At 68.0% G+C, this 115,343-nt stretch carries 77 protein-coding genes, 1 tRNA gene and 1 pseudogene (1 of these 79 running past the window's edge); 38 read left to right on the top strand and 41 right to left on the bottom strand.

Annotation, left to right across the window (positions count from 1 at the left end; all coding sequences use genetic code 11):
- Positions 1 to 96 precede the first annotated feature (96 nt).
- Complete coding sequence (locus ACFWYW_RS17180; RefSeq protein ID WP_379619873.1) at positions 97 to 1,065, bottom strand: D-alanyl-D-alanine carboxypeptidase family protein; 969 nt, start codon at positions 1,063 to 1,065, stop codon at positions 97 to 99.
- A gap of 962 nt (positions 1,066 to 2,027) precedes the next feature.
- On the opposite strand from ACFWYW_RS17180, the gene ACFWYW_RS17185 reads away from it, so the two are divergent.
- Positions 2,028 to 2,100, top strand: a tRNA-Arg gene (locus tag ACFWYW_RS17185).
- A gap of 159 nt (positions 2,101 to 2,259) precedes the next feature.
- Entirely contained in the window at positions 2,260 to 2,937 is a 678-nt protein-coding gene (locus ACFWYW_RS17190; protein ID WP_379619875.1) for a YdcF family protein, read from the top strand.
- Between the two features lie 132 nt (positions 2,938 to 3,069).
- Here ACFWYW_RS17190 and ACFWYW_RS17195 read toward each other — a convergent pair whose 3' ends face one another.
- The 7 genes from ACFWYW_RS17195 to drmA form a co-directional block, all read right to left on the bottom strand.
- Positions 3,070 to 3,255 carry a hypothetical protein gene (locus ACFWYW_RS17195; protein ID WP_379619877.1) on the bottom strand — a complete coding sequence of 62 codons (186 nt, stop codon included), beginning with the start codon at positions 3,253 to 3,255 and terminating at the stop codon, positions 3,070 to 3,072.
- Positions 3,256 to 3,717: 462 nt separating this feature from the next.
- On the bottom strand, positions 3,718 to 5,790 hold the full coding sequence (locus ACFWYW_RS17200; protein WP_379619879.1) for a UvrD-helicase domain-containing protein: 2,073 nt from the start codon (positions 5,788 to 5,790) through the stop codon (positions 3,718 to 3,720).
- Positions 5,790 to 7,286, bottom strand: coding sequence for a protein kinase (locus tag ACFWYW_RS17205; protein WP_379619881.1), 1,497 nt, complete (start codon positions 7,284 to 7,286; stop codon positions 5,790 to 5,792). The genes ACFWYW_RS17200 and ACFWYW_RS17205 overlap by 1 nt, the downstream gene beginning before the upstream one ends.
- 61 nt (positions 7,287 to 7,347) lie before the next feature.
- Positions 7,348 to 9,093, bottom strand: a complete 1,746-nt coding sequence (locus ACFWYW_RS17210; RefSeq protein ID WP_379619883.1) for an N-6 DNA methylase — start codon at positions 9,091 to 9,093, stop codon at positions 7,348 to 7,350.
- Between the two features lie 13 nt (positions 9,094 to 9,106).
- A complete protein-coding gene (gene drmC / locus ACFWYW_RS17215; protein WP_379619885.1) occupies positions 9,107 to 9,814 on the bottom strand; it encodes a DISARM system phospholipase D-like protein DrmC in 708 nt (235 codons plus the stop codon).
- Positions 9,815 to 9,843: 29 nt separating this feature from the next.
- Complete coding sequence (gene drmB / locus ACFWYW_RS17220; protein WP_379619887.1) at positions 9,844 to 11,724, bottom strand: DrmB family protein; 1,881 nt, start codon at positions 11,722 to 11,724, stop codon at positions 9,844 to 9,846.
- A complete protein-coding gene (gene drmA, locus ACFWYW_RS17225; protein WP_379619889.1) occupies positions 11,721 to 15,413 on the bottom strand; it encodes a DISARM system helicase DrmA in 3,693 nt (1,230 codons plus the stop codon). The genes drmB and drmA overlap by 4 nt, the downstream gene beginning before the upstream one ends.
- A gap of 111 nt (positions 15,414 to 15,524) precedes the next feature.
- Here drmA and ACFWYW_RS17230 point away from each other — a divergent pair, with 111 nt between their 5' ends.
- Entirely contained in the window at positions 15,525 to 15,698 is a 174-nt protein-coding gene (locus tag ACFWYW_RS17230) for a hypothetical protein (RefSeq protein WP_379619891.1), read from the top strand.
- A gap of 107 nt (positions 15,699 to 15,805) precedes the next feature.
- Positions 15,806 to 16,135, top strand: coding sequence for a PIN domain-containing protein (locus ACFWYW_RS17235; RefSeq protein ID WP_379620025.1), 330 nt, complete (start codon positions 15,806 to 15,808; stop codon positions 16,133 to 16,135).
- Between the two features lie 8 nt (positions 16,136 to 16,143).
- On the opposite strand, the gene ACFWYW_RS17240 is transcribed toward ACFWYW_RS17235, so the two are convergent.
- Entirely contained in the window at positions 16,144 to 20,124 is a 3,981-nt protein-coding gene (locus ACFWYW_RS17240; RefSeq protein ID WP_379619893.1) for an Eco57I restriction-modification methylase domain-containing protein, read from the bottom strand.
- A gap of 29 nt (positions 20,125 to 20,153) precedes the next feature.
- Positions 20,154 to 23,240, bottom strand: a complete 3,087-nt coding sequence (drmD, locus tag ACFWYW_RS17245) for a DISARM system SNF2-like helicase DrmD (RefSeq protein WP_379619895.1) — start codon at positions 23,238 to 23,240, stop codon at positions 20,154 to 20,156.
- A gap of 202 nt (positions 23,241 to 23,442) precedes the next feature.
- Here drmD and ACFWYW_RS17250 point away from each other — a divergent pair, with 202 nt between their 5' ends.
- From ACFWYW_RS17250 to ACFWYW_RS17275, 6 genes are all read left to right on the top strand, one after another.
- Entirely contained in the window at positions 23,443 to 25,059 is a 1,617-nt protein-coding gene (locus ACFWYW_RS17250; RefSeq protein ID WP_379619897.1) for a PD-(D/E)XK nuclease family protein, read from the top strand.
- Entirely contained in the window at positions 25,056 to 26,141 is a 1,086-nt protein-coding gene (locus tag ACFWYW_RS17255; RefSeq protein ID WP_379619899.1) for a hypothetical protein, read from the top strand. Before ACFWYW_RS17250 ends, ACFWYW_RS17255 begins: the two co-directional genes overlap by 4 nt.
- The gene (locus ACFWYW_RS17260) at positions 26,138 to 29,323 is read left to right on the top strand and encodes a hypothetical protein (protein ID WP_379619901.1); all 3,186 of its coding nucleotides are present in this window, start codon (positions 26,138 to 26,140) and stop codon (positions 29,321 to 29,323) included. The genes ACFWYW_RS17255 and ACFWYW_RS17260 overlap by 4 nt, the downstream gene beginning before the upstream one ends.
- Positions 29,320 to 31,713 (top strand): RNaseH domain-containing protein, encoded by a 2,394-nt coding sequence (locus ACFWYW_RS17265; RefSeq protein WP_379619903.1) that lies wholly within the window; start codon positions 29,320 to 29,322, stop codon positions 31,711 to 31,713. Before ACFWYW_RS17260 ends, ACFWYW_RS17265 begins: the two co-directional genes overlap by 4 nt.
- A gap of 70 nt (positions 31,714 to 31,783) precedes the next feature.
- Positions 31,784 to 35,695: an Eco57I restriction-modification methylase domain-containing protein gene (locus ACFWYW_RS17270; RefSeq protein ID WP_379619905.1), complete on the top strand. Its 3,912-nt coding sequence runs from the start codon at positions 31,784 to 31,786 to the stop codon at positions 35,693 to 35,695.
- A 16-nt stretch (positions 35,696 to 35,711) separates the two neighbouring features.
- Positions 35,712 to 38,609, top strand: a complete 2,898-nt coding sequence (locus ACFWYW_RS17275; protein ID WP_379619906.1) for a helicase-related protein — start codon at positions 35,712 to 35,714, stop codon at positions 38,607 to 38,609.
- 450 nt (positions 38,610 to 39,059) lie between these two features.
- Here the strand turns inward: ACFWYW_RS17275 and ACFWYW_RS17280 are convergent, their stop codons facing one another.
- Together ACFWYW_RS17280 and ACFWYW_RS17285 are read right to left on the bottom strand one after the other, a co-directional pair.
- Positions 39,060 to 42,065: a putative dsRNA-binding protein gene (locus ACFWYW_RS17280; protein ID WP_379619907.1), complete on the bottom strand. Its 3,006-nt coding sequence runs from the start codon at positions 42,063 to 42,065 to the stop codon at positions 39,060 to 39,062.
- A gap of 76 nt (positions 42,066 to 42,141) precedes the next feature.
- Positions 42,142 to 47,538 (bottom strand): sacsin N-terminal ATP-binding-like domain-containing protein, encoded by a 5,397-nt coding sequence (locus tag ACFWYW_RS17285; protein ID WP_379619909.1) that lies wholly within the window; start codon positions 47,536 to 47,538, stop codon positions 42,142 to 42,144.
- A gap of 156 nt (positions 47,539 to 47,694) precedes the next feature.
- Between ACFWYW_RS17285 and ACFWYW_RS17290 the strand changes: the two genes are divergently transcribed.
- Positions 47,695 to 48,135 (top strand): transposase, encoded by a 441-nt coding sequence (locus ACFWYW_RS17290; RefSeq protein ID WP_379619911.1) that lies wholly within the window; start codon positions 47,695 to 47,697, stop codon positions 48,133 to 48,135.
- Positions 48,136 to 48,453: 318 nt separating this feature from the next.
- Here ACFWYW_RS17290 and ACFWYW_RS17295 read toward each other — a convergent pair whose 3' ends face one another.
- Both ACFWYW_RS17295 and ACFWYW_RS17300 read right to left on the bottom strand, forming a co-directional pair.
- A complete protein-coding gene (locus ACFWYW_RS17295; protein ID WP_379641008.1) occupies positions 48,454 to 51,072 on the bottom strand; it encodes a hypothetical protein in 2,619 nt (872 codons plus the stop codon).
- 7 nt (positions 51,073 to 51,079) lie between these two features.
- Positions 51,080 to 52,552, bottom strand: coding sequence for a hypothetical protein (locus ACFWYW_RS17300; protein ID WP_379619915.1), 1,473 nt, complete (start codon positions 52,550 to 52,552; stop codon positions 51,080 to 51,082).
- A gap of 232 nt (positions 52,553 to 52,784) precedes the next feature.
- Here ACFWYW_RS17300 and ACFWYW_RS17305 point away from each other — a divergent pair, with 232 nt between their 5' ends.
- The 7 genes and pseudogenes from ACFWYW_RS17305 to ACFWYW_RS17335 all read left to right on the top strand — a co-directional run bounded on the left by ACFWYW_RS17305 (position 52,785) and on the right by ACFWYW_RS17335 (position 61,699).
- Positions 52,785 to 52,919: a hypothetical protein gene (locus tag ACFWYW_RS17305; RefSeq protein ID WP_379619917.1), complete on the top strand. Its 135-nt coding sequence runs from the start codon at positions 52,785 to 52,787 to the stop codon at positions 52,917 to 52,919.
- Positions 52,920 to 54,136: 1,217 nt separating this feature from the next.
- Positions 54,137 to 54,904 (top strand): annotated as a pseudogene (locus ACFWYW_RS17310) (alpha/beta hydrolase fold domain-containing protein).
- A gap of 1,173 nt (positions 54,905 to 56,077) precedes the next feature.
- A complete protein-coding gene (locus tag ACFWYW_RS17315) occupies positions 56,078 to 56,569 on the top strand; it encodes a hypothetical protein (RefSeq protein ID WP_379619919.1) in 492 nt (163 codons plus the stop codon).
- 545 nt (positions 56,570 to 57,114) lie between these two features.
- Positions 57,115 to 57,636, top strand: coding sequence for a PH domain-containing protein (locus tag ACFWYW_RS17320; RefSeq protein WP_379619921.1), 522 nt, complete (start codon positions 57,115 to 57,117; stop codon positions 57,634 to 57,636).
- Positions 57,636 to 58,391 (top strand): GNAT family N-acetyltransferase, encoded by a 756-nt coding sequence (locus ACFWYW_RS17325; protein ID WP_379619923.1) that lies wholly within the window; start codon positions 57,636 to 57,638, stop codon positions 58,389 to 58,391. The genes ACFWYW_RS17320 and ACFWYW_RS17325 overlap by 1 nt, the downstream gene beginning before the upstream one ends.
- A gap of 61 nt (positions 58,392 to 58,452) precedes the next feature.
- The gene (locus tag ACFWYW_RS17330) at positions 58,453 to 58,671 is read left to right on the top strand and encodes a hypothetical protein (RefSeq protein WP_379619925.1); all 219 of its coding nucleotides are present in this window, start codon (positions 58,453 to 58,455) and stop codon (positions 58,669 to 58,671) included.
- Positions 58,661 to 61,699 (top strand): ATP-binding protein, encoded by a 3,039-nt coding sequence (locus ACFWYW_RS17335; RefSeq protein WP_379619927.1) that lies wholly within the window; start codon positions 58,661 to 58,663, stop codon positions 61,697 to 61,699. The genes ACFWYW_RS17330 and ACFWYW_RS17335 overlap by 11 nt, the downstream gene beginning before the upstream one ends.
- On the opposite strand, the gene ACFWYW_RS17340 is transcribed toward ACFWYW_RS17335, so the two are convergent.
- Positions 61,682 to 63,934, bottom strand: a complete 2,253-nt coding sequence (locus ACFWYW_RS17340; protein WP_379619929.1) for a DPP IV N-terminal domain-containing protein — start codon at positions 63,932 to 63,934, stop codon at positions 61,682 to 61,684. The genes ACFWYW_RS17335 and ACFWYW_RS17340 overlap by 18 nt on opposite strands.
- 468 nt (positions 63,935 to 64,402) lie before the next feature.
- On the opposite strand from ACFWYW_RS17340, the gene ACFWYW_RS17345 reads away from it, so the two are divergent.
- From ACFWYW_RS17345 to ACFWYW_RS17365, 5 genes are all read left to right on the top strand, one after another.
- Positions 64,403 to 65,650 (top strand): IS256 family transposase, encoded by a 1,248-nt coding sequence (locus ACFWYW_RS17345; protein WP_379619931.1) that lies wholly within the window; start codon positions 64,403 to 64,405, stop codon positions 65,648 to 65,650.
- A gap of 199 nt (positions 65,651 to 65,849) precedes the next feature.
- Positions 65,850 to 66,155 carry a hypothetical protein gene (locus ACFWYW_RS17350; RefSeq protein WP_379619933.1) on the top strand — a complete coding sequence of 102 codons (306 nt, stop codon included), beginning with the start codon at positions 65,850 to 65,852 and terminating at the stop codon, positions 66,153 to 66,155.
- Between the two features lie 38 nt (positions 66,156 to 66,193).
- Positions 66,194 to 68,182 (top strand): hypothetical protein, encoded by a 1,989-nt coding sequence (locus ACFWYW_RS17355; protein ID WP_379619935.1) that lies wholly within the window; start codon positions 66,194 to 66,196, stop codon positions 68,180 to 68,182.
- A gap of 26 nt (positions 68,183 to 68,208) precedes the next feature.
- Positions 68,209 to 68,715 (top strand): hypothetical protein, encoded by a 507-nt coding sequence (locus ACFWYW_RS17360; protein WP_379619937.1) that lies wholly within the window; start codon positions 68,209 to 68,211, stop codon positions 68,713 to 68,715.
- 80 nt (positions 68,716 to 68,795) lie between these two features.
- Positions 68,796 to 69,476: a DUF899 domain-containing protein gene (locus tag ACFWYW_RS17365; RefSeq protein ID WP_379641009.1), complete on the top strand. Its 681-nt coding sequence runs from the start codon at positions 68,796 to 68,798 to the stop codon at positions 69,474 to 69,476.
- On the opposite strand, the gene ACFWYW_RS17370 is transcribed toward ACFWYW_RS17365, so the two are convergent.
- The 7 genes from ACFWYW_RS17370 to ACFWYW_RS17400 all read right to left on the bottom strand — a co-directional run bounded on the left by ACFWYW_RS17370 (position 69,462) and on the right by ACFWYW_RS17400 (position 75,853).
- Positions 69,462 to 70,511 carry a VWA domain-containing protein gene (locus ACFWYW_RS17370; protein ID WP_379619941.1) on the bottom strand — a complete coding sequence of 350 codons (1,050 nt, stop codon included), beginning with the start codon at positions 70,509 to 70,511 and terminating at the stop codon, positions 69,462 to 69,464. The two genes, ACFWYW_RS17365 and ACFWYW_RS17370, sit on opposite strands and share 15 nt — an antisense overlap.
- Positions 70,512 to 71,447: a VWA domain-containing protein gene (locus ACFWYW_RS17375; protein ID WP_379619943.1), complete on the bottom strand. Its 936-nt coding sequence runs from the start codon at positions 71,445 to 71,447 to the stop codon at positions 70,512 to 70,514.
- Positions 71,444 to 72,328, bottom strand: a complete 885-nt coding sequence (locus tag ACFWYW_RS17380; RefSeq protein WP_379619945.1) for a DUF58 domain-containing protein — start codon at positions 72,326 to 72,328, stop codon at positions 71,444 to 71,446. Before ACFWYW_RS17380 ends, ACFWYW_RS17375 begins: the two co-directional genes overlap by 4 nt.
- 5 nt (positions 72,329 to 72,333) lie before the next feature.
- Entirely contained in the window at positions 72,334 to 73,299 is a 966-nt protein-coding gene (locus tag ACFWYW_RS17385; protein ID WP_379619947.1) for an AAA family ATPase, read from the bottom strand.
- Positions 73,300 to 73,308: 9 nt separating this feature from the next.
- Entirely contained in the window at positions 73,309 to 74,064 is a 756-nt protein-coding gene (locus ACFWYW_RS17390; RefSeq protein WP_379619949.1) for a S1C family serine protease, read from the bottom strand.
- Between the two features lie 72 nt (positions 74,065 to 74,136).
- Positions 74,137 to 74,430 carry a YrhB domain-containing protein gene (locus tag ACFWYW_RS17395; protein WP_379619951.1) on the bottom strand — a complete coding sequence of 98 codons (294 nt, stop codon included), beginning with the start codon at positions 74,428 to 74,430 and terminating at the stop codon, positions 74,137 to 74,139.
- A 16-nt stretch (positions 74,431 to 74,446) separates the two neighbouring features.
- On the bottom strand, positions 74,447 to 75,853 hold the full coding sequence (locus ACFWYW_RS17400) for a toxin glutamine deamidase domain-containing protein (protein ID WP_379619953.1): 1,407 nt from the start codon (positions 75,851 to 75,853) through the stop codon (positions 74,447 to 74,449).
- Between the two features lie 400 nt (positions 75,854 to 76,253).
- On the opposite strand from ACFWYW_RS17400, the gene ACFWYW_RS17405 reads away from it, so the two are divergent.
- A complete protein-coding gene (locus tag ACFWYW_RS17405) occupies positions 76,254 to 77,909 on the top strand; it encodes a DNA/RNA helicase domain-containing protein (RefSeq protein WP_379619955.1) in 1,656 nt (551 codons plus the stop codon).
- Here ACFWYW_RS17405 and ACFWYW_RS17410 read toward each other — a convergent pair.
- From ACFWYW_RS17410 to ACFWYW_RS17425, 4 genes are read right to left on the bottom strand one after another with little or no spacing between them, the layout of a single operon-like run.
- Complete coding sequence (locus ACFWYW_RS17410) at positions 77,878 to 78,729, bottom strand: endo alpha-1,4 polygalactosaminidase (RefSeq protein WP_379619957.1); 852 nt, start codon at positions 78,727 to 78,729, stop codon at positions 77,878 to 77,880. The genes ACFWYW_RS17405 and ACFWYW_RS17410 overlap by 32 nt on opposite strands.
- Position 78,730: 1 nt before the next feature.
- Positions 78,731 to 80,047 (bottom strand): ABC transporter substrate-binding protein, encoded by a 1,317-nt coding sequence (locus ACFWYW_RS17415; protein WP_379619959.1) that lies wholly within the window; start codon positions 80,045 to 80,047, stop codon positions 78,731 to 78,733.
- A gap of 3 nt (positions 80,048 to 80,050) precedes the next feature.
- Positions 80,051 to 80,917 carry a carbohydrate ABC transporter permease gene (locus ACFWYW_RS17420; RefSeq protein WP_379619961.1) on the bottom strand — a complete coding sequence of 289 codons (867 nt, stop codon included), beginning with the start codon at positions 80,915 to 80,917 and terminating at the stop codon, positions 80,051 to 80,053.
- Positions 80,914 to 81,843 carry a carbohydrate ABC transporter permease gene (locus ACFWYW_RS17425; protein ID WP_379619963.1) on the bottom strand — a complete coding sequence of 310 codons (930 nt, stop codon included), beginning with the start codon at positions 81,841 to 81,843 and terminating at the stop codon, positions 80,914 to 80,916. The genes ACFWYW_RS17420 and ACFWYW_RS17425 overlap by 4 nt, the downstream gene beginning before the upstream one ends.
- A 160-nt stretch (positions 81,844 to 82,003) precedes the next feature.
- Here ACFWYW_RS17425 and ACFWYW_RS17430 point away from each other — a divergent pair, with 160 nt between their 5' ends.
- Positions 82,004 to 82,894 carry a carbohydrate kinase family protein gene (locus ACFWYW_RS17430; protein ID WP_379619965.1) on the top strand — a complete coding sequence of 297 codons (891 nt, stop codon included), beginning with the start codon at positions 82,004 to 82,006 and terminating at the stop codon, positions 82,892 to 82,894.
- Positions 82,891 to 84,159: an alpha-glucosidase/alpha-galactosidase gene (locus ACFWYW_RS17435; protein WP_379619967.1), complete on the top strand. Its 1,269-nt coding sequence runs from the start codon at positions 82,891 to 82,893 to the stop codon at positions 84,157 to 84,159. The genes ACFWYW_RS17430 and ACFWYW_RS17435 overlap by 4 nt, the downstream gene beginning before the upstream one ends.
- Here ACFWYW_RS17435 and ACFWYW_RS17440 read toward each other — a convergent pair.
- Genes ACFWYW_RS17440 through ACFWYW_RS17450 form a run of 3 tightly spaced genes read right to left on the bottom strand, consistent with a single transcriptional unit; the run spans position 84,139 to position 87,270 of the window.
- Positions 84,139 to 84,930, bottom strand: a complete 792-nt coding sequence (locus ACFWYW_RS17440; RefSeq protein ID WP_379619969.1) for a DeoR/GlpR family DNA-binding transcription regulator — start codon at positions 84,928 to 84,930, stop codon at positions 84,139 to 84,141. The two genes, ACFWYW_RS17435 and ACFWYW_RS17440, sit on opposite strands and share 21 nt — an antisense overlap.
- Complete coding sequence (locus tag ACFWYW_RS17445; RefSeq protein ID WP_379619971.1) at positions 84,927 to 86,216, bottom strand: alpha-glucosidase/alpha-galactosidase; 1,290 nt, start codon at positions 86,214 to 86,216, stop codon at positions 84,927 to 84,929. Before ACFWYW_RS17445 ends, ACFWYW_RS17440 begins: the two co-directional genes overlap by 4 nt.
- Positions 86,217 to 86,274: 58 nt before the next feature.
- Complete coding sequence (locus tag ACFWYW_RS17450) at positions 86,275 to 87,270, bottom strand: HNH endonuclease (RefSeq protein ID WP_379619973.1); 996 nt, start codon at positions 87,268 to 87,270, stop codon at positions 86,275 to 86,277.
- A gap of 94 nt (positions 87,271 to 87,364) precedes the next feature.
- Here ACFWYW_RS17450 and ACFWYW_RS17455 point away from each other — a divergent pair, with 94 nt between their 5' ends.
- Positions 87,365 to 87,664, top strand: coding sequence for a nucleoside triphosphate pyrophosphohydrolase (locus tag ACFWYW_RS17455; RefSeq protein ID WP_379619975.1), 300 nt, complete (start codon positions 87,365 to 87,367; stop codon positions 87,662 to 87,664).
- Positions 87,665 to 87,712: 48 nt separating this feature from the next.
- Complete coding sequence (locus ACFWYW_RS17460) at positions 87,713 to 88,210, top strand: hypothetical protein (protein WP_379619977.1); 498 nt, start codon at positions 87,713 to 87,715, stop codon at positions 88,208 to 88,210.
- 8 nt (positions 88,211 to 88,218) lie between these two features.
- On the opposite strand, the gene ACFWYW_RS17465 is transcribed toward ACFWYW_RS17460, so the two are convergent.
- Together ACFWYW_RS17465 and ACFWYW_RS17470 are read right to left on the bottom strand one after the other, a co-directional pair.
- Positions 88,219 to 88,512: a hypothetical protein gene (locus ACFWYW_RS17465; protein ID WP_379619979.1), complete on the bottom strand. Its 294-nt coding sequence runs from the start codon at positions 88,510 to 88,512 to the stop codon at positions 88,219 to 88,221.
- 3 nt (positions 88,513 to 88,515) lie between these two features.
- Entirely contained in the window at positions 88,516 to 90,249 is a 1,734-nt protein-coding gene (locus ACFWYW_RS17470; protein ID WP_379619981.1) for a hypothetical protein, read from the bottom strand.
- A gap of 131 nt (positions 90,250 to 90,380) precedes the next feature.
- On the opposite strand from ACFWYW_RS17470, the gene ACFWYW_RS17475 reads away from it, so the two are divergent.
- Genes ACFWYW_RS17475 through ACFWYW_RS17490 form a run of 4 tightly spaced genes read left to right on the top strand, consistent with a single transcriptional unit; the run spans position 90,381 to position 94,662 of the window.
- The gene (locus ACFWYW_RS17475) at positions 90,381 to 91,178 is read left to right on the top strand and encodes a hypothetical protein (RefSeq protein ID WP_379619983.1); all 798 of its coding nucleotides are present in this window, start codon (positions 90,381 to 90,383) and stop codon (positions 91,176 to 91,178) included.
- Positions 91,175 to 92,818, top strand: coding sequence for a peptidoglycan-binding protein (locus ACFWYW_RS17480; RefSeq protein WP_379619985.1), 1,644 nt, complete (start codon positions 91,175 to 91,177; stop codon positions 92,816 to 92,818). The genes ACFWYW_RS17475 and ACFWYW_RS17480 overlap by 4 nt, the downstream gene beginning before the upstream one ends.
- Positions 92,811 to 93,500, top strand: coding sequence for an ABC transporter ATP-binding protein (locus tag ACFWYW_RS17485; RefSeq protein WP_379619987.1), 690 nt, complete (start codon positions 92,811 to 92,813; stop codon positions 93,498 to 93,500). Before ACFWYW_RS17480 ends, ACFWYW_RS17485 begins: the two co-directional genes overlap by 8 nt.
- A complete protein-coding gene (locus ACFWYW_RS17490) occupies positions 93,487 to 94,662 on the top strand; it encodes an ABC transporter permease (RefSeq protein ID WP_379619989.1) in 1,176 nt (391 codons plus the stop codon). Before ACFWYW_RS17485 ends, ACFWYW_RS17490 begins: the two co-directional genes overlap by 14 nt.
- A gap of 15 nt (positions 94,663 to 94,677) precedes the next feature.
- On the opposite strand, the gene ACFWYW_RS17495 is transcribed toward ACFWYW_RS17490, so the two are convergent.
- A complete protein-coding gene (locus ACFWYW_RS17495; RefSeq protein ID WP_379619991.1) occupies positions 94,678 to 96,231 on the bottom strand; it encodes a PucR family transcriptional regulator in 1,554 nt (517 codons plus the stop codon).
- Between the two features lie 99 nt (positions 96,232 to 96,330).
- Between ACFWYW_RS17495 and ACFWYW_RS17500 the strand changes: the two genes are divergently transcribed.
- Positions 96,331 to 96,855 (top strand): DinB family protein, encoded by a 525-nt coding sequence (locus ACFWYW_RS17500; RefSeq protein WP_379619993.1) that lies wholly within the window; start codon positions 96,331 to 96,333, stop codon positions 96,853 to 96,855.
- Here ACFWYW_RS17500 and ACFWYW_RS17505 read toward each other — a convergent pair.
- Positions 96,848 to 97,594: a TetR/AcrR family transcriptional regulator gene (locus ACFWYW_RS17505; protein WP_379619995.1), complete on the bottom strand. Its 747-nt coding sequence runs from the start codon at positions 97,592 to 97,594 to the stop codon at positions 96,848 to 96,850. The genes ACFWYW_RS17500 and ACFWYW_RS17505 overlap by 8 nt on opposite strands.
- A 49-nt stretch (positions 97,595 to 97,643) precedes the next feature.
- Between ACFWYW_RS17505 and ACFWYW_RS17510 the strand changes: the two genes are divergently transcribed.
- The gene (locus ACFWYW_RS17510) at positions 97,644 to 98,582 is read left to right on the top strand and encodes an ATP-binding cassette domain-containing protein (RefSeq protein WP_379619997.1); all 939 of its coding nucleotides are present in this window, start codon (positions 97,644 to 97,646) and stop codon (positions 98,580 to 98,582) included.
- Positions 98,579 to 99,352: an ABC transporter permease gene (locus ACFWYW_RS17515; protein ID WP_379620000.1), complete on the top strand. Its 774-nt coding sequence runs from the start codon at positions 98,579 to 98,581 to the stop codon at positions 99,350 to 99,352. Before ACFWYW_RS17510 ends, ACFWYW_RS17515 begins: the two co-directional genes overlap by 4 nt.
- A 2-nt stretch (positions 99,353 to 99,354) precedes the next feature.
- Here the strand turns inward: ACFWYW_RS17515 and ACFWYW_RS17520 are convergent, their stop codons facing one another.
- From ACFWYW_RS17520 to ACFWYW_RS17535, 4 genes are read right to left on the bottom strand one after another with little or no spacing between them, the layout of a single operon-like run.
- Positions 99,355 to 102,018 (bottom strand): ATP-binding cassette domain-containing protein, encoded by a 2,664-nt coding sequence (locus ACFWYW_RS17520; protein ID WP_379620002.1) that lies wholly within the window; start codon positions 102,016 to 102,018, stop codon positions 99,355 to 99,357.
- Positions 102,015 to 103,175 (bottom strand): OmpA family protein, encoded by a 1,161-nt coding sequence (locus tag ACFWYW_RS17525; protein ID WP_379620004.1) that lies wholly within the window; start codon positions 103,173 to 103,175, stop codon positions 102,015 to 102,017. Before ACFWYW_RS17525 ends, ACFWYW_RS17520 begins: the two co-directional genes overlap by 4 nt.
- On the bottom strand, positions 103,172 to 104,368 hold the full coding sequence (locus ACFWYW_RS17530) for a hypothetical protein (RefSeq protein ID WP_379620006.1): 1,197 nt from the start codon (positions 104,366 to 104,368) through the stop codon (positions 103,172 to 103,174). Before ACFWYW_RS17530 ends, ACFWYW_RS17525 begins: the two co-directional genes overlap by 4 nt.
- Positions 104,365 to 105,114 (bottom strand): hypothetical protein, encoded by a 750-nt coding sequence (locus ACFWYW_RS17535; protein WP_379620007.1) that lies wholly within the window; start codon positions 105,112 to 105,114, stop codon positions 104,365 to 104,367. Before ACFWYW_RS17535 ends, ACFWYW_RS17530 begins: the two co-directional genes overlap by 4 nt.
- Before the next feature lie 84 nt (positions 105,115 to 105,198).
- On the opposite strand from ACFWYW_RS17535, the gene ACFWYW_RS17540 reads away from it, so the two are divergent.
- Positions 105,199 to 105,906, top strand: coding sequence for an NUDIX domain-containing protein (locus tag ACFWYW_RS17540; protein ID WP_379620008.1), 708 nt, complete (start codon positions 105,199 to 105,201; stop codon positions 105,904 to 105,906).
- Positions 105,907 to 105,948: 42 nt separating this feature from the next.
- Here ACFWYW_RS17540 and ACFWYW_RS17545 read toward each other — a convergent pair whose 3' ends face one another.
- Both ACFWYW_RS17545 and ACFWYW_RS17550 read right to left on the bottom strand, forming a co-directional pair.
- Entirely contained in the window at positions 105,949 to 107,838 is a 1,890-nt protein-coding gene (locus tag ACFWYW_RS17545; RefSeq protein WP_379620009.1) for a hypothetical protein, read from the bottom strand.
- A gap of 15 nt (positions 107,839 to 107,853) precedes the next feature.
- Entirely contained in the window at positions 107,854 to 108,381 is a 528-nt protein-coding gene (locus tag ACFWYW_RS17550) for a hypothetical protein (RefSeq protein ID WP_379620011.1), read from the bottom strand.
- 88 nt (positions 108,382 to 108,469) lie between these two features.
- On the opposite strand from ACFWYW_RS17550, the gene ACFWYW_RS17555 reads away from it, so the two are divergent.
- On the top strand, positions 108,470 to 110,164 hold the full coding sequence (locus ACFWYW_RS17555; RefSeq protein WP_379620013.1) for a hypothetical protein: 1,695 nt from the start codon (positions 108,470 to 108,472) through the stop codon (positions 110,162 to 110,164).
- Here ACFWYW_RS17555 and ACFWYW_RS17560 read toward each other — a convergent pair.
- A complete protein-coding gene (locus tag ACFWYW_RS17560; RefSeq protein WP_379620015.1) occupies positions 110,139 to 112,763 on the bottom strand; it encodes an AAA family ATPase in 2,625 nt (874 codons plus the stop codon). The two genes, ACFWYW_RS17555 and ACFWYW_RS17560, sit on opposite strands and share 26 nt — an antisense overlap.
- Positions 112,764 to 112,831: 68 nt before the next feature.
- Here ACFWYW_RS17560 and ACFWYW_RS17565 point away from each other — a divergent pair, with 68 nt between their 5' ends.
- Positions 112,832 to 113,923, top strand: a complete 1,092-nt coding sequence (locus tag ACFWYW_RS17565; protein WP_379620017.1) for an epoxide hydrolase family protein — start codon at positions 112,832 to 112,834, stop codon at positions 113,921 to 113,923.
- Here the strand turns inward: ACFWYW_RS17565 and ACFWYW_RS17570 are convergent.
- On the bottom strand, positions 113,920 to 115,343 hold the 3' portion of the coding sequence (locus tag ACFWYW_RS17570) for an APC family permease (protein ID WP_379620019.1). The gene runs 367 nt beyond the window's last position; 1,424 of the gene's 1,791 nt are visible here — the last part of the coding sequence; its start codon lies beyond the right edge, outside the window; it ends in the stop codon at positions 113,920 to 113,922. The two genes, ACFWYW_RS17565 and ACFWYW_RS17570, sit on opposite strands and share 4 nt — an antisense overlap.

Below are 115,343 nucleotides of genomic sequence, written 5' to 3' on the forward strand. Positions count from 1 at the left end.
CCCCTGGCTACACGCCTACAATCACCACCGCGGCCACACCGCACTCGGCGGCCAACCACCCGCCAACCGCGTACCTAACCTCTCAGGACAGAACACCTAGGTGAGCGAGTCGATCTTGGGATCGTACTCCCAGTGCCAGGGCTCGAACGGACTGCTGTAAGCCCAGTCGGGGTGGAACCACCCGTATCGCTTGCCGTTCTTCTCCAGCCAGTTGAACTCGGCCGACCGGAAGCGCTCCACCCCTCCGCACAGGTCGACCGCCAGCCCGAACCCGTGATTGCTCCGCCCCGGCACCGCCGCGAACCCCGGCCGCCGATAGTAGACGGACTGCTGCTCGGAGAGACTGCGATAGGCGTCGGTCACGCAGATCTGCCGTCCGAACTGCTTGCGGTAGGCCTCGTTGAGGCTGACGAACGCGATGGCCGCGTCCGCCCGCAACATGTGCCCGCGCTGCTGCAGCGGGCAGAGCAGCGTCCGCGGAATGAGCCCGTTCGGATAGGCGTCGGCCGCCGTGATCCGCAGCGGATTACAGGCCAGGGCCGCCCGCCCCACCTTGTCAATCTTGATGCCCATCTTCACCAGCGCCGCGGTCAGCGACTTCACGATCTTGTCCGACCGCAGCCGCAGGGTGTCGATCTCCGCCGCCATCTGCGCCTCGGCCAGCAGGTTCCCGGCCCGCAGTTCCTGAGCCTCGGCCGCCAGCCGTTCCGTCTCCTTGTAGAGGCGGCTGGTCTGCTCCACGGCCAGCTGCCGGACGGCGACGATCTGACTGGCATCGCTCATGGCCCGGAGCGTCCCGACCCCGGCATCCCCCGACAGGAACGGGATGATCCCATCGCCACCGATGGGCTGCTGATAGAACAGCTCGGCCAGCCGCGAGACCGGCTTACGAATCTCCGCCAGCCGGCTCTCGGCCTCATCGAGGGCGCGAAGCTTGGTCTTGAGCTCCTTCTCCTGGGCAGCGACCTTCGATCGCCGCTGCTCCAGCGCCTTGGTGGCGTCCTCAAGCTCCTTGGCCGACTTCTCGGCTTCCTTGCGAAGCTCCGTAAGACTGCCAGGATCCACTACAGCGGCGGCAGGGGGAACGTTGGTTGGAGCCTCGGCACGAACCGGGGGTGCGAACAGTGAAGCCATCGCCACGACGACCGCGATCAGACCCGCTGATCGAGGAGTTGGCACGCTCGACTCCTCCGTTTGCACACTCGTTACCTTGGTCAGGCACGCACGTTACTACAGCCCCCCGAGTGCCCGGACCCAACTCCGGAGAGCCGCTATATCCCGTTTAGGGTTTTTAACCCGCATCCCCACCCCGCCCCTCACAGTTCACTAGCCGTCCACCCAGCCCTCAACCCGCTTGACCCAACCCCCTACCAAACCTGGAGCCCCCCACCCCAGCCCATTGCCCACCCACGCACACCCCCGAAGCCCCGGAACCGCACCGTCAGCTTCGTCAGGCAGGAGCCCGCTCCCGCTCCCGGCACAACTCCCAGAGCCAGGTCTCCTCCCACTCCCCCGGACACCCGCTCCCCTGCTCTCGCTCCCGCTCCCCCCGAACCGGCGCCGGCGCCTCCCGCCGCACCACCGATTCCCCGGCAGGAGGCACCGCAGGCACATCCACCACCCGCACCCTCACCTCCTCGCGCTCCCGGGGCGCAGGCAAACTCCCCTCGTAGACCAGATCCGCCCGAGCCGGCGCAGGCACATAGACCGGCTCAAACGCCAACCCCACCCCCGGCGGCACCTTGTCCACGGCGATCCGCTCCCCGTCGTACCCGACGCCCTCCCCCACCATCAGCCCCCCAGCGAGAATCGCCGGCGCGAGCAACGCGGCCACCAGCACAGTTGGCCTCTGTTTACGTCCCCTGTTCGTCACCCGCCCGACGCTATCCACGCGCCATGATCGGTTAGGGGATCGCTGGCGATCCCTTTACCCCACCCCATCCCAGTACTGACTCCGCCCGACCCGGCAACTCACCCCCGGCCGGGCGACCCACGCGCTCCCAGACTTCGCTAGGCTTGTCGCGTCCGCCTCCGTAGCTCAGGGGATAGAGCACCGCTCTCCTAAAGCGGGTGCCGCAGGTTCGAATCCTGCCGGGGGCACATCACACATGGCATCCCCATCGGGGGTGCCTCTTCATTGTTCCCTCCGTCCGCGAGAGCAACGCCTGCAGCGTGCTGTATCGCAGCCAAGGTGTCGCTGGTGATCGCTACCTTGCATGTCGCGGTGTCGGTCGGTTAGTCGTAGACCAGGGAGAATTCGTGACCAGCAACATCACGACGAGCGAGATGATCAGCGACGAGGCCCGCGGGCAGGCCCTGCTCATCTGGGACTACCACCAAATGCGCCACCAGGTGCAGCCGTGTGATGCCGCCATCGGTCTCGGCTCCCACGATCTCGGTGTCGCCGACACCGCCATCGACCTCTACCAGGCCGGCATGTTCCCGGTCTTGGTGTTCTCCGGCGGCAACAGCCCCACCACGCGGGCTGTGTTCCCACGCGGCGAGGCCGTCCACTTCCGGGAGCGAGCGATCGAGCGGGGCATGCCCGCAGCGGCAGTGCTCCTGGAGCCGGAGGCGAGCAACACCGGCCAGAACATCACCTACTCGCGCCGCGTGCTCGCCGAAGCCGGAATCACCCCGGCAACCGTGATGCTGATCTCCAAGCCCTACATGGAACGCCGCAGCTACGCCACCGCCCGCAAAATATGGCCCGAGGCCGAGGTGGTGTGCACCTCAGAACCGCTGGAGTTCGACGCCTACCTCAAGTCCATCGGCGATGCCCGGCTGGTGCTGGACATGCTCGTCGGCGACCTCCAACGCATCATCGACTACCCCAAGCAGGGATACGCCATCGAGCAAGACGTTCCGGAAGAGGTGCTTGACGCCTATGAGGCTCTCATCAAGGCCGGGTACGACAGCCGCCTCATTACCTCTTGAACTGCTGACGGCGGGCGGGCTCGTCGTGGCCATCCACCAGCCGAACCTGTTCCCGCGACTTTCCACGCTGGCCAAGCTGTATGCGGCCGACCGGTGGATCATCCTGGACGACGTCCAGTTCAACAGCCGCGACTACCAGCACCGGGCCCGCCTCGCCGCCCTCGACGACACCACCCGACAGAGATGGCTCACCTTGGACACCCACCTGCCGGAAGGGCGGGAGCGCTGCTTGTGGTTCATCGGGTCGCCGCCCGCGTGCACCAGCATCAGGTCGCTGCCCTGGATCTTGAGGCGCGCGAGGGCGTCGTTGCAGCTCACGCGCGCGCCTCCTGCTCCGCGGCGGCTCGCTCGCCCTGGAGGTTGTCGTCCCTGGTGTCCTCGGCGGTCCGCTGGGGACGGCAACGCTTCGGCTCTTGGGCCTCCTCCTCTCCCATGTGGTGCGGCCGAGCCCAAACTCCGTCTGGCACGGCAGGTGCCGCAGGTTCAGGCTGGATCGCATGGTCGGCGGCGAGCCGGAAGGCGAGCCGGGCCGAGAAGCGGAGTAGCGCGGTCCGCAGCTACCACCAGCGATTCCTCCGCTGTCCCTTCAACGCCTGCGCAACCCGCCGATCGGCGGGAACCCGGCCAAGGCAGGGCAGCCCGAGACCCGCGGCGACCTCCTGCTGAATCAGAAGCGTGTGCCACTGCGGGTGGCAGGAGAGGGATCGACTTTTCAGAGCAACCTCCGCCGGGCTGCCTCTGCCGCCGCCGTCCCCTCACCGAGGTGCTATGTGTCGCCTTTCATCCGTCCTGTGCGCTGAGAAAGGGACTTGGCATTCCATACCAGGAGATGCGCAACCGTTCCCGCGCTCTGGTGCAGGCGACAAACAGGAGGCAACGCTCCCGCTGCAGGTCGCGGGCGTGCGTGAGCTCGTCTTCCGCCAAGGGCGTGATCGCGCTGGCGGGTGGGAGCTGGACCTCACCAGCGGCGATGACCGCCATGCAGCGGAACTCCAGGCCCTTCATCCGATGCATTGTGCCCACCCGGACGGCGTCGTCGGCTTCGGGTGACTTGGCCAGCGCTCTGACTGGGACTCCGGCACGCTCCAACGCGGCGACAGTGGCGTCCGCCGCCAGGTTGGACCGGGCACAGACGCCGATCTCACCCGGCTCGACTCCGCTGCCTAGCCACTCCCGGATGCCGTCGGTCAGGGCCTCCAGCTCAGCTCGCTGGGTGCTGAAGCCCTTCAGCACAGGACTCGGTCCATGAACCTGCGAGCGATAGCCAGCCACGGTGTCGAGGCCGCCGTCCATGTCGTCGATCTGCTCGCCACGGAGCATTCCCAGACTCCAGGCGAGGATCTCGGCGGTGGTGCGGTAGTTGATGGTCAGCCGGGAGGAGCGTCCGGCCACCTTGATCCCCACTTCCCGCAACGACACCCGGTTGCCGTAGATGCGCTGGTGGGTATCTCCGGCGATGAACATGTCGTCCGGCCCTTCGGCGGCTGCTGCCCGGAGCAGCCGCCACTGCACGGGGTGGAGGTCCTGCGCCTCGTCCACCACGATGTGCCGGTAAGGCTTGACCTCTCGTTCGCGCAGGATGCGGGTGGCTTCGGCGCAGATCGTCTCGTGGGTCCACAACCTGCGTCGTGAGAGTTCCTCCTGGAAGGTCGAGATCGCCTGCCACAGCTGGGCCTTCTGCCGGGCGCCCAGTCGCCGTCCCCGCCCGGCCCGCTTGGCCGTCAGGTATCCCGCAGCGTCGGCGATCTCTTGGGCCAGCACCACGTGCCGCCACTCCTCGGAGAGGAAGGTCTCCGAGAAGGGCAGCTCGAACCGCTTAGCGATCTTGCGCCAGATCTCCTTCTCTTCCCTGTCATGCAGGATCGCCGCCCGGCCATGCCGCTCGGCGAAGAGCTGGTAGGCGAGCTGATCGACATGCCGGACCACGACGCCGGTGGCGCCGAGAAGTTTCAGCCCGGCTTCCAGCGAGGCGGCGAGCGTGGAGGTGAAGGTGGTGGCCAGCACCGGCCCGGCTCTTAGCGAGACCAGGTGATGGGCGCGATGCAGAGCCACCACGGTCTTTCCGGTGCCGGGTCCACCGGTGATCCTCGCAGGTCCGCTGAACCTCGCATGGGCGACGTCGTGCTGGAGCGGGTGGAGGTAGATCCGCCACAGTGCGAAGGGGTGACGGAAGACCTCCATAAGCTCATCCGGCCCTTCGACGAGCACGACCCGGTCGTGCGTGCGCTCGACTGCCGCCGCGAGGTCTTCGGGATCGAAACGTTGCTCCCCGACACCCAGCTCTGCCCACACCTCTTCTGGGCTGAGCCCGGCCGCCAGGCCATACAGTGCGTCCCACTGGTTCTGCGGGAGAAAGGCCCGCGCCGCCTCCAACTGGAGGACATCGGTGAGTACCCGGGCGAAGCGCCGGGTCTGCTCGTCCACCCCCAGTCTGCTCAGATCGGCATCGCCGACCCCGTCGAAGAGCCGCCTCGGTGCGGCGTCGGCGACCTTAGCCAGTTCGGGCAGGGTAGCTTCGATCGCCGCGCCGTCGGCGATCTCGATGCGCCCGGTCACAGTGTTTACCGAAGCGCGTCTGCGCTGGGCCCAGGCATAGGCGTCGTCGTGAGGCAGCACCTTCAGCAGCGTGTAGGACTCTCCGGTCTCTGGAGCGAGCACCACCCCGCGCCAGAACTTGTCGATCCGGATGGTCCGGAAGCGCTCGTCGCGAGCGTTGGTTAACTTCTCCAGATGCAGCCCGGCGTGAGTGGCATGCTCGAACTTTGCGAAGACGTCATAGACCCGGTCCTGGACCGACCTGTCCAGCTTCCCGAAGTCGCGCAGGAAGTCCCTGTCGATCCCGAGCTTCGGCACTACAGACCTCCCAGGATCTCGCGGATTCTGGCCACAGCCGGATGGGCCGGGCCGTGGTGACGTTCCATGTCGGGCAGGAGTTTTTCGAGCGTGCGGCGGGCAGCGGCCTTGTCACCCACCCCGAGTTCCAGCAAGCCGATCTGGCGGCGCAGTTCCAGGACCCGCTCCGACTCGGCTCCCAGCCGCCGCTCGTCTTCCAGCAGTTCATTGAGCTGCCTCAGGGCGAGGGCGGTCTCGCCCGCCGCCGCGTTGCAGCCGGCCTCCCGCTGCCTGAGGCGCAGCGCCTCGTCGGCGTCGGTGACGTCGATGGTCAGCCCGGCGAAGAGCTGGGCGGCCCGCCGGTAGTCACCGCCGAGGAACAGCAGTTCGGCGAGCTCGGCGCGGAGCGAGAGCACATCGCCGTTGGCGGCGCCCAGAGCCCGAGTGGCCGGTTCGACCACGGCCGCCAACACCTCCGCCGCCTGGGTGAAGCGGGCCTCGTCCTTGAGCGCCCGCGCATCCTTCCTGGCGAGCGTCAGATCCGCGGGGTTGAAGGCAGGCTGCTCACCCGGAGGCGAACTGAGCGGGGCAGTGTCTGCCTTTCCCAAACCATTGATGACCTGCGCATACATGCGGATGGAGGGAGGTTCGGAGGCATCCACGTAGCCGGGGAAGGGCGGCAGGTCCCGGCAGTGGCCGAGCAGGTGACCGTAGATCTCCTCCGCCGAGGACGGCCTGGCGTCAGAGGTCTTGGCCAGCATCCAAAGGATCAGGTTCTCAAGGTCCTCGGGTACGCCAGGGCGCCGACGGCGCACCGGCAGTGGTCGCGCCTCCATGTGGTTGCGCAGCGTGGCCAAATGGGTGGGGCCGACGAACTGGTTCTTTCCCGTCAGCATCTCATCCAGAATGACACCCAGCGAGTAGAGGTCACTCTGTGGAGTGGTGGACCCGGCCAAGGCCTGCTCGGGCGCCATGTACTCCGGGGTGCCGACAACGAACCCGGTGCGCGTCAGCCGCGTCGCGGAGGAGGTGGTCCCGATGGCGATCCCGAAATCGAGCACCTTCACCGTGCCATCGGGGCAGAGCATGAGATTTGCCGGCTTCAGGTCCCGATGCACCAGGGAGCTGTCGTGCGCCACCGTCAGCACCGCGCACACCTGTGCCGCGATGGCGGCCGCCCAGGCGACCGGGACCTCCGTCTCATCGATGAGCGAGGTGACGGAGCAGCCTTTGATCTGCTCCATCACCAGGTAGAGGTCCTCGTCCTGGGTGCCGCAGTCGTAAACGGCAGGGACGCCTGGGTGTGCGAGCCGGGCCGTTATGCGCGACTCCCTAACAAAGCGATCCGTAGCCTCCCGATCGGCTTTTCCATCAGGAAGCCGGTCGATTCTGATGAACTTTACGGCCACGGCCCGATCCAGCTTTTTGTCATAGCCGAACCAAACCTCCCCCATTCCGCCGCCCTGGCGCGACAACGGGTCGAGCTCGTACCGGCCGCCGATCGTCCGCCTGTTCACTCAAGTCGCCTTTCCCCTCAGGAAGACCGTTGAAATCATTCCGCAAAGGATCGGTATGTTCCTAGGGCTGAAGTCCACCGTCAATAAGTCCTTCAAGAATCCATTGGGCCAGTTTTCTGCCCTCGCTGGCGAGCACGAGCAGTTCACGTTCATAGGACTCGAGCTGTCTGAAGGCCTCTGCGTAACTCCGCTGATCGGCGATCGGCAACCTGGGCAGCTGGGCCCGGCGTACATCGACCCGGTAGGTACCGGACATGGTCGAAGCCGCACGAGCGGCTGAGATCCTGAGGAAGCCCGCGACGAAGGCCGGATCGAGAATCTCCTCGTCCAGCCGGAGCAGGAAAAGGTGGGGGCCAAGCAGAACCTCCTCGTTGATCACCCGGGCGATCACGGCGCGGCTCAGCGCAGGCAGGACGATGTCGCCGGCTCTAGCGGTCACCGACTCCAACCGGCTGTGCCCCCACCCGGTCGGCCCGCCTCCCATCACCACGTCCTTGGCCGTGAGCAGGGGGACCGGACCCGACTCCGTTTCCATCCGCATGGGAGTCTGCTCGATCTGGATCGCGCCAGCGCGGGCTAGCTCGCCGACGGTCGTGATGCTGAGATCTCGGCTCTCGTCGCGGACTTTTGGCAGCAGCCCGGACAGAGCGATGGCCCGCCCGGAGAGTTCGGCGAGACTCTGCTGAAGATCGATCGCCTCTACGCCGGAAGCCTTGGGGAGATATCGCGAAGGAGTGAGATCGACCTCGTCGTCGAGAAGGTCGACGAGCGGTACAGCAAGGCCTAGTTCCAGGGTGTCCTCGGCCACGGTTAGGTGGGTGGGTACGCCGTCCTGCTCCTCGGGCCGACGTAGCACCCACAGATGGGGCGGCTGGCTGGACTGCGGCGCCGTCCCGGCGGGCAGAGCGACGACCGCCTGCAGGGTGCCTGTTCGCAGCAGTTGCGATCGGATGCGGCGGCCGGAGCGCCGGTTGGCCGCGGCCTGCGGCATGAGCACGACCACCCTGCCGCCCCGCCGTACCTTGGCCAGGCAATGCTGGACCCAGGCGAGCTCTGACTCCCCACGTGGTGGCAGGCCGTACTGCCAACGCGCGTCGTTGGTCAGCTCCTCATAACCCCAGCCGCGTTCGTTGAAGGGTGGGACGCACAGCGCGCCATCGGCTTCCAGGCCTGGAAAGGCGTCGGCGAGCAGGGCGTCGCCGGTCCGGATGTCCGTGGCGACACCGCGTGCCTTGAGCCGGGCGTCGGCCAGCAGGGCGGTGGCCTCGTCCCGCTCCTGACCGAACACCTGAGAAGCCTGCGTGGCGGCGAGCAGGAGCGGGCCGAAGCCACACAGCGGGTCGAAGACCGTCTTGCACTCCCCGACGAGCCCTGCCATATGGGCGGCAACCTCCGGGGACACGACCTGCACACGGCGTGAGTGTGCCTCGACGTAGCGCCGATAGAGCAACTCGATGGTCTCGCTCATCCCGGTTCCGGCCGCCAGCCGGGCCAGGTCAGGAGGTGTTTCTGGCGAGCGACTGACCAGTTGGTGAGCCTCCTGGCCGACCAGGGGCAGCAGACGCAAGTCGTCGGCGGCGTTGCGGATACGCTGCCAGACCTTCTCCTCCTCCGGCAGTTCCTCCAGCTTGCCCTGGGCGCGCAGCCAGGCTTCCACCTCGGCCAGAGCGAACAGCGGGTTGGAGGACGTACCACCCACCGGCTCGGGGAAGTCCTGGAATCTCCGGCGCCAGTTGCTTACCGCCGCCCGGCCCACACCGGCCAGCCTGGCGATGTCACCCGCCGCGACCGTCGGCCTGTCTTGCATGTTCGTGCCTTTCCTACGTGAGCCGTTTCAACACGCCTGTGGCGCGCAGCTCGGCGATGTGCTCCGCGGCCCTGCGCGGCGCGGTGCCTCCCCGCACCAGTAGCCCGGCCTCGATGTTGCGTGACACTCCGGACTGGGTGAGGTTCGCACTCGACACCAGCAGCGTTCGCCGGTCGGCGACGGCCAGCTTGGCATGGGTCTTGGCTCCGGGTTCACTCCTGCTGTCGGTGGGCCAGTGCCACAGCTCAACCCCGCGCACCCCGGCAAAGGCGTGCGCCGGCTCGGCCCCGCCCAGCGCCGACCGTGCTCCCTGTAGGGTCTCCACCACAGCCGTGATTGTCACACCTCTGTCGGCCGCGGCGTTGAGCGCCGTCTGGAGCGGGAGGTACGGTGCGGCGGAGTAGGTCATGAGCAGCAGTTCCCGACTGGCTTCCGCCACGACGTCGATGAGTACCTGCGCGGTACTCCTGACCGGTACGGCGTGCGTGGCGGGTCCACTCCACACCGACTCGACACGCACCTCGCCCGCCGCGAATCCGTCGGCGACCCCGCGCAGGTAGGCGACGGCGGCTTCGTCGGGCAGGGTCTGCGCGGCGAGAATGGCTCGCGTGGCCTCGGCGAAGCCTGGTACGGGCACCGCAGACGGAAGAGCGCCACGCGGCGAGCCCGCTTCCAGCCGGTCGGCGAGCGACCGTAGCCGGGCCGGGCCGAGCTGGGTCACGGCCCGAATCGTTTCATCCGAGAAGGCGCTCACGGCAGTTGACGCAGCAGCGCCAGGTTAGGGTCGTCGATGGGGACGACGAACCGGCGGTCGAGAAAACGATTGCCCCGCTCGCAGGTCGTCTCAGAGACGAACAGGCAGACGTGGCAGGCCGCACCGTGCAGGAAGTCGGCCGGGTCGTAGGGCAGCCGTTCGGCGCAGAGCGGGTCCCCTGAGCAGCTCATCGCGTCGCGGAGGGCGCGTTGCGTCAGCCGTACCAGATTGGCGGATTCGGCCAAGGTGACTAGTCCGCCCAGGGTGCCCTCGGTGTCCGGCACGGCGGTGTAGATCAGGATGCCGCCGTGCGGATCATCCTCGTCGCCCGCGTAGATGCGCTCGGCAAGGCTTGCGGAGCTGTAGCCGCATTCCAGGGCGATGGTCCGGATCAACAGGTGTGACAAGGTGTGAAGAGCGTAGTAGCGAGCGCCGGGCCAGTGCCGCATGGGGTCGAACCCAGTAGGGATGCGGTCGCTGTAGCGGTGGGTCCGGAAGCGGCTGTAAGCGTCCATGTGCTCGCGGAGCGCAAGGCTGCCCTCGACGCGTCGCTCCCAGTCCGACAGCAGGTCCTCGCCGAGCCGGAAGAAGATACCCTCTCCCCGGACCTCGCTGGCCGGAAGCCAGGAAGGCTTGTCACGGGCCAGTGGGGCCAGCGTGATCAGCTCTGGATCCTCCGGATCCGGAGCGTCCAGGCGGGTGAAGCCGATGAGCGCCCGGACCTCACGAAGCCGTTCCCCGTGGATCACATCGGCGTAGATCTCCTTGAGCTCGGCCGGCACGCCGTCGGGGTCCCGGTAGAGGGTGAAGTCGGGTTTGGGATCGGGCAGGACCGGCGCGGTGAACGCCTCCCATTCGGCGGTGCGCAGGTCGGGATAGGCATCGGTTTCCGGCATGCCATCCAGCTTGGCCCGATAGCGCTCGATCGCCGCCCAGAGCTGGTCGTCATTCCATTGCTCGAAGACCTTGAGCGTCGGAGCGATCTCCCGCGTGAAGGGCAGCATCGCCGGCCCTGGCACCTTCTCCAGCACCGGCCACTGCTCGCCCACCTTCGCATCCAGCGCGCTCGCCCCCACCTCGGGTACCCACAGCGAGCTGAGCGTCTGGGCGAACCACTGGTTGGAGGCGCCAACGACCAGTACACGGACCTGCTGCTGGCAGGGCTCGAAGGTGTTCAGGTGAGGATGCCGGCCCCGGCAGAAGGGCAACGTCTGCTCGCCGCGTTTGCCCATCGCCTGAGTGATGTTGCGGCGAGCTTGGCAGCGCTCGCAGCGAATCTCCACATTGGCGCCGAGATTGCCGCCGCGGTCAGTCATGGTCAGCGGCGGATGTTCCACCTCACATGGCCCGCCCTGGTGGACGAAGGTGGCGTAGGGGAAATCGTCCAGATGCCCGGCCGTACAGGCCAGCAGGAAACGTCCGGGCACGGCGAGCGGCCGGGCGCCCTTCTTTCGGCCACAGGTCTTGTGCGAGAAACGGGCCTCGTGCGGCGCGTGCTTCCTGTTGTTCTCGAACCCGAAGATCACTTCCGACTCGATCGGCGCCAGCACGTTGCAGGCTGTGCAGCGGAACCAGCCGGGGAATGGAATCGTCGGCACACCCACGCGGCGGGCGGTCTCCTCACCGGCGCGTTCCGGCAGCCACGGCGCCGGGCGCAGTTCCTTCACCTGCTTGCCCAGCGCTCGCATCGACTGGATCGCCCGCAGCAGCCTTGGCTCGACCACCGGCTCCTGCTCTTCCGGGTGCCGCCAGCTGTCTAGGCCCTGGACCAGCACGGCGAAGTTGGGCAGGTCTACCAGCGCCCCCACCCCGCCGGTGAACATCAGGTGGCTGGGCCGAACCGAACCGACCCGGCGAAAGGTTCCCTGTCCACTCATGACGTGACTCCCAGTTCGTCGCCCTCGGGCGCGTCTTCGTCTTCACTCGCGGGTGGCTTGAAACTCCAGCCAGGCGCGCCGTAGGCGGGCGCGAACAGGTCCTCCACCTTCGGTACCAGCAGGTTGATCTCGCTCTCGGTCTCGCGCATGGACATGCCGATCGTGAGCGCGTCCCACGGCAGTTCACCCGCCTGCTCCAGCAGTGGCGCCAGCGGCTGCTTGGCCGAAGAACTGCCCTGATAGCCGAGCCGGACCTGGCCGGTGCGCTTCTCCTTCCACCGGTCGTTGATCACGTCCAGCCGTTCGCGCAGGTAGTCACGTCCACGCTCACCCGCCACGGCCTCGGCGCGGGACAGGAAACGCTCCCGGATTCGGTCGGCTACCGGACCGTCGAGGGGAACATCGTGGGCGTCGGGGATGCGCGAGTAGGTCTCCTCCGCATTGCGTAGCGCCGCGATGTAGGCCGCGGCGACGCCACGGTCGAGAGCCCGGCGCGTGTAGGGCGTGACGGACAGCGCCTCGACCTGCCGGTAGAAGGTGGCGTGGTAGTGCTCGAAGTCCTCGAAGTGGGCCAGGTCGCGTGGGCGGGACCAGTTGTAGAGAGTGACAACCAGGCCGGGCCGTTCGGCGTCGCGGCCGACGCGGGAGGAGGCCTGGATGTATTCGGCGGTGTTCTTGGGCTGCCCGACCACCATCATGAGGCCGAAGCGGGAAACGTCCACGCCGACCTGCAACATCGAGGTGGCCAGCACCACGTCCACCGGAACCTGGCGGGCCATCCAGCGACGCGCCAGCAAATGTGCGTCTCGCCGGTCCCGCCTGGCCAGCGCCCACTCCTTCCGCAGGGCGAGCTTGCGCTCCGAGGTCTCGAATTCGGGGTCGAAGCCGACCTCGAGGTTGCGGAGCACCTGGCTGATGTCAGTGGAACTGATCCGCGAGGTCAGCTCCTGTACGGCCAACATCTCGACTCTGGTGCTCAGCCGGTTCGACAGGCCTTTGCGCTTGCCGTGGGTCCGCACGCGGGTAGTGATGTCGTCGTCCATGTAGCGGCGCATACCCGCCAGCTCGCGGGTGGCGTTGAAGTAGCCGACCAGCGTCTGATAGGGGTCGGCGGGCTTGCCATACTGGTCGAAGAGAGTCTGCCCGGCGATCAGCAGGATCTCGGCGAGGCGGATCTCCGCCGACTTGAGGCGGATGCCGTGGGCGCACAGACCCAGATACCGGCGGCCCGGGTTCTGCGGCGTGAGTGGCATCTGCTTGCTGAAATAGGTGTCGGCCACATCCAGCACCTGTGGCGGGAAGATCGCCAGGTCGCGGGCGAAGACCCCGAGCACTTGGGCGTCGGCGCGCTTGGTCGTGGCAGTGGAGGCGACGATCTTCGGACCGAAGTCCTCCCCCCACCGGCTCAGCTCGTCGACGGCCGCCTCGAACAGACCCACCATGGTGCCGAGTGCACCGGAGATGAGGTGGAGCTCGTCTTGGATGATCAGATCCGGCGGCCGGAGCCGGGTGACCGGCACGCTCTTCACGCCGCCCCGGTGAGAGGCACCGCAGCCGGTCTTTTTGTCCAGGTCGTCGTGGCGGTAGCCGTGGCGTGAGCACCACTGGCTGACCCTGCCGAACAGGTGCCCGGCGTACCCGCGCCAGGGAAGCTGGGCCAGCTTGTCCACGGTGGCGATGACCAGCGCCGGGGTGAGCCGGTAGATCTCTTCGTCCACGGTGAGGATCGGCAGGCCCTCGTCGGGTGACATTCGCCGGGAGAACGGGCAAGCGTCCTGGCCTTCGCCGTTGCCACAGTAGAGCAGCACCCGGCGGCGCTCGGGATCCGGATGAAGGTCTTGGTGTCCCTTGAGCTGCTGGCCACACCACGGGCAGGCGAGCGTCTGCAGAACGTTGGGCCGGCGGCTGTCGGGGGCCTGGCGGGCGTCGGCGATCTGGGTCTCGGCTTCGTCGTAGGAATTGGGCGAGACGCTGCCGCCCACCCACAGGCCGATACGGAAGGGCGTGCTGCCCCAGGTCTGTTCGTCGCCGCGGCGGATCATCTCGGCCGCGCACACCAGCGCCGCCGCGCGCTGGAACTGCTGGGCGGTGAGCAGGCGCAGGGTGTAGCGCATGAGCACCGCCACCCCGTCCAGGCCACTGCGGGCCTGCTCCGCGCTGCCCACCATGCCCTGGAGCCGCCTGATGGCGAAGGTATAGGCGGTCAGGCCCAGATAGGCCTCGGTCTTACCGCCACCCGTCGGGAAGAACAGCAGGTCGGTGCAGCCGTTTCGGTCGGCGTGGGCAGGATCTGTGATCGCGGGCAAGTTGAGCAGCACGAAGGCGAGCTGGAAGGGCCGCCAGGAGGCGTTCTTCGGATCCTGCACCTTGGCCGATGCCTCGGCGTAGCTGAGGGCTTCCTCCTGGCGCAGCTTCGCGATCATGCTGTGTCGCCGCTGCAAGGCCATGGCCTCGTTGGCGAAACGGAAGGCTGTCAGCGCATCGGATCCATCAGTGAGCAGCTCGATCCCGGCCCGCAGGCGACCAGCTGCCTCCCGGGCCTTGAGCAGCGCGTTCTCACCCGCCCCTCGGAGTTCGACGGGCAACTCCGGCAACTCGGTCTCCCGCTCGTCCAGCCAGGCGGCATAGCCGTCGGCCAGCGGAAACAGCCCCGCCCGCAGCTGGTCAGCGCTCACCTTGGCCAGCTCGTCCATCGAGAGCGTGACACCGGGGATGGGCGGCGCGGTGGTCGCGGGCACGTCGTAGACGGGCAGCCAGCTCGTGACCAGCTCGTGGGCGCTCGTCTCCTCCTGCCGCAGGTCTGCGTGGACCGCCACATTTCGGCCGGAGGCGTAGCGGCGCTCGTTGCGGTAGAGGAGCTGCAGGTGGGCCTCCTCGCCGTGCTCGGCGACCACGCCGTTGTCGATCGGTAGGAAGATCGCCCGCTGCCCGTCGAGGGCACGGACGCGCAGCCGGGTCTGGAAGAGCCAGGCGGTGTCCTTGTTCTTGTCCGGCTCCTCCTGGGTGTTGATCAGCGCCAACTCGACCACCCGGCGGCCCTTGCTGCTGCGGACCGTCACCGCCAGGTGCACGCCCGGCATGTCACGGCGCTCCACGGTCAGCGGCATCCAGAAGGACGACTCCCCGTCCAGCCGGATCTCTCTATCGTGGGTAATCGGCTCCCGTGCCCAGGTCTGTACCGTCTTGTCGTCGTCGGTCAGGACCTCGGACTTGGTGTAGAGCCCCCAAGACGCGGTCACCGCAACCACGTCCACGTCGGCGGGCACGGCGAAGGACAGCCCCATGGAGGAGGCCCAGATGCTGCCCAGATTCTGCGGAGTGACGATCTCTGGAAGCTCCGCCTCGCGCCCGTCGCCGTCCGTTCCCGTTTCGGTGTCGGGGACCTGGTCGGCCTGGTCGCGGGTGGAGGTGGCCGCATGCTTGGGGCCGATCATGCCGACCAGATAACGCTCGCGCGGACCCATCGCCTTGGGGTCGAACTGCTCGGCCTCTCCGTCCCATGGCCCGAGCAGGTCACGGACAACGAGCTTTTGAAGGTCCTCGCGCACCTGGTAGGAGGAGGCTTCCTCGAACTGCTGCGGCTGGTCGAGAGAGGGTTCCTGCTGTACGGCAGGCGGAGCGGGCTCGACGTCGAGCGTCTGTTGCTTGTTCCCCAGATCAGGGAAGAGGTCTTCCTGCTCGGTCACCATGCGCTCCTTGTCGGTGAAAGCACCCGCATGCACGAGGTGTGTCGCTTATCGTGACGAGTCATGCACAACGAGCCAGAGTTCGTCGAGTGGCCTTCGTCTACAGTGGTTGTCATGAACGTTGAGGAGCCGGTGGACGTCGAGGCCCTGCGACGACGGTTCCCCTGGGTCGCGCGGGCCAGCATCGACGTGCCCGACCTCGCCGCCCGATACCGCGAGATCATGGCTGAGGCACGGCGCGACCGCGAGATCGTCGAGGCCATCGACGCGGCCCGGCGGAGTGCGTGAAGCCGCTGCTCTGCGATTCCGGCCCGTTGATCGCCACCTCCAACGACCGGCACCGCGACTTCAACCGCTGCGCGTGCCTTCTGGGCTAGTGGGAGGGGCGGCTGCTGATTCCCGAGCCGGTGCTCGACGAGGTCTGCAACTTCCTGCGTAACCATGTCCGAAGCGGCCCGATCCTCGAGATCGAGTTCCTCGAAGGTGTGACGGCCGCCGACGGCGACTTCGAGATCCTTGAGCCGACCCCGGATGACCGCCACAGAGCACTGGAGCTGTGCCGTCGGCTCGCCTCCGGGCCGCTGGGGTATGTGGACGGGATCGTGCTGGCGATGGCCGAGTGGCTGAAGGTGCCCGACATCGCGACCGTCGACTACAAGTTCCTGGGCATGGCCGGTCCCGTGAGCCGCCTGCAGCCACTCAACTGGGTGCTGCTGACTCAGTAGGCGGCGCATCAGAAGAGCGTCCCCTCGGACTTCTTGCCCTTCTTGACCTTGTGCAGGCCCGTGGCGACCTCTTCTGCGTAGCGGGCGTGGTTGAGTTCGAGCAGGCGGTCGACAAGCTCTCTCTGTACGGCGGGGCCGACGGTGTAGCGCATCTCGCGGCCCGCGATCAGGTGGTGGCCGTGGTCGAGCTGGCCGATCAGGTCGTCCCAGCCGTAGGCGCGCAGGGTGGCCTCGTCGATAGCCCGGTGGATCGCCCGGAGGTTCTCGATGTCGGTGTCGGTGTTGTTCGGGTCGTTGACAAGGTTGTAGGTGGCGGTCAGGCCCGCCTGGCGGGAGAGCATGAGGTCGCGGCGCTCCCGGTCCAGGCGGTCGCCGAGGTCGCGCATCTCCTGGGTGAGCTCTGGGATGGGGAAGGTCTCGAAGCAATCCGACGGGATGTAGCGCTGATCAGCTTTCATTTTCGCCGCATACTTCACGACCCATTGGTAGTGAAGGCCACTGGATAGCAGAGTCAGTATCGCTGGGTTGTCGAGCGCGAACACCACGAGCATGTGCGAGAACACCTGCCCAGTCGGCACCATTGCTGGCATGACGGTGCGACTGGTTTGCGCGATCACAATCACCCGCTCCAGCCCCGCAATGGCCTTTGTCATGGCCGGTCGAGTTTCGGCGAATTGCCACCACCGCTCGCGATGTCCCTTGCGGTTGTTTTGCAGCCGCTCTGGCTTCACCAGCCTGACCACCTGATCGAATGGCTCCAGATAGCTGCTCGCACGCGCCTCCGGCCAGTCGCTGAAGTTGATAACCCACCGACTGCCGGTGCAGTCCGGCCGATTGTTAAGGTCCTGCCCATTGATGTAGGAGAAGATGACCTCCGCGTTGCGAGGATCATGCTCGATCATCGAGTAGGCCGTCTGCTGCTCCATCGTGAAGCCCAAACCATCGAGCTTCCACCCCTGATGCGAAAGCCCCGCGTTGGCCTTGAGCACATACGGATTGCCTGAAACGCGAGAGGCGGGTTCAAGCGATGGAGTGATGCTCACCACCACAACGCCATCAGCGATCAGCTCTGCCCTCTCGCCCAGGGACTCCCGGCTGGTCCATATCGCGCAGTACTCCAGCACGGCGCTCCGTGAGGGCCACGGCTTGCTCTTGACCGCCTGTCGGATCGTCACCCCGCTCTTGGCGAGCTGATCGAGCCCCACCTCCCGGGTGTCGCCCTGCGCAAGGGTGTTGGTGGCGACCAGCCCGGTCTGCCCACCCCTGCTGAGCAGGTCATGCGCCAGCAGCACGAAGTAGGCCACCAGGTCGACGCGACCGCCCGCGCGTTCACCTCGGGCGATGGCTTCGGCCAGGTATTCTCGATAAGCGGTCCCCAGCGAGCCGGTGATCTTGGTTCCACCCAGGAAAGGTGGGTTGCCGATGATGGCATCGAAACCCGCCGCACGCGGTACCGGCCCGGAGACGTCCTCGAAGACCTCGGGAAACACCAACGGCCAGTGGATCGGCTGCCGGTCGAATCCCCCGCGAACCTTGTCTGTGTCCAGCCAAGCCTGCCGCTGCTCGCGGGCCTCGAACTCGGCCTTGACCGAGCCTCCGCTGATTAGCCGCACATGGTTGGCAGCGGCCACCGACCCGTCTCGAAGTCCGGCCTCTCCTCGGCCGGCGTAAGCGAGCGCCGCCCCCACAGTCAGGTCGGCGAAGAGCCGCGCCTGAGTGGTGAGCAGTTCGGCCTCGGCCAGGAGGGCCCGCTTCTGCCGCAGCCCCTCCAATGGGTCCGAGCCGAGCGGCAGTTCGGCGATCTCCCGCCGCTTCTCAGCCACGTCGTGGACGATCGCCTGGACACCGGCGACCCACTTGTCCTCGCGCTTCTCGTGCAGCTTCCGCCCCTTGCGCGCATCCATGTGCACGACCTCAAGCTGCTCCATCGACGTGATCCCCAGCAGCGCGTCACCCGCGACGAGCCGGTCGTCGACAAACGTGAAGGGCCGCTCGGGGTCCATGGAGACGAGCCAGAGCGACAGCTTGGCCATCTCCACGGCCATCGGGTTGATGTCCGCCCCATACAGGCAGTGCTCGATGATCTCCCGCCGCGCCTCGATGATCAGCGGGTCCTCGTCGGCTTCAGCCATACGCTCAGCAGCCAGATAGGCCACAGCACGCGGGTCACCCTCGCGGGACCACGCCTCGACCAGGTGCCCGGCCAGGTAGCGTGCGGCGGCCACCAGAAACGCGGCCGACCCCATGGCGATGTCGGCGACCTTCAGCGCCAGGATCTCCTCGGCGGGCTTGGGCACCCACTGCGACCGGTCGGCGGTCTGCAGCGGCCCGACCCGGTAGACCAGCGGCTCCAGGGCCCCCTCGACGACCTGCTCGGCCAGGAACTTGGGCGTGTAGTGGGTGCCGGTGTTCTTACGCAGCGAGGACTCGGTGACATAGAGCGCCCCGGGCAGGATGACCAGCGGCTGCTCACGCAGGTCGACGCGGATGATTCCGGAGAAGGGCAGCAGCCGCTCGGCCAGCTCCCGGTCCTTGCCGGTCACAGCCAGCAGCTTCCGTAGCGCCTCGAACTGATCGGCCTCGCCCTGGGGAGCCAGGCGCTTGGTGAGGGCGGCAGCCGTACCGATGCCAGAAGCCTTGTACCGCTCGGCCAGCGCCGCCGGGTCGGGGCCGATGCGCTCCAACTCGGTGAGGTCGACCTCCTCCTCCAGGCCGGGCTTGCCGACGAGGCCGACGATGACGTCGGTGGCGCGGCGGCCCTCGAAGGACAGCAGGCCCTCGTAGACGTAGCCGATCTGCTCGACGTCGAGGCTGCGGAAGCTGAGCCGTCGCCGCTCTCGTGACTTGCCGGTGCCGAGCTGGACATACTGCACGGCCTTGAGCATGTGCAACACGGTCCGGTCGTCGATGGCAAGGCGCAGCCACGGATAGACGTCCGGATCGAACATCGAGCCGTCGTGGGCGTGCATGGTCAGCCGCGGGTGCTCGATCCCGGCGTAGACGGCGTTGAACAGCGCGATCAGCCGGTGCCAGGCGCCGGTGGTCTGCTCCAGGGAGTTCTCGGTGTTCTGCAGGGCGTCCTGTTCCAGCGCGGAGTACAGGCCGCCGGCGGAGTAGGCCTTGGCGTACAGCTCGTTGTCGGCGGGAAGCAAACCGCGTTCCTCGGCGAACAGCAGGAAGACGATGCGCATCATGACGGTCACCGCACCCCGGTAGACGTCATGCGCACTCGCGTCGCCGACACCCTCGCGCCCGGACTCCCTCTCAAGCGCGTCGGCGCGGCCGATGGCGGTGACCAGCATCTCGACGGCCTGCCGTACCTGGACACCCAGGGCCTCGGTGATGTCCTCCTGGTTCTCGCCACTGGCCTTAAGCAGCGCGGGCAGGGTCTCCGCCTCTGCTACGGAGAAGAAGCGCCCGCGATTGAGCAGTGAGACGAAAGCCCTGACGACGTCGCGCTCCGCGTAGTCGGGCCAGGAGATCGCGTCGAAGACCGCGCTGGCGGTCACCCCGCCACGCGGGGCCCAGACCAGTGTCCAGAACCGGCCGTCGGTTGCCAGACCAAGCTCGACCTCGTGGGCGCGGCAGAGCTGGGCCAGACGATCCACGGGGGTGGCCGACCAGGCCTCGTCCTTGATGCGGGCGGTGGGGTGGCCATCGCTGACCAGACCGAGTAGGCGGGCGTTCTTGGTGCCCGGCTCGATCAGGGCGAAGCCGGGAACGAGGCGGGTCTCGTGCTGCGGCACGTCGAGTTCAAAGCGCTCCAGACCCTCCGTGTGCAGGGCGTCGCCCCAGCCGAGCAGGTCGCGCAGACCGTACATGATCCACTCGTGTGCTGAGCCGCCCGCCTGCCAGGTGCCATGGTGCAGGCGCAGCGCCTCGCGGTGCTGCTTGTCGAGCGGATCCAGGGTGGGCCATGTACGGCGGAGCACCGGCAACGACAGGAACGGGCCCGAGACCTCAACCAGGCTCAGCCAGTCCTGGTGCACCCTGGCCGAGTCGACGGATCGGTGGTGTCTCATCGGGAGGCCTCCTGCGCGGGCACGACGAAGATCAGGGCGACGGGGAAGAGGTGTTCCTGCGGGTCACGGTAGCGGGCGGCTATCGTCCCCAGCTCGCGGTCGCGCTCCTCGGCGAGCCGCTGCAGGCGGTGCTCCCACGACTCGCGGTCACGGCGGTACTGCCGCATGCCCTCCGAGTCGTGTTTGGCTTCCATGAGGCTGAAGAGGGCGTCGTCCTCCTCTTCCTCGGCCAGTTTGGCCCGCAGGGTGGCGGCGAACCGCTCCAGGTTCGTGATGACCCTGCGCCGCTCGGCCTCCTGTCGCGTGTCGAGGGCGTTTTCCAGGGATTCGCGGCGGGTCTTGGCGCGGGCGTTGATGGCGCCGACGACGCCTTCGCGCATTCGGGGCCAGAGTTCGGTGAGCCGCTGTTGCAGGTGGGACGCGGCCGGACGGCCGTGGGTCAGCGCGCGATCGAGGATCGGGCCGAGGGCGCCCAGCGTCTCCAGGCGGCGGAAACGGCCCGAGTCTGGCGCCCAGCCACCGGCGTACAGGACCTCTTCGTGCAGGCGCAGGCCGTCGGAGCCGACCAGGACGTAACTGGCGTAGGCACCGATGAGCGTGGTCTCCAGGGCTGGGTCGTCGCTGACAACGGCGGTGACCCGGTTGAGGCCGATGTCGGGGTTGGAGATCGCGGTCCGCAGCAGCTGCGTGGACATGGCGACCAGCGGGTGATTGAGGTGCGCCAGTACGACGTCGTCGCCGAACTCGCGCGCCTGGGCGGCGTCGAAGGTGACCGGCCGCTGCCGCGGCGTCTCGCCCGCACGGGTGATCTTCTCCAGCAGCCCGGCCCCAGCCGGCTCCCAGGAGCCGGTCAGCGGCGGCACCTCGAACAGTCCATCGGACAGGTGTTTGTCGTCAAGGTGGGGCTTGAGTGGCTGCTGGCGCGCCAGGTCGAGGGCGGTGTCCACGACGCGCTTGACGCCAGCGGGCGTGATGCGCAACTCGGCGACCGTCTCATCCAGGTTCGACCGCAGTTTGCGCACCTGCTCGCCGACGTTGCTCTCGACCGGCACGTCCTCCTTGGGCGCGGTCTCGTCGATATCGTCGAGGCCGACGTGCTCGCCGAGCATGCGGCGCTGCACCCGCTCGGAGATGACCACGTTGACCGGTCCGAGGTCGGCCTTCTGGCGGGCGACCTTCTCCGCGATCCGGGACAGAAACTCCAGGTCGGCCTCGTAGGAGTCGACGGCCTCGCCGTTGAAGACGCCGACGAAGTGGCGGATATCGGGGGTGTGGCTCTGGCCGTAGCGGTCGATGCGGCCGATGCGCTGCTCAAGTTTGTTCGGGTTGAACGGGATGTCGTAGTTGATCAGCCGGTGGCAGTGGTTCTGCAGGTCGATGCCTTCACCGGCGGCATCGGTGGCCAGCAGGATGCGGACCGGGAACTCCTGCGGGTCCCTCTGGAACGCCTGCCGTACCCGCTCACGCTCGTCGGTTGCCATGCCGCCGTGGAGCAGTTCGACCCGGTCCAGGCCCTCCTGGCGGAGCAGGTCGGCCAGCCAGGTCTGGGTGTCGCGGTACTCGGTGAAGATGACCACGCGCTCGTTGGTCCAGTGGCCGTCGGGCCGGGTGACCGCCTTGAGGCAGGTGATGAGCTCGCGGGCCTTGGCGTCCGGGCGTACGGCATGGCGTCGCGCCCAGCTCTGCATGCGGGTGAGCAGCTCCACTTCGTGCTCGGTGGCGCCACCCTGCAGCGGATAGGCACGGCCCACCGCGTCGTCCTCAGCCTCGGCCATGGCCTCGTCGTCGAGGGTGGCCGTGTAGTCGTCGAAGTCGTCGAGCCAGTCGTCGGGCCCCGCGGCCAGGGGCGCGCCGGAGACGGTGTCGAGATAGACACCCACCGTGTGCAGGAAGGCGGCAGGGCTGGAGAACAGCCGCTTCTTGAGCAGGAGCGTGATCAGGTCGGCGGCCTTGCGCCCGCGCTGCTTGGTCAGACGCTTACGGCGGGCTTCGGCGAACTCCTTGAGCAGGCCGTGGATCTCGCGCTCGTCCTCCGGATAGGCGACGGGGATGGCCTGCGCGGAGCGTTCCTTGAACCGTTTGCTGCCGTCGCCATTGACGATATCGCGCTTGAGCCGGCGGACCACGCTGTCCTTGACGGCCGCGCGGTCAGGGTCTACGCCGCGGGCGAAGCGCTGGTCATCGAGCGTTTCCAGGAGCGCGGTGAAGGAGGCCTGGTAGCCGTTGTGCGGGGTGGCGGAAAGGAACAGGCGGTGGTCGAAGTGGGGGGCCAGCATCCGGATCAACTTGGTCTGCTGGGAGTCGACCGCGTAGACCTGCTTGGGAGCCGCCGGTGCGACGTGGTGGGCCTCATCCAGGATGAGCAGATCGAAGAACCGTCTTTCCGGATCTATCACTTCGCTGAGGAATCTCTGCGCCTTCTGGCCACGCAGCCACGGCAGGCTGACGATTGTCAGTGAATAGACCTCGAAGGGGTTGGCCGCACTGCCGCGCTCACGGCGGACGATCGCGCAGCGTTCGGTGTCGACGATGGTGAAGTCGAGACCGAACTTCTCGGCCATCTCATCTTTCCACTTGATAGTCAACCCTGCCGGGCAGACGATCATGATGCGCCGCACCCTGTGGCGCAGCAGGAGTTCTTGGGCCACCAGCCCGGCCTCGATCGTCTTGCCCAGGCCGACGTCGTCGGCGAGCAGGAGGTTCACCCTCGGGGCATCGACAGCTCTGGCGACCGGCTCCAGCTGGTAGTCCTCGATCGCCACGCCTGAGCGGAACGGTGCCTGCAACGTTTTGACGTCGGCGCTTGTGACGGCGGACCACCGGATCGCATCCAGGAACGCTGCCAGCTTGGCCGGGTCGTCGAAAGCGGACACCTCGGGCAGGGAACCTCGCGGGAGCACCCGCGTCCCGGGCTCGACCTCCCAGATCACCTCGAGCGTGTGCCCGTAGCGGCCGTACTCGACGCTCTGCAGGCCGACCAGGGTGCTGCCATCTCCGGCATCGACCTCGGAGACCACCCATCGCTGCCCTCGAACCGAAACGAGCCTGCCGATCTCCGGCTGCTCCTCTACGGTGCTCGTCACCCTCAGCTCCTCACCCGACACGGTTGCGTGGGCAGCATACGCCCCACTTGTGCATGCAGACAATATCCGAATTTTGCTTGTGCGCTCGCTTCACAACATGCTTCTCTTGAGAGCAAGTCAACTAGCCGAGGAGCGCAATGATTTCCCCCCGCCTGCTCATCGTTTCAACGGACGCCCTCGTTAGCCCCGGTCGGTGTGCGAGATGGTGATGCCCACACTCGCCGGGGATCCCGGTCCCGTCCGCCTGCCGGCGAGCTTGCTCGATCGGCCTGCCACCAACTGCCAGGACTTCACCGCGGTCAAGGCCCGTCCCCGGCTGCGCTCCGTAGAGCGGCCACGCTATGCCCCTTGGGATACCTTCCCGCTCGGGCTGGTCATGAAGGTCCTGGACGCAGTGGAGTTCAACCAGGCGGATCCCGGCAAGGCGCTCGATCGGGCGCTGGCGGGTGTCCACCCAGGCCTCGCCGCTTGGGTGCGCCATGCTTGCCGTACCTACCTCGAAAGCTTCGAAGAGCTCCGCTGTGAGCAGCCGCGTGTCGTTCAGGGCGATGGCCGTGTGTTGACAGCGTGGGGGCGCTGGTACGGCTCAGTCGATGGATCGGTCGTGGAGTTCCGGCGGCTGCGCATGCGTCACCCATCCGGATCGGCGGACAGCCCGGCAACCGTCGCTGCGGCCTTCGTCGCCGCTGCAGGCGACCCGGTGGCCGATCCGAAACGGCTCTATCACGACATCCCGGTCCCGGTAGAGCTCGCCGCTGCCCGTCCGCAGCGAGTCCGGGTTGTCGAGGTCGGCCTGACCACCGGCGTCCAGAAGGTCCTGATCGACGCCTCGCCAGAGGAGATCCGGCGCCAGTACGACCGCGTTGCCCGCCCCAAGGCGGCAGCTCTTCTGGCCGGCGGCGTGCGGCAACCCGGCGCGGACTGTTCCTCATGCAAGATCGGGCCCGCCTGCTCCGCTCTCCCTCACACGCCCGGCATGCTCGGGTTGGATGATCGTGGAACCCACAGGCGCACCTGGTCCGTCACCACATCGCGTTACTACGAGATCTGCCCGGCTCAGGCACACCTGCGTGAGCTGCGCTTGCCCGCCGAATGGGACACGACATCGGCGGTTCAGCGAGGTAGGGACGTCCACCGCTGGCTCGAGCAAGCCCACCGCCGCGGGGTGCCGTGCGAGCCCGCCGACCTGCCGGTCCTGGCAGCGGAGGTGATGGCTGACGAGGATTACGATGCGGCTCTGCCGTACCTCCTCCAGCACCTGGAAGTCTGCCCGCTGCGCGGGCCGGGCGTGATCACCGAGGTGCGGCCTGAACCGGTGCTGACCGCCTACGACTCCCGGGCCGACGTCGTGGTGCTGGCTCACCCAGATCTGCTACGCCGAGTCGATGGTCGACTGGTTTATCGCGAGCAGAAGACCTCAGCCTGCCCCCGTGGCATCACCGAGGAGAACGTGCTGGCGGCCGTTCCCCAGCTCGCCCTCGCCGTCTGCCTGATCGCCGCCGGCCTCTTCGGCACGGCTGAGGGGCTGGTCGAGCTGGAGCAGCTCCATCCACACGAAGCTCCGCCCGTCATCGTCCTGGACGCCGCTGACCCGGAGGTGGTCGCGACTGCACGGCGGATCGTGCACGAGCGGGCCGTCCGGTGGCATCGTGACGTCACCTTCACCGCCACCCCCGGCTGGTGGTGCGACTCATGTCCGGTGTCGCGCTGGTGCCCGCAGTCCGATGGCCAGGCACGGCCCAGGGGCGGCGAGGTAGTCCTCGGCGCCGCCGCAGGCTTTCTCGACGACCCCGGCCCGGAGACGGAGGACTGGTCATGAACGACGGCCTCGGACCCCTGGCGCGCCCGGTCACCGCGGCCATCCGTGCCGGTCACGCATGGAGCGTGCGTCATCAGCGGTCGGAGAGCTGGCGGGAGATGGCGAGGATGACCGGTGTCATCATGCGCTATTTCCGGCCTGGGCAGGGGCCGGGAACGCCGGCCGAGCTGATCCCGCTGCTCCGCCTGCCGCTCGGCACGTGGCTGCCGGTGGGCGACCAAGCCCTCGCGGGTCTCGTGATCCTGGGCGACGACGACAGACTCACCGACGCCACCTATGACATCGGTTGCGCATATACCGTCGAGCTGCTGGCGGGGCAGGAGGATCCCGGCGCCCGATGGTTGCCGTCCTGGCGTACCCATCGCGCCGAGCAGGTGGAGAATGCTGTCTTCAGGCGGCTGCTCAATGGCACGGACGAGGATTACACCGCGGGCCGCCGATTCCTCGTGGAACACCCGGCGGGCGCCACGGCGGAGTTGCTGACGTGGCAGGCCGCTTTGGGCGTGCAGCCGTCCGCCTCATACGGGCCCATCCCCCACCACCAGCAGTGGAATGGCTGGTGGTGGCCGTGCCCGCTCTGCCGGTGGCCGATGAGTGTGACATCCTCCGCCCTGGTCAAGTGCAGGTTCGCCCCGCATGAGGCCGTCTACACGCTGCTGTCTTCGGGCCGGCTGCAGCCGGTGACCGGTGCGCCCCGGATCACCGGAGCCCTTCCGGTCCAAGGGGCGGCCTGCGTCGACGAGTCGACCTGGCGTTACATCGTCGTTCCAGGTGCGGTGGAGGTGCGGCTCAACGATCGCATCAACGCGCTGCCCGGTGTCAGCACGCGCCTGTATCCCGACAAGGACCGCTGCGACATCGCCGTTCACGCCGGGGAGCGAGAGCTCACGCTCGACGTCAAGGATTACGGCTCCGCCACGGCGCTCGCCGCCCGCCTGTCCGCTCACCCGATCGCCGCCGATCTGCTGGTGCTCCCGCAATACCGACGCGAGCAGCTCCCGGAGCTGCGCCGTCTGCTTCCCGGCCCGCCGCCGGTTACAGAGGAGCAGATCTACCGCCGCATCCGAAAGGGGCTGTCATGACCACTCCTGCCCGCACCGGCCGGCCGTACGTCATCTCCTGCGCGTTCGCCCTGTCGGAAGCCTTCATGGGCACGACTGCGATCGGGCATGCCCAGCTGCTACTTACCGGACGGATCGATGTGTGGCCCGGGTACTGGGCGCTGCCTGAAGACGATCGGCGATGGGTCTGCGAGTTGCTCAAGCACCGGGGCGACGATCTGGCCAGTGGCGAGGTGTTCGCCAAGGCGGTCAGAGAGCTGGGAGCCGCTGGTGAACTGGACGGCTACCGCGTGAATGGCCAGAACGTGCTCCCGATTCACGGGATCACGCCCCGCGTGCACGCAGACCGGCTTCTCTCCCGGCTGGCGGAGTTGCGCGGAAGTCGCGTGCTGCCGGCGGCCAAGCCCGGCCGCTACCTGACGACGCTGCGCGGCGCGCGGACCGCAGAGGCCGCCTTCGACCTCACCGACCTTCCCGACCCAGCCCCGTGGTCCGAACTCGTCACCGATGCTCCACGGGTGGAGGAGATCTCCATCTCGATCGAGCTGCTACGGAAGATGGCTCGGCGCATCGACGGCGCCCGCGGCGAGGGCCATCGCTCAGAACGGGTGGAGGCCCTTCTTTCTAAGTTGCGGGACTCCCGCGACCGCCCGCTGGGCGATCTGCTGCGTATCCGGGCGGGCGGAACCATCAGGTCGCTGGTGGCGCCCACCGGATTCGGCAAATCCGTCCTCATGGAGGTCATGGGAACCCTGGCGGTCGAGCAGCGGCTCCGGATGGCGCTCGTCGTGCCTTCGAGGGCAGCGGCGCTTGCCCTGTCCCACCAGATCGAGAGCAACCTCACGCTCCTCAACATCCCAGGTAGATGTACTCCGCTCGTCTCGCCCACCAGAGCGATGGAGAACGCGGAGAAGATCGCGACGGACCGCCAGGACGACTTCGCCACCTGGGCCTACGAGCGACTGTCGTATGGCTGCGCGCTATCAGCCGCCGCCGAGACCGATTCCAGCGTCGACGCCTGGACACCCGGTCTGGAGCCCTGCCGCGACCTGCGCCATCGACAGATCAACGGTCGGCGCCACGCCTGCCCGTGGCGCCCGTCCTGCGGCAGGTTCCGTCTGATGCGCGACGCGGTGCAGGCCGAGGTCATCGTCACCGCACATGCCACGTTCAGCTCCGGTTCCATGCACATCCCGCTGTCCACCGACAGGGGAATCACCGACCGGTTGCCAGTGGAGGCGTTCCTGCTGCGGCACTGCCAGCTGATCGTCATTGACGAAGTCGACCAGTTCCAGCGTTCCGTTATCGACAAAAGCGCCCGCCATCTGGAGCTGGCCGTGGGACGCCGTACGACCTCGATCCAGCGGCTCGACGTGGAGTTCCGCAACATCTTCGGCATGGTGCTGCCGGAGTCGGACGGCGAGGTACGGGCGATACTTTCGGACCTGCGGCTGTTGTCGGAGCACTACATCGCCAACCTGGTCAAAGGCTGGACCCCACCTGCGCGGACCCTGCGCCACGGTTACCGGACCGAGCACTGGCTGGTCCCTCGCGGATACGACGCTTGGCTCACGGCCCGGCTGCTCGGGCTCGCCGTGAACGGCAGGCAAGTCACGCAGGAAGAAGTCGCCCAGCTGCAGGCCCTCTTCGAGGGTGGACCTGCTGCCAGTGGCCTAGCCCTCGCCAACCTCGACGAGGGCGTCGGCGAACGCGCCCGAGCCGCCCTCACCGCCACGCTGGCAATCGTCGCGACGGGATGCCGCACCGGAACCTTGATGGTCCATAAGGTGGCACTCAGCGAAGTGCTCGAACCGGTGGTCGCGGATGCTGGCGTGCGCGGGGAGGTGGTCGACAGGCTGATCCGCAGGGCCCACTTGGAGCCGCTGCGACGCAAACTCTCCGAACTCTTCTACCACACGCCGCACCTGCGGGGACTCGGCGCGGACGCCGCCGAGACCATCGCCGACGCCCTCGGCGGCTTCTCCCGGTGGGAGGCCATGCCCGCCAGCCCACTCGGCCGGCTGTTCTTCGCGTTCAAAGAGCGCTACGACCCTGCCGAACCCGAGCAGACGATGTTGTCGGTGGCCGCATTCGGTGGCGATCCGCACGGCTACGTCCGGTATCTCGGAGAGCTGACCGCCAGAGGTCAGGCCGGTGTCCCTCGCGCCGTTCTGGGGCTGTCAGCCACAAGCTACTTTCCCGGCGCTCCGCACCACCACATTGTCGCCGAACCTACATGGTCGGTGCCTGACACCGATCGGTCCGGCGTCACTCTCCATGACGCTCGCGTCTTCACCACCGACTCAGCGATCCGGATCTCGGGTGTGCAAGGGCGGCAGCGCGAGCAGAATCTGACATATCTGGCCGAAGGTCTCTACACGACCAAGCTGGAGCCCAAGCTGCGCGAGTTGGAGCGGCGGCGCGAGCAACGTGGTGAGCCTGGCCGCGACCGCATCCTTGTCGCCACCACCTCCTACGACAGCGCCCTGCTACTCGCCGAGGGTATGAGCCGCGCTGGCGCGCCGTCGGACAGCATCTGCCTGTTGGCTCGGCGCAGGTTGGAGACTCCGGACGCACGCCGGCACATCCTCACCGCTGACCAGATCGAGCGGTTCCCTTCGACCGGTGCGCGGATTCTCATCGCTCCCCTGGCAGTCGTGGAACGCGGTGTGAACATCCTCGACGGAGGAGTGTCGGCGCTCGGCGCGATCTACATGATCGTCAGGCCAGTGCCGATCCTCGACCTTCCCGCCGAAATGCTGGCCCACATCAACCAGCGACTCTGGACCGGAACTCTGGCCGATGGGAACCTCGGCGACCCCTTTGACCGGCTCACCGAGCGGATGCGTCTCGCCGGGCGCCACTTCGACGAGATCGTGCGCTCCGCGCAGTACTTCCGGGCTCTGCCCGAGTGGGTGCAACTGGGTATCGTCGCCGAGATCGTCATCGGGCTAATCCAACTGGTCGGCCGGGCACGCCGCGGCGGCACTCCCGGCGAGATCCACCTGGTGGACGATGCATTCTTCGACCCTTCCGGCCGAAGCGACTTCCCTGCCCTGCTGCAACGGCTCAGGGCGAAATGGGCCGCCGACGGCACGCTCGACAAGCTCCGCGCGCTCTACGGCCCGACGCTCCAGGCCTTCTTCGACTTCGCCGAGCGCATGACACACCTCTCCTCAACTTCCCCGGAGGACCAGCCATGATGACGACCAGCGCCTTCCGCATCCCGCTCCATCTGCTCGGCGACGTCTACGCCTATCCGCTCACTCCCGAGATCGAAGCGGTGTTCGCTGAGATCGCCACGCTGTGGCGCCGCCGTACGAACAACGAACACGCGCGAGCGCCCTACGCCTCCCTGGCGACGTCGTTGTCAGCCGTCACCGGCAGACCGGTGACGATCCTCGACCGGCCACGACCCAACGGTGAGCGGCTCTGGATGATCACCACGGCGGTGCTGGACCCCGCTGTCCTCACGCTGGCCACCGGAGTCTGGGAGCGATGCGCCCGGGGCGGCGGGCAGGGCGAGCGGCTGGCCTCGCTGCTCGCCGCGATCTCGCCACGCAAGCTCGACGCCAGATCTGAGATCGAGAACCCCGCCCCTGGCCGGGTCGCCGCTTCGAACTGGGTCTTCCGGGTGCTGGGCTGGAATCTCGCGCAGGTGCTCGGCGCCGTCCCCATCGACTTCGATGGCCGCCGGGTTCCGTTCCGGCTGGACACCGCGGGAGATCTCGTGGCCTGGGACGATCCGATCGAGTGGCGCGGAGCTCGAGGGCTGATCAAGATCTCGTTTGGGGTGAAGACCCTGCCTGGACTCGGCGACCTGGTCTGTCTGCCCGAGATCAGCCTTGCTCGGCTGGTGGGGGACTTCAGGAAGGTCAAAGCGGTCTGGATCGACCACGGCCGCTCCAGTGGTGGGTCAGCACTCCTGCGCCTTCCGGTGGTGGCCAAGAAGACCGACGACGGGTGGAGCAGGATCTTCCGCGACTACAGCGGCACCGTCGTGGAACGTTGTGGCCTGTCCCCGCTTCCGTGGAACGATCAGGTACTGGTGGAGCACCCCGACCAGGTGCGAGCCTGGCGCGGGGTCAACTGGGCTCACCCGCTCGGCGTCGGAGTGGGGAGCCGCTCGTACCGGCGGGTGATGGAGCACATGGAAGCAGTCCTGGGGATGGAGCCGATCACGTGTGAGCCAACCTCGATCCGGGTGCCCAGCAAGCCGGATGGTTCCGACCTGTCGGCGTACGCACTGGACGCCGCGATCGCCGCCACCGGAACAGAGCGCCTGCGGATCGTCCATCTGTCCGGTGGGTCCACCGGTAGGGAGAGGATCCGTGCTGAGCTCGAACGGCTGTACGGCACTGCCCTCCCGGCCGCCACCTCGACTGCTGACAAGCTGACAGCACGAAGCGAATTCGTCGCCTACGATCTCCCTGACCTGCTCGAACACGGCGAAACGGATCGGTCGGGGCTCTTCGACCGTGCTCCTGCCCTGTGCGCCGAGCCGGGGACTCAGGTGCTGGCCCTGGTGGACACCGAGTATGACGGCGTCGCACCGGCCAAACCCGACGCCAAGCCCACCCTGCGTGGACTACTGGCCCGGCAAGACGTTCCCGCCCAGTTCATCGTCGCCGGGCGGAAGGCGGGCGAGGTGGACTACGCAGCGTGCCGGGCGATGTGGGATCTGTTCCGGGCGGGAGGGCTCTGTGACGACCGGCTCGCCCGCGCGGCACGGCTGGAGCGCGACGCCTGGCTGGTCGGCATCCATGTCAGGGTCCAGAATGGCGCTGGGCGACCGACGATGGTGAAAGTCCTCGTCGCCGTTCACGCATACGCTGACCTCTCGCGCCCATGGAAGATTCTTCTCCACGTACCTGGCAGAGGATGGCTTCCTCATGCTCTCGGCCTGGCCGCCTTCCACCGGGCTCCGATCGGGGCCACCATCGAGGATCGGCAGCGAGCCCTGACCGACTTGCGTGGGTACGTCGACGGCGCGCTCGCCGAATTGCCCGGCGGAGATCCCGTGGTGGTCATGGTCAACGCCGACCAGACCAGGAGGGTCTGGGCCGGCCTGACCGATCCGCGCCTGGGCGAAGAGCCCCTTCCCGGCTCCAGCCTCGCCCATGCGAGCCAGATCGCCGTCGTACGTATCGGCACCGACGACACTGCTGTCCCACGGCCGGTCCATCACACCGATGGCAGGCAGCCGGCAGATTCCCGCAAGCCCGCCACCCCACGGAACAGGCTCTACCTCCTCCATGGGGACGGCAACCTCCGAGTGTGGCTGCTGGGGCAGACCTCCCGCACCTTCGACGAGGGTCCAAAGGGACGTGTCGGCGTTGACTACACCCGTTTTACCCTGCCACCGGCCAAGCTGCGCGCTCAGGGCGACAACTGGCATTCCTTCACGGCAACGGAAGTCGTCGTGGCACGCAACGGTGCCTTTGATGAGGAGAGCCTGGTCGCCGTGGCCGCCAGGCTCTGTGCCCAGCCACTGTCCTGGGACGGCCGAACGCGTGAGCCGGTACCGCTTCACCTCGCCCGGAGCGCGGACAAGGACCATCCTTCGTATCGGTCCGAATACAGGGAGTGCTAATGGGCCTTGCAAAATCGCCAAGTACGGCTCAAGTTGATATTGGGGTATCAACGACCAGCCGAGGTGGCCAGTGGGCGGTGCGCGCAAGACCGTTGCGCACTCCGAATGGCTTGGGTTGCTGCAGATCACTGGAGCGTTCCTCACCGAACCGGTACTCCGGCGGATCTGGCCCGTGGGCTTGGACGCAATTGAGCGCGAGGAGCGTCTCCGACTTCGAGCGGAGCACGATCGATGGCTGTCGTCTGAGCAAGGGCAGGAGCGGTGGATCGGCTTCGTCCTGGAGGAGTTCCTGGGATGGTCCGGCCTGCTCACCTCGGCGTCGCCACCCCGGCTCGACGTCGTGGAACAGGGGGAACACGTCGAGGCCGATTTCGTGGTGAAAAACCCGGATACAGGGGATTTCGCCTTACTTGGGATGGTCCTCCCTCCGGAGGCCAACCCCGATCATCGCCCGCCCGGATCACCCTGGGCTGCGACCTGGCAGGACCGCCTGGCGCGCTTGCTCGTCTCCCAGGGCGTGGCTCTCGGTCTGCTCACCACTGGACGCTGGTGGACACTGGTCCATGTCGCCGACGGCATGAGTCCGACAGCAGCAACCTTCGACGCGACGACCTGGGTCGAGGAACTCCTGGTGGGACGAGCGTTCCGCTCGTTGCTCCGGCGTGAGCGCCTGTTCGGCGCGCCGGAGACGGAGCGGCTGCCCGCCCTGCTCACGGAATGCCGCCACCAGCCCGAGGTGACCAGCGACGAACTCGGAAGGCAGGTGCGTAAGGCGGCCGAGCTTCTAGTTCACGCATTCGGTCAGGTCGACCGGAGGCACGTGATCCCGGATGTCGATAAGGCCTACCGGGGGGCGGTGACCGTACTCATGCGGTTGCTGTTCCTCCTGTTCGCCGAGGAGAAAGGGCTCCTTCCGCTCTCCAATCCCGACTACGCCGCCGGATATTCGGCCACCAGACTGGTGGATGAGCTGCACGCCCGTGAGCTCGACGAAGGGCGCGACTCTCTGGCCCGGACCCACACTGGCTGGTGCCGCCTGCTCGCGGTGGCCCGCGCGCTGCACTGGGGAGTGGCGGCCGCCGACATGCCCATCCGGGCCTACGATGGTGGGCTCTTTGACCCGTCCAAGTATCCGTGGATGGAGGACTCCGGCGACGGCGACGTCCTGCCCGTGGACGACTTGACCATGCTCCAGGTCCTCGAATCCGTGCAGTTCGTCCAGCCACGCGGCGAACGCCGGCGGGTGAGCTTCTCCGAGTTGGAGATCGAAGAGATCGGGCAGGTCTACGAGCGCCTGCTCAACGGAGCGGCCCAGCGAGCGAGCGAACCCATGGTAGGGCTCATCGGCCGCCCGGGAGCCGAGGAGACTGTCTCCGTCGTCACGCTTGAGGAACACGCCGCAGCGGTCGGCGGCGATCCGGAGCTGCTGGCGGCGCGTCTCAGCAAGGAGTACGGCAAGACCGGGATCGGAGGGGCTTCAGCCCTGCGGCGCCTGCTCAAGCCGATGGACAGGCGGGAGCTCGCGGAAGCGACACAACTGCTCCTCTCCGCGACTGACGGCGATGGCGCATTGAGCAGGCGGCTCCTGCCGTACTTCCGGCTCATTCGCCGCGACCTGCGGGACCTTCCCCTCATCGTGCCGAGCGACGGCTTCTACACCACCGGGGTACGGCGGGCCGGAATCGGCGCCTACTACACCCCGAAGTGGCTGGCCGAAGAGGTGGTCGAGCACACGCTCAAGCCGCTGGTCTTTCGGCCCGGCCCGCTTCAGACAGACGATGAGAGCCAGTGGGAGCCTCGCAGATCCTCCGAAATCCTGGAGCTGCGCATCGCAGACATCGCCTGCGGCTCTGGCGCGTTCCTGGTGTCGGCATGCCGTTATCTGGCAGCTCGCCTGGTGGAGGCATGGATTCGAGAGGGAATCACAGAGCCTCCGTCCGGAACACCGCAGGCCGCAGACCCAGACGCTGATCCCCTTCTCGTCGCGGCTCAGCAAAAGATCATCGCCCACTGCCTGTACGGAGTTGATCTTGACCCGCTGGCCGTGCAGATGAGCCGCCTGTCTCTGTGGCTGCTGCAGCCGACCACACCTTTCGCGTACCTGGATGATCGGATCGTTCAGGGCGACAGCCTGCTGGGTATCCGCTCGCTCGAACAGATCGAGTGGATGCACGTGAACCCAGTCCGCGGACGGGCCCAGCACGAAGGCAAATCGTGGACGTTCACGGAGGGCCTGCTGCAGATCGCGGAGAAGGCCGCTCAGATCCGGCAGGAACTCCGCGAGCTTCCGGCAACCAGCCTGCGCGACTTGGATGAAAAGCATGTGCTGAAACGCCAAGCTGATGAGCTCGTCAAGGCGGCAAAAGTCTGCGCCGACCTGGTTGTGGGTGCCGCGCTTGCGAGCGGTGGACGCGGACGCACGCTTCTGGACGAGCGAAGTCTGGAGGCTGCCGATCTCGCGCGCCGATATGTGAACGCGGGTGGTCGGCTGGCTGAAGCCCTTCACCAGGCCGCGAAATGGCTTGAAGCCGGGGCTCCGGCGGGGAGCAGGCGGTTCCCCCTGCACTGGCCCCTGGTTTTTCCCGAGGTCTTCCACTTCGGCAACGGATTCGACGCCATTATTGGCAATCCGCCGTTCCTGGGCGGACAGAAGATCACGAGCCAGGTCGGGACTGACTACCGGGCTTACCTGGTGGAGGCGTTAGGGCGCGATAGACGCGGTAGCGCCGACCTATGTGCATATTTCGCGCTTCGGGCATATGACCTGCTCAACGGCCGAGGGCAGCTCGGATACCTGGCCACCAACTCCTTGGCCCAGGGAGACACCCGGGAGGTGGGACTCGATCAAATCCTTGTCGAGGGAGCGGCCATCACGCGGGCCAATCGCAGCCGCCCTTGGCCCTCAGCCTTCGTGAATCTGGAGTTCATCACCTTCTGGGCCAGCCGGGAGAAGCCCGGGGCGCGTGCTGCGATTCTGTTGGATGGCCAGAGGGCCCCGGCGATCACCGCACAGCTGACCTCCCAACGTCCTGTAACGGGAATCCCATGCCGGCTCATAACCAATCGCAACCGCTGTTTTCAGGGGGCCACCATCCTCGGGCTCGGCTTCACGATGACCCCGGAAGCCGCGAAAGACATGATCAGCCGTGACCGGCGCAATGAGAGCGTGATCGCTCCTTATCTCAACGGTCAGGACCTCAACTCGCGGCCCGATCATTCCGCGAGCAGACATGTGATCAATTTTCAGGACTGGCCGCTCCATAAGGCGGCCCAGTATCCGGAGCCCCTGGATCAGGTGCTCCGTCTGGTGAAGCCGGAGCGAGACAGGAACAACCGCAAGGTTTACCGCACCTACTGGTGGCATTTCGCCGAGAAGCGGCCCGCGATGCTGAAGGCCATCATGGGGCTGCAGCGAGTCGTTGTGATCACGCTGGTCAGCAAAGTCGTCATGCCGGTGATGGTGCCGACCGGACAGGTATTCTCCCACATGCTCGGCGTGTTCGCGACGGATGACACGGCGATGCTGGCGCTGCTGTCGAGCGCCCCGCACTACTGGTGGACACTCACCCGAGCCTCGACGCTGGAGACGCGCATTCGCTACACGCCCTCGGACGTCTTTGAGACCCTGCCGCTCCCCGAGCTCACCCAGGAGATGCGAGACCTTGGTGATCGACTCAACACGTTCCGGAAAGCCCTGATGGAGCATCGGCAGGCAGGGCTGACGGCCACCTATAACCTGGTCAACGATCCGGAGAACACCGACGCCGACATCGTCGAACTCCGCGCCCTGCATGGCGCCATCGATGAGGCCACCCTGCGCGCCTATGGCTGGACCGATATCGAACCCGACCACGGCTTTTACGAAGGCCGGTACACCGTGGCTCCCGCCGTACAACATCTGCTCGTAGATCGCCTGCTTGCCCTCAACCATGAGCGCCACCTCATTGAGGAGGAAGAGGCACGGAGCAAGAGGATCTTCTGACCTGAAGGGAGCGAGAGTGAATGTGCCGGGTGAAGGCGACCTGGTGCGTGTGCGCGGACTGCACTGGGTTGTGACCGGAAGCTTGCAACGGGTGGCTGATCCACCGGAGACGCTCACGGACCTGATGAGCGTCACCGATGGGCACTACGGGAAGACGCTGCGTGTGGTCTGGGAGCTCGAACCTGACCGGCGCGTCCTACGCACCACCACCATGCCACTTCCAGAGCCCGACTTCGACGAGCCCGACGACCTGGTGGCCTTTCTGGACGCGATCCGATGGAGCGCCGTCACCGCCGCAGACGACACCGTCCTCCAATCGCCCTTCCGTTCGGGGATTCACCTCGAGACCTATCAGCTTGAACCTGTGATCAGGGCGGTCAATTCGGCCAGGATTAATCTCCTACTCGCCGACGACGTCGGGCTGGGCAAGACCATCGAGGCCGGTCTGGTGGCGCTGGAACTGCTACTGCGACAACGCGTGGAGACGGTCATGGTGGTCGCTCCTGCCGAGCTGACGATCAAGTGGCGGGTCGAGATGGCGGAGAAGTTCGGCCTCGACTTCACGATCGTGGATTCGGCATTGTTGCGATCGCTCCGCCGTACACACGGTCCCGGAGCCAACCCCTTCGAGATCTATCGGCACACCATTGTCAGCCTTACTTGGGTGAGAGGGGCTCGGGCTGGACGACTGCTGAATCAGAGGCTGACCCGCCAGTTGGATCTGCTGGTCGTCGACGAAGCCCACCACATCGCTCCGGCGGTCACTTCGGGCGTCATGTCCAGAAAACCGCAGGTGATGCTCTCCCAGCAGACTCGGGCCATCCGGGAACTGGCGCCCCGCTTCCGGCACCGGCTGTTCCTGTCGGCCACTCCCCACAATGGCTACACCGAGTCCTTCGTCATGCTGCTGGAAATGCTTGACCCGCAGCGCTTCGTTCAAGGCGTGGACCCCCGGCGAGATATCCGGGACCAGGTCATGATCCGCAGACTCAAGGGCGACATCCGCAACCCGGACGGCAGCCAGCGCTTCCGAGGCCGTGCGCCGCAGTCGCTAGAGGTGAACTACCCGGAGGAGGAGCTGCAGGCGCATGAGTGGCTAACGGAGTACATCGATCTCCGGCGAAGAGCGCAGAGGTCGCGACAGCGTCCCGAGCAGCGCGTAGATTTGGCCGCTCTGATCCTCAAGAAGCGCCTGTTCTCCTCACCTGCGGCCTTCAGGGAAACTCTCCAGGCGCACCTTGGCTCCGTCGGGGCTGATCATGAGTTCGACTGGCTCGACGAGGACGAGGAACTACTCGTTGACTTGGGCCCCGATCTGTCGCCCCGCGAACTTGAACTCCTCATGCTCATGCGTGATTGGGCGGCCAAGCGGGTGGACAGGCCTGACGCCAAGGCTTGGGCTCTACTCACCTACCTCAAGCGTGTTTGCCGGCCGGTTGGGCGGTGGACTGACGAGCGCGTGGTGGTCTTCACCGAGTACCGGGCAACGGCGCTGTGGCTGCTGGAACAGCTCCGGCAGGAGGGGATGGTCGCGGGCGGCCGCACCGCCGTACTCCATGGTGATACGCCTGCGGAACAACGCGAACGTCTTCGGCACGCCTTCCAAGTCAACCCTGAGTCCAGTCCGCTCCGTATCCTCCTGGCAACGGATGTGGCGGGGGAGGGAGTCGACCTCCAGCGAAGATGCCACAGGCTGGTGAACTACGACATCCCCTTCAACCCCACCAAGCTGGAACAGCGCATCGGCCGTATTGACCGGTACGGCCAGGACAGCGTGGCCGAGGTCCACCACTTTGTTGGCGCGGGCTGGGAGCAGGCGCCACCCGGCTCTTATCTGCGGGACCTGGAGTTCCTTTCCCGCATCGCGGTCAAGATGGATCGTGTGCACCGCGATCTCGGCCAGACCAACCGGATCCTGGCTCAGCAGGTAGAGGAGCATATGCTGGGCAGAGCGCTGACAGTCGGCTCTCCGCCTCCGGAGCCATCCGAAGATCCTCCGCCGGAAGGGCCGACCGATCGGCTGGATGCGGCCGTGAGACACCTCCGGATCACATCCGCGAACTCCAAGCGGGTCCTGGCGACTGCGTTGCGATTGTCCAGGCAGCAGCCTCTCGATGACCTGGGGGACGGCCGCTACGGGGTTCCCGTGCTCACTGACGAATGGACCCGAGCGGCGGCCGCCCTGCGCGACCCGATCACTGGACAGCAGCGGCCGATCACCTTCGATGCCCGCATCGCCGCACAACACGAGAGCATCTCGTTCACCCACCTGGGTCATCCCTTGATGGCGACGTCGATCAACTTTCTGAGATCGGCGATGTGGCGCGACAATTCGCTACGCCGGGTCACCGCGGTGATCAGCGATGACAGTTCACTGCGAGCTCCGCTGGCGATTGCCTACAGTCGGCTGGTCTTGGTGGGCGCCGAAGGCGTGCGACTCCACGAAGAGCTTTTTCACTGCGCGGTCAGCCTGGTAGAGGGCTACCAGGCCGTCGGTTGCCCTGACCCTCTCGCAGGGGAAACTCCGCTCCGGCCAGTGCCGGAGGGAGTGCGGGTGCGGCTCTGTCGGATGTGGCCTATGGCTATGGATTCTCTCCTCGGACACGTGGCCTCGATGGCCAGGAGCCGCACTGACGAAATTGTCGCCAACCTTGGCAGGCGGCAGTCCGAGGAGAACCGACAGATCGACGCCACTTTGAAGCGTTTCGCTGACGATCTCGAAGTCGCCTTGGAGACAGCCATGGTCAACGGAGACGATCACCAAGCCGCCCGGCTGCGTCGAAGGATCGCGTCGATTGAGGACGACAGAATTCGCGAACACCACCTCATCGACCAGCACTATCGGGTTTGCCACCATCACGTGTTCTCCGCAGCGCTAACCTTCGTTATCCCCGAATGGGAAGCATCACGATGAGCCATTGACGGCCGATGTCGAGTATGAGTGGCTGGACGACCAAGAGGGCGAGCACCTGAGTCGAGTAAAAGATCAGCGGCAAGGTTGGATTCGGCGTAGATCGCGCCGCCAGGGCGCTCAAGAGCGTGATCAACGCAGCCACATTTATGGACACGTATTTCGGGCGAGTGCTCGGTGGGCGCTCGGGCGTCGAAGACCGGGCGAGCACGGGCGTGGACGGACCAGCACGGGACGCGGCGGAGGCGTGGACAAACAAGGCCGTAGACGGACGTCCAGGCACCCGTCCGGGCGCGGAAATTCCAAGATCTACGGACTGTTAATTAGCGAGTACTCCTCAGCTGAAAGCGTTCTACTATCGTCAGCTCCCGACATGCGAGCACATTGGGGCTTAGGTGCATATTTGGGCTGGACCCCGCCAAGGAACCCGTAATCAGGGGGTGGGCGGCACGCCTAAAGTTTGGAAGCGATCTGTTTCAAGGCATTGATGTGGATCCGTGCGGCATCGAGCGCCTCGCTGGCCTCCAGGAGTCGGCGGTAGCGATTGGTTCTGTCGGCTGCCAGAGAGGCCTGCAGGGCTGACTCAAATATTGCAATCTGATCATATAGTGGCGGAATGTGACTCCGAAGCTCGCGAAGCAAGTTGCCTCCTTCGGCAGAAGCGTTAAGGGCTGCGAATCCTGCCTGCTCAATGACGGACGCCTCAGAGATCCTCCATTCTTCTTGGACGACTACCTTGATCACGATATCATTCGTGTCAAGGAAACAGGTCAGCGTGGGCGTGATCTCGGCCAGAAGTTCTGCTAAGGGTCCTATATCCCCTTGGAAACCCTCCTTTTGAGCACTGATGAGGACCAGCGCTCCGCCGGGCGCGGAACCAAGGCTGATGGTTGTTGCTGGGGTGGCGGATTTTCTGGCAGCTGTATCGACAAGTAGGCTGATCGCCGTAGCTTCGCTTGGTCTCAGCAGGACCTCGTCTCCTTGGAAACCATCCTCGATGTTGAGCGGCATCGAATGATTTTCGCTGAGTGCTGCCGTAACGGTGAAGAGGTCGTGCTCACCTTCCACGCTCACGCTATTGAAGCTGGTCGCAAGCTCTTTTAACTGGGTGTATGTAAAATCCCCCGGGGCCGCGTGGCCTTGCTCGGGGTCTAGCGATTCGCTCCAGCTGATCAGGCTGAGCAGTTGTGTCTTGGTGATCGGATGTGATCCTCTTTGGATTTGCGCTAGGGACTTCGTGTAGAAGGCGGCTAGGTGTTGCTGTTCCTCAGTTGTCAGCTCGCCGAGAATACAACTCGTCGCCGCCGCCCATTTCTTAAAGAGATCCAGGTCTCCGCTTGCGAGATATGAAAGGCCGAGATGCCCCTGGAGGATGCAGCGCTGCAGGTTTCTCTGCTCGACTCTCTCTACGTTGGCAATCTGCTCCTTAATATAGAAGGAAACCAGCCCTCTCTCGATCTGAGAGAGCTCTGACTCGTCCTGGTGGTAAGAGCTGAGCAGGGACAGGACCTCTTTGGCGGACTGAATCCTCGACCGAGTTTTCCCTGCATGGTAGAAGTCGCATTCAAGGGTGAACGTGTGGCTCTTCGACGTAAAAATAAGGTCGACGGCGTAAGACCTATCGTGATCTGGACCTTCCTCATAGAAGGCTGAATCGATCGCGATGTTGTACACGGCGCTCATATTGGCGAGCATCGTGAACCCGTCATGGATTGGTGCATAACTAGAGAGAAGTTCGTGCACTTCCTTTGGGCGCTTTTCGAGGACACTTGTCCCAAGGTATCGCCACGCGACGGCGAGCACTGCCTGGGCTACATCCGCCTTTGCGATATCCGGGTTGCGCGCCTGTCCTTTGCCGAGCAGCACCGTCCCGTTGAGTTTGAGCCGGTCGAACAACTCAACGCAGAAGTCGGCGCCGGGTGTTCCCATGCGAGCCTCGTCCTCATTCGGCTCAAGGTTCGTAGCGACAAGTCTCTGAACGAGCTCGTGGGTGCACAGCGTGTCGAAAACCACGGATCCATGGTGGGCAAGCAACGCGTTGTCTCGTTGCCGTGCGGAGAGCGCCAACTGTTGGTTCTCGTATGTCCAGGAGCGGTGAGTGAGCGCCTGGCTGAGCCACGCATCGCTTTCGTGAGGCAGTTCAAAGAGCCGTCGCAGATCATAAACGGCTTGACGATGCCGATCCGGAGGATTTCTGTAAGTCATTGGGACCGACTTGTTTGATCCGCCTTGCTGCGACTGAGCTTGACCCAGGGCCGTAGAGAAATATCGGCGAACGAACACCTCTGAGGCAGCCTGTGCTGCCCTCTTCTTGGACTGCCCACGTCCCTTGCCGATCCGCCCGCGCAAGTCACTAACCGTTGCCTCGAATGACCTGTTGTGGTCGGGCCCTTCCTCGACATATTTCCATGTCAGGCCGTCGCGTTGAGCGTACTGCTCCAGCAGCGTGCGCCAGTCTCTCTGTCCTTCCATGGCCGATCGAGTCCGGCTGTACGCGGATTCGGCGATTCGGTAGACAGTCTCGATTCCACCTGTGAGGGCAAGCATGCCGATGATCTGCCGGATTGCCATGGAGGCAGACTTGCTCGGCCGCGCCGCGCTTTCGGAAGTTTCTCCCCGCCCGAAGAGAACGGCACCGAGCGACATGAATTGCTGATCCACGGCCTTGTCCGCGGCAGAACTGAGGGTGTTCATTGCGGTGCTCTGCGCGCCAGATGACTCCGGTAGGTGATCGGTTAGGTAGCGGTCCAGGAGAGCAAGCTTGAGCCAGCGCTTCCCAGTTTCTTCCAATGCGTTCAGAAGTTTCGCGTTCATCTGTGCCGAGAGCGCGCGCTCTCGTTCATACAGATAGCTCTTGTGCATTGTTGCTATGCGGAGCCATCGGGCGCGCACGGGGTTCTCGCGCATATCCCAACCATGCGCGGCGAGGAACTTGATTAGTCCTTCGCTCAGCGGAACAGCATCAACCCATGAGCCGGGATCTCCCAATGTTGGGTGATCCGAGTTGTCGACAACGATGAGCGCTCTTTGGACGGATGGGGTGGTCGGAGTCCGATACGGATTGGGGGTATAGTTGGGTGCCGAAGTGGGGAATCGCTTCGGGGGCCGTGGGGTTTGCCTCCCGGGCCTGTTCTTGATGGTGGTACGTGGCTTTCTGGAGTCGCCGTTGTCGATGAAATCCGCTATCTCTCGCAGGATCCATCCCGGCACTTCGTCGGAGGCAGCTCCCTGCCTGCTCACAACCTGGGCGAGATGGAAATAGTGGGCGGCACGTCCCAGATTGTCGGACAACGCGTGCCGCTCGCCCATCTGTTGAAGGATCCTACGGAACCGGCGTTTGGAAATCTCCAGCTGAGAAGAAATTCTGATGCGGTCCAGCTGCTCAATCGCTAGGCGGAGTAGGGCCATTTTGTGCAACGGCACAGCAATAGGCGGCTCGGCCAGGGCGACGACACCCACCCAACGGTTTCCGCCACTGTATGAAGGCATGGGGTCTCCCAGCTGAATCAGCGATGGTCGGGTACCTTAAGCATGCTTAAGTCTCTAATTGGTAGGAGAAGCGCAAAGAGCCACCTTCGGTGCGATATTTTTCGCGCCCCGCAGTGCTGAAGGGATTGGGAAGTCTGGTAACGGTTGTCCTTTCGGGATCGAGCACCCAGGTGACGACCAGAATGCTCCACCGGCGGTTCACCGTATAGTGCTGCGCGGCTCGAACTTCGCTCTCTCCGAGTTCGATCTGACCGCCATCGCCCCGAGTTGCTTTCACCTCGAACATTCGGGTGTGCTGGCCAGAGCCAAGAATGAAATCGTAGCCGAGGCTGTCGTCTCCCCGCGATCCTGGGAAAACGTGCCGACGGTTGCTCGATACCCAGATGTTCTCATCGGCCGCCTGGTACCTGGCGCGGAGCCACTCGTAGGCGATCAACTCGCCCGCGAATCCAATCGCTCTGCGCTGGTCTTGAGAAAGCTCACGTTGGTCGCTTACGAACCCAGTGCTCCGACTTCCCCGGGAGCCCGAGAGACTGCGGGCGGGTAAGGGCTGCAGATTGGCGAAGTGATCATTGCCGGCGATTATCGCGGAGTTCTCGTCCAAACCTTGTCGCAGTTCTGCCGCAAGGTCCATCAAGTCTCCGGAGCTGACGTCAAACTCCCGGTCACCCACGGAAACGATTCGTTGACGGCGATAACGGTCACCCTCCGTCGCACGCGCGGCTGCCGACCGCTCATGTTCGACCAATGCCGGAGTCAGGTCATGGGCGGCGGGATTCATGGTCGTCGGCATGCCAGCCGGCCAATGGCTCAGGGTGGCTAGCCAGGCCACGACATCCTCATTGGTGAGGCGGCGGAAGTCCAGGGCACCGCAGCGGTCCAGCAGGGTGGCCACTTCGCCAACTGGATCGCTGCCCGCCAGCGCGGTGGGCAAGGAACGTCGTGTCGCCCCGACCAAGGCGACGATCTCGGGGACAACGGCGCGAACGACGTTGAGGTTCTCGATGCGGAGCCGTTCAATGGCTGGCAGGGCCTCGCCCTCCATCGGTACAGGAATGCCATCAAGGCGTACTGACAGGGACTCCTCGATGTGGGAGTCCCGAAGTTCGGGGGATGCCTCGTCGAGGGTCAGCGCCCAAGCGTCGGGCGCGGTGATCCACTGAAGGGATTTCAGGTCGGCCCAGCCGCTGATGGGCTCCCGCTCGTCAAATTGGCTCAAGAATGCCCAGCGGAGACGGTTAAGGAGCTCGGATCGCCTTACGTCTACAAGCTTTTGTATGGCTTCCTCATGCGCCTCCGCATGGCTGATCGGCGAGTAGCGAGGAGCAAGTGCCACGAGCGTCCGGTTGAACTCGGCGAAGTCTAGTTGTGCGATCTCTCGCAGCTCGCTGACGTCTCGGGCATTGCGGGCGGCTCTGATCAGTTCGTCGGCCGGGAGGGGGAGCTCAGCTTCGTGCTCGACAAGGAGCGCTTGGAGCCCTCGGATATCCCGGGGTGGAGGCACTACCAGCTCTCGCGCTTGATCCACTCCCAGGGAATGCACCAGCACCGGGTACATACGCTCGATGACGCCCGCCAGCGAACCCTCGATTCGATGGACAGTGTCCCTGTACTGGGATATTGATATTTCCAGGGCGACCGCGAGCTGTTCCTCCGTGGGGCACGTGACGTTGGCGTACATGTTTCGCAGTTGATGGGCAGACAAACGGAAGCGCACCATGATCTCGGGCTCGCTCAACACGTGGCCGAGGGCATATGCGAGCTTCTCTAGAACTTCCCAGGTGAGCTCCTCTGTCATGACCCGGGGTGCCACGATGAGGGGGAACTGATCATCGGGCACAGGGAGGATGCCGGATTGGCGGTCGGGCAAGAACACCGCTGAACGGTCGAGGGCGATGGCCAACGACTCATAGCCGTGCAGGCGGACTTTCCGGGCAGCCGCGACAAGATCGGCGAGTTCGCCGTCGGTCGGGCGGATGGCGAGCGCATGGTCGGCCAAGACGCCGATGGCGTAGGGGAGCCAGGAGAGTCGCCGATGAAGAGGGACGCCTAAATTCTCGACATTCAGCGGCTGATCGTCGACATGGACGGAGAGCGCTGCAGCATCAACGTGCTTGATCTTTCCTGGGCAGAGCCGCGCGAGGAGCTCGGTCGCCTTCTTCGCCGTCCCGGGCACGACGAGCAGGGCGTTCTCAGTCTCACGGATGAACTGCACCGTGAGACTGTCGCGCTCATCGCTGACGTACAGGAGCCCCTTGCCATCGCGTAGGTCGTTGAGGGAAATCGTGTCCAGCGCGTCTCCGACCTCCACCAGGATAGGAGTGCTCGTTAACGGAAGAAGCTCAGTGTCTGCGAGCGTGTACGATCTCGCACGAGCGGTCAGCTGCTCCCACGCGTGTTGATTGGCCCGTTGAATCGGCAGACGGTCGTACGCCTCAACCGACCCTGAACTTACCAACTCGCCCAAGGTGGCGATAAGTCGCGCACTGTCCTCTGGAGCGCCCCAGGTAGGCATACCGAACTCACGCAGGCGGGAGCGCGTGGTGTGGTTCTTGACGAGTGATCGTAGGTTGTGTGGGACGGGCTGAATGAAGGAAGGCTCATCTTCGATGTCATCGGGGATGTGCCATGCGGCGGCAGGCGTCACGAACCTCAGGGAACGGTCCCGGTTACGCACGGGCAGCCACGACTGTCCGCGGAGGAAGGCCGCCATGGGTGTCGGAATCTCGATCACCTGCTGATTGCGGGAGTTGTCGCTGGTCCACCGGCTGGCGAAGTGGCTGCCGTTCCATCGGCTCAGACCATGAAGCATCAGCCGCGCGTAAGCGAGTCGTCCTTGCTGGCTGAACGTAGCGACCACACCCTGTCCGGGCAGGCGAAATGCTGGTGTGCCGTAGAACCAGGTGCGTGAACGGCTGGTGGAAGGCTGGCGATTGCGAACCGTAGGCTCCCATTGCTCGACAACCTCGCGTGAGGCTTTCGCATTCGCCACGATGAACCGCGCACCAAGGGCTGAACCATAGATCGTGGTGACCGCGTCCTGAGAAGAGACGGGCACGAGGCCATCATTAACGCCGATATTCTGGAGAAAGATCCGCCAGTCCTCCGGGGAGCCCCCCAGTTCGACCAGCCTTTGCGGAGGGACAACGAACTGCTCTTCGATCGCCTTCAGGTCAAGGCATATCCCACGCCCTTCGGCCACAACGGTGGCCAGGTCGTTGCCCTGAGTGTTGCTCCACCCTTTTCCGAACACCGTCTGTTCTACCGGCAGGAGCTTTCCCGACTCCGTTGGGACGTACAGCCCCAGGTTGCGGATGACAGATGGCTGAGCGACTCCCTGACGCGAGCGGTGGAGCTGGCACACGAACCCTAGCGCCTGAATCCGGAGTTCGTCGGAGGGGCCCTCTCCTAGCGCATGCCCGATATGGTCGAGCAGCCCTTTTATGTCAAAAGTGCGGACAAGTTGGCCCTCCGTCAGGAACCTATGTACTTGACGGTTCTGCTGTTGTGTTTCGTTCGCCAATTGTAGAGCGGGATGAATGTAGAACAGCCGCTTCTTGAGTGTTCTGGGCACGGGAAGTCCATTGAGGCCAGCTGCTTCGGCCGAGGTTGGCTGGAAGAACGCTTCGTGTCGTGCCCCCCTTTCCACACCGTCCTGAGGCGAACTTCCATTGAAGTGGCGTAATCTCCCATCATCCGCTAGGAGAAGTTTTCTGCCCCGGAGCACGTCACCGTGGTCCTTGAAGAGCCGGTAGAGATCGACGTAGACGTTGTCCCACACCCCGACGGCCTCACTGGAGTGAGGTATCGGTAGCTTGACGACGACGCGCTCAACGTAGCCTGCGAGCTGCACGTATGTCGTTGGTACTCTGCCGAGCGCTTTGCAGAGCGTGAGCAGGCGAGTAAGCCTACCGCTTGCAACCTCTGAGTCGGCTACTACGATTCCGACGTCAAGGGCTGCTGCGGCGGTAAGCACCACCAGATCTCCACTGGGCCAGCGCACCGCCGAGCGCGGAGCGCCCCACGAGACGCTTGGTGAGTTCCCATCTAGAATTGGCACCACTGGAACGTCCAGGAAGTCGCAGTCATGCACACGATGTGCTGCAGCAGACACCAGGCCGGCCCAACCTGCGTCCCAACTGACGAGGTCGACTGCCATCTGCCGCGCCCCTGGGCCGATCATCTCTCGCAGCTGCTCCGCCGCCACCAAGGCGGTTTCCGCCAAGGCGGTGAAGAGCATTGCATTCAAGTCGTGGCCACGGTCCAGGGCGGTACGATCCACGCTGGTGAAGAAGGGCGCGTTGATATGTCCGGGGAGCGGAGCTTCGACATCGTCGCCGAGCGGGAGGAAGGTATAGATCCGGCCGTTGCCTGCGGTCGCCTTCCCGGTGGGAAGGGCGATCTCCACCACGGCGGGTTCCGACCAGTCATGCCAGGACTCATCCAAGTCACCCTGCGAGACGGCCGCGGTGACGGTTTCCCGCAATCGTGGCAAGGGGACACGCCCACGCGTCACCATGAACTGGCCCAGGTCACCCAGATTGACCTGGGCGAATGAGACGGCCGGAAGCGAGGGGTCCGACTCGGTGCTTGACCAAGGACCCTCCAGTCGCAGCTCCTCACGAGTGAGATCTATCCGCTGGGACGTGCCGGTGCTCTCGCAGTGCTCCAACACCATTGTGTTGAGACGGCTGAGGAACAGCAAGACCGGAACTTCCGCCAGAGCCAGCTCCCGCCAGAGGCGAGCTGCGTCGTCGCGTGCGCGCTCGTTCTTTAGTGGGAGCCGCACAATTGTCACATGCCCATCGGCGGCCAAGTCTCTGCAAGCCCTAGGTAGCTCGCTGATCGGGAAGGGAACTTGGAAAGCCGGAAACTCCTCCGCCGCCCTTGTTGCTAGAGCTGGGTCCTGAAGCAAGTCCAGCAAGTCATCCCGTGTCGCGAACCGGAAGCGGTAGCCACCCAGCTTTGGCGAGGCCGGTTCGTCGGGTCCATCGCTATAGATCTCAGGTGCCTCCGTGAGTTCCAGCACGCTGCGGAAGCCCACGCCCTTATTGCCGATACCGTCGCCGACTGTCTTCTCACTCATGGCGAACTTGCAGATCGCCATGACGCTGTCCCACGTGAACGGGCTGCCTCCGTTTGCGACATACAGAGTGCCGTGGGCTCCTTCGGTCTCATCGAGGAGGATGTGAACGCGCCCGTCGTGCCGGTCACCAGGGTGGGCATCGTGCGCATTCTGCAGGAGCTCCAGAAGAGAACGGCCCCTGTAGTCTCGTGCATTGGCACGTGAGGCAGCGTTGAGCTGGGGTGCTGGCTGCCATGTCGTCGTCGCTTGCCACTCCTTGAGGATAGTCAGCGCGTAGTCCCGCAGTTCCTCGGCGTGCCGGTCGAGCGCCGCACTCGTGGTTTGCAGTTTCCCAGCGTAGATCTGCGCTTCGACCATGGTTTCCCCGCCCGATGTATGAGTTGGCGCTTAACGTAACGCATGCCTCCGACATTTCTCTCCGGGGTGGTGCAAGGTTTAGTCAGGAGCCCTCAGTGGGCTTGATCCGGTTTGACGGACATCCGAGATCGGGGGTTCGTCCCCGAAAGGATGTCCATGATGGAAAGCATGGGGAAGAAACCGCGTCCTCGCCGCTCGTTCACACCGGAGTTCAAGGCCGAGATCGTCGAGCTGTGCTGGCGCGGTGACCGCTCGGTCGGCCGGGTGGCCAAGGACTTCGATCTGACCGAGACCGCGGTGCGTGACCGGGTCCGCCAGGCCGAGGTCGATTTCGGCCGACGGGACGGGCTGACCAGCACCGACCGGGAGAAACTGGCGGCACTGAGCCGGGAGAACCGCCGACTGCGCGAGGACGTCGCCCCAGGCTTGATCTGCTCCCCGCGCGTGCCTGGGGTGACTCGTAAATCAGGGGTGGCCGTGCATGAACAAGTGGCCGAAGCCGAGGCGGTCTCGATGGTGACGTTGAGGGCAACGCACGCCTCGGCTCGGTGTGCCGCGTACATCACCTTGCCGCGGGTTTCGAGAGTGGAGCCGTAGAGGTCTTGATAGCAGACTGTGGCACCGAACTGCCGCCCCGTAACGTAGACGATCTTGGTGAGGCCCGAGGGATCGGCGCACAGTCAGCACATTGGCCCAGGATAAATCATGGATGCAACGCTCGTCCGTCACTACATCAGTGTCACCCACGGTCGTCCGCCCGTCCACAGACGATCTAGTTTGCTCATGAGCCGAGCCACTCCTACCGCCGCAGGCTCAGACGCGGGCGTGGCCCGCGCCGCCGCGCCGCGCCCAGCAGCTAATGACATACATCGACGGTGAGATACCCATCAGGAAAGACCTCATGCAGCACGGGGCTTAGCTCGGCCATAAAGTGCAATCAAGCGGAGGCCGGAGATCGGGGCGCAGGCCCAGGTCCGCCAGCACCGCGAGCGCCTCGGGAAACGGCCCCAGGAGCGAGCCGTGTCGCACTATCTGGGCGCCGTCGAAGCTGCGCTGGGCGGCGAGGCTGCGTGGGTCGCGAAGACCGGTGAGCCGGTAGTGACGCCACAAGGTGCGCGGCCCGGCCTCGACGGTGAAAAGATCCGGCCGGCGCCAGACGACGAGCGCCCAACTGCCGCTGGATGAGGTGGCCCAGGCGCCGACGAGGCCGGATGCCTGGGCGGCCGCGACAGCCTGGAGGGCGACGAGGCATGCATTGCCAAAGGTACCGGTGACGTGCAGCAGGCGTTCGCCATGCCGGTGCACGTCGCGGCCCTGCTCTGCCAGCGTGCGCACAGCCTCCTCGTGAGGGTCGGCCTGGACAATCTCGGCGGCTAGCTTCAGCACCGCCTCCGGGTTTAGCGCCGGGCCGAACGCCTCCTGCAGCATTTCGCAGTATTGCTCGACGTATTCGGGTTCGGCGGCTGGGAGGAGGTGATCCACGACGGCGGCGGATCGGGTGAAGGCGACCGTGGTGGCGGTGCTGACGTGGCGAGGCGCGTGGGCGCGGAGCACTGCGAGGCCAACCGCTGCCAGGCTGCCCACTTGCGGTTCTACCGCGGCGGGCGGTGTGCCGACACCCAGTTCGCGTACGGCGTTTGCCAGGAGGTCGAGCCAAGCGCGGTCGTCGCGGTCCCATGCGCCCGCCGCGGCGGTCCAGAGCAGGAGCCTGGTGACGAGCATCCGCTCGGGCAGTTCCAGTGTCGGCGCGACCTGGGTGAGGCGTTCAGCCCACCGCTGGTATCGAAGACGTACTACGGCGTCGGCTGTGCGCAGGTCGGGAGGCGGTGTGACGGCGGTCGGCGGGTCGGCCACGGTCTCGGGGTCGTCGTTGTCGAGTCCGGCATCGTCGTCGTCTGCGAACTGCTCGTCCCAGGACACCGGCAGCAGTTCCTCGTAGGCAGGTTCTCGCTCGGCCGGGAGCGCGGGCAGTCCGAGGGCGAAACGCAGCAGAGGCGTTCCGAGACGTCCGGCGCATCCGTCGAGGTAGGTGGCCCATCCGCCACCGGATCGATCGGAGACGACCTCGGCACGCGCGGTCTCAGCCGGCGCCGCGGCCGAGAGCGCGGCGGCCGAAGCGGGAGGCCGGGTCAGCATGGTGGCGAGTGTGCTGAGGTCGGCGAGGAACTTGCCGGCCAGTTGCTCGTTGGTGAACAGCTGGCCGGGCCTGGTCGTCGGCGCGGGGGTACCGCTGAGGCCGTACCGGTTCTGCGCGCGGAGGGGGTCGACGACGAAGACGACGTTGCTGAGACGTGCCTGGCCGTCCAGGGTGGTGACGAAGCGGAGCCGGCTGCCGCCATCGGCAGGCTGCGTCAGCATGACCTCGGCTACATCGGCGGGCACCTCGCCGACGCGTTCCCACGTCTCGGGCGGGGCCGCTGCGGCGGACATCTCCAGGTATCCGCTGGCGCGTAGCGTGCGCGCGAACATGACGTGCAGACCCTGCTCGACCCGGGTGGCGCCGAGCAGGAGCGGGCCGTTCCGCCCTTTTTGTGGGCGGATCGAAAACTTCAGCGGGCGTAGATCGGCAGCGGGCACAGTCGCGCCATCGGGAATGCGGGAGGCGTAGATCGGCGCGATGAGGCCGAGTTCGCAGTTACCGCCGTTCTCCAGGGATGTGGACAGTGCAGCGGCCGAAAGGTTGGGACTGCCGGTGAGCGCGTACCGGCGGCCCTCGGCCACCCATTCGATGAGCTTGCCGTGACGGTAGCGGGGTTCGGCGTCGAGGCGGACGTCGGTGTGGAGTTCGGTGACGAGGTCGGCGAGCGCCTGGCCGTCGAGCTGGGTGAAGCCGGGCTGGAAGCTGACGATCAGCCGCTGTGGCCGCATGCGCTCGACCAGGCGGCGGAGGGTGACGGCCCCGGGATCGTGGAATGGCGCGCACACCGCGAGTTCCTCGACCGGGCCTGCGGGGAGTTGGTCCATGATGGGCTGCTCGCTGGACGACACCAGCCGGGGATCTGGGTGCACGGCCTCGGCCCGCTCGCGCAGGGCCGCAAGCCCAGCGGCGACCCGATGCAGCGCCTCCGGCACACGCCTGGAGAACCGGACCCGGTCCGGCAGTCCGGATAGCCACAACGCGAGGTCGCCGAACAGGTCTGGGACGTGGTGCTCATCGGCCCGCAGCACGGTCCACAACTCTGCGTTCGCCTGCCATCCAGCGAGCGTGGCGTTCCCGGAGCCGATGGCGACGGTGGCCCGCTGGGGGCCGACCAGCGCCATCAGCTTGGGGTGGAAGGCTCCGCCGCACACGGCCTGGCCGGGCAGGTAGGCGCGTCCTGCACGGCGTACGGCCCTCGGGTCGATCGTGCTCATCGCGGCATCGCCGACCAAGCTCACCCGTGCCCCGCACATCTGGGCGACGCCCAGCACGACCGACTCGAAGAAGCCGAGGTCGGTGGTGAAGCTGAGGAACAATGCCTCCTCGGCTTGCCGGTCTCCGTACCGTTCCTCCTCCATCAGGAGCGTCAGCGGGGAGGCGAGTTCCAGGTCCACCAGCGGCTCAGTCAAGGAGCACCTGCCCGGCATCGGTCACGCGCCAGGTTCCGCCGGCCAGTCCGAGCACTCCGGCGCCAGCCAGCACGGAGGTGAGCTGCGCCAGCCTCAAGCCAACGTCGCCACGCCCCTCCTGGCTGGTCCGAAAGAGCAACCCGTCGCGTTCGTGGAGACGGGTGGGCAGCCACAGCGTCCCATCCGGCCGTCGGCGGGCCTTCGACAGCGCCACGCGTCTGCCGCGGGTCAACAGGTCGTGGGTGAGCCGCCGGGCGAAGTCACGTGTGGAGCCGGACCGCGACTCGGATAGCCGCCACGCCATCCACTCGGGGCCGAGCTCGACTCCACGTTGCCCGAGGAAGGCGTCGCGTACCCGGCCGGACAGCTCCTGCACCCGCCGGGCGTTGACCATCAAAACCGCCAGTTCGCCTACTGGGTCGGCCAGACCGCTCGGCCGCAACTGTTCCTCGGCGGGGGCTGGGGCGCCGGTCGGGCTGACGGTGGCGGGCAGCCCATCCACGAACGCAGCCAGGGTTCCGTCCGGCATGCTGCCGGCGAACCGCTCGGCCAGGTCGTCGGCGAGCATCACACCGTCGACCTGGGACACCAGCCATGACCAAAGGCGTCTCCAGGCGCTCACCGCGTAGTTGCGTAACATCACCCCGCGCCAGACCGGAGCCGTCTCCAACGAGGCGATGACGGGATCGCTCGTCAGGAAGTCGCCGTACGCGATCACTGGTCTGACATCGTTGGTGACGTCGCCGATCTCGTAGGTCCGCATCACCCGCGCGAGCAGCCGGATCGTATTCCGTCTGCTGAGCCCGGCGGCTTCGGCGGGCTGCTCGCCGGGCAGACAGAGCAGCCTCGCCAGCCACGTCCCGTCGGCAGCTCCACCACCTGCGCACACGCACAGGTGCGGGTAGCCGCGCAGTTCGTCCACGGCCAGGCTCGAGCGGGCCGCCAGCTCCAGGACGCCGTCGAGCCCCGTCGCTACTTGCTCGGCCGCGCAGGCAGGGCCCGGGGTCGGCATGCTCGCGGGCACGAGGATCCCGAGGGAGACCTCCGACGCCGCGTATGGATTCCAAAAGCCCCACACGTTACGTACGTAGCCGCCCTTCACCGGCTGTGCTGCGTCGGCCATGACGACCTCGCCGCCCTGCAGCCGGCCCGCGAGTGCATCGAGGCCGTGCGCCCGCGGCAGCCCGGTCTCGCCGTGCTCGTGCGCGTACGACACCGCCGCCATAACCACCTCGCAACGACGCAACAAGTCCTGCGCCGCGTGCAGGGACAGGTCACGGCGTTCGGCCTCGATCGCGACCAAGGCGTGCAGGCTGTAGTAGCGGGCGTGTGGCGTCACTGTCGTCACGCCCGGCACCAGCAGGTCGGCCATCCGCATCACGTGCCGCTCGATCGACAGCGGATACCTGCCCGCGGCGACGTCGAGCCCGCTGGTGCTCCACGCAGGACCCTGCGCCGCGTACATCGAGGTCTCCCCGGATCTTCGACACTGTCAAACGCCGACACTATCGAGCATGTCCGCTTGATGACAGCAGATGGTGAGAAGACTGTCACTCAGAGAAGACGGCGCGAAAATGCGTCTGGCCACTGATCGGTAGGCGGGAATCTTGCCTTCCTTTGAGCTGACGAAGAGAGGGACGTCCGAAGAATGAGAACGCTGGCAGGGTGTGCAGCGTCGTGTACCGGAAGAACCTGCCGTGGACGACGCCGCGGGCCTGGTGGACGTCGGGCTGCCCTTTCCCGAGCTGCGACCGCGCGACCTGTTCATCTGTGTATCGGCCGGTGAGTCTGACGTGCTCGGCTCGAACGCGGGCGGCGCGGTTGCGGCGTGAGTGACCAGGTGGAGCCATTCGAGCCCTGTGACAAGATGTACCACGCGGATATGGTCGACCGACCCGGCGCCAACGCTGAGCGCGACGTGGTCGATGAGCGCATCCCGGCCCGCAGACCCGCCACGCTCGCCTCGGACGAGTGACCAAGCGGAGCTGGCCCGGCTACCCGCCCTGCGGTGGCTTTTGCGCCTAGCTTGGCCGAGCCGCCCTCATGCGCGCCCGGGTCTCGGCTGGCCTGCCGCCTCCATCGTTGCGGCAGGGCTCCTCATCACCAGAGAGCCTCCAGGAACACCCGTAGCTGAGGTTGACATCCCTGAGCCGAACAAATCGGATTGGTTAAGGCCGCGCAATCACGCCATCGGTTGCTCAGTGGTTGCTGTTCGGCCATCGGCACCCCGAAACCCCACGCGGCATTCTGGGACAGCCTGAGACTGACATTTTATTCACGAAGCGACACAGAGGCACACGTAGAGTAACGGCTCGACATAAGAGCCATAGGCTCTAAATCAGCGCGCACTCCTCAGCTGAAAGCGTTCTACTATAGTCAGCTCCTGACAAGCGAGCACATTGGTGCTTAGGTTGATATTTGGGCTGGACCCCGCCGGGGGCACATCACACATGGGCATCTCCATCGGGGGTGCCTCTTCGTTGGTCCCCTCAACCGCGAGAGCAGCGCCCGCAGCATGCTGTATCGCGCCCAGAGCTGGTGATCGCTACCTTGCAAGTCGCGGTGTTGGTCAGTTTGTCGTAGTAGATCTCCAGCCGAAAGGCGTCAAACAGACACCGCAAGATGGTCTCGGCATCAAGGACAGCTCGATCGCTCCGACCGGGATCTCATCGAGCACACCTCGGTCGGGTCAGGTTGGGTCGTGGAGTTCTCGCTGCTTCGCTGCCCGCTCCGCAGCGAGTTCGGCGGCCCGGGTCTCAACGTCATGGACAAGGGTGCCGGTAGGGTCATCGGTCATTTCCAAGGTACGGACGAGACGCCTTTGACGGATATCGATCTCGGTGACCGAGCGACTGAGCGCGTCACTCTTGGCCTGATGCTCAACGACCGCAGAGTCTTAATTGCTGTTCGGGCACGGTCGAGGTAGACCGCGCGGGCGGAACCGAAGATCCGCCTGGCGACGAAGTCGCTGACGCCTGGCGCTAGGGAAGCAGCGCGCCAAATTGGCTGTGCAATCGCCGCCCAGGCGTCGGAGTATCCCAACATCACTGTGGAAGAACTGAATGCGGTTCGTCCGGACGGCGGAGAAGTCTCCCCTCGGCTCCCGCGGCCCGACGCCGGCGATGATCTCCCGGTGCTGCTCTGGCTTCACGGCGGAGGGCAGGTGCTGGGTTTCGCGGCACAGGACGACCCGAGCCAGAAGAGGTTGATCGACCAGGTGTTCTGCGCCGTCGTCGCTGTGGACTATCGCCTCGTGCCCGAGGCACCGGCACCCGCGGCCGCCGAGGACGGATTCGCCGCCTATCGCTTCGTACTTGGAAATGCCAGTGCGTTTAGGCTGGACCAACGGCGTATCGGAATTGCCGGGGAAAGCGGGGGCAGCGGAATCACCGCGGCAGTCTGTCTCATGATCCGGGATAGCGGCTTGCCGTCACCTCTTTTCCAGGGCCTCCTCAACCACATGCTGGATGATCGGAACACGACGCTGTCAAGCGAGGAGGTCGCCGACGTCGGCGTGTGGGACCTTGAAACGAACCTACTGGCGTGGAAGGCCATCCTCGGAAAGGCTGATTCGGAGGTGCCCTAATATCAGGCGCCGACTCGCGCGACGCGCTTTTACGAATTTCCGCCGACTTTTCTGGCTGTCGCCGAAATCGACGTGGTCCGCGATGAGGGCCTTCATTACGGTTCGCAGCTCATCGCCGCTGGTGTGCCGGCGACCTCAATCACTTCGCAGGGGCATTCCATGGTTTCTACCTGTTCACACCGGAATCCCGGTTGGCACGCCGGTTCGCTTCGACGTGGTTCGACTACCTGAAGAATATCTTCGCTCGATAGGTAGGCCTGAACGCCCGTTCCCCGAGTCCAGCCGAGATACCGGCAAACCGGCCACCACCCGGGTCCGAAGGCCATAGTCGACCCAGCTGCTCCCAGTGACCGCGGTGCTCAGCGACCAGGCCCAGGAGCGCGGCGGCGGTATCTGCGCCCTGGGCGGGACCCCGAACATGGGCAAGGCGATGTCCCGCCTGGGCCTGCCGGCCGGGCCGCTGACCAGTGGGTGGCTCCTGGGTCGCCGCCGCGGCCCGGGCCTGATCGGCTCGCATGCCGTCACCCCAGGCAAGCCCAGCAGGCCGACTCCTCCGCATCAAGTCCGCCTGTGGCCGCAGGAACGGTTGCCGGTGAGCGGGCATGCGAAGTCGAGTTCCCCGACCCCTGCCGCTCTACGCTGGGAAACTTGGTGATCAGAGGCAGCGGACGGGTTACCGTCAGATCTTGGTGTTGAAGAGCGGGAGGGTGACGCCGGGTGGGACGGTCTTGGGGTCAGGTTGTGTTGACGCGGGTGGGGGTGGCGCTCTTACTTGTGATCGCCCTGGCCCTGGTGTGGCGTTCCAGCAGCGAGGAGGAAGCGCCCCAGCGGCCTTCGCAACTTCCCGCGTTACCGCAATTAGCACCGGTCAGTGAGGTCTGGCCTGAGGCCGTGAGCGTGGTGCCCGCTGAAAGAAGGGACGGCACCCGGTTGTGGCCCATCGCATCACTCGGCCAAGATGAGTTGCTCTTGGTGACCGATGGGCGGGCTCCGGAGTTCATCAGCTTTCATACGCGGACCAAGACGCAGCGTGTCATAGCGCGAGTCCCCAAGTTGGCCGAGTGTGGTGGATGCTTTGAGATCCAGAAAACGGCACTTGGAGCTACGCAGGTCGCATTGATCGTCAAGGGCGCCTCCGCCGGTGGGCAACGCCACTACGAGGTGTGGGCAATGCCGCGAGCAGGTGGAACCTTACGCATGGTGACGCGGCTGCCAAAATCCGTCCGGGCTTGGGGACCCTATGTTGACGGCTTCCAAATCATCGGCGAGAGCGCTGTGTGGTGGGGATACGACGGTGACATCTGGCGGGTCTCGCTCCGTGGCGGGGAGCCTGAGGAAGTGCTTCCAGGCAGGCGGCTCCGCGTGAGCTCGTGGCCGTGGGCGTATGACAGTTACCAGCGGATCGTGATCAATCTCGACACGGGCCAGGAGACCGAAGTATCCGAGGCTGAAGATCTCGAACATCGCCTTGCCTGCGGCCCCGCCTGGTGTGTCGGGCAGGACTGGCAGGGGCCGTGGAAGGTCACGCAGGCGACCGTGTTGCGTGTGGATGGTTCCGATCGCGTCGATGTGCCGGGAGACGCGCTCCCCATGAGGCCTCCGATCCGCGATCGGCTGGCTCTTCTCGGCGTTCCAACAGTCGATGGTGACGACTCCAACCCCAAGACCTGGGGAGCCGCAACCCTTGGGCATGTGATGCAGATCTACGATCGCTGCACGGGCGAGGCCGCCCTCCTCGGTTCCTACGACGCGTTGACGAAGCCCGAGACGCCATGGGGAGCGATAAAGGCCGGCGTATGGCCGCAGGACGGCCCCGTCCTGTACTGGCCGACTACTCAGAATCGGCTGATGGTCGTCGACCTGGCGCGCGTCGGCGCGTCTCCTTGCTCGGTATGACCTGTCAGGGGCGCTGGCCGTAGCGATCGACGATCCCGGTCGCCAGGAGGACCGAGGAGTTCTCGACAATGTCGTCCCGCCTACGGGATTGGTGCGGTGGCCCCGGTAGGCGTAGGTGGTCCGGTCGAGCGGGGTCTCCTCCTTCAGGTAGCCCTCGACCACCAAGGAGATGGACACCACCGGACGGCCTATGCCGTCCACGGCAGCGGGGTCCACCGTGATACCGGGGATCTTGGCGAAGGCGCGGTACGTCGCGGCCTCCAGGTCGGGGGCGCTACTGGCGAAGCGGCGATCTCTGCGCCCCTCAGCGTGCCGCGTATGAAGGGTGTCAAGAGTTCTTGCCGCGCCGATTGGGCTCGACCACAGTGAGGAAACCGGCTGCGGAAAGGAGAAGGACCAATGGCTGTCTGCCGCACCCGCCTTCTCGTCATCGCGCAATTCCGTCTCCCCTAACGGGGAAACTCGTTCGCGCGATGTGATCCCGCCTCCCCTTCCCATGGAGATATCCAGATGGCCGTATCCGCGGCTGGCAAGAACCGTGTCCTGTGAACGGCCGCGCTGCCGGAAGCGCGCTTCCGGCGTTTTTCCATGCCCGCCGTTCACGCGGCTACCTGTCGCTCGCCACGGTGACGGCGCTGCTCGGCTTCGCCGCGGTCGTTAACCTGCCCAAGCAGCCGGTCATCGGTTTGGTCCTCGTGGCCGTGACCGCGTATATGGCCGCGCTGACGCTCTGCTTTCCGCTGATGCGCTATGTGGTCTCGGATTCAGTGCTGAGCGCCGAATATGGTCCGGTACTGCGCTGGCGCATCCCACTGGCCGAGGTCTCCAACGTCTCCCGCGTACGGCTGGCGCCCAGCTTCTTCGTGGCCCTGGTCATGCCCGGCATCGCCCTGTACGGCATGCGCTCCGCCGGCCACGGACGAGTCCGGATGTGCGCGACGAAAACCATCACCGGCGTCTACCTCGTCGAAACCCGGAACGGCACCCGCTACGGCTTCACCCCGGCCGACGAGCAGGCCTTCGAGGCCGCCCTCCGCAGGCGCGGCATCCGCGTGACCGGCCGCTGATGCCGTACCCGCTACGGGACCCCGCGGACCTGGAGAAACTCCACGCGAGGCTCCCCGCCGAGATCCCCGGACCACCGGTCATGGCCGCGCACATCCTGCTCACCGGCCACGGCCAGGTGTGGGCCGACCGGCTGCCGGAGCCTCGCGCCGCCCTGTTCGGCTGCGGCTTCCACCACCTTCTGCGCGGCGACCCCGCCGCGTTCGTCCCCGGCGACCTGGAGCGGCACATCCGCGGCTATGTCGAGGCCCCCCGGTGGTTCCTTCCGCTGCTTCGCGCCGCGTTTCCGCGGATCACCCCATGGGAGCGGATCGTCCACATCCAGTCCGGGCCCGTCCTACCTCTGGACGCCGCAGCGGTCACCCGGCGGCTGCGTCCCGCCGACGGCCTGCCGGATTCGCTGCGGTGGGTGGCCGATACCTGGGGCGGCACGGACGGCCTGCTCGCCGGCGGCCTGGCCTGGGGCTCCTTCGTCCGCGGAAGACTGGTCGCCGTCGCCTGCCCGTTCCTCGTCGGGCACGTCTACGAGGAGCTCGCCGTGGCCACCGACCCGGCCTTCCGCCGCCGCGGGCTGGCCACGGCCTGCGTACTGCGGCTGTGCGCGGACATCCGGCGGCGCGGCCGTGTCCCGAGCTGGACCGCTTCCCGTGGCAACCTCCCCAGCCGCCGTCTGGCGTGGGCGTGCGGGTTCCGGGCAGCCAGGACTCCCCTTGGCCGCCTGATCCACAGTGGCCGTCCGGGTACGCCGCTCACCTGATCGACGGAAGGCTCTGTTCACCTGAGGTGGGACAGGCGGCGCGTTCACCCTCCCGACCTGGGTGCTGAGCGGCAACGCCGACTTCGCCCGGCAGATCCTGACCGCGATCGGCGCCGCCATCATCACCGTGGTCGGCGTGGTCTCCTCCATCACGATCGTGGTGCTGACCCTGACCTGCCGAGCTACGAGCATCTGGTGCGGCGCTCTTTCGAGAAGGTACGGCAGGCCGGCGGTCATGATCCGTGAGCGGTCATCCGTAGGGTGGACGGGTGCGCATTGAGCTCTTGGGCCGGGTACGTGCCTTCGGTGACGACGGGAAGGCGATCGAGATCCGCGGCGCTCTGTTGCGCGGGCTGCTGGCCAGGCTCGCGCTGGCGTCCGGCCGGGCCGTACAGAGCGACATTCTGATCGACGATCTGTGGGGTGCCGATCCGCCGGCCGATGCGGCCAACGCGTTGCAGGCGCTGGTGTCCAGGTTGCGGCGGACGCTGGGCGGGGCCTGGAGGGTGGAGTCGGTTTTCGGTGGATATCGGCTCGCCGTACGGGATGTGGATGCTTTTCGGTTCGAGGATCTGCTCGCGCGGGGCCGCGACGCGCTGACCACCGGCCAGCCGCGCAAGGCGGCGGAACTGCTCGGCGAGGCGCTCGGGCTCTGGCGCGGGGCGCCGCTGGCCGACGTTGGAGAGCTCGAGTTCGCCGTGTCCGCCGCGGCTCGCTGGGAGGCCCTGCGGCTGTCGGCCGCCGAGGACCGCTTCGAGGCGGAGCTCCGGCTCGGCGGGCACGAGACGATCCTGGCCGAGGTGGAGGCGGCCGGCGCCCGTCATCCCCTCCGTGAACGCCTGGCCGCGCTGCGCATGCGGGCCCTGGCCGCGGCCGGGAGGCAGTCCGAGGCGCTGGCCGTGTTCGAGCACGTCCGCGGCAGGCTTGATGAGGAACTCGGTGTCGAACCCGGTCAGGAGCTGTGCGACACACACCTGGCGGTGCTGCGCGGCGACTATGGCCAGGCGCGGGCGCGGCCCCGGCTGCCGCTGCGGCTGACCAGCTTCGTCGGCCGGGAGCACGAGCTGAAGCAGATCTTGGAGCTGATGGAGACCTCCCGCCTGGTCACGATCGTCGGGCCGGGCGGCGCGGGCAAGAGCAGGCTGGCGGTCGAGGTGGTGATCCGGCATCCGGCGTACCGGAGCGGACGGTTGTGGTTCGTCTCCCTGGCCGCGGTGGACACGCCCGACGGCCTGGTCGACGCCGTGCTCAGGTCCCTGGGTGTACGGCAGGCCGTACCGGCCGCTCCCCTGGAACAGGTGGCCGAGCTGATCCAGGACGACCCGGCGATCCTCGTCCTGGACAACTGTGAGCGGCTGGTGGAGGACGTCGCCCAGCTGGCGCACGAATTACTGGAGCGCCTGCCGTACCTGCACATCTTGATCACCAGCAGGCAGTCGCTGGCGATAGCAGGCGAGGCCGTGTACCAGCTCGGACCGCTGGAGGAGCCGGAGGCGGTCCGGCTGTTCCGGGACCGGGCGGCCGGCGTGCGGCCGGGCGTCGCGCTGGACGAGGCCGTGGTCGCCGACATCTGCCGGCGCCTCGATGGGTTGCCGCTCGCCCTGGAGCTGGCCGCGGCCCGCTTGCGCACGATGAGCCTGACGCAGATCGCCCGCCGGCTCGACGACCGGTTCCGGCTCCTGACCTCCGGCAACAGGACCGCGCTTCCGCACCAGCGCACCCTGCACGCCGTGGTCGGGTGGAGCTGGGACCTGCTGAGCGACGAGGAACGGACGCTGGCCAGGCGCTTCGCCGTCTTCACCGGCGGCGCGGGCGAGGCGGCGGTGGAGGCGGTGTGCGGAAGCGTGTACGTCCTGGACTCGCTGGTGGAGAAGTCGTTCGTGGAGGCGGCGGGCGGGCGGTACCGGATGCTGGAGACGATCCGCGCCTACGCCGCGGAGGAACTGCGCCGCAGCGGTGAGCAGGCCGAGGTCCGGGCCGGGTTCGTCCGGCATTTCCGGCTCTTGGCCGAGGAACACGAGCCCGCGCTGCGCTCGCATGATCAGTTGCGCGCTTTCGCCGTCCTCGACGCCGAGCACGACAACCTGATCGACGCGATGCGCACGGCGATCGCCGGCGAGGACGCCGACGCCGCGTGGCGACTGCTGCTGTCGCTGTATTGGTACTGGTACACGCGCTACGACGCCCGCTCGGAGAAGCTCGTCGCCGACGTGCTCGCGTTCGGCGACGCGCTGCCCGCGGACGTGCGGGCGGTGCTGACCGCCATCCAGGTGCTCGGCGGCAACCAGGCCGTCCCGCCCGCCGCCGAGGCCCGGCCGCTGATCGACGCGTGCATCCGTACGGGCGCGGTGGAGCGGTTCGCGGTGGCGGTGCCGCTCGTCCTCGCTGCCGTGACGGTGTACGGCTTCGCCGACCTGGCCGATTCCGAGCTGCGCAAGGCCCGCGAACACAGGGACCCGTGGGCGCGGGCCTCCGCGTACTGGCTGGAGGCGACCGGACGTGGCGACGACGGCGACTGGCAGGACGCCATGGAGGCGCTGGCGGAGGCGTTGCGCCGGTTCGAGGAGCTCGGCGAGCGCGTCGGGCTGGTCATGACGTTGAACAGCCTCGCACGTGTCCACTCGATCGGCGGCGAGCACGAGGCGGCGATCGCCGCGCTGGAACGTGGCGCGCTGCTGGCCGCCGAGATCGGCATCGGCGAGGAGATCTGGCACCTGACCGAGCTGGCCGGCGAACGTTCCCGCGCCGGTGACCAGGACGGCGCCCGGCACGCGGTCGAGCTGGCCAGAAGCCTGGTGAACCCGCGGGTCAGGCGGCATTCGGAGATCGGACTGTGGCGCCGGGTGGCCGAGCTGCACCGCCGTACCGGAGAGCTGGAGGAAGCTGAGCAGGCGGTCGGCGAGCTGGCGGCGCTCGGCGGCGCCCTGTCCATGGACGAGCGAGCCGTCGCCCAGCTCGTCGCGCCCGCCCGGCTGGCCAACCTGCTGGCCGCCGGGCGGATGGAGGCGGCCCGCGAGCTGTTCCCCGCGGCCGTCCAGACCTGCTTGAACGAGCGTGCCGCCGCCACCGCGGCCGAACTGCTGGCCAGGCTGCTCCTGCTGGAGGGCGACGCGTACGGTGCGGCCACCGCCCTGGGCCTGAGCCAGGCCATCCGCGGCGCCTTCGACCGGGGCGAGCCCGAACTGGCCGCCCTCGCCGCCGAGCTGACAGACCGCCTCGGCGCCCCACGGTACGAGCAGGCCTACCGCGCGGGCGCCGAACAGTCCAGGCACGAGGCGCTGGCGAAGCTGTCAGAACCAGTCGGATAGCAGCTCCGGATCGAACGGCAGCGGGGCAATCCGGTAGGCGGGCGGCTCGGCCCCCATCAGATGACGCACCAGGAAGTCCCATTCGCGGCGATAGGTGTGGTGGTGGTAGCCGAGGAACAGGTGCTCGGCGCCGGGCACGATCAGCATCTCGAAGTCCTTGTCGAGCATGATGAGCCGCTCGGCCAGCCGCAGGGTGTGGTCGGGCATGATGTTGGTGTCCATGCCGCCGTGGATCAGCAACAGCTTGCCGCGCAGGCACTCCGCCCGCGTCACGTTGTTCACCCGGGCGTAGTCCGCCTCGCCGAGGGCGCCCTGATAGATCTCCGAGTACCCGACGTGGTAGCTCTCCAGGTCCTGGTTCCCGCAGGTCGAGATCCCGACCTTGTAGAACTCGGGGTGGTCGAGCATGGCGCGGACAGCCTGGTGGGCGCCGGCCGATGAGCCCGCCACGCCCACGCGGTCCAGGTCCATCCACGGCCGGGTCTTCGCGAGCTCGCGCAGCGCCGCCACATGATCGGCGGAATCTCCCACGTTGCCGTAGGAGTGGTCGAAGAACTTCTTGTCCCGGCCCGGCGTGCCCCGCCCGTCGAGGGCCATCACCACGAAGCCGAGCGCCGCCATCACCTCGGCCTCGTGGGCGAACGGCATCTCCGTGAAAGCCCCGCCCACGCGGTTGCGCTGCGGGCCCGGGTAGGGGTGGTCGATGACCGGGTAGCTGCACTCGGGGTCGAAGCCGTGGGGTTTGTGCAGCACGCCGTACACGTCCGTCACGCCGTCGGCGGCCTTGACGCGGAAACGCTCGGGCGGGCTCCAGCCGATCGCGACGAGACCGCTGACATCGGCGCGTTCCAGCTCAACCAGCACCCGGCCGGTCCAGTCCCGCAGAGTGATCACGGGCGGAATCTCGGTGGTGGACGCCGAGTCCACGAAGCAGGACCCGTCCGGCGCGACCGTAACGGCGTGATCCAGCCCGTCATCCGTCAGCACCGCGGTGCCCGAGCCGTCCAGCCCGGCCCGGCAGACCGAACGCGGATACAGGTCACCGGCGACCAGGCCGGAGGCGGTGAAGTACACCACCCGCGCCTCCTCGTCGATGCGCAGGATCTCGCGGACCGTCCACTCGCCCGAGGTCACCTGCCCCTGCAACGCCCCCGTCCGCCCGTCGTACAGATACAGGTGGCCCCAGCCGTCGCGCTGCGAGTACCACAGCACCTCGTCCCCGCCGGAGAGCACCTCGACCATCGGCGCCTGCCCCTCCGCCCACTGGTTCAGCTCCACCCTCGTCGTACCGGTCTCGGTCAGCACCGTGTCCACCCTGCCGGTCGCCGGGTCGAGCCGGTTCAGCGACAGACTGCGCTGATCGCGCGGATATCCCACGAAGTACGCCGAGCCGTCACCCGCCCACCACATCCAGCGCTGGAACACCGGCGAGATCTGCGACATCGGCAGCGCCTCCGCCTCGGCCCGCACCACCGTGCCGGTCGTGACGTCACAGACGACGACCTCGGCCAGGGCGACCTTCTCGTCGCCCGTGTAAGCGAACCGCTGTATATAAAGCCGCGACGGCCCGCCATCAGCCGGCAGCGCGTCGATGAGGTGAACCCGGCGGATGCCACGCTGGTCGGTGCGGTGCGTGAGCACGCGGGTGCCGTCAGGCGACCAGACCGCGGCCGGTGGCATGCCGGGGAGACCCAGCTTGCGGATCAGGACCGAGTAGTGCCACCAGTCCGGGCCGGTGGCGTAGTCGTAGTCCTCCTGGCCGTCGCTGGTCAGCCGCCGCTCCTGGCCGTCGGCGAGGTCGCGTACCCACAGGTTGTGGTCCCGGATGAACAGCACATGCCGCCCGTCCGGCGAGGCCACCTCGTCGAATCCCGCGCCCGCGCGAGGCTGTGCGGCTTCCACCCGGTAGGTGTCCAGCGGGCACCGCCAGTACCCGTCGAAGGCAGCGAACTCCACGGCCTCCGCGTCAAGACCGATCACGATGAACGGCAGCGCCTCCGGGTCCACGTCTTGACCGGAGGCGTCGGCCAGCCCTTTGGCCAGCCGTACATGATCGAAAGCCGGACGTCTCTCTTCCCTGTCCACTCGGAAGAATCGCCGGCCCCTGCGGTACCAGAACTCGGCCCCATCACCCGTCCACATCGGCCGGACCCGGTCGCCGGTGACCAGCTTGTGCCTGTTCTGGATCACCAGCTTCTCCGCGGTCTGGTAGGCGGAGACGTCGAGTTGTCGCATGACGGTTTCCCTTCGCGAGGTCAGACGATCGCGTGCTCGCGCGGAAGTACGCCCAGGCCCCACACTCGGCGCAGAGGTCACGATCGTGCGTTCGCCCACACCCTGCGTCGTCCACCTGACACCGCCCTGACACCTCAACCGAAAGCGAAATCAGGTCATATCAGCCCCTGCACAACCACCTACGGCCACCGCAAAGCGGAAGACAGCCGAAATCGCTTCGCCCTGACCCACGTCCGCCATAACACCCAACGCGGACGCCGAAGGGCTACAGGCGGTCACTTTTCCTGCGCCTATCCCATTCTCGTGAGCGATGCAGCGGGTAGGCAGGTTCACCGGAGTCGATGGTTAGCGTCCACGGGGATGGTGTACGGCTGATCATGCCGAGCCGGTCGCTGGAGAGATCCATGTGACAAGTGACGGCCACTCCGTAATCCTTCGATCTGCTCTTTAGGACACGAAGGGGACGAAGTGACCGTCAATAACATTGTGCCTGCTCACGGCAGCTACGTCGAAGAGACCCTGTCGGCGGCGAGCCCGGACCTGCTCCGGACGATGATCCGCGAGTTCGCCCAGCGGATGATGGACGCCGAGGTCGAGCAGCTGTGCGGGGCCGGCTACGGCGAGGTCTCCAGCGAACGCACCAACTCCCGCAACGGCTACCGGCCGCGCGAGTGGGACACTCGGACCGGCACCATCGAGCTGGCGATCCCCAGATTGCGGCAGGGCTCCTACTTTCCTGAGTTCCTGCTCGACAAGCGGCGCCGGGCCGAGCGGGCGCTCACCTCGGTGGTGGCTACCAGCTACCTGCTGGGTGTCTCCACCCGCCGGGTGGAGAAGCTGGCCGAGGCGATGGGCATCACCAAGCTGTCGAGGTCGCAGGTGTCCAAGATGGCCGCCGAACTCGACGACATGGTGGCCTCCTTCCGGTCCCGGCCGCTGGATCGCGGCCCCTACACCTTCGTGTGGATCGACGCGCTGACCCAGAAGGTGCGCGAAGGCGGCCGGACGGTGAACGTGCACTGCCTGATCGCCACCGGCGTCAACGTCGACGGCCAGCGGGAGATCCTCGGCCTGGACGTCGTCTCCTCCGAGGACGGGGCGGGCTGGCTGGCGTTCCTGCGCGGCCTGGTCGCTCGGGGCCTGTCCGGCGTGGGTCTGGTCACCAGCGATTGTCACGCCGGGCTGCGGGACGCGATCGCCGCCACCTTGCCGGGCGCCTCCTGGCAGAGGTGTCGCACGCATTTCGCCCGAAACTTGGGCACGTGCGTGCCGAAGGCGGCTCAGCCGTGGGTGCACACGATGCTGCGCACCATCTTCGAGCAGCCCGACGCCGACTCCGTGCACGCCCAGCACCGGCATGTCGTGGAGGTGTTGGAGGCCAAGTACCCCAAGGCCGCGAAGCGTCTGGATGAGGCCGCGGGCGACATCCTGGCCTTCACCGCCTTCCCCAAGGCCGTCTGGCGTCAGGTGTGGTCCAACAATCCCCAGGAGCGCCTGAACAAGGAGGTGCGCAGGAGGACCGATGTGGTCGGCATCTTCCCTGATCGAGACGCCATCATCCGGCTGGTCGGCGCGGTGCTGGCCGAGCAGAACGACGAATGGACCGAGCAGCGCCGCTACATGGGTGTGGAGGTCCTGGCCGAATGCCGCAAGAACGCCGACACGCCGAACGAGACAAATGATGCTAAAGTGAATATTGAGGCGATTACCGCTTAGCGGTTTTCAGCATATTCGCCGGATTACGAGTGGTCTTCTCTTACACCACGATCATGGACGCGGCCAGTCGATGGCATCCTGAGTAGTACAACTCATTGAATTGGTGCGGCTTCAGCAGCGCACCTCGACGTCCTTCTCATTACCCCTTAGCGTCACATAGGTCCCACAGATCATCGTCCTCAATGGTCAAGGATGTCGGATGATGGCGACACAGGAGCAGATCGAGGCGGCCCGACGCACGATCGAGCAGTTGCGCGACCAGCATGCCAACGACGTGCACAAGCTCATCGCCCTGCTCGAAAGCGGTGCCATGAAGGGCAGGGCGGCGGACAAGCTGATCAAGGACTGCCAAGCCTGGGAAGCAGCCTACAAAAGCGTCTTCCGCAGGGCCCTCGCGCTGGTCGACTCCACGCCTGTGAGCCCGCAGGCCAACGATCCTGCCGGAGACGCATTCCCACCCTGGAAACCGCGGCCGGACTGGCCCCCGGGGGGATTCCCCCAGTGAATCCATCCCCGAATCGAGTCGGTATCGATCCCGAACTCATGACCCAGCTGATCGGCGAGATCAAGCGCCTTGCACAGTCATGGTCGGCGGCCGATGCGCAAATCCACAGCACCTTGCGCCAGCTCGGCACCAGCCTGCCGGGGCCGGGCCTGCTGAGAGACATCGGGTTCCAAATTGGTGAGCAGGTCCCCGACCTACAGCGAAGACTGGACCTCATCGTCTCCACCCAGAAGATCGGGCTCGACAAGGGAGTGACCTGGGCTGACGAGACGCTCTGGCCGTCATCCTCACCGGCGAGCGGCGCGGCAGTCGCGAAGTCCCTTGCCGATCGGCTTCGACAGGCCCGGAGAGACGGCGAGACAGCGCCTGCCCGCGAGACACTGGACCTGCTGGAGAAGCACAAGCATGATCCCTACTTCGCTGTCGCTCTCGCCAAGGAGATGCCGCCCCGAGAGCTCAAAGCACTGCTGAAAGACCTCTACGCCAAAGACCCCTACTCCCGAGACCGCGGTTGGAAGGACCCACCGGCATCAGCTACGGATCGGCTCGCTGCGGCACTAAGCGTGACTCTCGGTACGGCTTCGCGAGGCGTGGGCAACATGAGACTGCCCAAAGGCTATGCCGACGAGCTGATCGCGTCCGAATGGACGGCGCCGGACAACGACATCATCGACAAGCTCCTGCGCTACGGCACCTTCGACGACGCGTTCCTTCGCGACATCGCCAACAAGGTCTTCGACAATGCAAGGAAGCCCTCTCCCGAACAGCAGAAAATCGTCGGCTTCGGTCCCGGGCTCGCTGCCGCCTTGGCGAGGAACCCCAAGGTCGCGCAGGACTTCTTCACCGACCCAGTACGCCGGCCGCTGGGCTTCCTGATGCGGGACAACTACTGGGGCGAAGGCAGCGGAGAACTCGGCCGAGCGATCGAGGCGGCGACGACGACCTTCCGCGATCACAGCCAGGAGGAAGGAGGCTCACGAGGCTACAAGTCGGCTTTGATCGCGTCGTGGGCGGTCCATTTCTGGGCGGACCCGAAGGTTCAGGCTCGGCTTCCCGATACGCGGCAGAACGCGGCGCGCATCTTCTCGGCCTACATGGGTGACGTTCATCGAGTGGCCAATTCCGGCGTGAGCGAACCACCGGGTGTCACCCGGCTGCCGGATACCGACATGAACCTGCCCGGCAGGCAACCCCACGGGGCCATGTTCGACCGCGACGCGCTCAAGCAGGCGATGACCTGGACCTTCACGGACACTGAAGCGCTGAAAACGGTGCTCGAAGGACATGGCGAGTACAGCATGAAGGTCATGGACGCCGAAGGCGCGGCGATACGCGAGAAGATCGATACAGCGTTCTCCCAATGGCAGAAGAGCCATCCGTCCGCGACGCAGGCCGAGCAGGATGCGTACCGTCAGCAGTTGCTCACGCAGAACATGACCACCGCTCCAAAGCAGCTGTTCGACGCGAAGATTCACACTCTCAGCAAGACGCTTTCCTTTGTCGTCGACGCCGGCAACCTGACCGGCATCAACGAGGCGGACGAGAACGATCAGCGGAGAAAGGCCTTCAATGACGCCGTCGGCAGAACACTCAAGCTCGCGCTGACGCCCGCAGGGGATGCCGTCGTCGCCGGATACGAGTTCTTGGAGGCGAACGTCAGCGATCACCTCAAGTACACCGAGGGCGACGCAGCGCGCAGCAAGGGCGAGGAAACACTGCGCAAGAGCCAGGATCTGTTCACCGCCCTGACGGCCGACGCGATGCTGCGACATGAGCTGTTCGGAAAGGCGACGACGCCAGGCTCCACTCACCCTTACGCCTTTGAAAACTACGCCAAGAGCTCCGGCGGCGACTTCCTCGTAGGCGGCAAGATCATCCCGCTCGATCAGATGAATTCGACCCAGGCCGGCGCCTACGACGAGTGGCTGAAGCATTCAGACGCTTCCGGGGTCTTCAATGAGACCGCCATATCCGTGTGGAGAGGGTTCCAGTTGAACGTACCTCCCTACCCGAAAGCAGCGGAATGAGAGTTCGGCCAAGAACCGTTTCGCTCGTGGTCGTCTTCGTGACCGCGGCGTGCTCGTCGTCTACTCCGCCTGTGGACCGAAGCCCTCTCGGCAGCGCGACCGCACCTCCCCTGGAGTGCGGAGTCGTCTCGCGCCAAGCCATCGGCCGCGCGATCGGGATGGACAACTTCTACGCCAGCGGCTCAACGTCACCGGCCCGCTTCTCACACTGCGTGGTCGCCGCTTCGCCCGGACTCTCCGACAAGGCGTCGATGACCATCGAGCTGCACGACCCGTCCCCCTCCACCGTGGAAAGCCTTGAATACACGAAAGCCAAGGACGGCGGCGCGGACCTACCCGTCGGCACAGCGCCTGGCTACAGCGCGACGATAAGGGACACCGATGGGGCCGTCGTCGGAGGGAAGGCGATGGCGTGGACCCAGAGCGGCAAGAAGCTGCTGGTCGTCCAGATCGTGCGAGGCGCCCCGGGGCGCGACCATCAGGCGGATGCCGTCGAGTTCATCCGCGGGCTAAGGCCACTGTTGCTGACCTGACCCCCACCGATGAATTTCACCATCAGGGTAGGTCTACCTCTGTGCACGGCAAGTCACCGCAATGATCAATGGGGGAACCCATGAGCGCCAACGCACTTCCGCCCGTCGTAGACGCCGACACCTGGCAGCGTGAGCTGGACGAGCTGCGTGCCCGGGAGAAGGCCGCGACCCGGGAACTCGATGCCATCGCCGCGCAGCGGCGCCGTCTGCCCATGGTGCGGATGCCCGACTACATCCTGGAGGGCGAGAACGGGAAGATCCGGCTATCGGACATCTTCGACGGCAAGACGCAGCTGATCGTCTACAACCACATGTGGTTCCCGGACAGCGAATGGCAGTGTTCCGGCTGTACCGGGCTCACCTCGCAGTACACCCGCCTGCACTTCCTGGACAACTACGACGCCCGGTTCGTCATCGTCACCCAGGGCCCGATCGACGAAGCACTCGCCTACAAACGGCGCGTAGGCAACCAGATGACCTGGTACTCCACGGCGAACAGCCCCTTCGGCGCCGACGTCGGCGCGGGTCCGGGTGAAGGGTTCGCGGTCAACGTGTTCCTGCGCGACGGCGACACCGTCTACCGGACCTGGCACACCAGCGGCCGGGGTACGGAGCAGATCAGCTACAGCTTCCCGCTCATCGACCTGCTGCCCTACGGACGGCAGGAGGAATGGCAGGATTCGCCCGAGGGCTGGCCGAAGTCGCCCACCTATAGCGGCTGGCCCGAATCGGAGGACATCGCCCGTCTATACGGGGCGTAGGGGGCGGTTCCACCACAGGGACAGCGACAGGGCCAAGACGATGAGGACGGCGCCGCCTGCCGCGAAGTAGGCGGCTGTGTCGACCTTCTGCCGGATGACGGTGAAGCTGCCGGGCAGCGTGTCGAGGGCGGTTTGGAGTTGGCCGGCGTTCTCGGCGCGGTGGTAGGAGCCGCCGGTCGTCTGGGCGATCTGCTTGAGGGCCGGCTCGTCGATGGTGCGGGGGTTGCGGCCGCGGTCGAAGCCACCGCGTCCGCCGCCGCCCCAGCCGAACCCGCGCCCGTCGAACTGGGAGTTGTCGCAGACCATCGGCGCCGGGTTCGTGGTGCCGAAGCCGATGGTGAAGACGCGGACGCGGCGAAGCGCCGCCTCCTGCGCGGCGATCTGCGGGTCGACGCCCTGGGTGTTGGCCCCGTCGGTGAGCACGACGATCGCGGCACCGGCGAAACCAGGGCCGGAGCCGGAGGAGACGTCCGCTCCGGTGGGGGCGACCGAGGGGTCGACTTCGGCGATCGCGTCGATCGACGCGAGCATGGCCTGACCGATCGCGGTGCCACGGGAGACGGACAGACCGTCCAGGGCCTCGATCAGCGCATCGGTGTCGTCGGTGGGCGGGACGAGCAGGCCGGCGTTTCCGGCGAACGTGACGAGGCCGATGCGCGGGCCGCCCCGCTGCGACTCGATGAACTGCGCCGCGGCCTTCCGAGCAGCGGTGATGCGGTTGGGGTCGACGTCCGTGGAGCACATGGAGCCGGACGTGTCGAGCGCGAGCAGGATCGTCGCCGAGGTGGACGGCACCGGCACGGACGCCTGTGGCCGCGCGGCTCCCACCGCCAGGAGCGCGAGTCCGGATATGAAGAGTGCCGGGGGGATCTTCCGTATCCATCGGGTACGGCTCGGCAACGCGGTGCGTACCAGAGCAAGAGAGGTGACACGGACGGCGGCCCGCCGGCGGCGGCGCCGGGCCCACTCGCGGATGGCGAAGATCAGCGGGATGGCCAAAACGGACAGCAGCGCCCACGGCCAGGAGAACGTCATTCAGATCACCCGCCCGGACCGGAGAATGGTGAGCGCGGCGCCCGCGGTGAGGAGCACCAGGGCGAGGCCGATCAGCCCGCCGGCCAGGGGCAACGGCTCGTCGGAGACGGTGAGCCGCAGGTCGATCGTGTCGGCGATCCCGTCGAGGCGCGCGGTGTCGGAGGCGGGGTGGTAGGCGCCGCCGGTGGTCTGCGCGATCAAGGTGAGGGTGTCCTGTTCGAGCGAGGTCTGCAGGTGGTAGCCGTCGACCTTGACCGTGGTCCCGGCCGTGGTGCCGACGCCGACGGTGTGGATGTGGACGTTCGCGCGCTGGGCGAGGATCGCGGCGGGTTCGACGTCGGCGCCCTGGTTCTGACCGTCGGAGAACATGACGATCGTCGCGGACGGCCAGTAGCCGATGTCGCGGCCGATGGCCACCTGTTTGCCGGTGATCGCCGAGAGTGAGGCGGTGATGGCCGTCCCCAGCGAGGTGCCGCCGGTGATCTTCAGCCGGTCGATGGCCTTGAGCGCGACGGAGTGGTCGGCATTGGGCCGGGCGGTGGTGAGCGCGCCCCGCTCGAACGCGACAACGCCGATGTCGACGCTGTCGGGCTGCGCCGCCACGAACGCGCGGGCCGCCCGTTGCGCGGCCGCCAGCCGGGTGGGCGCGACGTCGTCGGCGCCCATACTGTTGGAGACGTCGATGGCGAGGATGACGGTGCCCGCCGTCCGCGGCACCGGCACCATGGCCGCGGGTCCCGCGGTGGCGATCGCGAGAACCCCGACGCCGGTGATTGTCAGACTTATTCCGAGGTACGGCCGGCGCCCCGCCGGCACGGCGACCCCGGCCCGCGCGAGCGACGCCGCCCGGCGGCGCGACGTGACGACGGCCGCCCAGGCGAGCGCCGCCATGACGAGCAGCCCGACAACCAGCAGCAGCGGCGAGGAAAGGGTCATGGCGACCGGTCCCGGGTCCGGGTTACGACCTCGACCAGCGCCTCGACCAGGTCGCGGTTGGTGCCGACGCGATGAACGGGTACGCCGGCCCGCCGCATGCCCGCGGTGAGCCGGGCGTCGCGGGCGTCGACGGCGGCGCGGAATCGGACCCGGAACTGCGGGTCGGCGGAGTCGACGACGAGTTGCTCGCCGGTCTCGGCGTCCTCGACCACGATCAGCCCGGCTTCGGGGAGGACATCGTCGGCGAGGTCGGTGATCCGCAGGGCGACCACCTCGTGCCGCCGGGCCAGGCGCTGGAGCGAACGTTCCCAGTCGCCGTCGCCGATGAAGTCCGACAGCACGACGACAAGTGCGCGGCGGCGCGCCAGCCGTCCGGCGGCATCGAGCATCTCGGCCAGGTCGGTGGTGGTGGCGCCGCGTGCCTCGGCGGTGCGTACCAGCTCGGCGCCGATCCGCAACGCGTGGCGCCGGGAGGTGCCGGGCGGCACCACGCGCAGCACCCCCGCGTCGAACAGCAGCGCGCCGACACGGTTGCCGCCCCTGCCGAACAGCCGGGCGAGGACGAGCGCCAGCTCGGCGAGCACGTCGTGCTTGCCGCGCCCCGGTGGCCCGGCCGTCATCGACGCCGACCGGTCGAGCACGAGCCACACCGTCAGCTCGCGGTCCTCGGTGAACACCCGCAGGTGCGGCTCGTCCAGCCGCGCGGTCACGTTCCAGTCGATGTGGCGAGCGTCGTCGCCGTCGGTGTACGCCCGCAAACCGGTGAAATCTATCCCGGAACCGCGATGCGCGGTGCGGTGGGCGCCTTGGAGCCGGCCGTCGAGCCTGCGGACGACCTTCCACTCCAGGCGGAGCAGGAGCTTCTCGGGGGCGGTGGCCATGGGGTTCAGCGGTTCTGGAGGACGACGTCGGGTGCCCGGACGGCGCCGAGCACCCTGGTGATGATCGTGTCCGGGTCGACGTCGTCCGCGTGGGCCTCGTAGGACAGGACGAGGCGGTGCCGTAACACGTCGAGGGCGAGCTCGGACAGGTCGTGCGGCAGGGCGTAGTCGCGGCCGCGCAGGAACGCCAGCGCCCGCGCGCCCGTGACGAGCGCGATGGACGCGCGCGGGCTGGCGCCGTAGGTGACGTACCGCTCCAGCTCGCCCAGTCCGGCGGTCGCGGGGGACCGCGTGACAGCGACGAGCCGTACCGCGTAGTCGACGATGGCCGGATCGACGTACACCTGCTGGGCACGGGCCCGCATCGCGATCAGGTCCTCGGCCGTCACGGTCGGCTGCGGCGGCTCGGGCGGGCGCAGCGCCCGTGCGACGATCGCCTGCTCTTCCGGCTGCGTCGGATAGTCCACGACCACCTTCATCATGAACCGGTCGACCTGCGCTTCGGGCAGCGGGTAGGTGCCCTCGGACTCGATCGGGTTCTCCGTCGCCATCACCAGGAACGGCTCCGGCACCCGGAACGTCTCCCGGCCGATCGTCACCTGGTGCTCCTGCATCACCTCCAGCAGGGCGCTCTGCACCTTGGCGGGGGCGCGGTTGATCTCGTCGGCCAGCAGCAGGTTCGCGAAGACCGGGCCGAGTTCGGTACGGAACTCGCCGGAGTGCTGGTGGTAGACCCGCGTACCCACGAGGTCGGCGGGCACCAGGTCCGGCGTGAACTGGACGCGCTGGAAACTCCCGGCGATCGCCGCGGCCAGCGACTTCACCGCGAGCGTCTTGGCCAGGCCCGGCACGCCCTCCACCAGCAGATGACCGTCGGCGATCAGCGCCACGGCCATGCGCTCCAGCAGGACGTCCTGCCCGACGATCGTACGTTTGACCTCGAACAACACCTGTTCCAGCGGATGGGTCATGGCCTTCCTTCAGATCTGGGGCCCGCCCGGCGGGCCGTCGCCTTCGTCGCCGCCCAGCGCCACGCCGATCGGCACCGCGAACGCGATCCCGGCGAACGCCTCATCGCCGCCCGGATCGGCGATCGACACCACGACCCCGATGACCAGCCCGCGAGCATCCAGCAGAGGACCGCCCGAACTACCCGGATTGACCGAGGCGTCGAACTGGATGAGCCCCCTCAGATCACCCTCCTTGGACGTACGATCCAAGCCCGACACGACACCGGTGGAGACGCTGTAGGTCAGCCCGAGCGGATTGCCGATCGCCACCACCGGCGCACCCACCGAGACGGCGCCCCCGAGCGTGGCCGGAACGACGATCTCCGGCAGCTTCTCGGGCCTGAGGGTGGCGATGTCCCGCTTGGGATTCGACGACGCGACGACGGCCTTCGCCTTGGTCCCGTCCGCGAACGTCAGGGTGACGTCCTTCGCGCCTTTGACGACGTGGTGCGCCGTCAGGATCGTCCCGTCCTCGGCCGCGATCATCCCGGTCCCGAACGCCTTGCCGGCCTGAATCACCACCACGGACGGCCCGACCCGCTCGAACACCTCGGGCGTCGTCAACGTCGCACTGGGCGTCGGCGCCGCACTCGGCCCGGGCGCGGCCTCACCATCGCCTCCCCTGATGCTCCCGAGCCAGTACGCCAGCACCGCCACGACCAGAAGGGCGCCGCCCGCGACGACGAACCACCGAACCCGCCCGGCATCCTGCGGCACGCGCTCCATCGCTCCATCGTCAGCAAAATGAGCGAAAAGCGCTATAAAGCCCACCTAAGAACTCCATGAGAGCCGCTCCCGTCACGGAGACAGGCCGTGCTCCTTGGCGTAGGCGGCCAGCTGCTGATCTTCGGGCAGGCCGTTCATCATCCAGGTGTCACCGCTGCCCTTGACCACGACGATCGGGCCGTACCCCGGGCCGCGCACGTGCGCGAAGTCGCGCGTCTCGACGAACCGTGCCGTGTTCCAGGGGAAGACGAAACACCAGCCGAGGTCGTCTATGGTTTCGTCGCCATAAAAGGCCAACGGCTCCTCGGCGGTCGAGAAGCGTGCGAGACATTGCTCGGCCAGCGCTTTGGCCTGCTCGATGTCCAACGCTTTTTCCTCCCGGCTAGTTCGTGCGCAGAAATTCGATGCGGGAATACGTCTCAGGCGTCGCCCACGTGCCGGACTGACCGTCGACGAAGTATATCTTTCCACTGCGGTTCACCACGTTGAAGACGTGACCCGCGCGAGGGACTCCAGTCCGTGGATCGACGCGTATGCCGTGGACGATTCCGCGGGCGCCGTCTCCGGACCGCAGCATCTCCGATACGATCTCGTCGTAGTCTTTGACCAGGCGGAACGCCCGTCCGCCCCCGACGCTGTCGGTCACACCGCCAGGCCATTTGAACGGGTGTGCGGGATGGTACGGAACCGCAGAGATCGGCGACGAACCCCCGAGAACGCGATCCACGACCACGACACAGCTCTGGCAATTATTGCTGTATTCCCAGGCCCGCGTGGAGAACTGCGGATTAACGTTCTTGATGTCGGCGAAGTTCGCGTCGAACTCCTTCTGTTTCGCGTTACCGGCATGACGCGTGATGGTCGGATCCTGGAATGGTGAGGTCCCGCGGTGACCGCCGTTACCGAGCCCTGTGTGGAAACGGTTCGCGGTGCCCACACCCACGGTGGCGACGCTGAGCATGATGTCGGGCAGGAGCCGGCCGAACCAGCGGCTGGGATCCTTCTGCAGAGTTTCCAGATCGACGAGTGCCTTGGCGAACTCGACCGGTTGCCGTCTGGCGAACTCGGCCGTTTCTCCCGCCCCGCGCATGCGGTCCAGATACCCGGACGGGTCAGTGATCAGGCCGAGCTGCGACCAGTTCCACGCGCCCTTGATCAGCGCCCAGCCTCCCTCGTTCGCTCCCTGGACGAACGGCTCCGCGATCTTGTCGACGTACTGCTGGGCCACGTCGCCGATCTCCGGTCTTCCGAGCTTCACGCTCAGCCTGCCGACGTTGGCCGCCCAGAAGTCTCCGTACCACGCGATCCCTTTGTTGAGGAGCGAGGTCGCCTGCTCCGCGAGGTCCTCCACCGGAGAGCCGGCTCGGCTCCGTGCGCCGAGGAGAAGGGGGACCAGGCCAAGGGTGGGCACGGGTGTCTCCGATGGAGTCTCCAGGAGTTCGGCACGGCGTCGCCGGAGGTCGTCGCGCTGCTCGAGAAGCCACCCACCGGCCGTCGCGACCGCCTGCCCCGCCGCCGTGGCCAGGCCCAGCCTGGACAGCGCCGCGGAGAGCTCGCTTCCCGCGTCCTGCCAGTTTCTCCCCACGCGGCCGAATTCGGCGTCGAGCGCCTGCATGAGTTCGGGCGAGCCGCCCACGTACCCGCCGGGAGACGGCGGAGGAGCCACCGGAGCCGGGCGGAAACGCGGACGCTCGACTCCGGCCGGCTTTCCCTCGGCCGTCGCGATTCGCTCGACGTCGTCGAAGGCCCGGAGAAAGGTTTGCCGGACAATCGCGTAGCGTTCGGTCAAGCCTTGGAACATTCGCGCCGCACCGGGCCCCAGCAAGGCCCCGTCACCGAAGAGGTGAAATGTCCGCTCCAGGGCATTTCCCTGCTCTTCGGCTATTCGCGCGATGGTGACCAGCGCATGCTGGGCTTCCCCGGGAGGGACCATGAGCTCCCACCTGTTCGCGATTGTCGATGTGCTCAATAAACCACGACCGCCGCCGCGGGCGGCTCAAGTCTCGCAGGCGGTGTCGCTGCGGCATTCGCGCCGCTACGCTTTTGATGACCATGTGATGCGGCCCGACGGGCTTCCGCGGTCGTCCGGCTTCGGCCGGAGCGGATACGCCCCCACCCGCACGAGCGACTTCGTGCTGCCTGGGGGACGATCTGTGACGGCGCTGCGGCTGTCTGTGGAGAACCTGCTCGTGTCTCCGAACGAGGCCGCGTTCGCGGAGGTGATCGCCGAGCACGTGCGGGTGACGACGGGGCGCCGTGCTTCCCCGTCCGAGGTCAGGTCCTGGCAGCGGAGCCTGCCGGTCCTCGCCCGTGATCTGGCCGACGCGGGGTTGCGCAGGGTCGAGATGCTGGTGGAGTACAAGCTTCCGCTCACCAGCAGGCGGGCCGACGTGGTGCTCGCCGGTGTCCATCCGCGTACCGGCGAAGACTCCTATGTCGTCGTCGAGCTCAAGCAGTGGAGTCGTGCGGAGCCGTCCGAACTGGGTGAGCATCTGGTCATCGTGGACGGCATGCCGGGCGGGGAACAGCTTCACCCGGCCGAGCAGGTACGCCGCTACTGCGAGTACATGTGCGACTTCCTCGGAGCGCTCAACCCGAACGCCGTGCACGGAGCCGCGTACCCGCTGGTGAGTGAGAGTGTGTGCGAGCGGTCGGTCTTTCCGCTGCTCGACGAGCAGCGGGACGCCTACGAGTACGTGCGGGCGGCGGTGAACGCGAGCAAGCGGGGCGCGCCCAAGGAGGCGGTCCTGATCGTGGGCGGTCCGGGCACCGGGAAGAGCGTGATCGCCGTGGAACTGCTGGGCACCCTGAACCGGCACGGCATCCGTGCGGTGCACGCCACCGGGAGCAGGTCCTTCACGCTGACCCTGCGCGACAACGTCGAGAAGGTGAACCGCCGGGCCGCGCGCAGCTTCTCCTACTTCAACAGCTACACCCATGCGACACCGCATGACATCGACGTTCTGATCTGCGACGAAGCCCATCGCCTCCGGGAGACGTCCGACCGCCGCCGCCACTTCGACGGCCCGCGGCGGGAACGGTCTCAGGTGCAGGAGCTGATCGAGGCGGCCGCCGTACCGGTGTTCCTGCTCGATGAGCACCAACTGGTACGCCGTGGCGAGGTGGGCTCCGTTCGGCTGATCCATGACGCCGCGAACGACATGGGGGTGAGGGTTCAGCAGATCGACCTGCGCCACCAGTTCCGGTGCGGGGGTTGTCCGGAATATGTCGCCTGGGTGGAGCAGCTTCTGGGTCTGGGGTGGGAGCACGGGCCACAACAGTGGCAGTCTCTGGAGACCTTCGAGCTGTATGTCGCCCGTACTCCCGCGGACATGGAGGATTTTCTACGCGCCAGGCAGGGTGAGGGCCGCACTGCCCGGATGGCGGCCGGCTTCTGCTGGCCGTGGAGCGACCCTCTGGCTGACGGGACCTTGGTGGAGGACGTTCAGATCGGTGACTGGCGCCGCCCCTGGAACTCGCGCTCCGAGCGGGAGAAGAACGGTGTCCCTCCGTCCAGTCTCTGGGCCACCCACCCGGCGGGGTTCGGGCAGATCGGCTGCATCTACACCGCTCAGGGCTTCGAGTACGACTACGCGGGCGTCATCTTCGGAGAGGATCTGGTCTGGAGGGGCGAGGGATGGCAGGCGAACCGGCAGGCGAACAAGGATTCCCAGGTGAATGGCGCGCCCCGGTTCGGTGAGCTGGTCCGCAACACCTATCGGGTCCTGGCCACCAGGGGAATGTCCGGAGCGGTGCTGTTCTCGAAAGACCCGGAGACCAACCACATGTTCGAGCGGCTCGGCATTCCCTTGGTCAGCGGCAGGGGGTCCAGGGGGTTGCGTTGAGGGCGAGGGTTTTGAGGATGGTGCTGCGGGAGGCGGTGTTCGCGGGTGGGCAGGATTCGCGAGCCGACGCGCCTTCGTCGGTGTACTCGATCTGGAAGACAGGCTTTCCGGCGTCCAGGAAGGTGTCGAGGACTTCGCATTCGTCCCAGGCCTGGCAGCTTTCGTTCACCGCGTAGTCGAACCAGTCGACCAGCGCGTCCACCTGGTCGAGGTCGTTTTTCAGGCCTACGGACAATCCGTGGGAGTGCGCGATGTCGGCCAGTGCCTTGTTGTACGCGAGCTGGTGGGCGCCGGTCAGGGGGAAGCCGGTGTTCTTGTTCTGGAAGGCGTCCACGTTGTCGAATTCGACGGAGTCGAAGCCTGCCTGGGCGCATTTGGCGACTCTGGCCTTCATGATGGGCAGCAGGATGTCGCGCTTGCGGATGTCGAGCCATTTCTCGCCCGGCCAGTTGTCGAGGTCGTTGCCCTTCACGGAGGCCGGGAAGCTGTTCTTGTCGGGGCGCCAGTCCTCCCAGCTTCCTGCCGACACATAACAGATGGCGTGGCCACCGGCGGCGTGGATGGCGTTGACGGCCGTCTTGTTCGGGGTCACCTTGTCGGGGCCGTAGAGGTCGATGTTGTAGACGTTGGGTTTCACGCAGGCGCCTCCGGTGTACGGCACGGCGCAGAGGTTGAGGCGGATGCCGCCGACCGTTCCAGCCCCGGTGGCCGTGGGCTGCAGCTGGTACTGCCAGCGGTCCGACGTCGAGGGGACCCAGTCGGCGGGAGCCGGGCTCAGCAGGGTGGTCAGTAAGAGGGAGGTCAGGGCGAGGAGGTTCATGTCATCCCCTTTCGAAGAGGGCGTTGACCTGGGTGTTGGCCGTGGTGAGTGCGGAGGGGGCGTCCTTTTGGCCCAGCCACACCTGTTCCAGCGCGGTGCCGACGATCTCGTTGATCTGGTCGGCGTGGTCGCTCACCGGGAGCAGGAACGTGCCGTCCTTGTCGTTGGCCTGGTCGACGAAGAGCTTCACGTCGCGGCCCGCCGCCTCGTGTGCCTGGAGCGCCTTGTCCGATGAGGAGGTGATGGCGGGGAAGACGACGGCGGCCTTGGCGACGATGTCCTGGCAGGCGGCGGAGCCGAGGAACTTGACCCACTTCCAGGCGGCGTCCTTGTGCTTGGTGCCGGCGTAGATGGAGTCGGCCAGGCCGTTGATGGCGGATTTACGGCCCAGCGGGCCCTTGGGCAGCGGCGCGAAGGCGAACTTCCCCTCCTTCGCCCCCAGGTAGGTGGTGATCATCCAGGAGCCGGTGACGCCCATCGCGCCCTTGCCGGAGGCCAGGACGGCGTCGGTGCCCAGAGTGCTGGTCTTGTCGTAGGGGGCGACGTAGCCCTTTTCGATCAGGCGTCGGTACCAGGCCGCGGTTTCGGCCAGCTTGGGGTTGTCGTAGAAGTACTTGGTGCCGAACGGGTTCTTGTCGATGAAGGAGAAGCCGTTGGAGACCGCCAGGTTGGCCCAGGTGTTCTGGCCGAGGGAGCCGTCGTTGAGCTCGGGCACCATGCCGTACGTGGCGACCTTGGTCTTGTCGAAGCCCGGCTCGTCGCCCCGTTTGCCGTTCTTGTCGATGGTGAGGCGGGCTATGGCCTTCTCGTAGGTGCCGCCGTCGGCGGGGTTCCAGGTGAGGTTCGAGAGGTCTACTCCGGCCTTCTTCACCAGGTCGGTGTTGTAGATGACGGCCATGGTGTCCCAGTCCTTGGGCAGGCCGTATCTTCCGCCGTCCTTGACCCAGGATTCGGCGAGGCCGGGGCGGTACTGCGCCAGGTCCACCTTGTCGGCTTCGACCATGGGCTGGAGGTCGAGGAGCTGGCCGTTCTTGACGAACTGGGGGTAGTAGGACGCCTGCAGGGTGATGACGTCGGGGGCGCCGCCGGCGACCATCTGGGTGGTGAGGTTCTGCCAGTACTGGTCCCAGGCGTGCTGGGTGATCTTGATGGTGATGTCGGGGTTGGCCTGGGTGAAGGCGTCGGCGCACTGCCGGTAGGCGGGTTGCTGGATGTCGTCCCAGAGGCCGTAGGTGAGCGTCACCTTGCCCGGAGTCTGCTGGGCGCCGCCGCAACCGGCCGCCGCCAGCAGTGCGAGCACCAAAATGCCTCGCTTCATGATTTATCCCTTCATTCCAGAGAACTGGATCGAATCCACCAGGCGGCGGCCGAAGACGGCCACGAGCAGCAGCACGGGGATCACCGACAGCACCGAGCCGGCCATCAGGCCCGTCCAGTCGGGGTGGGTGTTGGGCGACTGCTTCAGGAAGAGGCCGAGCGCGGTGGTCAGCACGCGGGTGTCCTCGCCGGGCGCGACGAGCAGGGGCCACAGGTAGTCGTTCCAGGTCCAGACCGCGGTGGTGAGCGCGAGCGTGAACAGCGGGCCCTTGGTCATGGGCAGGACGACGCGCCAGAAGATGGTCCATTTGGTCGCGCCGTCGATCAGCGCGGCCTGCTCGACCTCGCGGGGGAAGCCGAGGAAGAACTGGCGGAGGAAGAAGACGGCGAACGGGGTCATCAGCAGGCTCGGGGCGACGAGGCCGGCCGTACTGTCGAGCAGACCCAGCTCTTTGACCAGCACGAAGTTGGGCAGCAGCGTGAAGATCGGCGGGACCATCAGCGCACCCACGAACAGGCCGAACAGGACGTCGCGCCCGAAGAAGTGCAGGCGGGCGAAGGCGTAGCCGGCCATTCCGCAGAACAAAGTCTGAAATATCGTGATCAGGCCCGTGTAGGCGATCGAGTTGCCGAGATAGCGGAAGAAGTCCAGCTCCGCACCCGATCCCCCGGCCGCCCGCGACTCCTCGGGGCTCACCAGCCCCAGAACCCTCTCAAAGTTAAACAAAGTAGGGTTTTGCGGGAAAAATCCGGAATTGTCCCCAGCCAGCTCCCTCCCAGGCGTGATCGCCGTCCTGATCATCCAGTACAGCGGGAACAGCGAGATGACGATGGCCAGGATCAGGCAGGCCCACCCGAGTGCGCGTCTCATGACAGGTCCGAGGTCGAGGCGCGCAGAAGGCGCAGTTGTACGAAGGTCAGCACGCCCAGCACGAGCACCAGCGTCAGCGCCATGGCCGAGGCGTAGCCCATCTGGAAGTTCGTGAAGGCCCGCTGGTAGATGTAGAAGTAGATCACCCGGGTGGCGTTGACCGGCCCGCCGCCCGGCTTGGTGGCGACCGCGACGGTGTCGAAGACCTGCACCGCCGTGATCAGCGAGATGACCAGCACGAACGCCAGGATCGGCCGTAGCAGCGGCAGCGTGACCTTGAAGAACAGCCGCAACTCCCCCGCGCCGTCGATCGCGCTCGCCTCGTAGATCTGTTTGGGGATCAGCAGCATCCCGGCGTAGAGCAGCAGCGCGGTGTAGCCGGTCCCGCTCCACGAGTTGATCAGCGAGATGCTCGGCAGCGCGAGGCCGGGCGAGGTCAGGAAGCCCTGGTTGTCCAGCCCGAGGCCGACGAGCAGGTGGTTGACGAAGCCGAGGTTGGCGTCGAGCAGCCACATCCACAGCAGCGCGGTGGTGACGCCCGGAACCAGCCAGGGCACCACGAGCAGCGTCCTGACCACCAGGGATCGGGTCAGCCTGTGCAGCAGCGCCGCGAGCAGCAGCCCGAGGCCAACCTGGACGACCACCGTCATGACGACGTAGAACCCGGTGACCTTCATGGCGTTCCAGAACAGCGGGTCGCCGACCAGCCGCTCGTAGTTGTCGAGGCCGACGAACTCGGGCTCCGACAGCATGTTCCAGTCGGTCATCGAGAACCAGGCGCCGCGTACCGCCGGATAGAGGTAGAACACCCCGAACCCCACCAGGACGGGAGCCAGGAAGACGAGCGCGAGCCGGCCGTCGCCCCGTTTACGTGCCGGGGGTGCGGCGTGTTTGACGGCCGCCGGCCGTACCAGCGTCGACGTCATCGGCGCCCGCCGTTCGGCGGCGGGCAGTCTGGGCCGGGCATGGGACCTCCTGGCGGGGGGATTGCGTTGGAGCCCATCATGATGACTTTCGAAAACTTGTCAATGCCTCCGGAAACGAAAGTATTGACAAGTTACTGAAGGCGCTGCGATGGTCCGGGGCATGGACTTCGACCTACTCGTCGTCGGTGACGCCAACCCGGACGTGATCGTCACCGGCGCGCCCCGGGTCCCCGCCTTCGGTCAGCGCGAAGAACTCGTCGAGGCGGGACGGCTGACGCTCGGCGGCTCCGGGGCGATCACCGCGTGCGGCGCGGCCCGGCTCGGTCTGCGGACCGCCTTCGCCGGGCGGGTGGGCGATGACGCGGCGGGCCGGTTCGTCCTGGACGAACTGGAGAAACGCGGCGTGGACGTCTCGTCCTGCGTGGTGGATCCTGACGCGGAGACGGCGCTCACGGTCGTGCTCACCGACGGGACCGACCGGGCCATTCTGACCGCCACGGGCTGCCTGGATCGGCTGACGGTCGCCGACATTCCGGACGGTCTGCGGGCCGCCCATGTGCACGTCTCATCCTATTTTCTGCAGCCGGGGCTGGGCTCGGGGCTGGCGGAGTACTTCCGCACGGTCGCGTCCACGACCTCGCTCGACACCAACGACGACCCGTCCGGCCAGTGGAAGGGCCTGGACGAACTGCTCGCCGTCACCGACTATTTCCTGCCGAACGACCGCGAGGCGCTCGCCGTCACCGGCGCCGCGACCGTGGAGGAAGCGGCGGCCGAGCTCGCCAGGATCACGACGCCGGTGATCAAGTGCGGCGCCGAGGGCGCCCTCGCCGTGCACGACGGCGCCGTGATCCGCGTCCCCGCCACACCGGCCCGGGTCGTGGACACCGTGGGCGCCGGAGACAGCTTCAACGCGGGCTTCCTCGCCGCGCGGGCGAACGGCCTCGCCGTACGGCGGAGCCTGGCCGTGGCCGCGAAGGCGGGAACCCTCTCGACCCGAGCCGCGGGGGGCACAGCGGCGCAGCCCACCTGGGAGGAAGCCACTTCATGAAGATTGTTTTCGTCGGCGCGGGCAGCGTCGTGTTCACGCAGGGCCTGCTGGCCGACCTGATGGCCTTTCCGGAGCTCAAAGACGCCCATATCGCCCTGCACGACATCGACGCCGAGCGTCTGGAGGTGGCCGAGGCGGTCGCGCGGCACGTCGGGGTCACCAACCTCAGCGCGAGCCTCGACAGGAAGTACGCGCTGGAGAACGCCGACTTCGTGATCAACATGATCCAGGTCGGCGGGCACGCGGCGACCGTGACCGACTTCGAGATCCCCGCCCGCTACGGCCTGCGCCAGACCATCGCCGACACCATCGGGGTCGGCGGGGTGTTCCGCGCGCTGCGCACGTTCCCCGTGCTCGACGCCCTGGCCGCCGACATGAACGCGGTCTGCCCCGACGCCTGGCTGCTGAACTACACCAACCCGATGGCCATGAACGTCTGGTACCTGTCCGGCAAGGTGCGCAACGTCGTCGGATTGTGCCACTCGGTCTACTGGACCATGCACGATCTGGCCGCGCTGGTCGGCGTGCCGTACGAGGAGGTCACCTACCTCGCCGCGGGCGTCAACCACCAGGCCTGGGTGCTGCGCTTCGAGCGTGACGGCGAGAACCTCTACGACCGGCTCGACGTACGCGACCCCGAGCTGAGCCGGCGGGTCCGGGTGGAGATGTTCCGCCGGTTCGGCTACTACCCGACCGAGACCAGCGAGCATTCCGCCGAGTACCTGCCGTGGCTGCTCAGGCACGACAGCGAGATCGAACGGCTGCGCATCCCGGTCGGCGACTATGTCCGCATCAGTGCGGAGAACCTCGCGGAATACGGGCGCACCCGCGACGCCGTACAGCATGGGCGGGCCCTGACCGTCGAGGGCACGAACGAGTACGCCCCGCAGATCATCCACAGCATCGCGACCGGCACGCCACGGATCGTCTACGGCAACGTCGTCAACGACGGCCTCATCTCCAACCTGCCCGCGGGCAGCGTGGTCGAGGTTCCGTGCGCGGTCGACGGCGGCGGCGTGCGGCCGACCAGGGTGGGCGCGCTGCCGCCGCAGTGCGCGGCGCTCAACCAGGCCTATGTCAGCGTCGCGGAACTGACCGTCCGTGCCGCGCTGGAAGGGCGTCCCGATCATGTACGGCATGCCGTCATGGTCGACCCCAACGCCTCGGCGACCCTGCCGCTGGCGGACATCTCCCGCATGTGCGACGACCTGACCCGGGCGCACTGGGACCTGCTGCCCGACTCCCTACGCCAGCTGAACCTCTAGCCCGCCCGCCCGCAACGACTCCACGACCACGGGATCGGCCTGCTCACCGGTGATGAGCAGGTCGACGCCGTTCAGCGGGCAGATCGGGGCCATCTCGATCACGCCGAGCTTCGTGGAGTCGGCGACCATGATCCGCCGGGCGCCCGCCTTGAGCATGCGCTGCTTCATCTCCGCGTCGGGCAGGTTGACGTTGGTGAACCCGCCCTCCGGGTGCACCCCGCCGCAGCCGAGGAAGACCTTGGCCGCCCGCACGCCCTCCAGGAGCTTGCTCGCCAGCGGGTCCACCAGCGAATGCTGGGCCCGGCGCAGGCTGCCGCCGGTCACGATGATCGCGAACCGCGGGAGCGCGGGCTCCAGCTCCAGCGCGGTACGCAGCCCGTTGGTGAACACCGTCACGTCGGTCAGATCGGTACGGGCCACCATCTCCCTGGCCACGTACGTGGTCGTGGTGCCTGCGCCCATGAGCACGCTGTCACCGGAGCGCACCAGGTGGGCGGCGAGCTTGGCGATGTGAGCCTTCTCGACGGCGGCGGCGCCGAGTGACTGCTCGAACGATGGTTCGCCCGGGGCCGCCGGTGGGCCCGCCGCCACCGCTCCGCCGCGGACCCGTCGTACCTTGCCGTGCTCTTCGAGCGCGTCGAGGTCCGCGCGGACGGTCACGCTCGACACGCCGAACGCCTCGGCGAGCTCGGCCACCCGCGCGAACTCCTGCTCCATGAGCAGGCCGAGCATGCGCTCGCGCCGCACCTCCGTGGGCACGGGCTCGGTCATCGGCGCACCCCTTCCGGCATGAGGTCGCCGTGGGCGTCGATCAGCTCGTCGCACAGCGCCTCGATGGCGTGTAGCGGCAGCGTCGCGGCGGTGTTGGGGTCGACCATCGCGGCGTGGTGGACGTGCCGCCTTTCGCCGTCGAGTACGGCCCGCACGGTCAGCTCCACCACGTTCTGGAAGGTCCGGTTGAGCGCGACGAGCTGGACCGGGAGCTCGCCGATCCGCTTGGGGTGGATGCCGGTGGCGTCGACCAGGGCCGGGACCTCCACGCAGGCCTCGCGCGGCAGGTTCTCGATGAGGCCCTCGTTCGGGACGTTGACGTAGACCTCCTTGGGCTGGCCGGTCAGCATGGCCAGCATCGCCACGGAGGCGGGCTCGGGGTGGTGCCAGCGCACCAGCAGCGAACGTCCCGCCGACAGCGCGCGCCTGGTCTCCTCGTATCGGTGCAGGGACTGGCCGCTGCGCCTCAGGTACTCCTCGACCTGGACGCCGAGCCGCGAGGTCTCGTCCTTGTGCCGCATGAACCAGGGGAAGTACTCGGCCGCGTGCTCGCTCGACTCCGTCGGGAAATATCCGAAACGCCGGTAGATCTCCACGCGGACATGCTGATCGTCGGCGGCCAGGGCGGCGTCGAGCTCCGGATAGAGCGAGCGCCCTTCCGCCTCGAACCGCAGCACGAACGACTGGTGATTGAGCCCCGCGGTGACGAACTCGACCTCGTCAAGCCCTCTTCCCACCAGGTCGGCAAGATAGAGGTGGGTGTCGCAGACCGAGTGGCAGGAGCCGGCGAACCGGGTGAAACCCGTGGCGAGCTGCACCGCCAGACCGGTCATGGCCATCGGATCACTGCAGCTCAGCAGCCACGCCTCGGGGCACAGCTCGGCCATCTCGTGACCCAGCTCGACGAACGTCGGGATGCCGCGCAGACCGCGGAAGATGCCGCCTATGCCGATGGTGTCGCCTATGGTCTGGCGCAGGCCGTACCGGTGGGGGATCTCGAAGTCCTTGAGCGTGGCCTCGAACCCGCCCACGTCTATGGCCGCCACCACGAAATCCGCCCCAGCCAGCGCCCGCCGCCGCTCGGCACTCACGCTGATCACGGCCCGCGCGTCCGCCTCGGCATCCAGCGACCTGACCAGCGCCTCCGCCGTCGCCCTCAGCCCAGGGTCGGCATCATGAAGCACGACCTCGAGTTGCCCGCGAAGGGCCGGGGTGAGCAGCAGATCAGAGAGCACGCGCCGAACCAGCTCAACGTCGCCCAGCCCGACGAGAACGATCCGTCGCATCGCCCACCTCCTGTGCTGAGCAATCTAGACGACCCCCACGCCTTCACGGTACGGCTCGCTACCCGAGCTGGTCGCGTACCCCCTGGATGAAGTCCCACCATCCGCCCCGGAAGCCGTGCCGCTTCAGCGTGAGCTGGAGGGTGCGCTTCAGCGGATGGGGCGACAGCATGATCGCCTCGTTCCGCATGGCCAGCCGGGTGAGCTGACCGGGTGTGGGCGGCTGGTTGCTCTTCTGGGCGTTGCAGGGCCGGTGCGCGGGGGCGAGGTTCCAGATCGCGTCCAGGTCGATGGCGGGCATGAGGCGCCTGAACGAGTACGGGAACACGTGGTCGACCGCGATCTCGTCGACGCCGGGGATAAGCGGATCACCGCAGATGCCGCAGCGGCCATGCTGGAACCCGATGACGGCTTCGGTGACTCCGGCGACCGGGCGCCGCCGTTCCTTGTCGGTGATCCGCAGCGTCTGCAGATCGACCGCGACCCCCTCCTCGACCAGGCTTCTGCCCACGCCCGCGGCGAACGACATCTCGACGATGCTCCACCGCGCCGCCAGCTCCGCCCGCAAGCTCGGTCGCTGCTCGGACAGCGCGACCTCGAGAAGCGGCCCCGTCAGCCTGACCACCCGCTCGCGAGCAGACCCCGTGACTTCATAGAAGCGATGAGGCACCTCGGCGCCGCCGTCACCGCGCAGCCGGTGAAACTTCCGCATCACCATGGCGGGCATCGACTTCATCGCCGCGGCCAGCAGCTTCTCCGTAGGCGCGCCGAGCTGCATGGACTCGGCCGCCTCCTCCCGAGCCACCGCCAGGAAGTCCGCCCCGGCGGCCACGACCTTGGGTGACGCCTGCGGCGCCTGGGCCAGATGCTCCACCAGACTCATCGCGTACGGCCCGGCCAGATCCTTGAGCAGGATGTCGCCACGCCCTTCGGCCGCGGCCCCCAGCAAAGCCTCACCCAGGGCGAACTTGTAGGTACGCACGTTGGCGCCCATGAGCACCGCCAGCCGCCATGAGGTTCGGGCGGTCGGCTCCTCGCGGAAGAACTCCACAGTCATCCCGACATACCAGCCTTGATCACGATATTTGATCGTTTCAGGGTAGTTCGCGATCACCGAGGATTGTCACTGCGACTCGGTAGGCTCGCGCGTCATGGGCAAGCTGGTGCGGGACAACATCCCGGAGATCATCCGACAGAACGGCGGCGAGCCGGCCGTTCGCGTGCTCGGCCCGGCGGAGTATCGCCGGGCTCTGGTGGAGAAGCTGTTCGAGGAGTCCGCCGAACTGCGTGACGCCTCGGCCGGGGAGGTCGCCGGGGAGATCGCGGATGTGTACGAGGTGCTGCGGGCCATCGCCACCGCCGACGGGCATGACTGGGACATGATCGAGAAGGTGGCCGCCGCCAAGCGTGCGGAGCGGGGGGCGTTCCGGGATCGGCTCTACCTGGCGTGACGCCTTGACAGGTGTACGCGGGAGTACGGGTTGGGTAGTGTCCCGGTCGTGCGCCCAGACATTCGACGACTGGCAGCCGCAGCAGCGCTCGTTTCCCTTATCGGGGTAACGGGCTGTTCAGGGGATCCTGCGAAACCCGGTTTGGATGAGGCCGCGAAACTGCTGGTCGCGGAAGGCGACCGGATACTCGCCTCTCAGGACCTGGCCTCCTCGGGTTCGGCCGCTGCCACGGAACGAGCGGATCGCGACAGCGAAGTGGGATGCCTGAAAGGTCAGATCCAGCGATTCTTCCGTGCCGAGGGCGATTTCAAGGACCCGCCCTATGTGCCCGCGCCGAGCAACGCCGTAGGCCTGATGGCGAGTGCGCTACGGCTGCGTAGTTACGAAGTGGTTGTGGATAAGTCGGATCTTGGTGATGAAAATCTGGGGACCGCGGTATTGCGGCACCCGACCACCGGGATCACCTTCCTGATTGCCGTGCGTACCGCGCAGAAACCCAACATCATGATCGTCGGCAAGACCAGCTGCTACGAACGCAGTGGATGACCTCAGTCTCAGATGGTCAGCTGAGCTGCCTCGGTACGCGCGAGCTGGGCTTGCTTGCGCAGGCGGTCGGCAGTGGACGCGCAACTCTCCCGTAGCAGGTCGATCTCGCGATGCAGCTGGGCGGCCCGAGAGGTGAAGCGGTCCGAGGACGGCCCCTTCCAGAAGGTTTCGACTTCCCGAGGCCGTGCCAGAGCGCCGGAGAAAACCTTGTCCAGGTCTTCGGCGTACTGGATGAACGCGGTCGCGAGCAGTTCTTTTTCCGCGGCCTGTCGAAGCAGCTCACTTTGGCTGGGGATGGTCATTTCTCATCCTCCCCGCTGTTCCAGGGCCTTGAGCAAGGCATCGTAGAGCCGACCGCGGAACGCCATGCGAACCTCGTTCTCCTGAGCCGCCGTCAATGGTTTCTGGCCGTGCTGCGTCAGTGAATCCTGCACCCACTCAGCCTGCCGCGCAACAATGCCATCCGCAACGGTTTCCGCCGTGGCCGGAGTCTTCTTGTCGAGATAGTCGGTAATCGCCTCTTTCACACCATCTTTCGCCGCGTCCAGGCCGATGTCGCGGCCGGTGGCTGTCGCAGGGTTTTGGATGGGCCAGTATTTGTTGGAAAGCCATGAAACAGGCAGCAACGCCACCCCCGCCACCCAATCCGCATACTCGTCGTCAGCCCACTCCGCATACGTGGTCCCGCTCAACATCAGGTTCGCCGCTCCCCCGGCCAGCGCCGCACGGGACGTGTACTGGTCCTGGGTGGCCTCGTCGCCGAAGGGGCGGAAGCGGCCGATGTCGAGGCTCAACGTGTAGTCCTGGGAGGCTTTCATCAGCAGCTTCGCCGCGTCCGCGTCCTGCATCAGGACGCCTGCGAAGCGGGAGGCGTCGTCGGGGGTGAGGGTGTCCCAGGGGGTCGTGGGGTAGATGGCGGTCAGTTCGGGTGAGTCGCGTTTGGACTGGGCGCGGGCCAGCTGGTCCAGGTAGGGGCCTATGTTTCTGGCCAGGGTTTCGCTGATCGGCGAGTCTCTCCAGATGCCCCAGTCGGTGGAGATCCACGGGCTGTTCTCGGCGCCCAGAGTGCGGATGATGTTGAACATCGCCTGGTCGCGGTGGGGGCCCTGGGTCAAGGCCTGGTTCAGGGTGGCGGCCAGCTTGATCTGGAGGCCGTCTATGCCGCTGAGCTGGACGCGCTGGGGGTGCAGCAGCCATCCTGCGGCGTTCTTGTCGGTGGCCAGCAACGACTGCAGGGCGGCGGGGTCGTGGGCGTAGGCGTCGATCAGGGCGTTCAGGTTCCAGTTGGGGCTGGTGGGGAGGTCGGCGGCCAAGGGGCGGCCCAGGACTCTGGTGGCCACCTGGTTCAGGAGTCCGCTTGACGGGCGGGACAGCGTGATCAGTGCGGTCAGGACGCCTGGCTGGGTGGTTTTGAGGAAGGCGGCCAGCCATTTCGCGTCGAGGCGGCCGGCTCGTTCGGCGTTCGCGTACGCCTGGGCCAGCGGACCCAGGCCGCTCTGCTGGAGGACGCCGGGAGGCAGGCCCTTGTCCATGGCCGGGCCCCTGTTCTTCATCCAGAGCATGAACAACGCGCGGAACCTGTCGGGGCCGAGGGCGTTCAGCAGGGCGGCGGCGTAGGCGGGGTCGGTCAGGTGGGATTTCGCGGCGGCTGCTGCCGCGGTGACCGCGCGCCAGGTCTCCACCGTGTGGTCGAGTTCGAGGTTGTTCAGGGCGTCGGCTATGCGGCGGCCGTCGGCCGTGCCCTGGCGGGCCGCCTCCGTCTCGCTGATGAAAGGCAGGGATCCGCTCAGCAGGCCGGTGCCGGGGACCATTTGCCGGAGCGTGTCCACGCGCCATTTCAGATCGCGCTGGGTCTCGTCGAGAAAGGCCCAGGATTGGTGCATGGCCGTGGCGCCGGAAGGGCCGGTCCAGGAGGGGCCGGCTTCGGCGATGGCCGCTTCCAGGCCGGGCCTGGCGCGGCCCAGAACGGCCTGGCCCCCGGCCATTTCCCGCATCAGTTGTTCCGCCCGGCGGGGGTCGATCCCGACGAACTCCCCCATGGCCCCTCCCCGAGGCTGTGGCTACAAGGGAGGAGTCAAGCACACCGTCAGAGCACGGTAAATGCCAACTGATACACGGCCGATACACGGGCACTACGGGGCGGATGAACGCGGGGCCCAGAGTGTCCGGCATGAAGAAGCGACTGGCCGTCTGCGGCCTGCTGGGGCTGGCGCTGCTGGCGGGGTGCGGTGCAGAGAGTACGGCTGCCGCCCCGGAATCCGGGGGGAAGGACAAACGGCACGAGCGGGAAACACTGATCGCGGACTGCATGAAGCAGAAGGGCTTCAAATATGTGATCCACGTGCCGCCGTTCAAACAGTCCGACCTTCAGAAGCGGGTGGCGAGCGGCGACTACGCGAGTTTGAAGGAGGTCCGCTCCAAGCATGGGTACGGGGCCTTTTCCCGGTTCGTCTACAAAGACGAGGGGGGCGAGCCGGAGAGGAAGGATCCCAACGAGGCCGTCAAGGCGGGGTTGGACAAGGGGCAGCGGGAGGCGTACGAGCTGCAGGTGAAGACCTGCTACACCACCGCGGTCAAGCAGGTCTTCGGGTTCGAGGTGAAGTCCTTGGCCGACTTCTCGGACCTGACGGCCAAGGAGATCGAGAGGGTGGACAGGGAGCTCAACGGCGACGCCAAGCTCAACGAGCTGGCCGGGCCGTTCGCGCAGTGCCTGACCGGCAAGGGGGAGAAGGTCAGCTCCAGCAAGCCTCTCGACCTGGTCAACAGGGGTCCGATGGAGTGGGAGGAACTGGTCGCGAAGCAGAAGGAGCCCTCGGCGGCGCAGGCGCGGCCGTACCTGACGAGAGAGATCAAGTCGGCGCTGACCGACCTGGAGTGCGGCAAGGAGTTCTATGCCGCCTTCAACCCTCTGAGCACGCGGCTCAACTCCGAGGCGCGGATGAAGTTCGGCTTCCTTCCGCAGTCGTGAGAAAGAAGAAGCTGCTGCTGGTCGTGCTGGCCGGCGTCGTCGTGGTCGCGGGGGCCGGCTGGGGGGTGAGCACGCGGCTGCGCTCGCCGGCGGACGAGGCCGCGCTGCGCACGCCGCCCAAGCCCTCGCTGGTCACCGCACTGGTGGAGCGCCGCAAGCTGGTCAGCACCGTGGTCGTCGCGGGCACTCTGGAGTACGGCTCGCCACAGCCGATCATGCTGGCCGGAGTCGTCGGCGGCAGCGAGACGCTGCAGCGCGCCACCCGTGTCCCACGGCCGGGCAAGGTCAGGGACGGCGGGACGCTCATGGAGGTGAACGGCCGCCCGGTCTTCGCCTTCACCGGCAAGGTGCCGATGCACCGCACGCTGGCACCGGGTACCAAAGGCGACGATGTCCGGCAGTTGCAGCGGGCGCTGCGGGTGCGGGTGTCGGGGGTGTTCGATCCGGCCACGGTCGCGGCGGTGACGCGCTTCTACGCCAAGAAGGGGTACGCGGCGCAGCAGCCCACGATCGAGGCCAGGCAGCGGCGTGACGAACTTCGCCGGGCCGTACAGACTGCTCAGGAAGTGCTGGCCGACCAGCGCAAGGCGCTGGAGCAGGGGCGGGACGTGGGGCCGCTCAAGCTCAAGCTGGCCAACGCCAAGCAGGACCTCCGGGATGCCGGCCGGGCTCTGGACGAGGCGGCCCACTTCACCCCCGAGGACGCGGCCAAGGTGGAGGCGGCAGAGGCCGCCGTACGGACGGCTGAGGAGAAGCTGCTGGAGGCCGAGCAGGAGGCGAACCGGCCGGAGCCCAGCCCCACGCCGACCCCGTCGGACGGCAGGCTGAAGGAGCTGCGCGTCGCCAACGCGCGCGCCGACCTGGACGCCGCGCACCGGGCGCTCGACCGCGTCCGGGTGGAGGCGGAGCAGGCGCGCGAGCGGCGGCTGACCGAGGCGCGCAAGGCGGTACGGCTCGCCCGCGAGGCCCTCGCCACGGCCGGCCAGGCGTTGCGGCAGGCCAGGCAGCTGTCCCCGGTCAAGCTCAAGGTGGCAGGGGCGCAGAAGGACCTGGCCGCGGCCAGGGCGATCCTCGCGGAGTACACGCTCACCTACGGCACGACCGTTCCCGCCGGCGAGGTGGTGTTCCTGCCGAAACTGCCGGCCCGGCTGCACAAGGCGGCGGTCAAGGCGGGCGGGGTGGTGGACAAGGCGTTCGCCACGGTGACGAGCTCGACGTTCGTGGTGTCCGGCTCGGTCGAGACGGCGGAGGCGAAGTTGTTGAAGCGCGGGCTGGCGGCGGTCATCGAGACCGAGGCGGGCAAGGCCATTCCCGCCACCGTCAGCTCGGTAGGAGCGGGCAAGGCCAAGCTCGGCTCGGAGGCGGTGCTGATCACGCCCAGGTCGATGGCCGGGCTCAAGGGCCTGTCCGGCGCGGGCGTCACCGTGCGGGTGACGGTCGGCGCGACGCGGGAGAAGGTCCTGTCGGTGCCGGTCGCGGCCGTGGTCACGGCGGCGGACGGCCGGCCCCGGGTGCAGGTCGAGGTCGGTAAGGACCGCACGAAGGAGGTCGAGGTACGCACCGGGCTGACCGCCGACGGCGACGTCGAGGTGACCGGCGAGCTCAAGGAGGGCGACCGGGTGGTGGTCGGCGGTGCCTGAGGCGGTGCCTGAGCCGGTGATCGAGCTGACCGGGCTGACCAAGGAGTTCCCCACCGACCCGCCGGTGCTCGGGCTGTCGGAGGTGTCGCTGCGCGTGGGCGCGGCCGACTACGTGGCGGTGGTCGGCCCGTCCGGATCCGGCAAGTCGACGCTGCTGAACGTGCTGGGCATGCTGGACCGCCCCACCTCGGGCAGCTACCGGCTGGACGGCATCGAGACCACGTCGATGCCCGACAGCGCGCGGACCAGACTGCGCGGCAGCCGTATCGGCTTCGTCTTCCAGTCCTTCCATCTGCTCGCGCACCGCAGCGTGGTGGAGAACGTCATGCTGGCCGAGGTGTACGGCGGGCGCGACCGCAAGAACCGCAGAGCCCGCGCCCTGGAACAACTGGACCGGGTCGGCCTCTCCCACCGGGTCGACTTCCCGCCCGAACGGCTGTCCGGCGGCGAACGCCAGCGCGCCGCCATCGCCCGCGCCCTGCTCGGCGAGCCCTCGCTGCTGCTGTGCGACGAGCCGACCGGCGCTCTTGACAGCAAGAACACCGAGGGCGTGCTCGCCCTGTTCGACGACCTGTGCGCGCAGGGGATGACGATCGTCGTCATCACCCACGAGAACGAGGTGAGCGGCCGGGCTCGACGCCGGCTGCGGATCACGGACGGAGTGCTCAGTGAAGATCCTTGACCTGTGGGCCGAGGCGGCGGCCGGCCTGCTGGCCCGTCCCGTCCGCTCGGCGCTGACCGCTTTGGGGACCGTGCTGGGCATCGCCACCCTCGTCATCACGCTGGGCACCGCCGCCACCGCCGGCAACCAGATCGTCGGCCGCTTCGACGAGCTGACCGCGACCTCCGTCACCGTGGACGTCCCGGGCGACGACCATCCGCTGGTCGGGTGGGGCGACGTGGAAGAGGTGACGCGCCTGCGCGGGGTGACCTCGGCCGCCGCGGTGGCCGAGGCCAAGGAGAGCGCCAACATCAGCGTCCGGGCCAACGAACTCGTCGATCCCAGCCGGATGACCGAGCTGACGCTGACCGTGGTCGCCAGCAGTCCCGGTCTGCCCGCCGCGGTCAAGGGCCGCATGGTCCAGGGCCGGTACTTCGACGCCGGGCATCTGGCCCGCGGGGACAAGGTGGTGGTGCTGGGCGAGCGGGCGGCGCAACTGCTCGGGGTGACACGGCTCGACCGCGCTCCGGCCGTGTTCATCGGTACGCACGCTTACACCGTCATCGGGGTGCTCGGCGACCTGCGGCGGGAGAAGAGCCTGGGCAGCGCGGTCCTGCTGCCGCCCACCATCGGCCAGCGCTTCGGCCTGCGCGAGGTGACCCGCGTGCTGATCAACACCAGCATCGGCGCGGCCGACCTGATCGCGAAGCAGGCACCGCTCGCGCTCAGCCCCGGCAACGCGGCCATGCTGCAGGTGACCGCCCCGCAGAGCCCGACCAGGGCACGCGACGGGGTCGAGAACGACGTCAACGCGCTCTTCCTGATCCTCGGCCTGGTCTCGCTCGTCGTGGGCGCGGTCGGCATCGCGAACGTCACGCTGGTCACGGTCATGGAGCGCGTCACCGAGATCGGCCTGCGCCGCGCGCTGGGCGCGGCCCGCCGCCATGTCGCCGCCCAGTTCCTGCTGGAGTCATCGCTGACCGGCCTGACGGGCGGCGTGGTCGGCGCGTCCGTGGGGGTGGTGGCGATCGTGGTGATCTGCGCGATCAAGCAATGGACCCCCGTGCTGGACGTACGGCTGGCCGTCGTGGCACCGGTCGCAGGCGCCCTGGTAGGCCTCCTGGCCGGCCTCTACCCAGCCCTGCGCGCCGCCCGAATGGAACCCGTAGACGCCCTACGCTGACACCGCGACGGGGGATCAGGGGTGGGGGTGGGTTAGGCGGAGGCGGAGCCAGGTGGTGAGGCGGGCGTCGGGGGTGGAGAGGTCGTAACCGGAGGATTCCAGGCGCCGCAGCCGGTAGCGGAGGGTGTTGGGGTGGACGGCCAAGGTCGCGGCGGCGGCGCGGATGTCGCCGTGGGCCTCCAGCCAGGCCGTGACCGTCTCCTCGCCCGAAGGCGGGGTGAAGGTGTGGAGCAGGAGGTCCGGGTGGGCGGACAGCAGGGATTGGAGTTCGATGAGGGCGGCGGCGGGCCGTACCTCGTCGATGGTGGCCACCCGCGCGCCCGAGGAACGCAGCACGGTGAGCACCAGGTCGGCGTGGCGCAGGGAGACGGTCAGGGTGTCGGCCGTCGCGAGGGAGCCCACGGCGGCGGTCAGGTGGTGGCGGGGGGCCAGGCGGCGGGCCAGGTCGGCGGCGGTGTCGCGGGCGGTGCGGAGGTCGGGCGCCGGCAGGAGGCAGTAGACGGTGTGGTCGCGCAGGACGCACGCGGCCGAGCGGCGGTAGGCGTCCAGGTAGGTGGCCACGGCGTCGAGCAGGTGCTCGGGCTGGCCCTGTGAGGTGATGGCCAGGACCGCCAGGCCGGTACGGGGCAGGCCCAGGCGTCGGCAGGCGGCGGCGTCGCCGTCCAGGGCGTCGCCGACCAGGCGGCCGCGGCGTTCGCGGTCGGCGTCGCGGGCGGTGCGGGCCCTCAGCAGGTGGGCCCCGGCCAGGCGGGCGAACTCCTCCGCGAGCACGAGGCGCTCTTCCGGCAGTCGCTCGTGGCCTTCGAGTATCCAGAGCATGCCGAGCGGCTCGGGTCCGCTGCGGATGCCCACGCCGATGCGCCAGACGCGCTGCTCCGGGTGGTCGAACGGCTCGCCGGTGTGAAAGCGCAGCGCCTGCTGGGTGGTCAGGAGCAGGCGGCGGGTCTCGCGCGGCGCGTTGGAGGCGGGCACGGATTTGGTGAGGATGACCTGGCGCTGGAGTTCGTCGTTGACCTGGCCGGGCACGGCGGAGTACGCCAGCAGACGCCATTCGGTGTCCAGGATGCCCACGGGCCGGTCGAACGTCTCGGCGATGACGTTGACCAGCGCGTTCAGGTCGCCGAGCGGCACGCTGCCGAGGTCACGGCCCGGGGCTTCGAGCAGGCCCGGGGCGGAGATCAGGCTGTCACCGAGCAGCACGGCGTCCTCGACCATCGTGTGCAGGAGGCTCCACGGCATCTGCGTGTGCAGCGCGACCAGGGCGATCCCGGCCGCGCGGGCGGCGGGCGCCAGCCGTTTCGCGGCGGCCGCGTCGGCGCGCACCACCGCCGCCGCGGCGCCGGTCAGGCCGTGTAGCGTCGCCTCGGCGTCCGGCGAGCCGGCGGTCAGGCCGACGAGCAGGACCAGCGTTCCCGGGCGGGGCGCATCGCCGAGCACCGGGTCCAGGATGGCGGGCCCCGACACCGGCACGTCCGCGCCGTGCGGCGCCTCGACGACCGTGACGTACTGCGGGCCGATCCGCTCGATCACCTGGGCGAGCGACGGCTCCAGATATTCGACCTGCTCCATCCTTGAAGTATCGGCCAAGGAAGGGGATGCCTCATCGTCGGATCGGCCAAATGTTTATCCCGTTGGCGGGCGCGGGCCGCGTGCCTAGGATCGGTGACCATGGTCACCAAGCGCGCTGAACTGCTCGTCCATCAGCTCGACATCGCCTGGGCGCTGTTCGAGTACCACCTTGACGGGCTCGACGACGAGGCGGCGCTCTGGGAGCCGGCCACCCACAGCTGGAACGTCCGGCTCGGCGCGGACGGGCGCTGGATGGCCGACTGGGCCGACAGCGAGCCGGACCCCGTGCCGGCGATGTCGGCCGGCTGGGTGATGTGGCACATGGGCTACTGGTGGACGACCACGCTGGGCCACTGCTTCGGTGACGGCGCGCCCGAGCGCGAGGAGATCGTGTGGCCGGGCGGCGCCGCCGCGGCGGCCGAGTGGCTGCGCGGGCTCAAGGACGCCTGGCGCGAAGGGCTGCTCGGGCTCACCGACGCCGAACTCGACTCCGGCGACAAGGTCGCGAAGCTGCCCTGGGGGCAGGGCCAGACGATGGCGGGCGTCGCCGGATGGCTGATCGTGGAGCTGACGAAGAACGTCGCGGAAGTGGGGTACGTCCGCATCCTGCGCGCGGCTAGCTGACGCCGCCCCGGCGGGCGATCAGCTGCTCCACGCCGTCGAGCAGCAGGTTGAGGCCGAACAGGAAGTCGTCGTCGTCCACCCAGCCCTCGGCGCCGGAGAAGACGCCGCCGCGCACGGCGGCCGACAGGGCGGGGTAGGTCGCCGGGTCGAGGACCTCGGCGAGCGCGGCGCCGAACTCGTCGGCGCCGGAGATCCCGGCCTTCTCGTACGCGGGATCGCCGGCCCCGTAGACCACGGCGGCGTCGGTCAGCGCGTACCCGGTCAGGGTGCTGGCCACGTTGATCCGCTCACCGTCGTCCAGCCCGGTGCCGTCGAGGGCGGCCAGCAGGCGGTCGAGCCAGAGCAGCCGGCGCGGGCCCATCGGCGGCACGAACGGGCTGATCGCCAGCACCCACGGGTGTTCGAGGATGATGTCGCGCTGGGCGCGGGTCCAGGTGGCGAGGTACTCGCGCCATGGCCGCCCCGCCGGGTCGGGCGGCAGCGGCGCCACGGCGTCGGCCATCGCGGTGAGCAGGTCTTCCTTGCTGCCGACGTAACGGTAGAGCGCGGTCGCCGCGACCCCCACGCGTGAGGCGACGCTCGCCATCGACACTCCGCCGATGCCGTCGGCGTCGGCGAGCTCGATGGCGGCGGCGGTGATCATGGCCAGGTCGAGTCGTGGCCGCGGCCCCCGGCGCGGCGCGGGCTCGCGGCCCCACATCCGCTCGATGACGGGGGGCAGTGGCCGTTCCTGGTCCATCGAGGTCCTCCCTTGACTCACTCCTAGGATTCTGCATTATCTTAAAACTATGAACGTCATACACAGTACGTCATTCACAGATGCCATCGTGGCGCGGGGGCTGGTGAAGTCGTTCGGGGACACGCGGGTGCTCGGCGGGATCGACCTGACCGTGCCCACGGGCTCGCTGCTGGCGCTGCTCGGGCCCAACGGGTCGGGGAAGACGACGACGGTGCGCATCCTGACCACGCTCCTGGCTCCGGACGGCGGCAGCGCGGTCGTGGGCGGGCACGACGTGGTGCGGGACGGCGTCGCCGTACGCCGGGCCATCGGCCTGACCGCCCAGCAGGCCACCGTGGACGACCTGCTCACCGGCAGGGAGAACCTCGAACTGTTCGCCGGCCTCTACCACCTCGGCCGCCGCCAGGGCCGGCGGCGGACGCAGGAGCTCCTGGAGCGTTTCGACCTGGCCAACGCCGCCAACCGCCGCGTAGGCACCTATTCGGGCGGCATGCGCCGCCGCCTCGACCTGGCGGCCAGCATGGTCGCGGCGCCGCGCATCCTCTTCCTCGACGAGCCGACCACGGGCCTGGACCCCCGCAGCCGGGTGGAGTTGTGGGCGGTGATCCGCGAACTGCTCGCCACAGGGACGAGCATCCTGCTGACCACGCAATACCTGGAGGAGGCCGACCAGCTCGCCGACCGGGTCGCGGTGATCAGCCGGGGCCGGGTCGTGGCCGACGACTCCCCCGAGGCGCTGAAGCGCCAGGTGGGCGCAGAGCGTCTCGTGCTGCGCCTGGCGCCGGCGGACGTGCCGCGGGCGAGCGCCCTGCTGTCCGCTCTGGGCGGGGCGGACCCGGCCGAGATCACGCTGGCCGTCCAGGGTCCCGGCCACCTCCGGCACACCCTGGACGAACTGCACCGGGCGGGCATCCCGGTCGAACGCGTCGAGCTGCGCACACCCACACTCGACGACGTCTTCTTCGAGCTCACGGCGGTGGCGGCATGAGCGCGCTGACCGCCGCGGCCGACCTGCGCCGCCTGGTCGGCCGCGACCTGCGCCGCGAGCTGCGCACCCCGGACAGCCTGATCGTCAACCTCGCGCTGCCGGTGATCATCATGCTGTTGTTCGTGTACGTGTTCGGCGGCGCGATCACCACGGGGTCGAGCGGGCTGGACTACATCGACTTCGTCGTGCCCTCCGTCCTGCTGATGTCCGGCGGGTACGGCTCCGCCCTCACCGCCGTGGCCATAGCCGACGACATGACCGGCGGCATGATCGACCGCTTCCGCACGCTCCCGATCAGCGGCTGGACGGTGCCGGCCGGGCACGTGGTGGCCTCGGTGGTGCGCAACATGGTGGCGTCCGCGATCGCGCTGGCAGCGGCGGTCGCGCTCGGCTTCCGGCCCTCGGCCTCGCTCGCCGAGTGGGCCCTGGTGCTGGCGCTGGTGGCGGCGTACCTCCTGGCGATGTCGTCGCTGGCGGTGATCTGGGGGCTGGCCGTGCGCTCGACGCAGGCGGCCGGGGCGTTCAGCTTCGTCGTGCTCTTCCTGCCGTACCTGTCCAACGGGGTGGTCCCGGCCGAGACGATGCCGCCGGTGCTGCGCGCCTTCGCCACCCACCAGCCGGTCACGTCCGTGGTGGACACGCTGCGCGCGCTGCTCCTGGACCAGCCGATGGGCTCGTCGGCGGCGCTGGCGGCCGCCTGGCTCGGGGGCGCGGTCGCGGTCAGCATCCCGATCGCGGCCGTCCTGTTCAGGCGGCGGACCGCCAGATGAGCTCACCCCCAGCCGACGCCGCGTCCGGGGGTGAGGCGGGACGAGAGCACCGCGACCGCGATCAGGGAGTACGCGACCGCCAGCGCGGCGCACATGGCCAGGTCGAAGAACCACTGCCCGGAGGTGTGCGCCCACAGGGCCTCCCGCTCGCCGGGCAGGCCGGTGAGGGAGGCGGCGGCGGCCAGGCCCCACCGGTCGGGCAGCAGCGCGGCGGTCACGGCGAGCGCGCCGCCGCCGGACAGGTCCGCGGTGGAGCCGTTCAGGGCGATCTGGGCGACCGAGGTGAGGGTGACGGCGAGCACGGCCTGTTCCAGCTTGCGCACCGAGACCGAGATGAGCAGCCCGAGTGACATGGCCGACACCGACAACACCGCCAGCACCAGGAAAAGGTCCAGCGTGGGCGTCGTCCACAGGGACGCGGCCGGTCCCGGGCGGATCCAGGTGAAGACCAGCGCCATGATCAGCGCCTGCAGGATCGCCACGGCGGCGAAGACCTGCCATTTCGCCGCGAGCACGGCGGTGACCAGGACGCCGGTGCGGTGTTCGCGGGTGATCGTGCCCATCTCGGCGACGATGTCGCTGTAGGTGAGCGCCTGCCCGCTGAGCATCGCCAGCGTGGTGAGCAGGCTGATCGCGGTGACCGCGTCGCCCGAGGCGCCCTTGCCGAGGCCGTCGGGGCCGGTGACCCAGGCGGCCAGCGCCGCGGAACCGGCCGCGACCAGGAACGGCATCAACGCCACCGCCCATCTCCTGACCGGCCCGGTCGAACCCGCCCGTACGCCGCGGGTGGCCAGCAAGGCGACCTGGCGCGACAGCAGCACGCGCCACTGGCGGGTGAACGTGGCCGGCGGCCGTCTGCGCCTGACCCTCGGGCCCGGCCGGGCGTCGGCGCCGCCTGCCCGGATGTGGGCGGCCGCGTCGCGAGCTTCGGCGTCGGCCTGGCGGCTGCCGTACCGGATGGCGAAGCTGTCGGCCTGGACGTCGAGGTCCTTCATCAGCGCGGCCCAGCGCTCGCGCTCGAGGTCGGGCAGGACCCGCTCGGGCGGGCCGTAGAAGACGGGCCTGCCCTGTTTGACCACGACGAGGACCTGGTGGGCCTGGCCGAGGTGTTCGACGGCGTGTGTGACGATCATGACGGTGGCCTCGTGGGTCTCGGCGTAGTCGCGAAGGAAGGTCATCACCTCGTGGTCGAGCCCGGGGTCGAGGCCCGAGGTCGGCTCGTCGAGGAGCAGGAGCGTCGGTTTGTTCAGCAGCTCCATCGCGATCGACACGCGGCGCTGCTGGCCACCCGACAGGGCGCTGACGCGGTAGTGGCGGCGTTCGTCGAGCTTGAGGTCGCGGCAGACCTCGCCCACGCGCGTCCCGGCGCGGCGGCCGGGCCCGCGCAGGCGGTAGGCGTAACGCAGGAGCTGGTCGACGGTGAGCGTGGCCAGCAGGTCCGTGCCCTGCGGCACGAACCCGAGCCGCTCCCTGATCTGCGGCCCGTGCGCGGCCAGCGACAGCCCCTCGAAGTACAGCTCGCCCGCGCTCAGCGGCAGCTCGCCCAGCAGCGCGCTGAACAACGAGCTCTTGCCCGCCCCCGACGGCCCGAGTATCGCCAGCAGCGTGCTCTCCGGCTGCACGAACGACATGTCCCTGATCCGGTAGTACTGGTCGGTGCTCGCCTCCAGCCCGAAGGCGACGACCTTGCGTTCGCCGAGCCTGCTGACGTCGAGCGCGTCGAGACCGGGCAGCACGTAGTAGCGGTACTCGCCGAAGTCGAAGTGGTCGCCCGGCGCGAGCAGCGCCTCGCGTACCGCGCCGCCGCCGATGTAGGGGCCGTTGCCCCGGCCGAAGTCGCGCAGCCGCAGGTGCTCGCCGTCGCGGGCGAGGCGGAAGTGCCGGGGTGCCGCATAAGGCTCCCCCAGCCGGTACGGCTCCGCCGAGTCGGCCCCGAACACGTTCTCCCCCGGCCCCAGGGCGATGCGGAAGGCCGGCGGGCGTACCGGCTCCACCTCGACCGGCGGCGCCACCGTGGCCGCCCGCCTGACCCAGGCCGGCGCCTGCCCGCCGAAGCGGAGCTGGTCGGCGACCCACGCCTTGTCCGGGTGGAAGCGCAGCAGGGAACGCAGGTAGGCGTCGAGCCTGCGGCCGTACAGGCGTTCGGCCAGCCGTACCCGGGCCGAGGCGACCTCCAGCGACTGCTCGCGCAGCGCCTCGGTCCGCACCCGGTCGGCGGTGGCCGCGTCGAGCGCGGCCTTGGCGCGCGCGGCCACCTCGCGGGCGGCGGCGAGCCGGCGGGCGCGGTGGCGGCGGCGGCGCGCGCGCACGACGACGACGTCGAGCCCGGTGTCACCGGGACGCCGCTCGCCCTCCTCCTCGGCGGTGAGCGGGCGTGCGAGCGCGGCCACCCTGGCGTCGGCCAGGCGGCTGATCTCGCGGGCGGCCGCCTCGCGGGAGCCGGCCTCGGCGATCAGGCCGGGCAGGGGCGCGATCTGGCGCTGGTGGCGGATGTACTCCTGGTGGTAGACCTGCTGCGCCTCGCCGATGATGACGTCGCGGTGCGGCGAGCTGATCGGCTGGGGACGCGGGGTCTTGGGCCGGTCGGGGATCTGGCGCAGACCGTCGCGCAGGCCGTGCCACCAGTCGCTCCAGCGGGTACGCACGTCGTAGGCGAGCGGTTTCATGGTTTCGGGCATCGTTCCCGCCGGATGACGACCTTGCGGTTCTGGTTGGCCTTGGCCGGGTCGAGCCGGCCGTCGGGCAGGGTGTCGTCGACACGGTCATCCCAGTCGGTGCCGACGCCCCTGGCGGTGATCTTGTTCCCCGGCACGCCCAGGGAGACGAGGATCTGCTTGACCTTGTCCGCCCTGGCCTGGGAGAGCGGGCGGTTGATCGCGTCGCCGCCCTCGGAGGAGGTGATGCCGATCAGCTCGACGGGCCGGCCGGCGTCGGCGAGGTCGGGGGCGAGCTCACGCAGCGTGGCCGTGGCCGCGGCGGGGTGGCGGAAGTCCGCTTTGCCGCGGATGAAGCCGACGTCTCCGGCGTTCCGCAGGACGAGGTCGCCGCAGGGCCGAATCGGCGTCGGCGTGGGCATGGCGATCGTCGCGACCGGGGGCAGTCCCGGCATGGCCGAGGGCTGGCCCGGGCCCGTCGTGATCTCGGCGCAGGCGGCGCCCGCGGCCGTGGCGGCCTTGGTCCAGATCGCGCCCAGGTTCTCGCTCACCCTCGGCGGCAGGTCCACCTGCGGGTCGGCGGCCAGTCCCAGCCCGTCGAACAGCACGCGCCGCCCGGTCAGGTCGGGCAGCAGCTTTCCGCCGACGAGGTGGTCGGTGAGGTCGTCGGGGTCGGCGTCCAGCACGCCGTCTTGCGTGAAGTCCAGGTCGCCCTCAGTGGCCAGCGCGGAGTCGACCACGACGATGCTGCCGCCCTCCCCCGCCATGCGGGCGGCCACCTCCAGCGCCTTGAGCACGTCCGCCTCCGCCTTCACGGCCTTGGCCTGCGCGTTGATCGCGGCGGAGATGTCGGTGACGTGCCGGTTCACGCTCGCCTCCAGCGCGGGCGTGTTGGCGGCGGAGGAGGCGAACCGGGTGGAGTAGATCGGCTGCGGGTCCCCGTCGAGCCGGACGGCGTACACGCTGTGGCGCGCCATGAGGACCTTCCTGATGAGGGCGTTGAGCTCGGGGGAGATCACGGGCGCGGGCGAGTTCGACCGGGCGCCGATCACCAGCGCCAGCGAGCCGCCGTCGCCGACGCAGGCCAGCGGCTTGGCGGGCGGCTGGTCCACGCCGCACGCGGTCAGCGCGGCCGTCAGCGCGACGCCCGCGAGCGCGGTTCTTCTCATGGGTCCTTCTTCCAGTGCGGGCGGTGGTCGGACTGGAACATCGCGTTGGTGGCGCTGGGGTCCTGGTGGTACGCCGCGTGGTGGACCCGGACCATCTGCTTCAGCTCCTCGGCGAGCGCGGCACGGGTGCCCATCTCGGCCAGATGCCGCTGCCTGGCCTCGCGCAACTCCTCGGCGTACTGCATGCGCTCGCTCTGCGCCCTGCTCAGCCGGGCGCTGGAGGCCGCGGCGGCCTCGGTGACGGTGCGCAGGTTGCGCATCGCGCGGGCGTAGTCGGAGCGGGCCGGATGCGTCGTCAGGTAGCCGCCGAGCGCGGCGACCAGGCCGGTCGCCAGGTAGAGCGCGAGGAAGACGCCGGCCATCCCGAGGGCGGCCGGCAGGCCGGGAGCGGCGGCGGGGCCGCCGATGACGATCGCGGGCGGCTCGCCGGCGTCGCCGAAGAAGTAGCGCAGCGCGGCGGCGCCCACGCCCAGCACCAGCCAGACCAGGAAGCAGAGCACGACCCATCGGATCCGCCGCTTGGTCCCGGCGCTCGCCTCGCGGGCCTGGACGCCGATCTGGTGGCTCAGGTACAGGGCGGTGCTGGTCAGCCCGGCCACGATCAGCGCCCCGGCCACCGGGGGCAGGTCGGCCAGCAGGATCTGCATGACCTGCCAGAACGCGGCGGCGTCCGCGCCCGCCGCCAGCACCAGCGCCACCACGTGCAGGAACGTCGCCGGTGAGCGCCCGGCCAGCAGCGGCGGGTCGGCGAACCCCGGCCGCGCCGGATCCTGGCCGGTCAGGCGGTCCCTGGCCGAGTCCACCGCGGTCCTGGCGTCGGCCAGGCGGCGCTGGAGGTAGGCGTCGCTCTTCTCGTACTGGGCGAGGGCCGGCTCGATCGTGTTGATCCTGGCCACGCTCTCCACCTGGAAGCCCGCGTACTCGGCGGCGGCCTGGTGCTGCCAGGTCTCGTGCCAGGCGTTGATCAGGTTGTCGAGTGATCCCGCGGTGAGCTCGTCGGTGCCGGGCGCGAGCCGGTCGGCGTACGACTGGGTCAGCACCAGATGTCCGGCCCGGTCGACCGGCGTCGGCCGGAAGGTGTTGCGGGACGGTGGCGGCGCGTGCGCCTCCTGGAACGGCATGCCGCCCAGGCCGGTGATGCGCAGGTCCCGCCTGCGCAGCCACCACCGCCTGAACGCCTGGAACACCCTCATGCGCTCTCCGTCGGTTCGTCGCGGATCCATCGGGGCAGTTCGGGCGCGCTCAGCTTGAACAGCAGGTTGAGCGGCCCGGGATCGGGATGCCGGGCCAGCAGCCCGGTCAGGTACACCGCGCGCCGCCGCCGGAAGTGCTCGTGCACGCGCAGCGCCCGTGCCCGCGCCACCCGCGGCCGCAGCTCCTGCCGCTCGGCGAGCGAGACGGCCCGCTCTCTCTGCTCGTCGAGGCGGGCGTGCAGGTCCTCGAAGGCGCGCAGCGCCCGTAGCCGGGCGTTCTCTCTGGCGGTACGGCGGCGCCGTTCGATCAGCGCGTCCGGATGGGTGAGCGGGTCGAGCTCGGCCGGTCCCCTGCGCAGGTCGTCCTTGGTCAGGGACCGCGCGCACTCCTCCTCGGCCAGGCGCAGCCGGTGCCCGGCCTCTTCCAGCTCCCTGGCCAGCGCGTCCTCGGCGGCCACGGCCTGGCCGTGCAGCTCGCCGAGCCTGGCCAGCTCGTCGTCCCTGGCGACCCGCTCGGCGGCGATGCGTTCGAGTGCCTCGCTGGTCAGCATGGCCAGGTAGGCGGTCTCGGGTGCGGGCGCGCCGTCCTCGCCCTCCTCGGCCACGTGGCGCAGGAGGTCGGCCAGAAGCTTGCGCCGGCCGTCGCGCCTTCCCGCGGACTGGTCGGCGCGCCGTGTTTCCGGCGGGTAGGGGATGGCTTCCTCGGGAGGGCCTGCCCAGCTCGCCGTGTCACCTAGATCACCCATCAGGCTTTTCTCTAACTTTAGGTCGATGTGACCTTATCAAGGGGGCGATGTTTAGGTCAAGATGACCTTAGGTATTCTCTAGGAGTGTCCAAGTACGACGGGACGGCGCCGGTCGCGGTGACGGTCGATCTGGTGATCTTCACGCTCCGCGAATCCGCCCTGCAGGTCCTGCTCATCGAGCGCGGTAAACCGCCCTTCATGGGCGGGCTCGCGCTGCCGGGCGGGTTCGTCCGCGACCACGAGGACCTGCGCGGGGCCGCCTTGCGCGAACTGGGCGAGGAGACCGGGGTCGACGGCGGCAAGCTCCACCTGGAGCAGCTCCGCACCTTCGGCACCCCGGGCCGCGACCCGAGGGTCCGCACCTTCACCGTCGCCTACCTGGCCCTCGGCCCCGACCTCCCCGCCCCCGTGGCCGGCACCGACGCCGCCCACGCCCGCTGGATGCCCGTGGCCCAGGCGCTGTCGCCCTCGGTCGAGCTGGCCTTCGACCACCGGGCGATCCTGCGGGAAGGGCTCGACCGGGCGCGGGGCAAGCTGGAGTACACGACCGTGGCGGCGGCCTTCTGCCAGGAGCCGTTCACGCTGGCCGACCTGCGGCATGTGTACGAGGTGGTGTGGGACCTGGACCTCGACCCGAGCAACTTCCGGCGCAAGGTCCTGAAGGCTGACGACTTCGTGGTGCCTACCGGGGCGTTCCGAGCGCCGGAGGTGGGCCGGCCCGCCGAACTGTACCGCCGCGGCCGAGCCGAACTCCTCTATCCCCCAATGGTCCGCACCACCACCCCCACCTGAGCCCCACTCCGGCCAGCGCTCCTCTGCCTGCCGCCGCCCGGGTCAGGTGGGGGTGGGTGGGGTGTCCAGGGCGCCCAGGGTGATCAGGTGGAGGACGAACTCGGCGGCGTTGCGGGCCGCCCTTGCCTGGTGGCGCTTGGTCTTGCCCACTCCCCAGTCGCTGATCGCCTTGATGACGATCCAGTCGGCCCGGTGTTTCGCGGCGGCGGCGTACACCCCGGCGCCTTCCATCTCGCCGCCCAGCGCGTCGGGGTGGGCGGCGATCAGGCGGTTCCGCTCCTCCTCGGAGTTGAGCAGCGTGTTGCCGGAGAGCATGACCCCTATGTGGGGCTTCATGGCGTCCACCGCGTAGCAGGCGTTGAGCAGTTTGACCGACGGCTCCGCGCGGGCGCCCCTCGGGATCTCGACCGGGCCCGACTCGCCGTCGACGATCTTCTTGAGGTCCAGAACCCGGAGCTGGCCGGCGACCAGTACGTCGCCGATCCGCTGCGGGCCCTTGCGCAGCCCGTAACAGATGCCGGTGAGGATGACGTAGTCCGGCCGCAGGTCCTCGATGAGGGTCTGGGCGGTGAGCATGGCGCCGGCGGTGGCGGTGGTGCCGGGTTCGGATCGGGCGAGCAGGATGGTGGCCTTACTGACCACGCCGAGGTTGAAGACGACGTGCGGGCCACGGAAGTCCACCTCGGGCGCGTGTTCGGTGTGTGCGCGCACCACGGCCTTGACCTGCTCGTACTCCACGCTGGTGGCCACCAGGAGCAGTACCTTCGTCGTGGCGTCCATCGCGGTCAGCTCCTTGTCGAGGTTGGCGCGGCGACGGCGGCGGGCCGCCAGGTACCAGCGGCCCGCGGTCAGCACGACCAGGACGCCGGTGAGGGCCACGATGCTGGTGAACCAGCCGGTGACGACGACTTCCGGCGTCGCGGGGCTCAGGTGGGGCGGGTCGGTCAGCAGGAGGCGCTGGGAGAGCCAGCGCAGGGCCGTCCAGTAGGTGGCGGGGCGGCCCGCGCAGTCGTTCCCGCAGGCTTCGGCCTCGGAGTCGGCGACCAGCGCCGCTTCGACGAACACGAGGGTGGCACCGGCGAACAGGTACAGCAGGAGGCCGGAGACGGCTTCGCGTTCGCTGGGCTCCCGCGGGTGCGCCCGGGGCAGGGAGACGAGAAAGGCCAGGCCGTCTCCCTGGTCGTCCAGTCGGGCGTGCCTGGCCCGCGCGAGGAAGGCGGTGCGCATGGCCTCCGTGGTGACGCCGTTCAGCACGCACACGAGGCTGCCCCGGTCCTCCCCCCAGCCTCCGGGCAGCGCCGCCAGCCGGTCCACGATCGCCTTGATCAGCGGCTCGGCGCGCTCGAACCGCGCCTGGTGGCAGACGGCGACGGACCAGTGCTCGCCGCGCAGTTCCTCAGTGGTGACGCGGTGGTCGCGCCCGCGTTCCACGACTGGGCGCAGGACCTGCCACACCAGGTTGAGCGCCATGGCGACCAGGACCCCGGCCACGTGGAAGACGCCCAGCACGGGCAGAGTGAGCACCACGACCAGCCACTCTTGCCGGACCAGCGCGAGCGGGATGAGCGCCAGGCTGAGCAGGAGCAGGAGGGCCGGCGGGGTGAAGGCGACGAACACGTCCCAGAACCGGTCGGCCAGGCGTAGCCCTGCGCCTCTGGTCCCGCGAGGCGGGCGGCGGCGGAGTGGGGGTTCCAGCATCGCGAACTCGTTCTCGCCGCGCCAGACGAGGCGGCCTTCGAGGGCGGCGCCGTACAGCTGGAGTGAGAGCGGAGCGCGGGAGCGGATGGCGCCGAAGACGCCGCGCGGCCGGGCGGTGCGCCGGACCTGACGGCCGTGTTCGGCGGTGCGGGCGGCTCGGGCGGCGGCCCGTGCCTGGGCGAAGGTCACGGCGGGCGTGTAGGCGCGGCCGGGGTCAGCGTGGTCCGCGGACATGGTCGATCGTAGGCATCAGACCTGCCCGCTCATGGTGTTTCTGATGAAGTGCGCGCCCAGGATCAGGGTTCCGCTCGCCTCGACCGCGATGAGCATCATGAGTTCGGCGGAGTGCGGGGCGTTCATCCAGGCGACCGAGAGTGCTATGAAGGCGGTGAGGCAGAACAGGGTGAGGTCCACGGCTAGCTGGAGGATCTTGCGCTGTCCCCGGCGCGGGTCGCCGCGGTGGCGGTGTTCCCAGGTGAACACGCCGTCGGGCGGGTGGCCGAGCCGTACCAGTTCGGGCGTGATCGCGTGCTGGATGTGCCGTCCGATGGCGGTGATGCGGTCGTCGTTGATGAGATAGGTCCAGCCGAGGATCATGCAGACCGGCGGGAGCAGGGTGAGCATGGCGGACGCGCCCGTCTCGATGGCCCCCGCGATCACCAGGGCGAACGCGCCGAGCGAGGTGTAGACGAGGTTGTCGCGGGTGGAGATGCGCAGCCGCTGCTCTTCTTTGAGGTGCTCGTACTCCAGGAGCAGCAGGCCCGAGTCGTCCCGCATACAGCCTCCTTCCCGTTTTAGGTCAGTTCGACTATAAGGAACGTCGTACGATAAGGTCAAGGTGACCTTTAAGGTGAGGGGTGAGCCGATGACGTGGTGGCTGGGCGAGGACGGGTCCCCGCGCGACCTGGTGGTCGTGCTGACGGCGCTGCCCCTGGAGGCCGAGGCGGTCCGCCGGCGGATGCGCAACGTGGAACGCCGCCCGCACCCGTCGGGCACGCTCTTCGACGTCGGCGAGTTGCCCGGTGTGCGGACCGAGGTCGTGCTCGTGGTCACCGGCGACGGCACCAAAGAGGCGGCGATCATCACCGAGCGGGCTATCGAGACGTTCCGGCCCGCCGCCGTCCTGCTGGTGGGCGTGGCCGGCTCGCTCAAGGACAGCGTCGGGCTCGGCGACGTCGTCGTGGCCAAGCGCGTGCACTGCTACGCCGGCGGCAAGGAGACCGCGGAGGGGCTCCTGTCGCGCCCGCGCACGTGGGACGCGGGGTACCGGCTCCTCGCCCTCACCTACGACCTCGACGTCGACTGGCCGGGCGAGCCGCCGCGGGTGCACCACAAGCCGATCGCGTCCGGCGACACGCTGCTGGCCAGTCGCGGCGGCTCGCTCTCCACCCTGCTGAACGAGCGCTTCGAGGACGCGGTGGCCATCGAGATGGAGGGTGCGGGCATGGCCATCAGCGCGCAGCAGCGCGAGACCAACGCGCTGGCCATCCGCGGCATCAGCGACCGCGCCGACGAGCTCAAGCGGGCGGCCGACGCGGGCGGCTCGCAGGAGCGCGCCGCCGACAACGCCGCCGCCTTCGCCGTCGCTCTCATCGCCGCCTTCGCCGCCACGCGCAAGAAGGCCAAGAAGGCCACGACCGTGCCCGGCCACCTCGGCGGGGAGATCCTGGCGGCCAGGCTCGGCGGCGCGGTCAACAGCCTGTGCTTCGGACCGGGCCGTACGCTGCTGGCCGCCGCGCTGAGCGGCCCGATCCGCCGCTGGCGGCTGGACGACGGCGAGGAACTGCCCCCGATCCACGCGGCCACCTGGATGCCACCGCGCTACGGCGTGCGCGTGGCCGCCTCCCCCGGCGGCGGCCCGGTCGTGGTCCGCGACGGCTACCAGTTGCGCGCCCTGCGCCCGGACGAGCCGGATCACCAGCCGGTCTCCCTGGGCAGCGTCACCTACCCCGGCGACCTCTACTTCGCCAGCACCGCCTCCTACGCCCTGCTGTCCTGGGCCACGATCTTCCGCCTCCGTTCGACGGCGACCGGCGCCGACCTGCTCTCCTTCACCGCCGTCGCCGCCTCGATCTCAGCCGACGAGAGCACGCTGGCCGTCGCGAAGGGCCTGGTCAGCGGTGGCAGGAACGTCCAGGTCTACCGGCTGCGGCCCGGCCAGGAGCCCGTGCCCACCGGGCCGCCGATCGAGCTGCACCAGGCGGCCGGCATGGCCCTGCAGATCGCGCTGTCCCCCGACGGCGCCATGCTCGGCGGCATGACCGCGCGCTGGGCCGGCGTCTTCGACGTCGAGCGGGGCGTGCCGATCATGCCGAGGTCGGGCGGCGGGGACCTGTGGAGCCAGTTCTTCCCCGAGGCGATGAGCCTGGTGTGCACCCCGCGCGGGCGGCTGCTGCACATGAGCAAGGGCCGGGTGCTCCAGCTCGACGTCAACCGCCGCGGCGACGCGCCCTTCCTGCCCGGCGGCGGCGGGTACCGGCGCCTGGTCATGAGCCCGGACGGGCTGCTGGCCACCGGCGACGCGTCCGGCTGGGTCAGGGTGCGTCCCTGGCAGGACTGAACTCCGGCAGCGCGGCCAGTTCGGTACGCGAGCTCACGCCCAGCTTGGGAAAGGCCTTGTAGAGGTGCTGGCCCACGGTCCGCGGGCTGAGGAAGAGCCGGGCGGCGATCTCCCGGTTGGCCAGTCCCTGCGCCGCGAGCTGCACGATCTGCCGTTCCTGCGGGGTGAGCGCGGCCAGCGGGTCGCGCGCGCCGGAGCGCGAGGTGGACCATCCGGCCGCGTCGAGCTCGGCCCTGGCCCGCGCCGACCACGGGTGGGCGCCGAGCCGCTCGAAGGTCTGCAGCGCCGAGGTCAGCGGCGGGCGGGCGTCCACGCGGCGGCGGGCCCGGCGGAGCCACTCGCCGTAGAGCAACTGGGTGCGCGCCTGCTCGAACGGGCGCGTGTGCAGCGCCAGCGCGTTCGTGAAGTGCTCCTCCGCCGGTTCGGCCAGGGCGCGGCAGCGGTGGGCGAGCGCGTGCGCCCACGGCTGGTCGAGGATGGCCGTCCACTCGGCGAACCTGGCCAGCGGCTCGACCGCCCGGCTCGGCCGGCCGCAGCGCACCGCCGCCTCCACCAGGTCGGGGACGACGCGCATGGCGGAGATCTGGTTGCGGGCCCTGCCGTACAGGAGGTCCTCGAAGGCGAGCAGCGCCGCCTCGGCGCGGCCGAGACCGAGGTCCAGCAGCGCCCGCGCCTCGCCGAAACCCGCGCACGCGCTCTCGTCGCCCTCGATCGCGCCCAGGTACGCCAGCAGCGCGCCGGCCTGCGTCGCCCACTGCGGCTGGGCGGTGTCGCGGGCGATCCGCACCGCCTCACCGGCGTGGGCGCGGGCGTCGGCGTGCCAGCCGAGCGCGAGCTGAGTGCTCGCCAGGTACGTCAAGGACTGCGGCAACAGGCCGACCCGGCTCTCCTCCCTGGCCTGGGCGGTGGCCCGGGTGGCCAGGTCGTGGGTCTGCCGGTCGGGCTGGGCCAGGCCCAGCGCGCCGACCAGCAGCAGTCCCCGCCGGTCGAGCGCGGCCAGCTCGCGCCCGGCGGCCACCACCTCGGGCAGCGGCGGCAGCCCTTCCACGGGACGGCGCAGGGCGAGCGCGGCGAACCACCGGCACAGCAGGTACACCGGCGTCACCGGATCATCCTCCGGCAGCCGCAGGCCGGCGAGCTGCCGGTCGGTCCTGGCGGCCATGTCGCGGTCGCCGTCGAGCCAGACGAGCGAGGAGGCGTCGAGCAGCAGCCAGACCGCGGCCCGAGGATCGTCGCCGGCGAGGCGGTCGATGCCGATCGACAGCTGTGCGTGGGCGCTCGGCAGCAGTCCCAGCCCGTAGTCGGCGCAGGCGCGCACCCGGATCAGGCGGGCGGCCAGTTCCGGGTCGGCGTAGGCGCCGGTGGCGTGCTCGGCGATGGCGCGGGCGTGGTCGAATCGCCCGCCGTACTCGGCCGCCTCGGCGGCCAGGGTGAGCCGCCTTGCACGGTCGTGCGCGCCGGCGCTGAGCTCGGCGGCCCGCTGGTAGGCGGCGGAGGCGGCCGCTCCGCCGCCGCGCTCGGCCGCCCGTTTGGCCGTGCCCTCCAGCTCGTCGGCGAGCTTCTCGTCGGGCGCGGTCGCGGCGGCTGCCTGGTGCCAGGCCCGGCGGTCGGCGTCGCGCGGGTCGGTCAGGGCTCCGGCCAAGGCAGCGTGTACGGCCAGCCGTACCTCGTCACCGGCGGCGCCCTGAACGGCGGCCCGCACGAGCGGATGCCGGAACCCCAGGCGACGCCCCTCGACCGTGATCAGCCCGCTCTCCTTGATCACCGCCAGGTCGGCGGCGGTGCCGCCCAGCTCGCGACCGGCGGCCAGCACGACGTCGAGGTGGCCGGTGCCGTCGAGGGCGGCCACGGTCAGCAGCGTCCTGGCGGCGGCGGGCAGCGCGTCCGCCCGGTGCTGGAACGCCTCCCGCAGCCGCCCGGTCAGCGGGTGCAGCCCGAGCGACTTGGGCAGCTCGACGAGGGCCAGCGGGTTGCCGCCCGCTTCGGCGAGCACGCGATGGCGCAGCTCGGACGGCAGGTCGCCGGCGGTGGCGTCGAGCAGACCGGCGGCGTCGGCGGGCAGCAGGGCGCCGAGCCTGACCTCGGACAGGCCGGGCGCGGGGAAGCCGGGCTCGCGGGCGGCGAACAGGAGGAAGACGCCATCGGCGTCCAGGCGCCTGGCGGCCACGAGCAGCGCGTCGGCGGAGGCGTGGTCGAGCCAATGGGCGTCGTCGACCAGGCAGAGCAGGCCGCCGTCCGCGGCCAGTTCCGACAGCAGGGACAGCACGCCGAGCCCGACGAGGAAGCGGTCGGCGGCGGCTGGACCGAGGCCGAAGGCGCCGCGCAGCGCGTCGGCCTGGGGCGGCGGCAGGTACGGCAGGTGGCCGAGCACGGGCTGCAGCAGCAGGTGCAACCCGGCGTAGGGCAGTTCGGCCTCGGCCTCGACGCCGGCGCCGCGCAGCACGCGCATCGGGCCCGCGACGGAGGCGGCGTGGTCGAGGAGGGAGGTCTTGCCGATGCCGGGGTCGCCGCGCAGCACCAGAGCGCCGCCGGCGCCCTCGCGGGCCTCCGCCAGCAACTGGCTCAACGCGGCCTGCTCGCCGTCGCGCCCCCACAGCACGTGTCGCAGCCTATTACCTATGAGATGACTCATTCACCACGTTTCGCCCCGGGTCTAATGTCGCGGTCATGACGCCCTTCCAGATCGAGATCCCGCAAGAAGCCCTCGATGACCTGCGCGAACGCCTTCTCCGTACGCGGTGGTCGCCCGAGCTGCCCGGCGCCGGCTGGGAACGCGGCGTACCCGTCGACTACCTCAAGGGCCTGGCCGACTACTGGGCCAACGACTTCGACTGGCGCAAGGCCGAGGCCGAGCTGAACCAGTGGCCGCAGTACCGGACCGAGATCGGCGGTCAGACGGTGCACTTCCGGCACCTGCGCGCCGAGCGCGAGGACGCGCTGCCGCTGCTGCTCCTGCACGACAACCCCGGCGGCATCATCGGCCTGCTCGACGTCCTCACCCCGCTCTCGCGCGACTTCCACATCGTCGCGCCGACCATGCCGGGCTTCGGCTTCTCCACGCCGGTGGCCAGCACCGGCTGGACGGTCCCGCGTACCGCCGGGGTGTTCGCGGAGCTGATGGCGAGCCTCGGCTACGAGCGCTACGGCGCCCACGGCGGAGGCGGCGGCGCCAACCTGTCCATGGAGCTGGGCCGCCAGGTTCCGGAGCGGCTGGCCGGGATCCACGTCAACGCCTACGTCACGATCCCGGCCGGGGACCTGCCCGAGCTGAACGAGGACGAGCAGCGGCGGCTGGGCCTCATCCAGCGCTTCATGCAGGACGGGATGGGCTTCAACATCATCATGACCACGCGGCCGCAGACGATCTCGCACGGCCTGCACGACTCCCCGGTCGGCCAGGCCGCGTGGATCGTGGAGAAGTTCAAGGAGTGGACCGACGGCAGCGCCGAGCTGCCCGAGGACGCCTTCTCCCGCGACCGCATCCTGACCGAGGTCAGCACCCAGTGGTTCACCGGCACCCAGGGCTCGATCTCGCAGAGCTACCGCGACGTCTCCGAGGACCCGAACGCCTGGGGCCCGAAGGCGCCGATCACGGTGCCGACCGCGTTCGCGGTGGCGGCGAGCGACGTGACCGTACGCGGCCTGGCCGAGCAGGAGACGAACGTGGCCCGCTGGACCGAGTTCGACCGCGGCGGCGCGTACCTGGCGCTGGAGCAGCCTGACCTGCTCATCGCCGACCTCCGCGCCTTCTTCGGCTAAACGTACTGGCCCTCGACCGGCTCGGTCAGGCGGAAGCGCATCCGGCACACCACCGCGTCGGTACGCCTGCGCAGCGCCCTGGCCAGGACGGCACCGCGCTGGTTCTGCAACAGCCGCTGCCAGGCGTGCTCCGGCTCCACCTCGGCGATCAGCACGAACACGTGCGCCTCCGGCACCTGCTTGAGGTAGGTGACCAGGGGGTCGTCGAGGCGGCGCCGGGCGTCGAAGAGCTGGACCAGCTCGACGTCGGGGTGCCAGAGCTCCCATTCGGCGACGAAGCGGCGGGCGGCGCCCTCGTCCTCGGGGTGGGCGATGTTGACGGCCACCACGCGGTCGCCGAGCGAGAGGGCGGCGGCCAGCGCGTCGCGGCTGAGCCGGTTGACCGCGTGGACCGGCACCACGACCAGCGAGCGGCGCGGGCGCGGCGGGGTGGGCGTGCGGCCGAGTTCGAGCCGCTCGCCGATCCGCGCGTACGAGCGGTTGACCCACGTCATCGCCGCCACCATCAGCGGCAGGGCGACCACGATGAGCCAGCCGCCCTCGGTGAACTTCGAGACCGTCACCACGATCGCGGCCACGAACGTCAGCAGGGCGCCGAAGCCGTTCAACGCCACCCGCCATTGCCAGCCCGCCGGGCGTTCGGCCAGCCAGTGGCGGACCATGCCGGTCTGGGAGAGCGTGAAGCCGACGAACACGCCGATGGCGAACAGGGGCACGAGCAGGTTCATGTCGCCCTGGGCGACGATCAGCAGGAGGGCGCTGGTGACGGTGAGGAAGGCGATGCCGTACCGGTGGACCTGGCGGTCGGCGCGCAGCGCGAACAGGTGCGGCAGGTTGTTGTCGGCGGCCAGCAACTGGGCCAGCACGGGCAGGCCGCCGAAGGAGGTGTTGGCGGCCAGCGCGAGCAGCACGACCGTGGAGAACTGCACCAGGTAGAACAGCCACCCGTCGCCCAGCGCCGCCTGCGTGACCTGCGCGAGCACCGTCACTCCCTCGACCGGGGCGATCGAGAACTTCTCGATCAGTGCCGCGATGCCGATGAGCATGACCGCCAGCAGCGCGCCCAGCGCGACCTCGGCGTTCTGCGCCCGCCTGACCCTGGGCTGCTTGAAGGAGGGCACCGCGTTGGCGATCGCCTCGACGCCGGTCAGCGAGGCGCAGCCGTTCGCGAACGCCTTCAGCAGCAGGAGCACGCCGACCGTCTGCAGGCTCGTGGCGGTGTGGCCCGGGTCGACGGCGGCCTCGCCACGGATCAGCCCGGCCACGATCACGAGCATGATCGAGCCGATGTAGATCAGCGTGGGCACGATGAACGCGCGGGCGCTGTGGGCGATGCCCTTGAGGTTGATCGCGGTGATGAGCGCCAGCACCCCCAGGCACAGCCACACGGTGTACGGCAGCAGCCCGGGGAAGGCCGAGG

It is taken from the genome of Nonomuraea sp. NPDC059023 (assembly GCF_042740095.1).
In the GTDB taxonomy this organism is placed as follows: Bacteria; Actinomycetota; Actinomycetes; order Streptosporangiales; family Streptosporangiaceae; genus Nonomuraea.

What these genes read in the sequence shown, in the direction of transcription:
- ACFWYW_RS17445 (WP_379619971.1), bottom strand. Translation starts at nt 86,216, where the DNA reads ATGCGACGGATCGTTCTCGTCGGGCTGGGCGACGTTGAGCTGGTTCGG.
- ACFWYW_RS17290 (WP_379619911.1), top strand. Translation starts at nt 47,695, where the DNA reads ATGATGGAAAGCATGGGGAAGAAACCGCGTCCTCGCCGCTCGTTCACA.
- ACFWYW_RS17465 (WP_379619979.1), bottom strand. Translation starts at nt 88,512, where the DNA reads ATGACCATCCCCAGCCAAAGTGAGCTGCTTCGACAGGCCGCGGAAAAA.
- ACFWYW_RS17555 (WP_379620013.1), top strand. Translation starts at nt 108,470, where the DNA reads ATGACGTGGTGGCTGGGCGAGGACGGGTCCCCGCGCGACCTGGTGGTC.
- ACFWYW_RS17520 (WP_379620002.1), bottom strand. Translation starts at nt 102,018, where the DNA reads ATGAAACCGCTCGCCTACGACGTGCGTACCCGCTGGAGCGACTGGTGG.
- ACFWYW_RS17505 (WP_379619995.1), bottom strand. Translation starts at nt 97,594, where the DNA reads ATGGACCAGGAACGGCCACTGCCCCCCGTCATCGAGCGGATGTGGGGC.
- ACFWYW_RS17450 (WP_379619973.1), bottom strand. Translation starts at nt 87,270, where the DNA reads ATGACTGTGGAGTTCTTCCGCGAGGAGCCGACCGCCCGAACCTCATGG.
- ACFWYW_RS17495 (WP_379619991.1), bottom strand. Translation starts at nt 96,231, where the DNA reads ATGGAGCAGGTCGAATATCTGGAGCCGTCGCTCGCCCAGGTGATCGAG.
- ACFWYW_RS17565 (WP_379620017.1), top strand. Translation starts at nt 112,832, where the DNA reads ATGACGCCCTTCCAGATCGAGATCCCGCAAGAAGCCCTCGATGACCTG.
- ACFWYW_RS17440 (WP_379619969.1), bottom strand. Translation starts at nt 84,930, where the DNA reads ATGACCGAGCCCGTGCCCACGGAGGTGCGGCGCGAGCGCATGCTCGGC.
- ACFWYW_RS17455 (WP_379619975.1), top strand. Translation starts at nt 87,365, where the DNA reads ATGGGCAAGCTGGTGCGGGACAACATCCCGGAGATCATCCGACAGAAC.
- ACFWYW_RS17370 (WP_379619941.1), bottom strand. Translation starts at nt 70,511, where the DNA reads ATGACGTTCTCCTGGCCGTGGGCGCTGCTGTCCGTTTTGGCCATCCCG.
- ACFWYW_RS17350 (WP_379619933.1), top strand. Translation starts at nt 65,850, where the DNA reads ATGATGGCGACACAGGAGCAGATCGAGGCGGCCCGACGCACGATCGAG.
- ACFWYW_RS17230 (WP_379619891.1), top strand. Translation starts at nt 15,525, where the DNA reads ATGAACGTTGAGGAGCCGGTGGACGTCGAGGCCCTGCGACGACGGTTC.
- ACFWYW_RS17340 (WP_379619929.1), bottom strand. Translation starts at nt 63,934, where the DNA reads ATGCGACAACTCGACGTCTCCGCCTACCAGACCGCGGAGAAGCTGGTG.
- ACFWYW_RS17265 (WP_379619903.1), top strand. Translation starts at nt 29,320, where the DNA reads ATGATGACGACCAGCGCCTTCCGCATCCCGCTCCATCTGCTCGGCGAC.
- drmA (WP_379619889.1), bottom strand. Translation starts at nt 15,413, where the DNA reads ATGGTGACCGAGCAGGAAGACCTCTTCCCTGATCTGGGGAACAAGCAA.
- ACFWYW_RS17250 (WP_379619897.1), top strand. Translation starts at nt 23,443, where the DNA reads ATGGTGATGCCCACACTCGCCGGGGATCCCGGTCCCGTCCGCCTGCCG.
- ACFWYW_RS17500 (WP_379619993.1), top strand. Translation starts at nt 96,331, where the DNA reads ATGGTCACCAAGCGCGCTGAACTGCTCGTCCATCAGCTCGACATCGCC.
- ACFWYW_RS17435 (WP_379619967.1), top strand. Translation starts at nt 82,891, where the DNA reads ATGAAGATTGTTTTCGTCGGCGCGGGCAGCGTCGTGTTCACGCAGGGC.
- ACFWYW_RS17255 (WP_379619899.1), top strand. Translation starts at nt 25,056, where the DNA reads ATGAACGACGGCCTCGGACCCCTGGCGCGCCCGGTCACCGCGGCCATC.
- ACFWYW_RS17355 (WP_379619935.1), top strand. Translation starts at nt 66,194, where the DNA reads ATGACCCAGCTGATCGGCGAGATCAAGCGCCTTGCACAGTCATGGTCG.
- ACFWYW_RS17415 (WP_379619959.1), bottom strand. Translation starts at nt 80,047, where the DNA reads ATGAAGCGAGGCATTTTGGTGCTCGCACTGCTGGCGGCGGCCGGTTGC.
- ACFWYW_RS17515 (WP_379620000.1), top strand. Translation starts at nt 98,579, where the DNA reads ATGAGCGCGCTGACCGCCGCGGCCGACCTGCGCCGCCTGGTCGGCCGC.
- drmB (WP_379619887.1), bottom strand. Translation starts at nt 11,724, where the DNA reads ATGAGTGGACAGGGAACCTTTCGCCGGGTCGGTTCGGTTCGGCCCAGC.
- ACFWYW_RS17385 (WP_379619947.1), bottom strand. Translation starts at nt 73,299, where the DNA reads ATGACCCATCCGCTGGAACAGGTGTTGTTCGAGGTCAAACGTACGATC.
- ACFWYW_RS17535 (WP_379620007.1), bottom strand. Translation starts at nt 105,114, where the DNA reads ATGGGTGATCTAGGTGACACGGCGAGCTGGGCAGGCCCTCCCGAGGAA.
- ACFWYW_RS17365 (WP_379641009.1), top strand. Translation starts at nt 68,796, where the DNA reads ATGAGCGCCAACGCACTTCCGCCCGTCGTAGACGCCGACACCTGGCAG.
- ACFWYW_RS17430 (WP_379619965.1), top strand. Translation starts at nt 82,004, where the DNA reads ATGGACTTCGACCTACTCGTCGTCGGTGACGCCAACCCGGACGTGATC.
- ACFWYW_RS17530 (WP_379620006.1), bottom strand. Translation starts at nt 104,368, where the DNA reads ATGAGGGTGTTCCAGGCGTTCAGGCGGTGGTGGCTGCGCAGGCGGGAC.
- ACFWYW_RS17325 (WP_379619923.1), top strand. Translation starts at nt 57,636, where the DNA reads ATGCCGTACCCGCTACGGGACCCCGCGGACCTGGAGAAACTCCACGCG.
- ACFWYW_RS17420 (WP_379619961.1), bottom strand. Translation starts at nt 80,917, where the DNA reads ATGAGACGCGCACTCGGGTGGGCCTGCCTGATCCTGGCCATCGTCATC.
- ACFWYW_RS17380 (WP_379619945.1), bottom strand. Translation starts at nt 72,328, where the DNA reads ATGGCCACCGCCCCCGAGAAGCTCCTGCTCCGCCTGGAGTGGAAGGTC.
- ACFWYW_RS17300 (WP_379619915.1), bottom strand. Translation starts at nt 52,552, where the DNA reads ATGTACGCGGCGCAGGGTCCTGCGTGGAGCACCAGCGGGCTCGACGTC.
- ACFWYW_RS17260 (WP_379619901.1), top strand. Translation starts at nt 26,138, where the DNA reads ATGACCACTCCTGCCCGCACCGGCCGGCCGTACGTCATCTCCTGCGCG.
- ACFWYW_RS17510 (WP_379619997.1), top strand. Translation starts at nt 97,644, where the DNA reads ATGAACGTCATACACAGTACGTCATTCACAGATGCCATCGTGGCGCGG.
- ACFWYW_RS17210 (WP_379619883.1), bottom strand. Translation starts at nt 9,093, where the DNA reads ATGCAAGACAGGCCGACGGTCGCGGCGGGTGACATCGCCAGGCTGGCC.
- ACFWYW_RS17425 (WP_379619963.1), bottom strand. Translation starts at nt 81,843, where the DNA reads ATGACGTCGACGCTGGTACGGCCGGCGGCCGTCAAACACGCCGCACCC.
- ACFWYW_RS17470 (WP_379619981.1), bottom strand. Translation starts at nt 90,249, where the DNA reads ATGGGGGAGTTCGTCGGGATCGACCCCCGCCGGGCGGAACAACTGATG.
- ACFWYW_RS17525 (WP_379620004.1), bottom strand. Translation starts at nt 103,175, where the DNA reads ATGAGAAGAACCGCGCTCGCGGGCGTCGCGCTGACGGCCGCGCTGACC.
- ACFWYW_RS17545 (WP_379620009.1), bottom strand. Translation starts at nt 107,838, where the DNA reads ATGTCCGCGGACCACGCTGACCCCGGCCGCGCCTACACGCCCGCCGTG.
- ACFWYW_RS17550 (WP_379620011.1), bottom strand. Translation starts at nt 108,381, where the DNA reads ATGCGGGACGACTCGGGCCTGCTGCTCCTGGAGTACGAGCACCTCAAA.
- ACFWYW_RS17390 (WP_379619949.1), bottom strand. Translation starts at nt 74,064, where the DNA reads ATGGAGCGCGTGCCGCAGGATGCCGGGCGGGTTCGGTGGTTCGTCGTC.
- ACFWYW_RS17410 (WP_379619957.1), bottom strand. Translation starts at nt 78,729, where the DNA reads ATGAACCTCCTCGCCCTGACCTCCCTCTTACTGACCACCCTGCTGAGC.
- ACFWYW_RS17475 (WP_379619983.1), top strand. Translation starts at nt 90,381, where the DNA reads ATGAAGAAGCGACTGGCCGTCTGCGGCCTGCTGGGGCTGGCGCTGCTG.
- ACFWYW_RS17285 (WP_379619909.1), bottom strand. Translation starts at nt 47,538, where the DNA reads ATGGTCGAAGCGCAGATCTACGCTGGGAAACTGCAAACCACGAGTGCG.
- ACFWYW_RS17375 (WP_379619943.1), bottom strand. Translation starts at nt 71,447, where the DNA reads ATGACCCTTTCCTCGCCGCTGCTGCTGGTTGTCGGGCTGCTCGTCATG.